Source organism: Streptomyces sp. NPDC097107 (genome assembly GCF_044762405.1).
Taxonomy (GTDB): Bacteria; Actinomycetota; Actinomycetes; order Streptomycetales; family Streptomycetaceae; genus Streptomyces; species Streptomyces thinghirensis.
This window is the reverse complement of record NZ_JBIWEF010000008.1, coordinates 312,421-405,886: the sequence shown is the minus strand read 5'-3', so window position 1 is coordinate 405,886 and position 93,466 is coordinate 312,421. Positions and strand designations below refer to the sequence as shown.

Annotated in this window: 89 protein-coding genes and 6 pseudogenes (1 of these 95 cut by a window edge); 61 read left to right on the top strand and 34 right to left on the bottom strand. The window is 69.8% G+C overall.

The window, feature by feature from the left end; genetic code table 11:
- The coding region (locus tag ACIQ1J_RS21715) for a biotin carboxylase N-terminal domain-containing protein (protein ID WP_308427085.1) at positions 1-92 on the bottom strand (92 nt) is incomplete at its 3' end.
- A 121-nt stretch (positions 93-213) separates the two neighbouring features.
- Positions 214-978, bottom strand: a complete 765-nt coding sequence (locus ACIQ1J_RS21710) for a response regulator transcription factor (RefSeq protein ID WP_403558824.1) — start codon at positions 976-978, stop codon at positions 214-216.
- A gap of 400 nt (positions 979-1,378) precedes the next feature.
- Between ACIQ1J_RS21710 and ACIQ1J_RS21705 the strand changes: the two genes are divergently transcribed.
- From ACIQ1J_RS21705 to ACIQ1J_RS21695, 3 genes are all read left to right on the top strand, one after another.
- Positions 1,379-2,065: a ScbR family autoregulator-binding transcription factor gene (locus ACIQ1J_RS21705; RefSeq protein ID WP_403558822.1), complete on the top strand. Its 687-nt coding sequence runs from the start codon at positions 1,379-1,381 to the stop codon at positions 2,063-2,065.
- Between the two features lie 188 nt (positions 2,066-2,253).
- Positions 2,254-3,492: a sensor histidine kinase gene (locus tag ACIQ1J_RS21700; RefSeq protein WP_403558820.1), complete on the top strand. Its 1,239-nt coding sequence runs from the start codon at positions 2,254-2,256 to the stop codon at positions 3,490-3,492.
- A 31-nt stretch (positions 3,493-3,523) separates the two neighbouring features.
- Complete coding sequence (locus ACIQ1J_RS21695) at positions 3,524-4,756, top strand: cytochrome P450 (protein ID WP_403558818.1); 1,233 nt, start codon at positions 3,524-3,526, stop codon at positions 4,754-4,756.
- Positions 4,757-4,852: 96 nt separating this feature from the next.
- On the opposite strand, the gene ACIQ1J_RS21690 is transcribed toward ACIQ1J_RS21695, so the two are convergent.
- Positions 4,853-5,698, bottom strand: coding sequence for an NAD(P)H-binding protein (locus tag ACIQ1J_RS21690; protein WP_403558816.1), 846 nt, complete (start codon positions 5,696-5,698; stop codon positions 4,853-4,855).
- A 29-nt stretch (positions 5,699-5,727) separates the two neighbouring features.
- A complete protein-coding gene (locus ACIQ1J_RS21685; RefSeq protein WP_403558814.1) occupies positions 5,728-6,741 on the bottom strand; it encodes a ScbA/BarX family gamma-butyrolactone biosynthesis protein in 1,014 nt (337 codons plus the stop codon).
- 157 nt (positions 6,742-6,898) lie between these two features.
- Between ACIQ1J_RS21685 and ACIQ1J_RS21680 the strand changes: the two genes are divergently transcribed.
- Positions 6,899-7,537: a ScbR family autoregulator-binding transcription factor gene (locus ACIQ1J_RS21680; RefSeq protein WP_403558812.1), complete on the top strand. Its 639-nt coding sequence runs from the start codon at positions 6,899-6,901 to the stop codon at positions 7,535-7,537.
- A gap of 234 nt (positions 7,538-7,771) precedes the next feature.
- Here ACIQ1J_RS21680 and ACIQ1J_RS21675 read toward each other — a convergent pair whose 3' ends face one another.
- A complete protein-coding gene (locus tag ACIQ1J_RS21675; protein ID WP_403558810.1) occupies positions 7,772-9,478 on the bottom strand; it encodes a chitinase in 1,707 nt (568 codons plus the stop codon).
- 360 nt (positions 9,479-9,838) lie between these two features.
- Here ACIQ1J_RS21675 and ACIQ1J_RS21670 point away from each other — a divergent pair, with 360 nt between their 5' ends.
- From ACIQ1J_RS21670 to ACIQ1J_RS21610, 13 genes are all read left to right on the top strand, one after another.
- Positions 9,839-10,735 carry a hypothetical protein gene (locus tag ACIQ1J_RS21670; RefSeq protein WP_403558808.1) on the top strand — a complete coding sequence of 299 codons (897 nt, stop codon included), beginning with the start codon at positions 9,839-9,841 and terminating at the stop codon, positions 10,733-10,735.
- Positions 10,736-10,843: 108 nt separating this feature from the next.
- Entirely contained in the window at positions 10,844-11,551 is a 708-nt protein-coding gene (cpaB, locus tag ACIQ1J_RS21665; RefSeq protein ID WP_403558806.1) for a Flp pilus assembly protein CpaB, read from the top strand.
- An 8-nt stretch (positions 11,552-11,559) separates the two neighbouring features.
- Complete coding sequence (locus ACIQ1J_RS21660) at positions 11,560-12,822, top strand: CpaE family protein (protein ID WP_403558804.1); 1,263 nt, start codon at positions 11,560-11,562, stop codon at positions 12,820-12,822.
- Positions 12,823-12,947: 125 nt separating this feature from the next.
- On the top strand, positions 12,948-13,277 hold the full coding sequence (locus ACIQ1J_RS21655) for a pilus assembly protein (protein WP_403558848.1): 330 nt from the start codon (positions 12,948-12,950) through the stop codon (positions 13,275-13,277).
- Positions 13,278-13,392: 115 nt separating this feature from the next.
- A complete protein-coding gene (locus ACIQ1J_RS21650; RefSeq protein WP_307851975.1) occupies positions 13,393-13,770 on the top strand; it encodes a TadE/TadG family type IV pilus assembly protein in 378 nt (125 codons plus the stop codon).
- An 18-nt stretch (positions 13,771-13,788) separates the two neighbouring features.
- Entirely contained in the window at positions 13,789-15,126 is a 1,338-nt protein-coding gene (locus tag ACIQ1J_RS21645; protein WP_403558802.1) for a CpaF family protein, read from the top strand.
- A 216-nt stretch (positions 15,127-15,342) separates the two neighbouring features.
- The gene (locus ACIQ1J_RS21640; RefSeq protein ID WP_403558800.1) at positions 15,343-16,287 is read left to right on the top strand and encodes a type II secretion system F family protein; all 945 of its coding nucleotides are present in this window, start codon (positions 15,343-15,345) and stop codon (positions 16,285-16,287) included.
- A 16-nt stretch (positions 16,288-16,303) separates the two neighbouring features.
- Positions 16,304-17,197 carry a DUF5936 domain-containing protein gene (locus ACIQ1J_RS21635; protein WP_403558798.1) on the top strand — a complete coding sequence of 298 codons (894 nt, stop codon included), beginning with the start codon at positions 16,304-16,306 and terminating at the stop codon, positions 17,195-17,197.
- A gap of 436 nt (positions 17,198-17,633) precedes the next feature.
- Positions 17,634-17,834, top strand: a complete 201-nt coding sequence (locus ACIQ1J_RS21630; RefSeq protein ID WP_403558796.1) for a Flp family type IVb pilin — start codon at positions 17,634-17,636, stop codon at positions 17,832-17,834.
- The gene (locus ACIQ1J_RS21625; RefSeq protein WP_403558846.1) at positions 17,831-18,430 is read left to right on the top strand and encodes a pilus assembly protein TadG-related protein; all 600 of its coding nucleotides are present in this window, start codon (positions 17,831-17,833) and stop codon (positions 18,428-18,430) included. The genes ACIQ1J_RS21630 and ACIQ1J_RS21625 overlap by 4 nt, the downstream gene beginning before the upstream one ends.
- Positions 18,431-18,464: 34 nt before the next feature.
- Positions 18,465-19,043 (top strand): hypothetical protein, encoded by a 579-nt coding sequence (locus tag ACIQ1J_RS21620; RefSeq protein ID WP_403558844.1) that lies wholly within the window; start codon positions 18,465-18,467, stop codon positions 19,041-19,043.
- 7 nt (positions 19,044-19,050) lie between these two features.
- The gene (locus ACIQ1J_RS21615; RefSeq protein WP_403558794.1) at positions 19,051-19,680 is read left to right on the top strand and encodes an OmpA family protein; all 630 of its coding nucleotides are present in this window, start codon (positions 19,051-19,053) and stop codon (positions 19,678-19,680) included.
- 424 nt (positions 19,681-20,104) lie between these two features.
- Positions 20,105-20,464: a hypothetical protein gene (locus ACIQ1J_RS21610; protein ID WP_403558792.1), complete on the top strand. Its 360-nt coding sequence runs from the start codon at positions 20,105-20,107 to the stop codon at positions 20,462-20,464.
- A 38-nt stretch (positions 20,465-20,502) separates the two neighbouring features.
- Here the strand turns inward: ACIQ1J_RS21610 and ACIQ1J_RS21605 are convergent, their stop codons facing one another.
- Positions 20,503-20,874, bottom strand: coding sequence for a DUF192 domain-containing protein (locus tag ACIQ1J_RS21605; protein ID WP_403558790.1), 372 nt, complete (start codon positions 20,872-20,874; stop codon positions 20,503-20,505).
- Between the two features lie 263 nt (positions 20,875-21,137).
- Between ACIQ1J_RS21605 and ACIQ1J_RS21600 the strand changes: the two genes are divergently transcribed.
- The 8 genes and pseudogenes from ACIQ1J_RS21600 (at position 21,138) to ACIQ1J_RS21565 (ending at position 27,033) form a co-directional block, all read left to right on the top strand.
- Positions 21,138-21,800, top strand: a complete 663-nt coding sequence (locus tag ACIQ1J_RS21600; RefSeq protein WP_210957681.1) for a hypothetical protein — start codon at positions 21,138-21,140, stop codon at positions 21,798-21,800.
- Positions 21,788-22,819, top strand: a complete 1,032-nt coding sequence (locus ACIQ1J_RS21595) for a hypothetical protein (protein ID WP_403558788.1) — start codon at positions 21,788-21,790, stop codon at positions 22,817-22,819. The genes ACIQ1J_RS21600 and ACIQ1J_RS21595 overlap by 13 nt, the downstream gene beginning before the upstream one ends.
- Before the next feature lie 127 nt (positions 22,820-22,946).
- Positions 22,947-23,264 (top strand): hypothetical protein, encoded by a 318-nt coding sequence (locus tag ACIQ1J_RS21590; protein ID WP_403558786.1) that lies wholly within the window; start codon positions 22,947-22,949, stop codon positions 23,262-23,264.
- On the top strand, positions 23,261-24,619 hold the full coding sequence (locus ACIQ1J_RS21585; RefSeq protein ID WP_403558784.1) for a putative T7SS-secreted protein: 1,359 nt from the start codon (positions 23,261-23,263) through the stop codon (positions 24,617-24,619). Before ACIQ1J_RS21590 ends, ACIQ1J_RS21585 begins: the two co-directional genes overlap by 4 nt.
- A gap of 93 nt (positions 24,620-24,712) precedes the next feature.
- Complete coding sequence (locus ACIQ1J_RS21580) at positions 24,713-25,306, top strand: hypothetical protein (protein WP_403558782.1); 594 nt, start codon at positions 24,713-24,715, stop codon at positions 25,304-25,306.
- A 20-nt stretch (positions 25,307-25,326) separates the two neighbouring features.
- The gene (locus ACIQ1J_RS21575; RefSeq protein WP_403558780.1) at positions 25,327-26,004 is read left to right on the top strand and encodes a hypothetical protein; all 678 of its coding nucleotides are present in this window, start codon (positions 25,327-25,329) and stop codon (positions 26,002-26,004) included.
- Between the two features lie 41 nt (positions 26,005-26,045).
- Positions 26,046-26,153, top strand: a pseudogene (locus ACIQ1J_RS21570) (LLM class flavin-dependent oxidoreductase); the annotation flags it as partial.
- 88 nt (positions 26,154-26,241) lie between these two features.
- Positions 26,242-27,033, top strand: a complete 792-nt coding sequence (locus ACIQ1J_RS21565; RefSeq protein WP_403558778.1) for a class I SAM-dependent methyltransferase — start codon at positions 26,242-26,244, stop codon at positions 27,031-27,033.
- A gap of 117 nt (positions 27,034-27,150) precedes the next feature.
- Here ACIQ1J_RS21565 and ACIQ1J_RS21560 read toward each other — a convergent pair.
- Positions 27,151-27,820, bottom strand: a pseudogene (locus ACIQ1J_RS21560) (DNA glycosylase AlkZ-like family protein).
- A gap of 1,034 nt (positions 27,821-28,854) precedes the next feature.
- Between ACIQ1J_RS21560 and ACIQ1J_RS21555 the strand changes: the two are divergent.
- From ACIQ1J_RS21555 to ACIQ1J_RS21545, 3 genes are all read left to right on the top strand, one after another.
- Positions 28,855-30,180, top strand: a complete 1,326-nt coding sequence (locus ACIQ1J_RS21555; RefSeq protein ID WP_403558776.1) for a PhoH family protein — start codon at positions 28,855-28,857, stop codon at positions 30,178-30,180.
- Positions 30,181-30,606: 426 nt separating this feature from the next.
- On the top strand, positions 30,607-31,311 hold the full coding sequence (locus ACIQ1J_RS21550) for a transglycosylase SLT domain-containing protein (protein WP_210964235.1): 705 nt from the start codon (positions 30,607-30,609) through the stop codon (positions 31,309-31,311).
- Positions 31,312-31,459: 148 nt separating this feature from the next.
- Positions 31,460-32,875 (top strand): AI-2E family transporter, encoded by a 1,416-nt coding sequence (locus tag ACIQ1J_RS21545; protein WP_403558774.1) that lies wholly within the window; start codon positions 31,460-31,462, stop codon positions 32,873-32,875.
- A 66-nt stretch (positions 32,876-32,941) separates the two neighbouring features.
- On the opposite strand, the gene ACIQ1J_RS21540 is transcribed toward ACIQ1J_RS21545, so the two are convergent.
- Both ACIQ1J_RS21540 and ACIQ1J_RS21535 read right to left on the bottom strand, forming a co-directional pair.
- On the bottom strand, positions 32,942-33,478 hold the full coding sequence (locus tag ACIQ1J_RS21540; protein ID WP_403558772.1) for an alkyl hydroperoxide reductase: 537 nt from the start codon (positions 33,476-33,478) through the stop codon (positions 32,942-32,944).
- Positions 33,479-33,484: 6 nt separating this feature from the next.
- Entirely contained in the window at positions 33,485-34,039 is a 555-nt protein-coding gene (locus ACIQ1J_RS21535) for a peroxiredoxin (RefSeq protein ID WP_121748980.1), read from the bottom strand.
- A 137-nt stretch (positions 34,040-34,176) separates the two neighbouring features.
- Here ACIQ1J_RS21535 and ACIQ1J_RS21530 point away from each other — a divergent pair, with 137 nt between their 5' ends.
- Positions 34,177-35,115, top strand: a complete 939-nt coding sequence (locus ACIQ1J_RS21530) for a LysR substrate-binding domain-containing protein (RefSeq protein WP_403558770.1) — start codon at positions 34,177-34,179, stop codon at positions 35,113-35,115.
- 218 nt (positions 35,116-35,333) lie between these two features.
- Here the strand turns inward: ACIQ1J_RS21530 and ACIQ1J_RS21525 are convergent, their stop codons facing one another.
- The 5 genes from ACIQ1J_RS21525 to ACIQ1J_RS21505 all read right to left on the bottom strand — a co-directional run bounded on the left by ACIQ1J_RS21525 (position 35,334) and on the right by ACIQ1J_RS21505 (position 40,317).
- On the bottom strand, positions 35,334-37,676 hold the full coding sequence (locus ACIQ1J_RS21525) for an ABC transporter permease (RefSeq protein ID WP_403558768.1): 2,343 nt from the start codon (positions 37,674-37,676) through the stop codon (positions 35,334-35,336).
- The gene (locus ACIQ1J_RS21520; protein WP_403558766.1) at positions 37,673-38,362 is read right to left on the bottom strand and encodes an ABC transporter ATP-binding protein; all 690 of its coding nucleotides are present in this window, start codon (positions 38,360-38,362) and stop codon (positions 37,673-37,675) included. The genes ACIQ1J_RS21525 and ACIQ1J_RS21520 overlap by 4 nt, the downstream gene beginning before the upstream one ends.
- Positions 38,359-38,883 carry a PadR family transcriptional regulator gene (locus ACIQ1J_RS21515; protein ID WP_403558764.1) on the bottom strand — a complete coding sequence of 175 codons (525 nt, stop codon included), beginning with the start codon at positions 38,881-38,883 and terminating at the stop codon, positions 38,359-38,361. The genes ACIQ1J_RS21520 and ACIQ1J_RS21515 overlap by 4 nt, the downstream gene beginning before the upstream one ends.
- Before the next feature lie 160 nt (positions 38,884-39,043).
- Positions 39,044-39,373, bottom strand: a complete 330-nt coding sequence (locus ACIQ1J_RS21510; protein ID WP_403558762.1) for a hypothetical protein — start codon at positions 39,371-39,373, stop codon at positions 39,044-39,046.
- Positions 39,370-40,317: an SPFH domain-containing protein gene (locus tag ACIQ1J_RS21505; RefSeq protein WP_403558760.1), complete on the bottom strand. Its 948-nt coding sequence runs from the start codon at positions 40,315-40,317 to the stop codon at positions 39,370-39,372. Before ACIQ1J_RS21505 ends, ACIQ1J_RS21510 begins: the two co-directional genes overlap by 4 nt.
- Before the next feature lie 281 nt (positions 40,318-40,598).
- Here ACIQ1J_RS21505 and ACIQ1J_RS21500 point away from each other — a divergent pair, with 281 nt between their 5' ends.
- Positions 40,599-42,917: a transglycosylase domain-containing protein gene (locus tag ACIQ1J_RS21500; RefSeq protein ID WP_403558758.1), complete on the top strand. Its 2,319-nt coding sequence runs from the start codon at positions 40,599-40,601 to the stop codon at positions 42,915-42,917.
- Between the two features lie 68 nt (positions 42,918-42,985).
- On the opposite strand, the gene ACIQ1J_RS21495 is transcribed toward ACIQ1J_RS21500, so the two are convergent.
- The 4 genes from ACIQ1J_RS21495 to ACIQ1J_RS21480 all read right to left on the bottom strand — a co-directional run bounded on the left by ACIQ1J_RS21495 (position 42,986) and on the right by ACIQ1J_RS21480 (position 49,358).
- A complete protein-coding gene (locus ACIQ1J_RS21495; RefSeq protein ID WP_403558756.1) occupies positions 42,986-45,112 on the bottom strand; it encodes a SpoIIE family protein phosphatase in 2,127 nt (708 codons plus the stop codon).
- A 281-nt stretch (positions 45,113-45,393) separates the two neighbouring features.
- Positions 45,394-46,110: a DUF402 domain-containing protein gene (locus tag ACIQ1J_RS21490; RefSeq protein WP_210964227.1), complete on the bottom strand. Its 717-nt coding sequence runs from the start codon at positions 46,108-46,110 to the stop codon at positions 45,394-45,396.
- A 98-nt stretch (positions 46,111-46,208) separates the two neighbouring features.
- Positions 46,209-47,612 (bottom strand): class II fumarate hydratase, encoded by a 1,404-nt coding sequence (locus tag ACIQ1J_RS21485; RefSeq protein ID WP_403558754.1) that lies wholly within the window; start codon positions 47,610-47,612, stop codon positions 46,209-46,211.
- A 78-nt stretch (positions 47,613-47,690) separates the two neighbouring features.
- Positions 47,691-49,358: a fumarate hydratase gene (locus ACIQ1J_RS21480; protein WP_403558752.1), complete on the bottom strand. Its 1,668-nt coding sequence runs from the start codon at positions 49,356-49,358 to the stop codon at positions 47,691-47,693.
- Between the two features lie 261 nt (positions 49,359-49,619).
- On the opposite strand from ACIQ1J_RS21480, the gene ACIQ1J_RS21475 reads away from it, so the two are divergent.
- Positions 49,620-50,327: a DUF1707 domain-containing protein gene (locus ACIQ1J_RS21475; RefSeq protein WP_403558750.1), complete on the top strand. Its 708-nt coding sequence runs from the start codon at positions 49,620-49,622 to the stop codon at positions 50,325-50,327.
- A 104-nt stretch (positions 50,328-50,431) separates the two neighbouring features.
- A complete protein-coding gene (locus ACIQ1J_RS21470; RefSeq protein WP_210964224.1) occupies positions 50,432-50,812 on the top strand; it encodes a WhiB family transcriptional regulator in 381 nt (126 codons plus the stop codon).
- 244 nt (positions 50,813-51,056) lie between these two features.
- Here the strand turns inward: ACIQ1J_RS21470 and glpX are convergent, their stop codons facing one another.
- Positions 51,057-52,088 carry a class II fructose-bisphosphatase gene (glpX, locus tag ACIQ1J_RS21465; RefSeq protein ID WP_403558748.1) on the bottom strand — a complete coding sequence of 344 codons (1,032 nt, stop codon included), beginning with the start codon at positions 52,086-52,088 and terminating at the stop codon, positions 51,057-51,059.
- 135 nt (positions 52,089-52,223) lie between these two features.
- On the opposite strand from glpX, the gene ACIQ1J_RS21460 reads away from it, so the two are divergent.
- Positions 52,224-52,748, top strand: coding sequence for a DUF4245 domain-containing protein (locus tag ACIQ1J_RS21460; RefSeq protein WP_210964237.1), 525 nt, complete (start codon positions 52,224-52,226; stop codon positions 52,746-52,748).
- Positions 52,749-52,827: 79 nt separating this feature from the next.
- On the opposite strand, the gene ACIQ1J_RS21455 is transcribed toward ACIQ1J_RS21460, so the two are convergent.
- Positions 52,828-53,418, bottom strand: a complete 591-nt coding sequence (locus ACIQ1J_RS21455; protein ID WP_403558746.1) for a malonic semialdehyde reductase — start codon at positions 53,416-53,418, stop codon at positions 52,828-52,830.
- A gap of 435 nt (positions 53,419-53,853) precedes the next feature.
- Here ACIQ1J_RS21455 and ACIQ1J_RS21450 point away from each other — a divergent pair, with 435 nt between their 5' ends.
- Positions 53,854-54,378 (top strand): hypothetical protein, encoded by a 525-nt coding sequence (locus tag ACIQ1J_RS21450; protein ID WP_403558744.1) that lies wholly within the window; start codon positions 53,854-53,856, stop codon positions 54,376-54,378.
- A 109-nt stretch (positions 54,379-54,487) separates the two neighbouring features.
- The gene (locus tag ACIQ1J_RS21445; protein ID WP_403558742.1) at positions 54,488-54,700 is read left to right on the top strand and encodes a DUF4287 domain-containing protein; all 213 of its coding nucleotides are present in this window, start codon (positions 54,488-54,490) and stop codon (positions 54,698-54,700) included.
- A 25-nt stretch (positions 54,701-54,725) separates the two neighbouring features.
- Here the strand turns inward: ACIQ1J_RS21445 and ACIQ1J_RS21440 are convergent, their stop codons facing one another.
- The 3 genes from ACIQ1J_RS21440 to ACIQ1J_RS21430 form a co-directional block, all read right to left on the bottom strand.
- Positions 54,726-54,971, bottom strand: coding sequence for an exodeoxyribonuclease VII small subunit (locus ACIQ1J_RS21440; protein WP_403558740.1), 246 nt, complete (start codon positions 54,969-54,971; stop codon positions 54,726-54,728).
- Positions 54,972-54,980: 9 nt separating this feature from the next.
- A complete protein-coding gene (gene xseA, locus ACIQ1J_RS21435; RefSeq protein ID WP_403558738.1) occupies positions 54,981-56,189 on the bottom strand; it encodes an exodeoxyribonuclease VII large subunit in 1,209 nt (402 codons plus the stop codon).
- A gap of 76 nt (positions 56,190-56,265) precedes the next feature.
- Positions 56,266-57,639: an APC family permease gene (locus tag ACIQ1J_RS21430; RefSeq protein WP_403558736.1), complete on the bottom strand. Its 1,374-nt coding sequence runs from the start codon at positions 57,637-57,639 to the stop codon at positions 56,266-56,268.
- Positions 57,640-57,767: 128 nt separating this feature from the next.
- Between ACIQ1J_RS21430 and ACIQ1J_RS21425 the strand changes: the two genes are divergently transcribed.
- Both ACIQ1J_RS21425 and ppgK read left to right on the top strand, forming a co-directional pair.
- Entirely contained in the window at positions 57,768-58,784 is a 1,017-nt protein-coding gene (locus tag ACIQ1J_RS21425; RefSeq protein ID WP_403558734.1) for a 4-hydroxy-3-methylbut-2-enyl diphosphate reductase, read from the top strand.
- 29 nt (positions 58,785-58,813) lie between these two features.
- Positions 58,814-59,578, top strand: coding sequence for a polyphosphate--glucose phosphotransferase (gene ppgK / locus ACIQ1J_RS21420; protein WP_403558732.1), 765 nt, complete (start codon positions 58,814-58,816; stop codon positions 59,576-59,578).
- A 280-nt stretch (positions 59,579-59,858) separates the two neighbouring features.
- Here the strand turns inward: ppgK and ACIQ1J_RS21415 are convergent, their stop codons facing one another.
- Positions 59,859-60,536, bottom strand: a complete 678-nt coding sequence (locus ACIQ1J_RS21415) for a DUF6542 domain-containing protein (RefSeq protein ID WP_403558730.1) — start codon at positions 60,534-60,536, stop codon at positions 59,859-59,861.
- A 185-nt stretch (positions 60,537-60,721) separates the two neighbouring features.
- On the opposite strand from ACIQ1J_RS21415, the gene ychF reads away from it, so the two are divergent.
- Positions 60,722-61,810, top strand: a complete 1,089-nt coding sequence (gene ychF, locus ACIQ1J_RS21410) for a redox-regulated ATPase YchF (protein ID WP_210964213.1) — start codon at positions 60,722-60,724, stop codon at positions 61,808-61,810.
- A 108-nt stretch (positions 61,811-61,918) separates the two neighbouring features.
- Here the strand turns inward: ychF and ACIQ1J_RS21405 are convergent, their stop codons facing one another.
- On the bottom strand, positions 61,919-62,569 hold the full coding sequence (locus ACIQ1J_RS21405) for a site-specific integrase (protein WP_403558728.1): 651 nt from the start codon (positions 62,567-62,569) through the stop codon (positions 61,919-61,921).
- 110 nt (positions 62,570-62,679) lie between these two features.
- Between ACIQ1J_RS21405 and ACIQ1J_RS21400 the strand changes: the two genes are divergently transcribed.
- Together ACIQ1J_RS21400 and ACIQ1J_RS21395 are read left to right on the top strand one after the other, a co-directional pair.
- The gene (locus ACIQ1J_RS21400) at positions 62,680-64,188 is read left to right on the top strand and encodes an ISL3 family transposase (protein WP_403558842.1); all 1,509 of its coding nucleotides are present in this window, start codon (positions 62,680-62,682) and stop codon (positions 64,186-64,188) included.
- 88 nt (positions 64,189-64,276) lie between these two features.
- The gene (locus ACIQ1J_RS21395) at positions 64,277-64,780 is read left to right on the top strand and encodes a DUF2716 domain-containing protein (protein ID WP_403558726.1); all 504 of its coding nucleotides are present in this window, start codon (positions 64,277-64,279) and stop codon (positions 64,778-64,780) included.
- Between the two features lie 90 nt (positions 64,781-64,870).
- On the opposite strand, the gene ACIQ1J_RS21390 is transcribed toward ACIQ1J_RS21395, so the two are convergent.
- From ACIQ1J_RS21390 to ACIQ1J_RS21375, 4 genes are all read right to left on the bottom strand, one after another.
- Positions 64,871-65,416, bottom strand: a complete 546-nt coding sequence (locus ACIQ1J_RS21390; RefSeq protein ID WP_403558724.1) for an HAD domain-containing protein — start codon at positions 65,414-65,416, stop codon at positions 64,871-64,873.
- A 14-nt stretch (positions 65,417-65,430) separates the two neighbouring features.
- The gene (locus ACIQ1J_RS21385; protein WP_403558722.1) at positions 65,431-66,123 is read right to left on the bottom strand and encodes an SAM-dependent methyltransferase; all 693 of its coding nucleotides are present in this window, start codon (positions 66,121-66,123) and stop codon (positions 65,431-65,433) included.
- Positions 66,124-67,035: an aminoglycoside phosphotransferase family protein gene (locus ACIQ1J_RS21380; protein ID WP_403558720.1), complete on the bottom strand. Its 912-nt coding sequence runs from the start codon at positions 67,033-67,035 to the stop codon at positions 66,124-66,126. It abuts the gene before it with no gap.
- Positions 67,036-67,114: 79 nt separating this feature from the next.
- Positions 67,115-67,864, bottom strand: a complete 750-nt coding sequence (locus ACIQ1J_RS21375; RefSeq protein WP_403558718.1) for a hypothetical protein — start codon at positions 67,862-67,864, stop codon at positions 67,115-67,117.
- A gap of 194 nt (positions 67,865-68,058) precedes the next feature.
- Between ACIQ1J_RS21375 and ACIQ1J_RS21370 the strand changes: the two are divergent.
- A pseudogene (locus tag ACIQ1J_RS21370) lies at positions 68,059-69,413 on the top strand (tetratricopeptide repeat protein).
- Positions 69,414-69,445: 32 nt separating this feature from the next.
- On the top strand, positions 69,446-69,949 hold the full coding sequence (locus tag ACIQ1J_RS21365) for an NUDIX domain-containing protein (RefSeq protein WP_403558716.1): 504 nt from the start codon (positions 69,446-69,448) through the stop codon (positions 69,947-69,949).
- A 638-nt stretch (positions 69,950-70,587) separates the two neighbouring features.
- Here ACIQ1J_RS21365 and ACIQ1J_RS21360 read toward each other — a convergent pair.
- The gene (locus ACIQ1J_RS21360) at positions 70,588-70,902 is read right to left on the bottom strand and encodes a CPCC family cysteine-rich protein (protein WP_403558840.1); all 315 of its coding nucleotides are present in this window, start codon (positions 70,900-70,902) and stop codon (positions 70,588-70,590) included.
- Positions 70,903-71,164: 262 nt separating this feature from the next.
- Between ACIQ1J_RS21360 and ACIQ1J_RS21355 the strand changes: the two genes are divergently transcribed.
- Both ACIQ1J_RS21355 and ACIQ1J_RS21350 read left to right on the top strand, forming a co-directional pair.
- The gene (locus ACIQ1J_RS21355; protein WP_124269873.1) at positions 71,165-71,449 is read left to right on the top strand and encodes a hypothetical protein; all 285 of its coding nucleotides are present in this window, start codon (positions 71,165-71,167) and stop codon (positions 71,447-71,449) included.
- The gene (locus ACIQ1J_RS21350) at positions 71,431-71,844 is read left to right on the top strand and encodes a PIN domain-containing protein (protein WP_403558714.1); all 414 of its coding nucleotides are present in this window, start codon (positions 71,431-71,433) and stop codon (positions 71,842-71,844) included. The genes ACIQ1J_RS21355 and ACIQ1J_RS21350 overlap by 19 nt, the downstream gene beginning before the upstream one ends.
- Positions 71,845-72,004: 160 nt before the next feature.
- Here the strand turns inward: ACIQ1J_RS21350 and ACIQ1J_RS21345 are convergent, their stop codons facing one another.
- Complete coding sequence (locus tag ACIQ1J_RS21345) at positions 72,005-72,541, bottom strand: hypothetical protein (protein ID WP_403558712.1); 537 nt, start codon at positions 72,539-72,541, stop codon at positions 72,005-72,007.
- Positions 72,542-73,720: 1,179 nt separating this feature from the next.
- Here ACIQ1J_RS21345 and ACIQ1J_RS21340 point away from each other — a divergent pair.
- Entirely contained in the window at positions 73,721-74,071 is a 351-nt protein-coding gene (locus ACIQ1J_RS21340; RefSeq protein WP_403558710.1) for an NADH-quinone oxidoreductase subunit A, read from the top strand.
- A gap of 95 nt (positions 74,072-74,166) precedes the next feature.
- On the opposite strand, the gene ACIQ1J_RS21335 is transcribed toward ACIQ1J_RS21340, so the two are convergent.
- Positions 74,167-74,436, bottom strand: a complete 270-nt coding sequence (locus tag ACIQ1J_RS21335; RefSeq protein ID WP_403558708.1) for a hypothetical protein — start codon at positions 74,434-74,436, stop codon at positions 74,167-74,169.
- Positions 74,437-74,553: 117 nt separating this feature from the next.
- Entirely contained in the window at positions 74,554-74,700 is a 147-nt protein-coding gene (locus ACIQ1J_RS21330; protein WP_403558706.1) for a hypothetical protein, read from the bottom strand.
- A 15-nt stretch (positions 74,701-74,715) separates the two neighbouring features.
- On the opposite strand from ACIQ1J_RS21330, the gene ACIQ1J_RS21325 reads away from it, so the two are divergent.
- The 8 genes from ACIQ1J_RS21325 to ACIQ1J_RS21290 all read left to right on the top strand — a co-directional run bounded on the left by ACIQ1J_RS21325 (position 74,716) and on the right by ACIQ1J_RS21290 (position 83,064).
- Positions 74,716-75,516, top strand: coding sequence for a hypothetical protein (locus tag ACIQ1J_RS21325; protein WP_403558704.1), 801 nt, complete (start codon positions 74,716-74,718; stop codon positions 75,514-75,516).
- Positions 75,509-76,438: an NADH-quinone oxidoreductase subunit H gene (locus ACIQ1J_RS21320; RefSeq protein ID WP_403558702.1), complete on the top strand. Its 930-nt coding sequence runs from the start codon at positions 75,509-75,511 to the stop codon at positions 76,436-76,438. The genes ACIQ1J_RS21325 and ACIQ1J_RS21320 overlap by 8 nt, the downstream gene beginning before the upstream one ends.
- Positions 76,439-76,455: 17 nt before the next feature.
- A complete protein-coding gene (locus ACIQ1J_RS21315) occupies positions 76,456-77,025 on the top strand; it encodes an NADH-quinone oxidoreductase subunit J (RefSeq protein WP_403558700.1) in 570 nt (189 codons plus the stop codon).
- Entirely contained in the window at positions 77,022-77,327 is a 306-nt protein-coding gene (locus ACIQ1J_RS21310; RefSeq protein WP_403558698.1) for an NADH-quinone oxidoreductase subunit NuoK, read from the top strand. The genes ACIQ1J_RS21315 and ACIQ1J_RS21310 overlap by 4 nt, the downstream gene beginning before the upstream one ends.
- Entirely contained in the window at positions 77,324-79,276 is a 1,953-nt protein-coding gene (locus ACIQ1J_RS21305) for an NADH-quinone oxidoreductase subunit L (protein ID WP_403558696.1), read from the top strand. The genes ACIQ1J_RS21310 and ACIQ1J_RS21305 overlap by 4 nt, the downstream gene beginning before the upstream one ends.
- Before the next feature lie 6 nt (positions 79,277-79,282).
- Positions 79,283-80,788, top strand: coding sequence for a NuoM family protein (locus ACIQ1J_RS21300; RefSeq protein ID WP_403558694.1), 1,506 nt, complete (start codon positions 79,283-79,285; stop codon positions 80,786-80,788).
- Complete coding sequence (locus tag ACIQ1J_RS21295; protein WP_403558692.1) at positions 80,785-82,206, top strand: NADH-quinone oxidoreductase subunit N; 1,422 nt, start codon at positions 80,785-80,787, stop codon at positions 82,204-82,206. Before ACIQ1J_RS21300 ends, ACIQ1J_RS21295 begins: the two co-directional genes overlap by 4 nt.
- Before the next feature lie 432 nt (positions 82,207-82,638).
- Positions 82,639-83,064, top strand: a complete 426-nt coding sequence (locus ACIQ1J_RS21290; RefSeq protein WP_403558690.1) for a PRC-barrel domain-containing protein — start codon at positions 82,639-82,641, stop codon at positions 83,062-83,064.
- 745 nt (positions 83,065-83,809) lie between these two features.
- On the opposite strand, the gene fxlM is transcribed toward ACIQ1J_RS21290, so the two are convergent.
- Positions 83,810-85,981 carry a methyltransferase, FxLD system gene (gene fxlM, locus ACIQ1J_RS21285; protein ID WP_403558838.1) on the bottom strand — a complete coding sequence of 724 codons (2,172 nt, stop codon included), beginning with the start codon at positions 85,979-85,981 and terminating at the stop codon, positions 83,810-83,812.
- 1,093 nt (positions 85,982-87,074) lie between these two features.
- Here fxlM and ACIQ1J_RS21280 point away from each other — a divergent pair.
- From ACIQ1J_RS21280 to ACIQ1J_RS21245, 8 genes and pseudogenes are all read left to right on the top strand, one after another.
- A pseudogene (locus ACIQ1J_RS21280) lies at positions 87,075-87,371 on the top strand (urease subunit gamma); the annotation flags it as partial.
- Between the two features lie 189 nt (positions 87,372-87,560).
- Positions 87,561-87,896, top strand: coding sequence for an urease subunit beta (locus ACIQ1J_RS21275; protein ID WP_403558836.1), 336 nt, complete (start codon positions 87,561-87,563; stop codon positions 87,894-87,896).
- A pseudogene (locus ACIQ1J_RS21270) lies at positions 87,893-89,248 on the top strand (urease subunit alpha); the annotation flags it as partial. The gene ACIQ1J_RS21275 and the pseudogene ACIQ1J_RS21270, both read left to right, overlap by 4 nt.
- A gap of 240 nt (positions 89,249-89,488) precedes the next feature.
- Positions 89,489-89,725: pseudogene (locus ACIQ1J_RS21265) on the top strand (amidohydrolase family protein); the annotation flags it as partial.
- Positions 89,726-90,301: 576 nt separating this feature from the next.
- Entirely contained in the window at positions 90,302-90,976 is a 675-nt protein-coding gene (locus tag ACIQ1J_RS21260; protein WP_403558688.1) for an urease accessory protein UreF, read from the top strand.
- A gap of 45 nt (positions 90,977-91,021) precedes the next feature.
- Positions 91,022-91,714 (top strand): urease accessory protein UreG, encoded by a 693-nt coding sequence (gene ureG, locus ACIQ1J_RS21255; protein WP_403558686.1) that lies wholly within the window; start codon positions 91,022-91,024, stop codon positions 91,712-91,714.
- Positions 91,711-92,550, top strand: a complete 840-nt coding sequence (locus ACIQ1J_RS21250) for an urease accessory protein UreD (protein ID WP_403558684.1) — start codon at positions 91,711-91,713, stop codon at positions 92,548-92,550. Before ureG ends, ACIQ1J_RS21250 begins: the two co-directional genes overlap by 4 nt.
- Before the next feature lie 102 nt (positions 92,551-92,652).
- A protein-coding gene (locus ACIQ1J_RS21245) for a serine hydrolase domain-containing protein (protein WP_403558682.1) crosses the window boundary here: on the top strand, positions 92,653-93,466 show its 5' portion. Its footprint extends 428 nt past the window's final position; the window shows 814 of its 1,242 coding nt (coding positions 1-814); the start codon lies at positions 92,653-92,655; its stop codon lies off the right edge, out of view.

Here is a 93,466-nt window from a genome sequence, read left to right as displayed (position 1 = left end):
TAGACGGCCACGCTCGCGATCCCGGCGTCCCGGCAGGCCCGGGCCACACGGACAGCGATTTCGCCACGATTGGCGATGAGCACCTTGCGCACGATGGCTCTCTTCTCCTGACTGGTGAGGGGCGTCTGACGGAACAGCGGGCGCGCTGCGCACGGGCAGCCGGGCCGGGCGACCGGGAATCCGTGGTGCGGACGACAGGCACGCGTACGTGTGTCAGGCGTGCCCGAAGCGGAAACCGACGCCGCGGATGGTGATGATCCAGCTGCTCGAACCCAGCTTGCTGCGGAGGCTGCTGACATGGGTGTCGATGGTGCGGCCGGGCCGCGACCAGGAATCGTCCCAGACCTGGGTCATGAGCTGCTTGCGCGAGATGACCGTCTCGGGCTGGGACGCGAGCAGGTACAGCAGGTCGAACTCCTTGCGCGTGACCTCGACGGGCCCGCCGTCGATCCGCACCTGGCGCGTGCGCGCGTCGATGCACAGTGGTCCGCTGGTGATGACGTGCGCGACGGGAGGCCGCGGCCGTACGCGTCGCATGACGGCCTCGATGCGGGCCATCAACTCCCGGAAGCCGTAAGGCTTTACCATGTAGTCGTCGGATCCGGCCTGCAGACCCAGTACCCGGTCCAGCTCGGTGTCGCGGGCGGTGATGGCGATGATCGGGGTGTCCGAGGCGGACCTGATGCCACGGCAGACCTCCAGACCGTCGAGATCGGGCAGGTCGAGGTCGAGGAGCAGCAGATCGGCTTCGGTGTGGGCCCGGAGGGCCTTGGCGCCCGTGTCCACGCTCTCCGCCTGGTATCCGTGCCTGCGCAGGCCCATGACCAGGGACTCGGCGGCACGCGCCTCGTTCTCCACGACCAGGACGCGCAGTGCCGAACGGGTTTCGAGCGTGCGGCCGGGTGGTGAGGAGGCGCGCCGGGCGGACTGCTGGGCCGGTATGCGGCTTTCGAGTAGATGGGCGGTCTGCTGATTCATCTGCTGCTCCTGCACGTTCGTGCGGCACACACGCCGCGAGCCGACCGTTCCTCAAGAGAGTACAAACCGCATCGGCGGTTTGTCAAAGCTCTGCCAAAGGCTCGGTCATGGCATCGTGCGACAGGTCATCGGGCGGTCAACTTCCCTCCATCTTGACGCGATTGGCCGTTTGAGCTGCGAAGATCACTCTTATGGACCGCCACCGCCGAGCTTGTCACCCTGCCGCGAGACGCCGCCGCGATTTCAGGCCAAGCCATGCATCGCCGCTGGAAATCAAACCAAAAAGTTGGTTTCATAGGTGCATGATGCAGCCTCATTCCCGGGTGCTGGAGCCGCCGACTCCCGCCGCTGCCCGTCCGGGCCGTACCGCCTGGCTCGTCGCCGCCGAGAGGGGGCTCCGTTGACCAAGCAGGTACGGGCCGAGCGCACGCGCCACGCGCTGATCCGGTCGGCGGCCGCCGTGTTCGAGCAGTACGGCTATGCCCAGGCCAGACTGACCCTGATCGCGGCAGGTGCCGGAGTGAGCACGGGAGCGCTGCACTTCCACTTCGAGAACAAGGCCGCCGTCGCGGCGGCGGTGGAGGCCGAGGCCTCGCACGCGGTGCGCGCGGCCTCCCGCGGGGTCTACCGCAGGAAGAACACCGCGCTGCAGGCCCTCACGGACACGTCGCACGCCCTGGCCGACCTGTTGCGCCGGGACACCGTCACGCGGGCCGGTTTCCGGCTCAGCGATGACGCGACGCGCAGCGGTGAGGTGGACCTCCGTCGGCAGTGGCAGGACTGCGTCCAGCAGTTGCTGACGGAGGCGGCCGGCGAAGGGAGCCTCGTGCCAGGGGTGCCACGCGCCGACCTGGCCGCCACCATCGTCGCGGCCACCACCGGCTTCGAGGTCCTGGGGAGGCGCAACTCGGAGTGGCTGTCCCGCTATTCGCTGACCGGGTTCTGGCAGCTGCTGCTTCCCCGGCTGGCGACACCGGACGCGCTCACCCGCCTCGACCCCGCGGGCGCCGACTCCCTGGCGGTACCCGCCCGAAGCCTGCCGGACCACGCGCCGCCGCGACTGGCGAACCCTGCCCTCCGGTTCTGAACGAAGGCCCGAAGTGCCGGTACGGGGCGTCATGCGTCCCTCACGCGGTGTGGTTTCGGGGTCCACAACTCCTTGACAAACGGGATATCCGGTTTGTTATCGTCTGGTGACCACATCGGCGCGGCACCTCAGTCGATCCCGCTCCTTGTCCACACGGTTGCCGTGGGCACACTCATTCGAGGAGAACCGTGGACGCCCCACCCCGCCTCACCGGCCAGTCAGGTGCCGGGCTTCTGGAAGCCGTCGTCGGCGAGGGTTTCGCCGTGGCGCTGCAGGACGGCCTGACCCGGTCCGCGGCCGGCTTCTCCGGCAGCCGGGACCGGGCCCGGTCCCGCCGTGTCCCGCCGCGTCCCGGCGTGCTCGCCCGGCCCGCGTCCCGCGGCACCGCGCAGTCCGTGCTGTTGCCGGCCGAATCGGCCGCCGTCCTGCGCCGCTTCGAGGCGGCGCTGCCCGCGTTGCTGCACGACCGCGGCGCCGACGCGGCCACCCCTGTCCCCGTACTGCTCGCGTACGCGCGACGCGTTCTGCGGGAGGCCGCGCGGGCACAGGACCGGCCGGCCGGTGATGCCCCGCCCGGCACACCGGGGCCGGGCGCAGGGGCCCCGTGCCGCCGGACCGGCCCCGCCGCCGGTTCCGACTGCCCCGAGACGGCCGCCGTCTCCTCCCTGCTCATGGAGTGCGCGGTGCTGCACGTCCTGGAGGGCGACGACGGCAGCGGAACCGCACCGGCCCGCGCGGCCGGCCTCACCCGTACGCTCGGCCGCGTGATACGGGCGGACACCGCTTCCGTCCGGTCCGCGGACCGCCACCCCGACCGGCTCTGGCACGAACGGCGCCGGATCGCCCGCGACCTCCACGACGAACTGGGCACCAGTCTGGAACTGGCGTTGCGGCGGCTGGAGTCGCACGCCGCGGGAGCGGCGGACCCGGAGGGGCATCTGGCGGCCGTCGGCGCCTCACTGCGCGAGGCGACCGGCCACACCCGCGGCCTCGTCGAAGGACTGCGGACGCAGACGGCCGTACCACCGCTGGAGCAGGCCGTGCGGCGGTTCTCCACACAGGCCGCGCCGGCCTCCGTCACCGTGTCCGTCGCCACCGGCGGCGACGAGCGACTCGTCCCGGACGCATGGCGGTTCGAGGTCTTCCTCGTCGTACGGGAATGTCTGCGCAACGCCTTCACGCACGCCGGGGCCGACCGGGTGGCGGTCGCCTCGCGCGTCACCCGGCGGTGGATGTACGTCCGGGTCGAGGACGACGGGGCCGGTTTCGACCCCGCGCACCCGCTGCCGTCCGGGCGTCCTGGCCACGGCCTCGGCTCGATGAGCGAGCGGCTCGCGGAGATCGGCGGACGGATCACCGTCCGGGGCACTCCCGGCACCGGCACGCGCGTCGACATCCATGTCCCGCTCCGTCCCCAGTCCGCGTAACACCCTTACCGAGAACTCTTGGAGACAGCCCGTGGAATCCCAGCGCTGCCCCTTCGTCATCGACCCGTCCGGGCAGGACATCCAAGCGGAGATCGCACGGATCCGTGAGCGGGGACCGGCTGTGCCGGTGAGCCTGCCGGGAGGAGTCACGGCCTGGTCCGTCACCAGCGCCGAGCTGGTCAAGCGGCTGATGACCGATCCGAGGGTGTCGAAGGACGCCGAACGGCACTGGCCGGCCTGGATCAACGGGGAAGTCCCCCGGACCTGGCCGCTGGCCATCTGGGTCTCCGTACGCAGCATGATCACGGCCTACGGCGCCGACCACACCCGGCTGCGCAAGCTGGTGTCGAAGGCGTTCACCGCCCACCGCACGGCAGCGCTGCGGCCCCGCGTCGAGGCCATCACCAGCGACCTCCTCGACAGGCTCGCCCGGACCCCTGCCGGCCGACCGGTGAACCTGCGGGCCGCGTTCGCCGAGCCCCTGCCCGTCCAGGTGATCTGCGAACTCTTCGGCATCCCCGACAACTCCCGCGACCGGCTGCGCCGGCTCATCGACAACACGTTCCTCAGCTCCCTGTCCCCGGCGGAGGCGGAGGTGAACGGGCGGGAGCTCTACGCCGCCCTGCACGACCTGATAGAGGTCAAGCGGGCCGCGCCCGGTGACGATCTCACCAGCGGACTCATCGCCGCGCGCGACGACAGGGAAGGGAGCGGGCTCACCCAGCAGGAGCTGGTGGACACCCTCCTCCTCATGATCTCCGCCGGGTACGAGACCACGGTCAACCTCATCGGCAACGGCGTGTACGCCCTGCTCGCCCGCCCGGACCAGCTGGCACTCGTACGCTCCGGGCGTTCCTCCTGGGAGGACGCGGTGGAGGAGACCCTCCGTCACGAGCCGCCGGGCGCCCACATCCCACTGCGCTACGCCGTCGAGGACATCCCCCTCGACGACGTGGTCATCCGGGCGGGCGAGCCCATCCTCGTCTCCCTCGCTGGAGCGGGCCGCGACCCGGACGTCCACGGCCCGGACGCGGACCGGTACGACGTGACCCGGGCGGGCCGCCGCGACCACGTGGCCTTCGGGCACGGGGTGCACCACTGCCTCGGCGCCCCGCTGGCCCGCATGGAGGCCGTCATCGCCCTCTCCCAGCTGTTCGAGCGCTTCCCGGGCCTCGCCCTCGCCGAGCCCGACCACCGGCCGGAACCCCTGACGTCCTTCTTCTCCAACGGGCCTCAGCGGCTGCCCGTACTGCTGCGTCCCTGACGTCCTTGGCGTCCTTGGCGTCCCTGACGTCCCCGCGCCGCTACGGACGAGGGCCTTGCCGGAACGATTCGGCAAGGCCCTCGTCGCGTCGGCGCGTCAGGCCGCGAAGGCCGCCGCGTGGTCACGCGCCCAGGTGCGGTACGACCGCGCGGGGCGGCCCGTGACCTCCAGGACCGTGTTCCCGACGGTCGCCTTGACGCCGGTGAGCTGACGTACGGCGCTGTCCAGCAGGGCGTCCGCCACGGGCTGCGGATAGCGGCGCAGGAGCTGTTCCCGCGCCTGCCGGGGCGACAGCTCCTCGAACCGAAGCGGCCTGCCGAGCACCTCCGAGAGCTCTGCGGTCTGCTGGGCGGCGCTGACCGGCTCCGGACCCGACAGGGCGTACGACCTGCCCTCGTGGCCCGGTTCGGTCAGGGCCCGGACCGCCACTGCGGCGATGTCGCGCGGATCGACCGTGGCGTTGGGCGAGGACCCGTACAATGCGCGGACGACACCCTCGGACCGGATGCTTCCGGCCCACGACAGCGTGTTGGACATGAAGCGACGCGGACGCAGGAAGGTCCAGTCGAGCCCGCTGGCGCGCACGGCCGCCTCGTTGTCGCGCTGACGGCGGGTGACGAAGTCGTCCGCCCCCGGGTCGGCGACCGCGTGTGCGGACAGTTTCACCAGGTGGCGCACACCGGCCGCGCGAGCGGCGGCGGCGAACCGTTCATCGTCCGGCTCCGCCGGGCTGTTGGTCACCAGGAAGGCGGCCCGCACCCCCGTCAGGGCCCGGTCGAGGGACGCGCGGTGCGCGTACTCGCCGGCGACGACCCGGACGCGTTCCCCAGTCATCCGCACCCGCTCCGGCCGCCGCGCCAGGATACGTAACGGGAACCTGCCGGCGAGCAGGCGGGCGACCTCCCGGCCCACCGTCCCGGTCGCTCCGGTCACCAGGATCACGGGACCGGCCCCCCGCTCCCCGGGCCCCCTCACGCCCCGCCGCCCGGCGCGTCCGCGGTGACCGTGGAGCGGAACACGAGGCGGTCGTCCTGATGCCCGGTGACCTGGACCGTCCTCTTTCCCGGCTCCGCCCCCGGCAGCTCGTGCGCCTGGATCCAGCAGGGGCTGCCGAACTCGGCGTACCGGCTGAACGCTATGTCGCCGCTCAACGGCGCGAACGGCTCCGGGGCGACCACAGCACGGGCTGCCTGCCGGGCGGCCTCCAGAAGCAGCATGCCGGGTATGTGGTCGTTGGGACGCTGGAAGAGCGTGCCGTGGTCGGTGTCGACGCGCAGTCGCCACACGTTCTGCTGCGGCGAGGGCGAGAGCAGGACGTCGGCGGTGTCGGTGCGGCCCACCTGGTGCGGCGGCAGCGAAGGAGCGTGCGGCTTGCACGAGCCGGCGCCGGTGCGGCTGCCGCGCAGTCTGCGGTAGACCTGCGGGCTGGTGCAGTTGATCAGCCCCCAGCCGCTGCCGATGACCTGCCCGGCGCGGCGCAGCACGAGGTCGCTGCGCATGCGGGCCACGTGACCGGCGCGGTGGTGGACGTCGGAGCAGGTGACCTCCACGTCGATGTCGATGGGGGCGTCACCCGCGGCCATGTGTTCCGGGTGACCGGTGAACCCCAGGGCGGAGAGCAGGAAGTGGTGTCCGACGGGGACGCCCAGGCCGGCATGGGTGATCAGCATGGTCGTCTGCCGCATGGTCTCCACGATGAGCAGCGGGTCGTGCCGCCGGTCCTGTGCCGGTGCGAAGAACGGGTGGTCGTGGGGCCAGCGGGCGTTGACGAGAAACCGGTTCTCGTCGATGTGCGTCCAGGCGGTCGGGAAGGCGTCGCGCTCGTTGGTGCGGTGGACCAGCTCCATGGTCACCGGGTTGGCCTCCGGGCCGGCGGTCGGTTTGGCGGCCGTTGCGAGGGCCGGAGCTGCGGTGGCGGTCGGTGCGCCGACCGAACCGGCCTCCGACAGGTCTGTACTTATGTCCGAAAAAGCTGCTGTCGTCATGATTCTCCCCCAGAAAAGCATGTCGTTCGACGGCTACGTTCGATCGCAGACGCTGCATAAGATACATACCAAGCGGTTTTGTTTCCATGGTTGAGGGGAACCAAGTAGAAGGGGACATGAGAACGGCATGCCCCGGTAAGCAGGAAGGCTCCAGAACGTGGCAAAGCAGGACAGGGCGATCCGTACGCGCCGTACGATCCTGGAGGCGGCGGCGTCCGTCTTCGAGAAGCAGGGCTACCAGGCCGCGACGATCACCGAGATTCTGAAGACGGCGGGGGTGACCAAGGGCGCCCTCTACTTCCACTTCCAGTCCAAGGAGGACCTGGCGGCGGGTGTGCTCAGTGAGCAGGAGCCCGGACGGGGCGTGCCGCCCCAGCCGACCAAGCTGCAGGAACTGGTCGACGTGGGCATGCTGCTCGCCTACCGGCTCCGTACCGACCCCCTGGTACGGGCGAGCGTGCGCCTCACACTCGACCACCAGGCCCACGGTCTCGACCGGCGCGGCCCGTTCCTGCACTGGAGCGAGGCCAACCAGCGCTTCCTCGACGCCGCGGGGCGGCAGGGGGAGTTGCTGCCGCACGTGAACCCCCGGGCCACGGCCGAGCTCTACGTCGGGGCCTTCGCCGGGCTGCAGATGATGTCGCAGACCCTGAGCGACTACGAGGACCTCGCGGAGCGCCTCTCGGTCCTGCAGCACCACCTCATGCCCAGCATCGCCATGCCGGCCGTGCTGGCGTCGCTCGACCTGGCCCCGGACCGGGCAGATCGGATCTCCGAGACGGCCGCGGCGTCGTAGCGCGCCCCGCCGGAAACCGGACCACCCGGTTTTTTCGCAGGGCTGTCGATCCGATCTGCCCGAGTACGTTGAAGACTCCGGCAGACCTTCAACGTACTCGGGCAGATCGTCCGTCTGCGCCCTCCGAGGCAGCTCGACGCGGCGCGTCGGCCGCGCGGGCCGCCTCCGGCGCGAAGAGAGCCCCGGAGGCCCCGAGGGGCTCCGAGGCTCTCCCGCACCTCCGGGTCGGACCGGTTACGGCAGCGCGTGCACGTGCGCTCCCACCGCGTTCGACCACCCGTTGCCCGCCGTCGCGTCCCAGTTCGTGGACCAGGTCATCGCGCCCCGCAGGCCGGGGTACGTCCTGGACGGCTTGAAGGAGCCGCAGTTGACGGCCTTCGTCAGGCAGTCGAGGGCGTTGTTCACCACCGACGGGGAGACGTAGCCGCCGCCCGCCGCACGCGGGGAGGCCGGCAGGCCGAGGCCGACCTGGGACGGGTCGAGGCCGTTCTCCAGCTGGATGCAGGCCAGGGCGGTGAGGAAGTCGACCGTGCCCTGGGCGTACACCTTGCCGTCGCAGCCCAGCATCGTGCCGCTGTTGTAGTACTGCATGTTGACGACGGTGAGGATGTCCTTCACGTTCAGCGCCGTGCGGAAGTACGAGCCCGACGTCGACTGCATGTCGATCGTCTGCGGTGCCATCGTCAGGATCATGTCCGGGCCCGCCTTCGCCGACAGGGCGCGCAGGGCCTGCGTCATGTAGGTCGGGTTGAGACCGTTCTCCAGGTCGATGTCGACGCCGTCGAAGCCGTACTCCTGCATCACGGACCAGACCGAGTTGGCGAAGTTCGTCGCGGAGGCCGAGTCGTTCACCGAGACGGTGCCCTTCTCGCCGCCCACCGAGATGATGACCTTCTTCCCGGCGGCCTGCTTCGCCCGGACGTCCGCCTTGAACTGGGCGACCGTGTAGCCGTCGAGTCCGGCCGAGTCGAGGTTGAAGGTGACCGCGCCCGGCGTCGCCGTCGCGTCCGCGAAGGAGACCGCGATGATGTCGTACTGGGCGGACACGTCCGAGATCCTCTGTACCGTCGCCCCGTTGTCGAAGTTCTGCCAGTAGCCGGTCACCGCGTGCTTGGGCAGGTCGCCGCCCCCGCCACCGCCCTGCTCCGTCGTCCGGGCCGTCACCGCGGCCGACCTCGCCGACTCACCGGCCGCGTTCGTCGCCGTGACCTGGATGGAGTACGACGTGGAGGCCGCGAGGCCGGTGATCGTCGCCGACGTGCCGGTGACCGCCGTCACCTTCGTACCGTCGCGGTAGATGTGGTAGCCGGTGGCGCCCGGCACCGCGTTCCAGGCGAGCGACGCCGAGGAGGACGTCGTACCGGAGACGCTCAGGCCCGCCGGGGCCGACGGGACCGTGGGCTCCGGCTCACCGTCGCCGCCCCCTCCGTCCGGGCCGAAGACGGACAGGTCGTCGGCGTAGTAGGCCGACTGCCCGTACCAGCCGTGCGTGTACACGGTCACCGAGGTCGTCGAGGAGCCCGTCGTGAACTTCGTCGACAGCTGCTTCCAGGAGGCCGAGTCCGGGGTCCAGGCCGACACGTCCGTCGTACCCGTGCCCGTCGCGCCCAGGTACGCGTACCCGCCCTGGACCCACGCGCTCAGCGTGTACGTCGAGCCGGGCTTCACCTTCACCGTCTGGGAACACCGGGCGTTGTCCTGCCCGCTCGGTGACGCCTTGAGCGCGGCCGAGCCGCCGTGCGCCGGGGAGGAGACGCTCGTACCGCTGTTCGCCGAGCAGGACCAGTTGCTCAGGCCGGCCTCGAAGCCGGCGTTCTTCGCGTTGTTGACGTCCGCGGCGGACGCCTGGCCGACGGCCGCGACCGAGAGGGCGAGCGCGGCGGTGACGGCTCCCGCCCAGAACTTCGTCCGTCTGCCGAACCGTCTGTGCACGGGCTCCATTGAGGCCTCCGGTGGGGGAGTGGGGGCATTGGGGTAAAGGTGGTCCAGACCAATTGGGAGTGTCAAGGGGTAGGTACGGACCAAGTTCGCGACCGCTCGCCGGACCTGGCGCCTTCCGGGACGCACTTCCCGCACGCCCGGTCACCGCCCGGTCACCACCCGGTCGTCCACCCAAAAATGCTTAACCTGCCCCGATTTGCCGCACCTTGTGCAACACAAGTTGTTCCACAGCTACAGAAACGCTGTTCTCCGGCCGCAGACGCGTGGATACAGTGCTCAGGTAGTCACGCAGTGAAGTCATCCGGGTGTGCCGCAGTGACACCGGCAGACCGACGGGCATGGGGAGACGGGGAGCCGCGCGTGCCAACTGCCATTGCCGTGACCAGTGCCGACATGGCACTGCCGCCGCAGGACGAACGGACGCTGCCCGCGGTCGTGCTCCAGGATCTCGACCGGCGTCCGCTGGAGCACGCGCTGGCCGAGCTGCAGTCGCTGGTCGACCAGCACGGGCATGTGATCGTGGTGTGCTCGCCAGCCCTCCCGGAGAGCGTGGAACGACGGCTGCACACCGTCCGAGCCCTCCTGGAGACCGACCGCATCGCGCTGTTCCGGCCGCCCCTGCCGCCACTCGGACTCGCTGTGCTGGCCCGTCAGTTGCGGCAGCTGGCCTCCTGCGACCTCGGCCCCGGCGTCCTCGCCTCGGCCGGCCGCCTCCTCACCCACTACATCCACGCCGGCGCGCTCCTCGGCTCCGTCGCCCGGCTCGACCACGTCCCCGTCGGCCTCAAGTCGCACGCCAGGTCCTGGATGCCGGGCAGCCAGTTCGGCGTCGTGGCGCATCCCGTGCCGCAACTGGTGCGGATCGGCCCCGAGGCGGCCCTCGACGGACCCGAGTTCGGCACCTGGCTGCTGGTCGCCAAGGGGCAGCTGCCGTCCGACTGGGTCGCCGGCACGCTCGCCCCCTCCTGGCGCGTGCAGGGACTGCGCGAGATGCCGCTGCCGGCCGAGTCCCCCGGTTGGTGGGGCACCGCAAAGGTGACCGAGTTCTGCGCCTACCTGCCCGACCTCTCGGTCCTCTACCAGTTGGTCACGTCGGTGCGGCAGAGCACCTGCCACTGGTGCGGCATCGACGTCATCGGCGACCGGTGCGTGTTCTGCTCCGCGACACCACCGGTGTACGACACTGCGCCGGCGTTGCCCGGCGGCCGGGACGCCGCCCTCGGCCACCGCCGGGAGAGACGAGCCCTCACCGGGTAGGCCGCACCGCGCGGCCTCCCCGGTGGCCGCACCGCGCGGCTCCCCTCGCTCAGCCCGCCCGCCATCCGATCCGGTTCGACCGATTCCCCCAATGAGGTTGCACGGCACATGAACTCCCGTCAGCGCCGCGGCATCATCCTGCTGATCCTGTCGGTCCTGAGCGCCCTCGGTGCCTTCGCCGGCGTGCTCTCCGTCGTCAACGACGTGAAGTCCAAGGTCGGGCCCGAGGTCACCGCGTACCGGCTGAAGGACGACGTGCAGCCCTACACGCCCCTCGGCGCGGGGCAGTTCGAGAAGATCGAGATGCCCGAGCGCTGGCTGTCGAAGAACGCCGTCACCGACCTCGGCCAGGTCCGCGGCAAGATCGCCGTGACGACGCTGAAGAAGGGCTCGTTGCTGCAGAACGACATGATCGTCGGCCAGCCCGCCCTGCGGCCGGGGCAGCAGGAGGTCGCCATCATGATCGACGCGGCGACCGGCGTCGCCGGCAAGATCACACCCGGCTCCAGCGTCAACGTGTACGCCACCTTCGAGGGGGAGCGTGAGGGCGACCCCGCGCAATCCAAGATCATCGTCACGAACGCCAGGGTCATCGACGTGGGCGACCTCACCTCGCTGAAGCCCGACGAGAACAGCCCGGACCGGGAGCCCACCGACGCCGTCCCCATCACCTTCGCACTGTCCACCATCGACGCCCAGCGCATCACCTACGCCGAGTCGTTCGCCCAGCGGGTCCGGCTCGCGCTGGTGGCGCCCGGCGGCGACACCACGGTCCCCGACAAGGACCGGACGTACGAACTCGCGAAGGACAAGTGAGAGCCCGTATGCCCACGAGGATCCTCCCGGCAGTCGGCGACCCGGACGCCGTACGGTCCATCACGACCCTGCTCAGCCAGCTCCCGGACGCCGAACCGGTCGCGCCGGTGACCGACTCCACCCAGCTCGTCGACACCCTCGCCCGCCTCGCCGCCGAGTCGGTCGACGAACTGCCCGAGGTCGTGATCGTCCACGAGCGCATCGGTCCGGTACCGGCCCTGGAGCTGATCCGCGAGGTCGCCCTCCGCTTCCCCGCCGTCGGCGTCATCCTCGTCACCTCCGACCCCGGCCCCGGCCTCTTCCAGGCCGCCATGGACTACGGCGCCCGCGGCCTGGTCGCCCTGCCACTCGGCTACGAGGAACTGGCCAGCCGCGTCCAGGCGGTGGCCCAGTGGTCGGTGGGCGTACGCCGGCACCTCGGCAGCGCCGTCGACGTGTTCACCGGGGCCGGCGGCACCGTCGTCACCGTCAGCGGCGCGAAGGGCGGCGTGGGCGCGACCATGACCGCCATCCAACTGGCCCTGGCCGCCCAGGCGTCGGGCCGGCCCACGGCCCTCGTCGACATGGACCTCCAGGCCGGCGACGTCGCCTCCTACCTGGACGTCCAGTTCCGCCGCTCCGTCGTCGACCTCGCCACCATCACGGACCTCTCCCCGCGCGTCCTGGCCGACGCCGTCTTCCGCCACGACACCGGCCTCGCCCTGCTGCTCGCCCCCGGCGAGGGCGAACGCGGCGAGGAGGTCACCGACCGCGCCACCCGCCAGATCGTCAGCGCCCTGCGCGCCCGCTACGAGGTCGTCGTCCTCGACTGCGGCGCCCAGCTCGGCGGGGCCGGCGCCGCGGCCGTGGAGATGGCCGACTCGGCGCTGCTGGTCACCACCCCCGACGTGGTCGCCGTGCGGGGCGCCAAGCGGGCGGTGCGGATGTGGGACCGGCTGCAGATCCGCAAGGCGGAGGAGACCACCGTGGTCGTCAACCGGCACACCCGGGCCACGGAGATCCAGCCCCCGCTGATCCAGAAGATCACCGGCACGGCGGTCGCGGCCACCACGGTCCCCGCCAACTTCAAGGAGCTCCAGGGGGCCGTGGACGCCGGCCGCGTCCACGAACTGGACAGCAGGGGCACGGTGAAGCAGGCCCTGTGGGCCCTCGCGGGCGAACTGGGGCTGGTCAGGGCCGCCGAGGCGGACCACCGCAAGGGCGGCGGCCGGTTCCGCGGCGGCGACCGGGGGTCGGTGGGCTTCCGGCGGCGGAAGGACGGTGCGGGATGAACGCCTTACGGCGCCGGCGCCGGCCCCGGGACGCCCGGCTCGCGGGAGGGGACGGGCGCCGGCCTCGGGACGCCCGGCCGCCCGCGGGAGGGGACGCGGGCCAGGTCACCATCGAGTTCCTCGGCATGACCCCGGTGATCATCGCGACGCTGGTGGTGCTGTGGCAGCTCGTACTCGTGGGATACACGTACACGCTCGCGGGTAATGCTGCGGACGAGGCGGTACGGGCGGCGACGGTGGCGGACCGGGGGGCGCGGCAGGGAGCCTGCCAGGAGGCGGGCCGGGACAAGCTGCCCGGCGCGTGGGAGGGGGGCGCCGAGGTGAGCTGCGGCACCGGGGGCGGCTACGTCACGGCCGACGTGCGCATCGAGGTGCCCATCCTCTTCCCGGGCACGGTCAGCTTCCCGTTCACCGTGCACGGCCACGCGGGGGCCGTCGAGGAGGAGACCGACTGAGATGCCGTACTCCGTGTACTCCTCGTACTCCGCGAGCTCCGCGTACTCGTCGGGCTTCACGAACGATCGCGGGCGGGGCCGTGGTCGGGTGGCCGTCGGGCGGGGCCGTGGTCGGGTGGCCGTCGGGCGGGGCCGTGGTCGGGTCGCCGTCGGGCGGGACCGCGGCCAGGTGGCCATCGAGTACCTGGGGTTCCTCCCCATCCTGATCATCGTCGCCATGGCCGCCGTACAGCTGGGCCTGATCGCGTACACCGCCCAGCAGGCCGGTACGGCGGCCCGAGCCGGCGCCCGCAGCGCCTCGCTCCAGGAGAGCGCGGGGGAGGCGTGCGCGGCGGCGGTCAGCAGCTGGCTCGCGGACGGCACCGACTGCCCTCAACCGTCCTACGGCGGCGACGAGGTGACGGTCACCGCGACCGTCGAGATCCCCTCGATCGTCCCCGGCTGGGACTTCGACCCCGCCACCCGGACGGCCACCATGCCGCTGGACCACTGACCGAGGAGCCGAGGACGCATGAGCCTGCGCGCACGCATCCACTCCCCCGAGGAGCACGGCAGCCGGGGCGAGGACGAACACCTGGTGGCCTCCTACCGGGCCAAGCTCCTGGAGGAGATCGACCTCGCCGAGATGAGCTCGCTGGCGACGGCCGAACGCCGGGCCCGCCTCGAACGGGTCCTCGGACACATCATCAGCCGCGAGGGCCCGGTCCTGTCGACGGTCGAACGCTCCCAGCTGATCCGCCGGGTAGTGGACGAGGCCCTCGGCCTGGGCATCCTGGAACCATTGCTCGAAGACGCGTCCATCACGGAGATCATGGTCAACGGCCCGGACGCCATCTTCGTCGAACGCGGCGGCCGAGTCGAACAACTCCCCCTGCGCTTCGCCTCCAACGACCAGCTGATGCAGACCATCGAGCGCATCGTCTCCACGGTCAACCGCCGCGTCGACGAGTCGAACCCGATGGTCGACGCCCGCCTCCCCTCCGGCGAACGCGTCAACGTCATCATCCCGCCCCTCTCACTGACCGGCGCCACCCTCACCATCCGCCGCTTCCCGCGCTCCTTCACCCTCCACGAGCTGATCGGCCTCGGCTCGCTCGACGAGCACATGCTGTACCTGCTCGCCGGCCTGGTGCAGGCCCGCTTCAACATCATCGTCTCGGGGGCGACCGGCACCGGGAAAACCACCCTCCTCAACGCCCTCTCCGGCCTGATCCCGGAGACCGAACGCATCATCACCATCGAGGACTCGGCGGAACTCCAGCTCCAGCAGGCACACGTCATCCGCCTGGAGTCCCGCCCGCCGAACGTCGAGGGCCAGGGCCGCGTCACCATCCGCGACCTCGTCCGCAACTCCCTCCGCATGCGCCCCGACCGCATCGTCGTCGGCGAGGTCCGCGGCGGCGAGTCCCTGGACATGCTCCAGGCCATGTCGACCGGCCACGACGGCTCCCTCGCCACGGTGCACGCCAACAGCGCGGAGGACGCCCTGATGCGCCTCCAGACCCTGGCCTCCATGTCGGACGTGGAGATCCCGTTCGTCGCCCTGCACGACCAGATCAACAGCTCCGTCGACGTCATCGTCCAGCTCACCCGCTTCGCCGACGGCGCCCGCCGCATCACGGAGATCGCCCTGCTGGCCAGCCACGGCGGCGAACCGTACCGCCTGGCCACGGTCGCCCGCTTCAACGCCCGGCCCATGACCGCGGACGGCCACATCTACGGCGTCTTCGAGTACTACCCCCTCCCACGCCGCACCGCCGAGCGCCTCTACATGGCGAGCCAGCCGGTCCCGCAGGCCTTCGGCGTGGCCCACACCGCGGAACAACTCGCGACCCGGGAGGCCAGATGACCGGGCTGGTGGAAGCCGGCGAGCAGCCGCCCCGGCGAAAGCCATGTAGGCCAAGACAGCAGCCGCCCCGGTGCAGGCGGCCATGTGGGCCGAGACAGCAGCCGCCCCGGTGCAGGCGGCCATGTAGGCCGAGACAGCAGCCGCCCTGGTAGCGGCCATGCAGGCCAGACACCAGCCGCCCGCCGGAAACCATGGAACCCAGGTAGGAACCGCCCGATGGAACTGGAAACGCTCGTCACGCTCACCACCGGCATCACGGTGCTGACCTGCGCCCTGGCGGTCATGGGCCTGCACTCCTACGCCGCCGGCAAGGCACAGCGCGCCGCCCTGGTCGACCGCCTCTCCGCCACCGGCCGGCCCCCTTCCGCCGGACGCCCGCGCCGCTTCCGCACCCTGGACCGCCGCCTGCGCCGCACGAAACTCGGCCGCAAACTCGAACTGCGCCTGGCGGCGACCGGTCTGGACGTCACGCCCGGCGAGTTCTTCGTCTACATGCTCGCCACGGTCGTGGGCCTCTGGCTGATCGGTCAGGCCGCACTGGCCCCCTTCTTCGGCCCCCTCGCCGGCCTGCTGGGCATCGGCGTGGCGATCCAGTTCCTCAACTGGCAACGCCAGAAACGCATCGAGAGGTTCATCAACCAGCTCCCCGAACTCGCCCGCATCCTCGCCAACGCCACCCAGGCGGGCCTCGCCCTGCGCACCGCCATCGGCATGGCGGCGGAGGAACTGGACGCCCCGGCCGGTGAGGAGCTCGGCAAGGTGGCCGACCAACTGGCCGTCGGCGCCTCGATGGACGACGCCCTCGGCGAACTCGCCGACCGCCTCCCCTCCCGCGAACTGGTCGTCCTGGTAACCACCCTGGTCCTCTCCAACCGTGCGGGCGGCCAGGTGGTCAGCGCGCTGCGCAATCTCACGGACACGCTGGAGGAGCGCAAGGAGACCCGACGTGAGGTCCGCACCCAGCTGTCCCAGGTCAGCATGACGTCGTACGCCGTCCCCGTAATGGGCGTCGGCTCGTTGTTCCTGATGAACGGGGTGAAGGACGGCGCCCTGGAGCGCATGACGGGCTCCCCGGCCGGCCAGACCGCGGTGATCATCGCGTTCGCGCTCTACGCGATCGGCTTCGTCCTCATCCGCCGCCTGTCCCGCATCGACGTCTGAGGGGGAGCTGACCGACATGGGACTGGGACTACTCCTCGCCCTGCTCATGGGCCTGAGCGTCTGGGGCGTCTTCGCCGGCATCCGCATGTACCGGGCCGACGCCAAACTGCCCCACGACCTCGCCCTCGCCCTGGAGGTCGGCTCCACCCGCACCGGCGCGGTGGACTCCCTCATCGACCGCATGGGCATGCGCTACGCCCCCGCCGTACTGCGCATGATGGGCCCGACTCTGGTGGCCAAGTACCGCCGCAGGATCGACCTGGCCGGCAACCCCGGCGGCCTGACCATCGACCGCTACGCCGCCCGCCGCGCGGTCTACGGCTTCCTGGGCGCGGTCGGCTTCCTGGTCTTCCTCCTGCGCGGCCAGTTCGTGGTCGCCCTGCTGTTGCTGGCCTTCGGCGCGTTCTGGACGGAGGTCGGCATCTGGTCGGCGATCCGCATCCGCAAGGACGAGATCGAGCGCACGCTCCCCGACTTCCTGGACGTCCTGGCGGTCGTGGTCAGCGCGGGCCTGGGCTTCCGCCAGGCCCTGGACCGGGTGGCGATCCGCTACGAGGGCCCGTGGGCCGACGAACTCCGCATCACCCTGCGCCAGATGGACCTGGGCATGAGCCGCCGCGAGGCCTTCGCGGAGCTGCGCCGGCGCAACGACTCGGAACAGGTGGCGATGTTCGTGACGGCACTCCAGCAGGGTGAGGAACTGGGCGCACCCATCGTCGACACCCTGGTCTCCCTGGCCAAGGACATGCGCCGTACGGACGCCCAGAACGCCCGCCGCAAGGCCGCCCGCGCGGTCCCGAAGGCCACGATGATGATCACCACCTTCATGGTCCCGGCCACGATGATCCTCCTCGGCGCCGGCCTGATCCTCGGGTCGGGCACGGACTTCGGCACGATCACGGGCGAGTAGGGGAGGGAGGAGGACGCCATGCCGATCACGCGGCCACGAAAGGAGGGCGGCGTAAACGGCCAGAGTGCGACTGCACACGACACGACGACATCAACAAGCGTAGATCTACAGCCCAATCGGGCGAGATACGAGCAACGCCTTTCGCACCTGCAATCACCTGTGGGAGAGTCATTCACTGGTACTCCCGACAGGACGAGGCCCCAACTGAGCGCAAAGGAGGTGGAGATCGTGGACGACGCGACATCCGGCACGACCAACCAGAAGACCGCCGCCACCCACCCCCGCCGAGCGGCTGCGCCCAGAGTGACCTCGCTGGACCGACCCACGGCACGTGACGGGGCCCACGACGGACCCCCGGGGACCTCGGACTCGAGGGCCCTCCCGCCGCACGTTCCGCACGACGAACGCGGCATCGTCCACCCTGGAGGGGAACACCATGACCAACTGGCTTCACACCACCACCGCCTACCTGCACTCCCGCGCCACCGCCCGCAACGACAAGGGCCAGACGGCTGTGGAGTACCTGGGAATCATCGCGGTGGTGGTGGCGATCGTGCTGGCGATCACGGGGACGGACATCGGGCAGACGATCTACGACGCCATCGTGGACAAGATCGACGAGGTCACTGGCGGCTGATATGCCGTCTGAGGTGCGACGACACAGGGCAGGCGTTCCCCATCTACATCACGGTGGTGGGGGGCCTGCTCATTCTCGCGTTCGCGTACTTTGCGGTCGGTCAGGCCTCTGCAAATCGGAACGGTGCCCAAACAGCTGCAGACGCGGCCGCCCTCGCAGCGGCCCAGGACGCGCGAGACCAACTCGCTGACATGTGGGTCAACGACGTCGGGGATCCGACCAGGTGGCAGAGCATCTTCGAAGGGGATGCGGCGGGCCTCGGTCCTTCGTGCTGGCGCGGCGAGCAGCTTGCGGCGCAGAACGACGCTCGTGTGTTGAGTTGCAACCCAGAAGGCCTGCTGGGCTTCGCTGTGGAGGTGGAGACGAACAGGCCCGTGGGAGATTCCATCGTGCCGGGCACAGAGGACAAGAGGTCACGAGCTTCCGCGACTGCCGTGATTGAAGCGGAGTGCACGTTTGAGCTGCCCTCGGAAGCTGTAGCGGGTGGTGCATTGCCTCAACTCACCTGCGGAGAGGAGCAATGGGACCTGGATCCAGAGGACCTCGGCGACCTGCCGAAGCCCGAGGAACTGTTCGACGTCCATCTGGCCGACTGACAAGCGAATGACGAGGATGAAGAAAGCAGGGGGTATGAACAATCGGTTCGCTATGGCCCGCAAAGGGGTGATCGCCGTGGCCGTCGGTGCTGGCCTGGCCTTGAGTCTGGCTGGCTGCAGCGGGGGCGGCGACGGCGAGAATGGGAAGCCGAAGACCTCGGCGTCTGCCTCAAAGGATAGTGGCTCTGAACCAAGCGCCCAGGAAGGGTCGGACGAGACTCTGGCTGAGCTCAAGGGGGAGGACGGCCTAATCCTTAAGCTTACTTCGGCTCGAAGAGACGCTGGCGGGTTTGTCACCATCAGTGGTGAATTGAAGAATGACGGCGACGAGCCGGCTCGTCTCTCCGTACGCACCGCAGGCGACGAGACGGAGATCATCAGGCACGGAACGTCGCTGGGTGGAGCGACACTCGTAGATCCCACTGGAAAGAAGCGCTACTACGTGCTTCGTGACACGGATGGGCGTCCCCTCACCACTACGAACATGCCGAGGATCAAGGCAGGCGCTTCTATTCCTGTCTTCATGCAGTTCCCCGCCCCGCCTACGAGCACCACCGAGGTCGCAATCCAACTACCGACCTTCGCCAGCGCGACTATCTCCATCTCCGGGTGAGGCCGCCATGACCCCGACCCCGCGCCTCACCCGTGCTTTGACCACGGCCACCCTCTTGCTCGCCTCGACCCTGTACGGCACGACTACCGCCCACGCCGAAGACGACCCCAACGACCCTCCAGGCAGCGAGCCCAGCGCCTCCGCCCCCGTCGAGGTGGACCCCAACGACCCGGACCTAAAACTCCCGGACGGCGCCACGCTCGCGCAGGCGAAGGTGCTGGACATCAAGTCGGTCGTGGAGGAGCAGAGCGGCGACGAACGCCGCGAGGACACCAACACGAGCGTGACGCTCGCGCTCCAGGCAGAGGTCCTGTTCGGAAAGGACAGCGCGAAACTCGGCGGCGAGGCCAAGTCCCGGATCACGGGCATCGCGGAGGAAATCAAGACCCAGAACGCCACCCGAGTCCGGGTCTTCGGCTTCACCGACAACCTCGGCTCCTCCGCCCACGGCGACGTACTCTCCAAACAGCGCGCCAACGCCGTACACGACGTCCTGTCCCAGACCCTGAACGACCCAGGCATCACATACGAGGTCCGCGGCTACGGCGAGCAGTACCCCATCTCCGACAACTCGACGGAGGCCGGCCGCAAGAAGAACCGCAGAGTCGAGGTCACGTTCCCGCGCACGGAAGGTTGACCACCTCGGAGTGACACTTCGCCCGAGTGGGACGGATGCCCGGCTCCTGCTCAGCGTGAGGCGCTGAACGCCGGCGCTCTCCAGGCTCCGCTCGCGCCGACCGAGCGACGTGACCGAGTCGCGTGGGAAGACCGGTCGGTGAAAGCCGGAGCGAGAGCGGCGGAGAGAGGGGGAGCGCACTATGGCAGCGAAACCGAGGCTCAGGGAGCGATCACCGAGCACGAGGATTCGGGCGGACACGGGTCTCGTACTCGCGGCGGTGCTCGCGCTGATGACGACAACCGGCTGCGACAGCGCTACCGAGCCGGTCGGGACACCCTCAAGCGGTGACCAAGGAGAGAAGCCCAGCGCCCCGCCCCGCCCTTCACCCTCCACCCAACCACCCAATCCCTCCGCCGACCACACCGGCACGCACACCCCCCGGGTGTCGGCGGCGGACGGACGAGACATCGGCGCCTGCGCGGATGGTGATTGCCGGATCCTGGTGTCCGAGCCGGTCACCGTACGTTTCAAAGGCCCGTCCGGCGCGGCGGCGACGCTCAAGGTGACCAAGGTCGGCCCGAACGAGGTCGCCTACACGGTGCACTCGGGCCAGGGCCAGTCCAGGGGCAGCGCCCGTGGCCCGGGACAAGGCTGCATCACGGTTCTCCGCAGCAACGGCGGCGGCAACTCGTGCGGTGGACTGGGCGACGGCGCCAGGCCGAGCGCTCAGCCCGGAGCCGTGGTGACACAGGCAGCGACAGGAGAGTTCGGTACGGCGATCGTCGACATCGTTTCCGACTGACGCTCCAGGAAGCCGAAAGACCACCTGATCGCCTGCCCCTAACCCTCCACGACCGTGACCTGCACTCCTGCCTTCACCCCCCACTCGGCCATCGCCCCGGCCTCAGCCTCCAGCACATGGCGGGAACGCAACCGGGGCAGCCCGATCCTGCCCGCCCGCATGGTGCGCACGGAGACGACGACGAACCGCCGGTCGAGGTAGGCGACATCGATGGGCATCCGCATCCGCAAGGTGTGCACGCTGTTGGCAGGAGACAGGAGAATCGCCCCGTCTACGGAGTCCCGCCCCAAAAGCCCTTTGGTACGAGCACGGTAGGAGCCGGCGATCTCCAGCGGAACACGGACGCTCCCCGCCCCGGCGCCCCCCTCCACGAGTAATGCTCCTCGCCCGTCCTGCCAGCGCCGACCCATGCCGATACCCCTCTCCGCCAGTGCGCACCACTGCAGGCCTCTTTGCTGCTTCCTGTGTGAAACGCACCGAAGCGAGCGGGGCGGCCGCCCCAGGGGCCGATGCTGTCGCGTTATGCAACTGTTGTCACCCAAGAAGCCACACGTACGGCTAATTTGGGCGCACGGGACGCCGCGGGGAGACAGGTCTCACTCTGGTGCCACCCCATCCTGGTGGATAGCGTTGCTTCGCTCAAGAGAAGCCAAGTCCCACCCAGGAGCCGACCGTGAATCGCCGCCGCCCCACCCTGCTCGCAGCGCTCACGCTGACCGCCGCTGCGGCCTTGACGCTGTCCGCGTGCGGCAGCGACGACGACAGCGCCGCAAAAGACAACGACAAGATCGCAGGCGCCGACACAGGCGGTGAGACATCGGCCTCGCCAAGCCCTAGTACATCGGACACCGACGGCCGCCCGAAGATCGAGTTCCCTTCTGACGCCAAGAACGTCTTCGACTACCAGAAGACAGGGGACGCGGCGAAGGACGCGGTCCTCGTGGACAGCACGCTGGGCGTCAACTCTGTCGACGAGGCCATCTTCAAGGGCAGCGCGGACACCAAGGCTCTCGGCTTTTACAACACCGAGTCAGCCCTGAGCGACTCCATCACGTATGTACTCGGGTACATCGACAAGAACAACACGTGGGTCGGTGAGACCCGGTACTTCGACTACAAGGTGAATCTCGTCGAAGACGACCAGGCTTACGTGACCTACTGCTCGGACGAGAGCAAATCCTTCATCAAGGACAAGAAGACGAACAAGGTGAAGAAGACGCCGACGACGGCTGACAGTTACGTCCTCTACAACACGAAGCTGGCGAAGAGTGCCAAGGGCGTCTGGCAGACCACCGACATCGCGTCAAACCGGGGGAGTAAAGCATGTCAGCCGTGAGGCATGGCTTCAGGATTGCGATCCTGGTCGCACTTGCCAGTATTCCAGCGCTCGCGGGGCCCACGGCGTTCGCTGGCGGGCGTGAAGAGGGCGGCACCCGTGGTTCAACGGACCAACGGGCCGAGGTCGACGGTGACGGAACCGTTTCCGTGACGGTGGGCGGTGTCGTCTTCGACCGTTCGAAGAACGGGAGTGGTGGCTCGGCCGGGGCGTTGGCGTCCTCCACATCGTGGAGCCCGCCACCCTGCTGGTATGCGCCCAAATACACGCCCAAGCAATTGCAAGAGCATCTGGAACCGATTTGGGAAGCCGGCTCCACGGGGTACGAGTGGGACGCCGAGCAGCGGGAGAAGTACAACGCCCGTGACGAGGAGAAGAGCTTCAACAAGGACAAGACCGGCAAGGGCTACTGGTGGGCTTCGTACGTCAACAAGAGCTACCCGCCGGGCTGGGACTCCTGTGACGGGGACTATTTCTGGGTGGACGCGAACGATGCTCCGCCGGCCGACGTCGAGAACGCCGTCACCCCTGAGGTCCTCGCAGAGCTCGCCTACGCGGAAATCCGCGTCCCTGGCACCGAGGTGACGTTGGCGCCCGCAGAGGCCACCAAGGTGAACCTCCCGACGTGGGCGTGGCTGGACGGTGCCGAGTTCAAGCCGGTCTCGGTCACCGCGTCCGTGGAGGCGATCGGTATCGAAGCGACGGCCACCGCGGAACCGGTCTCCCTGAAGATCGAGCCGGGCACCGAGGATGCCAAGACACACCCCGCGTCCGGTGTGTGCGAGATCAACAACGGCCGTATCGGCGAGGCCTACGCCAAGGGCAAGGCAGAGGAGACCCCGCCCTGCGGTGTGACTTACCTGCGTTCCTCCGGCGACGGTTCGTATCCGCTCCAGGCCACCGTCACCTGGCAGATCCACTGGACCGGCAGCGGAGGGGCGGGCGGCGACCTCCCCGACGGCACGTTCGGTGCTACTCAGAATGTTGTCGTCCAGGAGATCCAGGCCGTCAACCGCTGACCAGTGACGCCAGCCCTCAGTGCGTAAGTGAGCCCCCGAAGAGGGGCAGCGTCCGCGTGTACGCCACGAAAACCGGATGTCGTCGTTCCTCTCATCGGTGCAGGTGGACCGGAGAGGGGACGGACACATGGCGGAGCGGCTTGCCGTTGACGGCGACGAACTCGGGCGGTTCATGAAGTCGCTGAGGGAGTCGTCGACCTCCCTCAGAGGCGTCCGGAAGGCCCTGTCGGACGCCACGATCACCGGCCTCGGCACGGACGACCTCGACTTGGCGTGCGAGGCCTTCCAGGAGGACTGGAAGTACGGCTCCGAGGAGATCGGCAAGCAGACCGAGGACCTGGCCGACATCATCGGCAAGAGCAGAGACAGCTACCTCGAAGTCGACAAGGCGCTCGAGGAAGCGGTGCGGAAGGCGCGCGAGGACAAGAGCGGCGGCAAGAAGTGACCGTCACCGCCGGAAACGACCAGTACGGTGCCGCGCTCGACCCGCAGTCCCGTGCCGACCTCGGCAAACCGCAGGGGCTCAAGTCCACCCCGCGAATCCCGAACCCCTGTTATCCGCACCTCGGCTTCAACCCCGTACCGGGCGACACGGAGACGGTGCGGGGCCTGCAGAAGAAGCTCAGCGGTTGCGCCAAGGTCCTTCAGGAGACCCACGACCTGGTCACCAAGCTCCTGGACGGCAGCTACTGGAAGGGCGACGCCGCGGTCGCCTTCCGCGAGCAGCTCGACGGCGGTCCGCTGCCGCTGAACCTCAAGAACGCGGCGCACTCCGTCCGCAAGGCGGCCAGGCAACTGGACCGCTGGGAGGGCGAACTCGACGACTTCCAGCGGCGGGCCAAGAAGCTCGAAGAGGACGCGAAGGAAGCCCAGGCCGCGATCGACCGCGCACAGAGCCGCGCGAACAAGGCCGGCGACGATCCCGACCTCAAGAAGGACGGCGCCGATCACGAGGCCGCGCAGAAGGCATTGACACGCGCGAACGCGGATCTGGACGACGCCGAGGCCGAGCTGAAGAAGATCATCGGCAAGGCGAAAAGGCTCGCCGAAGAGCACGAGGAGAAGGCCGGCTACCGGGCGGGCAAGATCCGCGACGCCACGAAGAAGTTGGTGCCGCATGAGCCGGGGTGGTTCGACGAGGTACTGGACTGGCTGGGCGACAACCTGCCGGACATCCTCAGCTTCACGGCGGGGCTCATCGGGGTGGTGGCGCTTCTCCTCGCGGGGCCGCTGGGACTCGGGCTCGCGACGCTGGCAGCGCTGATGCTGACAGCGTCCGGACTGAGCGCGACGGCGCTTGTGCTGCGGCTCTCGGATCCAGAGGTACGAGCGTCCCTGATGGATGGCATCACCAAGGGAGAACTCGACGCCGACTTCTGGAGCAATGCCGTTTCGGTGGGTGCGGATGTCGCAGGTGCGCTGCCGGGGCTGGGAGCTGCGGCCAAGGGGAGTATCGAAGCGACTGACGCTATTCAAACAGGAATCCAAACGCTTGGTTTCTGGCAGAAAGTAGCCGTCTATGGCTCGAAATCAGTAGATGAAGCCGGGCGGATTCTCGGACTGGAGAACCGGTTGGTTGCGCGCGCCGTACGTGGCTTCAGCAATCCGGAAAAGGCGGCGAAAGTCGTAGCTGCGGCATCAGGTCTGACCGGGGTCGCCACTGGTGGTTTCGGCCTGTATAACAAAGCGGTGGATGCTGACGACGGCGGCATCAAAGACGGTACGGTCGCGGGAATCGACGGGTCCCGCCTCATCCTCGACAACGGCGGAATTATTGCTCTCGTCCGTCATGTCTTCTAGCTAGTGCCACACAGGAAGAGGTTGGATGTGAACCCTGTCGCTTGTGCCACGGCTTGGGATCATGGCCCCACGCGCCGGGCATGGATTCTGCACATGGCCATGAATGTCACCGGACTGGTCGGTTGGTCCGGCGGCTGGGTCGTGTTGCTGGGGATCTCTACCTATACGCCCAATTGGGTTGCATGGGTCTTCATGCCGTACTTCATCTACGGGCCTTACCGAGTTCTGACTCAACTGAAGTACTTCCCTGCGGCATTCTTGATGTTGCGGATTCTGCGCGCGTACCCATGGCAGATTATTCGGGGCGCTCCACGAGCGTTGACTAGACGACCCGAAGTGGTGGGTAAACAGTATGGCTGGTTCGAGTTTCCCAACCCGGCCTGTCAGCAGCAGCAACTTCCGCTCGTCTTTCCCCGGCATCTCCGACGGGAGTGGTGGTCCCGGCGTATGGCTCCGCGCGCCAAACCTCGTCTGAAGGCGGACATCGAGACGGTTTGGTTCGCGGGCGACCCGCGCTTCATCGGGCTTGTCGCCGCACCTACCCGCAGAGGCACTGCACCTCGGCGTCTGCATGTCGTCGAGCAGCGGGTCGGTGCGGAGAGTGGCTGGCGCTTCGCCGACTGGGGCGCTACTCCCGAGGACATCGAGCGCGGACGACGTGCAGGTGTCTACCCCGTCCACCCCTGAACCATGGAATGAGGCATGCCGTGGGTTCGGCTGCGATCATCATTCACGAATCCGTCAAGGACCCCCACTCAGAGCTCTGGTTCGCTGAACCCGCAGGGTTCACGGCTCTGCCACTGGACGCTCTACTCGCCAAGCCGGAAACGCCGGACGCCGACAAATTGCGCGTGGCTGCTGCGCCGCTACTCAACTTGGCGCCCAATGGAATGGCTCGGCAGCAGTTCGTCGCGCTTATCGCGTCTGGGCAGCAAATGCTCGCAACCCTCTGCGACTTCGGCACCGTCCACTGCTCGATCGGCCTGCACCGCGATGACGTCGGAGGCCCGGCAAGGGGCGGCGCGCAGCAGCCCCTGCTCTCCCTTTTCACGATCTCCTGGCGTGACACGAACGTCGCCCCACGCGCCGTCACGGCGGCCCGTACGGTCACGGCCGGCGAGGGGCATACGGACATCGCCTTTCAGGAACTCCCTTGTGGGCCGGCGGTTCTCAGTGAGACCACGCATCGACCTGCCGCCGACAGCGGGCTGCCTCAGCAACCCATCCTTCAGATTCACGCCCACCTCCCGCACCCGGACTGCAAGCGCCTGGCCGTTCTCACGTTGAGTACCACGGCCACGGCGCGTGGGGAGGAGTACCGGGCGATCCTGCGGCAGGTCGCCGAGACGGTCAGGTTCGAGGAGCCCCTGGGGGCCGACTCGTAATGTTGTTGTCCGGCTGCCCCGGGCAAAGGCAGGAAGGCCCCATGACTGGACTCGGCGCCGTATTCCGCCCCCAGCCCGCCCCGGAGCGGCTGCGTGCCGTGGCGCGCGTCGCCGATGAGGCCGGGCTCGAGGAGCTGTGGCTGTGGGAGGCCCCTGGTCGCCTAGCCAGGTCCACCGCCGCCCGTTTCGTGGCACGCGCCGCCACGCCAGCCCTACGCTGATCGGAATCCTTTCCTCATGGCTCAGCCCAGCACCCGTACCTTCGACGAGCTCGTGGCCGACGGAGCCTCCGTGCCCACCGAAGGCTGGGACTTCTCCTGGTTCGAGGGGAGGGCCACCGAGGCGCGGCCGTCCTGGGGGTACGCCCGGTCCATGGCGGGCCGGCTGGCCGAGGCCAACGCCGTGCTGGAGGTGCAGACCGGGGGAGGGGAGGTACTGGACCACGCCCTCGAAACCGCTGCCCCGCACCGTCCCCGTCTCGTCGTCGCCACCGAGGGCTGGCCCCCCAACGTCGCCAAGGCCACCGCACTGCTCCGCCCTCGCGGCGTCCCCGTGGTCGCCTCGCCCGACGACGCGCCCCTGCCCTTCGCGGACGGAGCCTTCGACCTGGTCGTGAGCCGGCACCCCGTCGAGCCGCACTGGGGTGAGGTCGCGCGTGTGCTCGCGCCCGGCGGTACGTACTTCGCCCAGCACGTCGGACCCGGCAGCGTCTTCGAGGTCATCGAGTACTTCCTCGGGCCCCAGCCGGAGGAGAGCCGGAACCACCGTCACCCCGAACGAGAGCGTGCCGCCGCCGAGGCCGCCGGTCTGGAGGTCGTCGACCTGCGGGCGGAGCGGCTGCGGATGGAGTTCCACGACATCGGTGCCGTCGTTCACTTCCTGCGCAAGGTGGTGTGGATGGTCCCCGGCTTCACCGTCGAGGGCTACCGGGACCGACTGCGCGACCTGCACGAGCGCATCGAGGCCGACGGCCCCTTCGTCGCCCACAGCACGCGTCACCTCTTCGACGCGCGCAAGCCGCGACCCTAGGTCACGCCCGCGACCCTAGGTCACGCCCGCGATCAGAGACCACGCCCGCGCCCCTGGGCCACGCCGCGCCCCTAAGTCGGTAGCCGCACTCCTCGCACACGGCGCACGCCGAGTCGCTTACGCGTGCGCGCCCACCGTCACCTCGCCCACCACCGACTCGGACTTGGCTTCCAGTACCTCCCCGGCCCGTTCCGCCTGCTCCGTCTGCTCCGCCTGCTCCGCCTGCTCCGTCTGCTCCGCCGGCTCGCGCTGCTGCCGGGACGTCAGGCGGCCCAGCGGTTCGATCGTGACCGTCGTACGACGCCCCCGGCGGCGCTGGTGCCAGACGCCCGCCGCGACGCCGTCCACGAGCAGCACGGGGAAGTTGCCCGCCTGCCCGCCCGCCGGCGCCCGCCGGGACGCGGCCCCGGGGAACAGCAGCTCCCGCGGCTGTGCGGCGATGAGGTACGCGTCGAAGTACGGCAGCAGGCGCGCCCCAGGCAGGAGATCTTCCTGCTCGCAGCAGGTGCACCGTCCCGCGCGGACCGTGCGTCTTCACGAGCGAGGGCGGCGGTGCGGGCGGTGACCCGGTCGGCCACATGGACGTCCGTACGCCCGCCCGGGTGACGCCGTCGGTCCGCAGGCCTACCGACAGTTCGGCCGCGGACAGTACTTGGGCGTGGACGCCCAGCATCGCGCCGGCCACGTCGGCGACCGGCGTGCCCGTTCGGGCGGACATGGCCAGGAACTGCCGGTCCAGCCGCTGTGCGCTCGCCGCGCCCCAAGTGATCCCCGCTGTCTTCGTCATGAGGTGACGTTGGAGAGGAGTAGGTCAGGTCGCGGCCTGGTTGGCGCCCGGAGGGGGAGGAATTCGGGGCGTATGCGGCGTACCTTCGCAAATATCGGCACGCCTGGTGACAGGGCGCGGAATCACCCTCAGATCCTCACAGAGTTCCCACATCGCTATTCATCGTTGTCCGCCTTGCGCCGAATCCGCCGTTCCCGATCACGTAAGTTCGGAGCAGGCAATTCGCGTAAGCAAAGCTGCGCGTGTGGCACCGCGCAGCGGAGGGGGCTGCGCGGTGCCCGGTCAAGCGTGCGTTCGCCGGTGGGTTCACCCGGTGGAGGGAAGCAGGGGTGGGCCGCCCCCTGGTTCGCGGGGGCCATCAGGGCCGCTTCGGATGGCCCAACCGTCCCTTCAGCCCCTTTCGGCTCCTGTTCACCCGTGGATCGGCTGTATTTTGGCCATGATTCAGGGCGGAATGAGTGCTTCCGGGCGCATCCGGGCGTCGCCGGGCAACTTCGGAGAGTAGTTGTGGCACGCCGATGCACGCAGCATCACTTACAAAGGGTTATGGTGGAAACCCCCCCTCGGGCCGGTCCGTCTCCCCCCCACGGACCGGCCCGTTTTTTCTGCCCTCTCGCCGCACGTCTCCTCTCCTCGCCGGCCGGCTTCCCCTCCCCTCCGGGGCCTCGTACCTCGCGCCGCGATCTCCCGGCGTGGCGCCCGTAATGAGGAGTTCACCGGTGCGCCGTCCTGTGTCGTGGCATGGCGGCGCTCGATCGAGGGCATAAGCCAAGCAGGTCGACGCCCGAACCACGGGTGTCGTATCTCAGCGGACGGCACGGAGCCGTCCGCCCGGGAGGCTCTTTGCACCAGCCCCACCGTGCGGTCACGGCACGGAAGACGCGGCGGAGGGCCGGTTCGCGGCCCACGCCGGTGCATGGCGGTCTTACGGACCTGCCTGACAGGCGGGCCCAACCGGTCGGCTCGTTCCCGCCCTCCCGGCCCAGCGTCCACTCCGTCGCTCCCCGACCTCTTCCGAGGGGGTACGTCCTTCCGTGGTGACCAGCACAAAGCGCCACAAGCCTGATCGGCGCACCTACGTTCTCGACACCAGCGTCCTGCTGGCCGACCCGAACGCTCTGAACCGCTTCGACGAGCACGAGGTCGTGCTCCCGATCGTCGTGGTGACGGAGCTGGAGGCCAAGCGGCACCATCCCGAGCTCGGCTACTTCGCCCGGCAGGCCCTGCGCCTGCTCGACGAGTTCCGGGTGCGGCACGGTCGCCTCGACGCCCCCATTCCGATCGGGGATCTCGGCGGCACCGTGCGTGTCGAGCTCAACCACTCGGACCCCAGTGTGCTGCCCAACGGCTATCGCCTGGGGGACAACGACTCCCGCATCCTCGCGGTGGCCCGCAATCTGCAGGCGGAAGGATTCGACGTCACAGTCGTGTCCAAGGACCTCCCGCTGCGGATCAAGGCGTCCTCCGTCGGTCTGCTCGCCGAGGAGTACCGCGCCGAGCTGGCCATCACGGACGCCTCCGGCTGGACCGGCATGTCCGAACTCACCCTGCCGGGTGAGCAGGTGGACGTGCTCTTCGAGGAGGGCCGGGTCTACGTCCCCGAGGCCGCCGAGCTGCCGGTGCACACGGGCCTGACCATCCAGTCGGAGCGCGGCAAGGCCCTCGGCCGGGTCACGCCCGACGGCAACGTCCGCCTGGTCCGCGGCGACCGGGAGGCGTTCGGCATCAAGGGCCGCAGCGCCGAGCAGCGGATCGCGCTCGACCTGCTCCTCGACCCGGACGTCGGCATCGTGTCGATGGGCGGCCGGGCCGGCACCGGCAAGTCGGCGCTGGCTCTGTGCGCGGGCCTGGAGGCCGTGCTGGAGCGCCGGCAGCACCAGAAGGTGATGGTCTTCCGTCCGCTGTACGCGGTGGGCGGGCAGGAGCTCGGCTATCTGCCCGGCTCCGAGGCCGAGAAGATGAGCCCCTGGGCGCAGGCGGTCTTCGACACGCTGTCGGCCGTCACCAGCCGGGAGGTCATCGAGGAGGTGACCGCGCGCGGGATGCTGGAGGTGCTGCCGCTCACCCACATCCGGGGGCGCTCGCTGCACGACGCGTTCGTCATCGTGGACGAGGCGCAGTCCCTGGAGCGGAACGTCCTGCTGACCGTGCTGTCCCGCATCGGCGCCAATTCACGGGTCGTACTGACCCATGACGTGGCGCAGCGGGACAATCTGCGGGTCGGGCGGTACGACGGAGTCGTCGCCGTCGTCGAGAAGCTGAAGGGCCATCCGCTCTTCGCGCACGTCACCCTGACCCGCTCCGAGAGGTCCCAGATCGCGGCACTTGTGACCGAAATGCTGGAGGACGGGCACATCTGACGCTTCCGCGGACTCCGACCCGTGAAGGGCCGGTTACCCGAGAGTCGGCGCCGCTCGGAAAGGCCAAGAGCCTAGCCGGGCGGCGTCTTCGCGGGTGGGGGTTTCCGGGAATCCCCTGGGTCAAACGGGATGTGAGCTTTCACACGCAACACAGAATTGCCTCACCCCGTCGGGTTACGGCAGAGTCTCACTCCTGTCAGGCCCCGCATACGACACACCTGTGCCCCCAGCGGTACGGCACCACAGACGCACCAGTCCAACTCCATAGCAGCGTCGTATGCCGCCCGAGCACCACGTGGCGCTCCCTTCGGGGGAGTTGTCCACCGGGCCCGCGCCTCCCGTGACCCGTAGTTGGGGAGGCCAGCGCCAGGGGCACGATTGCGTCCGCGAGGGTCACCGAAGCGGGCGATGCTGGAAGGAAACCGTGTGAGCCGGATCTCGGTCCGGGGATTCGCAGTGGCCTCGGCCACGGCGGTCACCGCAGTCGGAAGCGTCGTCGGCGTTGCCTCGGGCAGCACCGCGCAGAACAACGACGCGGAGGCGACAGCAGCAGGCACGACGCTGCTCGCGGACATCCCCATGGGCGAGCAGGCGCAGGTGCAGACCGCGTCCCTGACGCAGCAGGCCGACGTACAGGCCATCGCCGCGGACGCGAGCGCCAAGAAGGACGCCGAGGAGGCGGCCCGCAAGGCAGCCGCCGAGACCGCCGTGGCCAAGCAGGAGAAGGCCAAGAAGGAAGCCAAGGCGGCCGAGGAGGCCAAGAAGCGCAAGGCGCAGGAGGAAGCGGCCAGCCGCGACGCCAAGCGCGAGTCCACCAGCTTCGCCGTCCAGAGCTCCTACAGCATCAGCCAGATCCAGGCGATGGCCCGTCAGATGGTGCCCAGCGGCCAGTGGCAGTGCTTCAGCAACATCGTGGACCACGAGTCCAGCTGGAACTACCAGGCGGTCAACCCCTCCTCGGGCGCCTACGGTCTCTTCCAGGCGCTGCCGGCCGGCAAGTACTCCTCCGCGGGCGCCGACTGGCGGACCAACCCGGCCACCCAGATCAAGTGGGGCCTCAACTACATGGACAGCCGCTACGGCAGCCCGTGTGACGCATGGTCCTTCTGGCAGGCCAACCACTGGTACTGAGCCCGCCCGGCGCGGCCGGAACACCGCTCAACCTCGCGCAGCCCCTCACCGTCCTACGGTGAGGGGCTTTCGCGTTCCCGCCATGTACGGTCGGACCGAAACGACTCCGGGGGGAGTGGTGGGGAAAGACGGGGGAAGAGGACGGATCATGTCTCGAGTGCCAGGGTGGCTCGGTCGGCTCGGCGCCGGACTGACCCGGATGAGCAGGCGGTTGGAGCAGCGACGCGAAGCGGCCGAGCGGGCCGACTCCGACGACGACGACGCACCGGCGACCGCCGCCGACCAGGCGGCGCCGCCGTCACCGGAAGACACGCCTGGGGAGTACACCTCCGCCCAACACCCGCTCGTGGTCCAGACCCGCCCCGACCCGGCACAGGCCGTGCCCTGGGGTGTGCGCGTCGCCGCGGAGGCGGGGTGGCGGCTGCTGGTCCTCGCGGGCACCGTATGGGTACTGATGCGGGTCATCAGCGCCGTACAGCTGGTGGTGCTGGCGTTCGTGGCCGCGCTGCTGATCACGGCGCTGCTCCAGCCGACCGTGGCGTGGCTGCGCCGGCACGGGGTGCCGCGGGGGCCGGCCACCGCCCTGACCGCCATCCTCGGGTTCGTGGTGATGGGGCTGATCGGCTGGTTCGTCACCTGGCAGGTCATGGAGAACATCGACAACCTCTCCGACCAGGTCCAGGACGGCATCGACGAGCTGCGCAACTGGCTCCTGAACAGCCCCTTCCACGTCACCGACAAGCAGATCAACGAGATCGCCAAGAACCTGCGCGAGGCGGTCGGCGCCAACACCGACCAGATAACGTCCGCCGGTCTGGAGGGCGTCACGGTCGTCGTCGAGGCGCTCACGGGCATCCTGCTGGCCGCCTTCTCGACGCTCTTCCTGCTCTACGACGGCAAGCGCATCTGGCAGTGGACGCTGAAGCTGGTGCCGGCGGCGGCCCGGCCGGGCGTGGCCGGGGCCGGTCCGCGCGCGTGGCGGACGCTGACGGCGTATGTCCGCGGCACGGTGATCGTGGCGCTGATCGACGCCATCTTCATCGGCCTCGGCATCTACTTCCTGGACGTGCCGATGGCCGTCCCGCTGGCCGTGTTCATCTTCCTGTTCGCCTTCATCCCGCTCGTCGGCGCGGTGGTGTCCGGCGCGCTCGCGGTCGTGGTGGCGCTGGTGACGCAGGGCATGTTCGCGGCGGTCATGACGCTCGTCGTGGTGCTGGTGGTGCAGCAGATCGAGGGTCACATCCTGCAGCCGTTCATCCTGGGCCGCGCGGTGCGGGTCCATCCGCTGGCGGTGGTGCTGGCGGTGGCCACCGGCGGCATGGTGGCCGGCATCGGCGGCGCGGTGGTCGCCGTACCGCTGGTGGCGGTGACGAACACCGTCGTGGGCTATCTGCGGGCGTACTCCCGTGAGGCCACTGCGCGGCAGTCCGCGAAACCGCGCGGCGCGAGGCCGACGGACGTCCCCCCGACGGACGCCTCCGTGGCGGACGCCTCCGCGGTGGCGGGCCCCGCGCCGGAGCCCGCGGCGGCCGAACCGCCGCCGTCGGACACCTCTCCGGCGTAGCGACACGCGGCGGGCCCCGCTCACCGAGTCGGTGAGCGGGGCCCGTTTCGTCTCCGCGGCGCGGGACTACTGGTCGGCGAGAACCGCCTCGGCGTCCAGCGTGACGCCGACGGCCTCGACCACGGCGGCGATCTTGAACGCCTCCTGGATCGTCTCGCGGTCCACGCCGGCCTTGCGGAGCACCTGCTCGTGCGAGTCCAGGCACATGCCGCAGCCGTTGATGGCGGACACCGCGAAGGACCACAGCTCGAAGTCGACCTTGTCGACGCCCGGGTTGCCGATGACGTTCATCCGCAGACCGGCGCGCAGGGTGCCGTACTCGTGGTCCGACAGCAGGTGCCGGGTGCGGTAGAAGACGTTGTTCATCGCCATGACGGCGGCGGCCGACTTGGCGGCCGAGTACGCCTCGGGCGTGAGGTTCGCCTTCGCCTCCGGCTCCAGCTCACGCAGCACTATGGGGGAGCGCGAGGCGATGGCGGTCGCCAGCACGGTGCCCCACAGCTGCTGCGCCGGGAGACCGGAGTTGCCGATGACCGAACCCAGGTTGAGCTTCAGGTCCTTGGCGTAGTCCGGTACGGCGGACTTCAGGGAATCGAGGGACATGTCAGCTCACTCTCCCGACAGCAGCGCGACGGGGTCGAGGGTCTCGTCGCCCTTGCTCCAGTTGCACGGGCAGAGCTCGTCGGTCTGCAGGGCGTCGAGGACCCGCAGGACCTCCTTGGGGTTACGGCCGACCGAGCCGGCGGTCACCATGGTGAACTGGATCTCGTTGTTCTGGTCCACGATGAACACGGCGCGCTTGGCGAAGCCGTCCTCGCCCTCGATGCCGAGGTCGCGCATCAGCTCGTGGCGGGAGTCCGCCATCATCGGGAACGGCAGGTCGGTCAGGTCCGGGTGGTCCTTGCGCCAGGCGTGGTGGACGAACTCGGAGTCGCCGGAGAAGCCGAGGACCTGGGCGTCACGGTCGGCGAACTCGTCGTTCAGCTTGCCGAAGGCGGCGATCTCGGTCGGGCACACGAAGGTGAAGTCCTTGGGCCATGCGAAGACGACCTTCCACTGACCCTCGTAGGTCTTGTGGTTGATCTGCTGGAACTCCTTGCCCTTCTCCAGCGAGACGCAGGCGGTCAGATCGAACTCGGGGAACTTGTCACCGACAGTGAGCACGCGCTCTCCAAAAATGCAGCGAAGAAACACCCGTTTTGCGAGTATTTCCCATGGGTTGGACGTTATTGATGTTGGCACAGGGTGCATTGATTAGTGAAATAGCTACACTCGGTCGAGTTGATCGGAGGTGGCTATTAGTGCCCGGTAAGAAGAGGCAGCCCAGCCTCGCCCAGCTGCGGGCTTTCGAAGCGGTCGCCGAGCATCTGCACTTCCGCGATGCCGCTGCCGCGATCGGCATGAGCCAGCCCGCGCTCTCCGGCGCCGTTTCCGCCCTGGAGGAGGCACTGGGTGTCACCCTCTTGGAGCGTACGACGCGCAAGGTACTGCTCTCGCCCGCCGGGGAACGGCTCGCGGTACGGACGAAGGCGGTACTGGCGGAGGTCGGCGCACTGCTGGAGGAGGCGGAGGCGGTGCGGGCGCCCTTCACCGGGGTGCTGCGGCTCGGGGTCATCCCGACGGTGGCGCCGTATCTGCTGCCGACGGTGCTGCGGCTGGTCCACGACCGCTATCCGGACCTGGACCTCCAGGTCCACGAGGAGCAGACGGCGAGCCTGCTGGACGGTCTCACGTCCGGCCGCCTCGACCTGCTCCTGCTGGCGGTACCGCTCGGCGTCCCCGGGGTGACGGAGCTCCCGCTCTTCGACGAGGACTTCGTGCTCGTCACCCCGCTCGACCACCGGCTCGGCGGCCGGGAGGGCATCGAGCGGGCGGTGCTGCGCGAGCTGAAGCTGCTGCTGCTCGACGAGGGGCACTGCCTGCGCGACCAGGCACTCGACATCTGCCGTGAGGCGGGCCGCGCGGGCGTCCCGGCGACGACGACGGCCGCCGGTCTGTCGACGCTGGTGCAGCTGGTGGCGGGCGGCCTGGGCGTGACGCTGCTGCCGCGTACGGCGGTCCGGGTGGAGACGTCCCGCTCCAGCCAGCTCCTCACCGGCTCCTTCGCCGACCCGGCCCCCACCCGCCGCATCGCCCTCGCCATGCGCACGGGCGCGGCGCGTTCCGCGGAGTACGAGGAGCTGGCGGCGGCCCTTCGGGAGGCGATGGAGGACCTGCCGGTACGGACGGTGCACGGCTGAGGGCACGCCGCACCCGGCGTGCCCTCGGTCCGGCGTGCCTCCGGTCCGGCGTGCCTTCGGCCCGGTGTGCCTTCGGCCCGGTGTGCCTTCGGTCCGGTGTGCCTTCGGTCCGGTGTGCCTTCGGTCCGGCCCTCGGTCCGGCGTGCCTCCGGTCCGGCGTGCCTTCGGCCCGGTGTGGCTTCGGTCCGGAGGCACGCCGGACCGTACGCGCCGGGAACCTACTCCGTGCGCAGTCCCTCCGGCCGCATCAGCCGCAGCAGCGGCGGCAGGCTGAACAGCGTCACCGCCAGGACGACCGCGGCGCCGATGCCGGTCATGGTCAGGACGCCGGCCCAGTCGACGCTGACCGGGGTGTTCGTCATCTTCAGCAGTACCGTGCCCAGGGTCAGGCCCACCACCGTGGCCAGCAGCAGGCCGAGCGCGATGGGAATCGCCGTCTGCCACAGCACCGACAGGCTGAGCGTGCGCCGCCGGGTGCCGAAGGCGACCAGGGCCGACAGCAGCTTCTTCCGCTCGCGCAACTGCTCCAGCTGCGAGACCAGCAGGCTTACCCCGATCAGCGCCAGTACGCACGCCGTCCCGACGAACAGACCGGTGCGGATGGCATCGAACCGGCCGGTCCGCTCCGTTTCCGCCCAGGTCAGGGTGTCCGCCAGCGGATCGATGCCCGCCGCGGCCGTCCGTACCCGGTCGTGCACGTCCGCCACCGACTCGTCCAGCTTGAGGTAGGCGTGGCCGGTCAGGGCCGGCGCGAGCGCGTCCGGCACCGCCTTCGGGGTGAACAGGAAGCCGCCCCGGTCGATCCCGGCCAGCAGCCCCTTGCGCGGCTTCGCCGCCTTCACGCCCTGCGGCACCGTCCAGGGGATCTCCTCGCTCTTCGGGCCGCCCTCGTACGACGGGTCCACGTAAAGCTTCCGGCCCGCCACGGCCAGCTTCGCCATGTCCTCCTCGCCGTCCCACTCGGCACCGTGGACGGCGAACACGTCCCCGTCGGCGCAGGAGTCGATGCGGGCCATCGCCCGCAGCGCCGCGCAGTCGCCCACGGTCACCGTCGAACCGTGCTCCGGGTCCTCGGGGCGGTCGCCGAGGTAGCCCTCGGAGTAGCCGTAGACGGCCTTCACGCCCTCGGTGTCCCGGAGCTCGCCGGCCGCCCGGGCCACCAGCAGCTCACTCGGCAGGGTGACCTCCATCTGTGCCTGCGAGAGGTTTTGCCCGGTGGACCTGGTGTAGTCGTCGTCCACGCCGACGAACAGCATCTGCAGCGCGATCGCCCCCGCGACGGCCACCGCGATGCCGTTGACCATCCGGGCCGCCGTACCGCTGCTCATCTGCAGCCTGCGCACGGCGAGCTGCCAGGCCACGCCGCCCGAGCCGAGCCGGGCGACGACGGTCTCCACGATCCACGGCAGCAGCGCGGTCACGCCCACCAGGAGCAGGACGACGCCCCCGGTCACCAGGTACTGGTTGAAGTCGCCGTTGTCCCGCCCGTCGCCGATCATCGGGTAGAGCATGGCGAGACCGGCCAGCGGGAGCAGCAGCCGCCACCACAGGCGGCGCCGCGCCGGCCGGCCCGCGCGGACCACGCCGAGCGGTTCGATGACCACCCCGCGCAGCGCGAACAGCGTCACCAGCACCGCAGCCGCCGGCACCGCGACGCCGACCAGCAGGGCCAGCAGCGGCGACGGGTTGAGGTAGCTCGGGAACACACTGATGCGGAACACCTCGGCGGTGCCCGCGAGCTGGCGTCCGATCATGAAGAACACGGCGCCGAAGACCAGCCCCAGCACGGCGCCCGCCATCGCCTCGCCCGCGGCGATCCGCCGGGTCATACCACCGTCCGAGCCCACCAGCCGCAGCGCGGCGAGCCGCCGGTCCCGCCGCTCGCCGCCGAACCGCACGGCCGCGGCGATGAAGACCGCGACCGGTGTCAGCAGCACCACGAAGACGACGAGGATCAGCAGGAGCAGTACCGGGTCGGACCGCTCGGACGACGGATCCGGATCCCCGAACCGGTCGATACGGGTGATCGAGCCCCCGTCGATGTGCGACGCGAGGTCGTCGGCGCCCCGGTAGAAGGCGAGTTCTGCCGAGCCGATCAGCCCGCTCTCCCCGATGGTGCCGACGATCCGGTCCGGCAGCCGCTCGCGCAGCAGCGCGCCGGAGCCGGACTCCAGCAGCTTCTTCAGCGCGGGGGAGACCACCATCTCCCCGACCGCGGGGAATTTCTCCACCCCCGGCGGCAGCGGCGCCCGCGGCCCCTCGGGGTCCAGGGCCCGGCCCCGGACACTGTCGTCGCGGAAGTCCGAGCCGACCTCGGCGACCACGAGGGTGTCGTCGGCCTTCGGCAACTGCTCGGAGGAGAAGGTGATGTCGGTACGGGCCGCCTCCCGGTCGTGCCGGACGGCGAGCGCGTTCGGGATCGCCGTCGTCAGCAGGAGCAGCGCCACGCCGAGTCCGACACCGACGGCCGTCAGCACGGCCCGGGTCCAGCCCTCGCGCCCGCCGGTGAAGGCGAAGCGGGCGCCCATGGCCAGGTCCCGGGCCCACTGCCGCACGCTCATACGACCCGCTCCATGTCCCGGGACTTGCCGTCGCGCACGACGATCTCGCGGTCGGAGTAGGCGGCCACCCGGGCCTCGTGGGTGACGAGGACGACGGCGGCGTTGGTGGAGCGGGCGGCGTCCGTGAGGAGTTCCATCACACGCTCGCCGTTGAGGGAGTCCAGCGCGCCGGTCGGCTCGTCGGCGAAGAGCACACGCGGGTTGGTCACCAGCGACCGCGCCACCGCGACCCGCTGGCCCTGGCCGCCGGAGACCTCGCCGGGCCGCTTCTTGCGCAGGTCGTCGACCTCGAGGCGCTCCATCCAGGTCAGCGCGGCCCGCTCGGCCTCCTTGCGGGAGGTGCCGTTCAGCCGCAGCGGAAGGGCGACGTTCTCGACGCAGGTCAGCTCCGGCACGAGCTGCCCGAACTGGAACACGAACCCGAAGTCCGAGCGGCGCAGCGCACTGCGCTGGGCATCGTTCATGGCGGACAGCTCACGCCCGTTGTACGCGATCGTCCCCGAGTCGGGCGGCACGATGCCGGCGAGGCAGTGCAGCAGCGTCGACTTGCCGGACCCGGAGGGGCCCATCACGGCGACGACCTCGCCGGGGTGGATGGAGAACTCCGCGCCGTCGAGGGCGAGGGTCGGGCCGTAGGCCTTGCGCAGCTGCTCGGCCGAGAGCAGCGAACCTGCGGGAGGAGTCATCGGGCCACCGCCTCGCGGAGCTTGTCGAGGCGCGCCGCGGTCAGCTCCAGCCACCGCAGGTCGGCCTCCAGATGGAACAGGGCGTGGTCGCAGATGAGCTGGTCGGCGAGATCGCCCTTGCGCTTGCGGTCGGTGAGGATCCGCATGCCGCGCAGATGCTCCGAGCGCTGCGTGTCGAGGATGTCGGCGGCGTCGCGGTGGGTGAGCAGCGCGAGGACGACCTTGGTGTAGAGCGTCGACTGGAGGTACGGCTCGAGCTTCTCTGGCGTGGCGAGCCACTGCTGTACGTCGGTGATCCCCGCATCGGTGATCGCGTACCGCTTGCGCTCGGGACCGCCGCCCGCCTCGATGCCGTCGACGACGACGAGGCCGTTCTTCAGCAGGCGGGACATCGTCGAGTAGACCTGGCCGTAGTGCAGCGGCCGGTCGTGACCGAACTTCTCGTCGAAGGCGCGCTTCAGGTCGTAACCGTGGCGCGGCCCGGACTCCAGGAGCCCCAGGAGGGTGTGACCGATGGACATGCGGAGCACTCTACACACGGTGTATACGCGTCATGTATACGCCCGGTGCAGAGATCGTGGCGGGGTGTACGGGACCGCAGGTCGGGGGCGATTGTCACGGTTCCGTGACGGCGGAGGCCGCGCCTCCGCGTGACGCGGTGGCGCGGCCTGTCCGGCTTCGTCACGACGGTGGGGTGGGCCCGGGTCCCGCCCCCGGACCCCTGGGCGGGCGCCCTCGGCGTGGCAGCGGTCCGGCGTCCCCGGGCAGCCGGCCCGCCTCCGCCAGTGCCCTGCGGAGCAGGAACTCGATCTGGGCGTTGGCCGAGCGCAGCTCGTCGCCCGCCCAGCGGGCCAGCGCCTCGTACACCTGTGGGTCCAGCCGCAGCAGCACCTGCTTGCGCTGCTGCTGCGGCCGACGCTTCGGGGCCGGGTCCTGGGGCGCGGAGCCCCCGGGCGGGGAGCTCTCGGACCTGGAACCCCGGGACGGGGGGCCCTCGGACGGGGTCGTCACTGGTAGAGCGTCCCCGTGTTCAGGACCGGCTGGGCGGCGCGGTCCCCGCAGAGCACGACCATCAGGTTGGACACCATCGCCGCCTTGCGCTCGTCGTCCATCTCCACGATGCCCTGCTCGCTGATCCGGGCGAGCGCCGCCTCGACCATGCCCACCGCGCCGTCCACGATCTGCCGCCGCGCCGCGACCACCGCGCCGGCCTGCTGCCGCTGGAGCATCGCCGAGGCGATCTCGGGGGCGTACGCGAGGTGCGTGAAGCGGGACTCGATGATCTGCACCCCGGCCGCCTCCACGCGCGCGTGCAGTTCGACGGCGAGCTTCTCGGTGATCTCCTCGGCGTTGCCGCGCAGCGAGAGGCCGTCCTCGTCGTGGGCGTCGTAGGGGTACTCGATGGCGATGTGCCGCACGGCCGCCTCGGTCTGGGTGGAGACGAACTCGATGTAGTCGTCCACCTCGAAGGTGGCCTGCGCGGTGTCCTCCACCCGCCACACCACGACGGCGGCCAGCTCGATGGGGTTGCCGTAGGCGTCGTTCACCTTCAGGACGGCCGTCTCGTGGTTGCGTACCCGCGTCGAGATCTTGGTGCGCGAGGTGAGGGGGTTCACCCAGCGCAGCCCGTCCTGCCGGATCGTGCCCCGGTAGCGCCCGAAGAGCTGGACCACCCGGGCCTCGCCCGGCGCCACCATGTTCAGCCCGCACATCGCGAGGAACGCGGCCAGGGCGACCACGATGCCCGCGACGATCAGGGCGGCCTTCGCTCCGGCCGACGCGGCCGCCGTCGCGGTGGCGATCAGGCCGGCGCCGACGAGCAGCCCGACCAGCCCCAGCAGCAGCGCGAGGCCGCCGCCGATGCTGTGCGCCTGCATCTCGCGCACCCGTGGCGCCGGCATCTCGGGTACGTCGGCGGTGACCTGCGAAGTGTCGTGCGTGTCGTGTGTGGGCATGGGTGGTCCCCCGTTCCGGCCGGGCGTGCTCGCGCTTGCTCGGCATCTATCTTCGATCTAGCTAAGTGATAACACTTTACCCGCGTACGGCAACCTTGCACACCCCTCGTACGTCGGTTCCGTAGGAGCGGGTGCTGATTCTCACGTCCGTAAAAGGCTGGATCGGCAGCCGTATGTCATATCTCCCGGTGTTAGCTTTCTGAGCTGACCTGAGCGACGAACCTGTGTGACTCGTGTGCGAGACGTGGTCACAGATGAACGAAGCGGAGCGGATCGGACCCATGGGACGAGCGGAAGAGAGAAAAGCGCGACAGCGCGGTGGCCGCCGCGCGGCGCCCAAACGCCGCCGTTCCGCGGGGGCGGGCGGGACCGGTAAGAGCGGCATACGCGCGCTGTTCACCTGGAAGAAGATCCTCGGGACCTTCTTCGGCCTCTGCCTGCTCGGCATGGGTGCTTTCATCGTGCTCTACCTGGTGATCGACATCCCCGAGGGGAACCCCGAGGCGGAGCTGCAGAGCAACGTCTACAAGTACAGCGACGGCAGCATCATGGCCCGTGACGGCGAGCGCAACCGCGAGATCGTCGACCTGGCCAAGGTGCCCAAGGAGGTCCAGCGCACCTTCGTCGCCGCGGAGAACAAGACCTTCTACAAGGACGCCGGCGTCGACCTCAAGGGCACCGCGCGCGGTGTGCTCAACACGCTCTCCGGCAAGGGCGCGCAGGGCGGTTCGACGATCACCCAGCAGTACGTCAAGAACTACTACCTGTCCCAGGAACAGACGGTCTCGCGCAAGCTGAAGGAACTGGTCATCTCCCTGAAGCTGGACCGGGAGAAGTCCAAGGACTACATCCTCGCCGGCTACATCAACACCAGCTACTACGGCCGCGGCGCCTACGGCATCCAGGCCGCCGCCCAGGCCTACTACCGCGTCGACGCCGAGGACCTGACGGTCGAGCAGGGCGCGTACCTCGCGGCGCTGCTCCAGGCGCCCAACCAGTACGACTGGGCGATCGCCAGCGACACCGGCAAGAAGCTGGTCCAGGAGCGCTGGAACTACGTGCTGAACAACATGGTCGAGCAGAAGTGGCTGGGCCGAGCCGACCGCCAGAACATGAAGTTCCCGGAGCCCGAGGCGCCCAAGCCGGTGCAGGGGATGGAGGGCCAGACCGGGTACCTGGTGGACGCGGCCGAGTTCACGCTGAAACAGCGGCTCGTCGCCCAGGGCGCCGCCGAGGACATGGAGCAGGCCAAGGCCCTGGTCGACCTCGGCGGCTACACCATCACGCTCAACATCGACGAGAAGAAGCAGGCGGAGCTGGAGAAGGCGGTCAAGGCCAAGCTCACCAGCAAGCTGGACCCCGACAAGCGCGCGGTCGACGCCGACGTCCAGGCCGGCGCCGTCTCCGTCGACCCGAAGACCGGCGCGGTCCTGGCGATGTACGGCGGCGTGGACTACCTGAAGCACTTCACGAACAACGCCACCCGCGACGACTACCAGCCCGCCTCCACCTTCAAGCCGGTGATCCTCGCCGCGGCCGTCGAGCAGGACGCCGAGACGCAGGACGGCGTGCCGATCACGGCCAACACGATCTACGACGGCACGAGTGAGCGCCCCGTGCTGGACGGCGACCGCGAGGTCGGCTTCGCACCCCCCAACGAAGACGACAGGAGCTACGGCGACGTCACCGTCCAGGAGGCGATGAACAAGTCCGTCAACTCCGTCTTCGCGCAGATGGGCATCGACGTCGGCATGTCCGAGGTCATCAAGACCGCGGGCGAACTCGGCATGGACACCGAGGGCGTGGATGCCGTGCCGGCGCAGACCCTGGGCAGTATGGGCGCGAGCCCGCTGGAGATGGCCGGCGTCTACGCCACCCTCGACAACCACGGCAAGAAGGTCACCCCGGCCGTCGTGAAGTCGATCGAGCACAAGGACCGCAGGATCGAGCTCCCCGACCCGATCGGCGAGCAGGTCATCGGCCGCGAGGCCGCCGACACGGTGACCTCCGTACTGACCGGCGTGGTCGACGACGGTACGGCCAGGCGGTCCGTGCGGGAGAACCCCCTGCGCGACGGCCAGCAGGTCGCCGGCAAGACGGGTACGTCCGACAACAACAAGTCGGCGTGGTTCACCGGCTTCACGCCCGGCCTGGTCACCTCGGTCGGCCTGTTCGGCGAGGACGACAAGGCACCGCACCCGCAGGTCCCGATGTACAAGGCGGGCGGAGAGCCCCGCGTCGACGGCGGTGGCTTCCCCGCGGAGATCTGGGCGGCGTACACCTTCGGCGTCATGGGCGAGGTCACCGAGTTCGACCTGGAGACCAAGCAGGGCGCCGCGGTGCAGCCCAGCGAGTCGCCGTCGGCCCCCGAGCCGCCGACGCAGTCGCCGTCCGACGAGCCGACGACCCAGGAGCCGACCACCGACGAGCCGACCACCGACGAGCCGACGACCGACGAGCCGACGACCGACGAGCCGACGACCGAGGAGCCGGCTCAGTCCCCGTCGAACAGTCCGTCGACCGAACCACCGCCGACCGGCGGTGAGCCCACGGAGCCGGAGAACCCGCTCTTCCCGGACGGGGACCGGCAGGAGCGGTGACCGACGACAGGAACGCGCGAAAGGGCGCCCGGTGACCCTCACCGGGCGCCCTTTCGCGGGTACGTGCCTCAGCCCCGGTTCAGCTCGAACCAGACCACCTTCCCGGTGCTCAGCCGCGTCGCCCCCCAGCGCCGGGCCAGCCGGTTCACCAGGTACAGCCCGCGCCCGCCCTCGTCCGTCGCCCGTGCCTGCCGCAGCCGCGGCAGCTGCGGCACGTCGTCGCCGACCTCGCAGCGCAGCACGTCCGTACGCAGCAGCCGCAGCGTGACCGGCTTGGTGGCGTACCGCACGGCGTTGGTCACGACCTCACTGACCAGCAGCTCCACCGAGTCCGTGAGGTCCTCCATGCCCCAGCGGGCGAGGGCGCGCCGGGCCAGGCGCCGGGCCCGGCCGGGGGCGGTGTCATCGGGCTCCAGGAACCAGTACGCCACGTCGCTGGGCGCGATGCCGTCGAAGCGGGCGGCGAGCAGCGCGATGTCGTCGTCCCGGTCGCCCGGACCGAGCATGTCCAGCACCTCGTCGCACAGGGCTTCCAGAGGCGGCGGATGGTCGGGACCGGTGAGCTGCGCGGTCGCCGCGAGGCGCTCCCGCAGCTGCTCTATGCCGGTCCACACGTCGCGCAGCCGGGACTCGACCAGCCCGTCCGTGTAGAGGAGCAGGGTCGCGCCGGCGGGGGCGTCCAGCTCGACGGCCTCGAAGTCCACGCCGCCGACCCCGATGGGGGCGCCCGCGGGCACCCGCAGCACCTCGGCATGGCCGTCCATGTGCAGCAGCACGGGCGGCGGGTGCCCGGCGTTGGCGACGGTGATGCGGTGCGATACCGGGTCGTACACGGCGTACAGGCAGGTCGCCATGCGGTCGGTGCCCAGGCGCTGGGCCTGCTCGTCGAGGTGGTGCAGCACCTCCTGCGGGGGCAGGTCGAGCCCGGCCAGGGTCTGCGCGGTGGTCCGGAGCTGGCCCATGATGGCCGCCGACGTCATGGAGTGGCCCATGACGTCACCGACGACCAGCGCGACCCTGCTGCCGGGCAGCGGGATGGCGTCGTACCAGTCGCCGCCGACCCGTGCCGTCTCGGCCGCCGGGAGGTAGCGGGAGGCCAGCCTGACGCCGGTGCAGCGCGGCAGGTTCTCCGGGAGCATGGTGCGCTGCAACTCGTCGGCGATGTACGCCTCACGCCCGTACAGCACCGCCTTGTCGATGCCGAGGGCGCTGTGCGTGGCGAGCTGGGCGGCGACCAGCAGGTCGTCGGTCTCGAAGGCGACGCGCTCCGGGCCGCGCAGGAACAGGGCGGCCCCGATCACCCGGCGCCGGCCGCGCAGCGGCGCGAGGATCGCCCGCCGGCCGTCGGGTACGGCGAAGTCCCGCTCGTCGCCGAGCAGTTCGGGCAGGGCGGCGCGGGCGGCGGGCGTGTCCGTGAAGACCGGCCGCACACCGCGCAGCACCTCGGCGAGCGCGCTGCCCGGCCGCACCTCGCACAGCTCGGAGCCGACCGTGTCCAGCTCGGAGAGCTCGGGCTGGGCCGCGGGCGTGAAGCCGCTCTCGGTGTCCCGCTCGGCCGGTATCCGGTCGGTGCGGCGCAACCGCAGCACGAGGGGGCCGGTGGGCCGTTCGTCGCCGACCGGCAGCGGCTCGCGCAGGTAGACGAGGATCGCGTCCGCGAACGTCGGCACGGTGGCCCGGCACAGCCCCATCACGATCTCGTCGAGGTCCATGCCCCGGGCGATCCGCCGGGTCGCGGCTCCCACGAACCGCAGCCGGTCACCGTCCCGCCGCATGGGCGTGGGCTGTCCCGGCATGGTGGGCTGCCCGGTACGGCGGTCCGGTTCCAGCGGCGCGCCACGGCGCTCCGCACCCGCCGGTGTCCCGGAACCGGGTACGGCTCCGGGGACGGTCCCCGCTCCGGTCTGCGCACCGCCGGGCTGGGCCGGGACGCTGTCGGACGTGGGCCGCGGGCGGTGCGTGCCGGGCTCGGCGGCCTGCTCGGCGCCGGGCTGGGAGTGCTCGAAGGTGCCGGAGGAGTCCGCACCCGCGGTGGGCGGCGTCTCTCCGGTGCGCCCCTGTGCCGGTAACGCGGCCCCGGGGGCGCGTGGCGGCACGGGGGTACGCAGGAGCGCCCCGCGGGGATCCGCGGGGTCGCCGCCCGTCGGGGGGCGGTCGAAGGAGGTCGGGTGCTCCGTCACGCGTGTCGAATCCATCCGTCCGGGACTGCGCGCGGCGCGTGCAGTTCGTCCCGCAGAAATCCCGATACCCGGACATACGTGGCCCGGGAACGGGATCGCCGCGTGGTCAGAAGCTGTTCCTGTGTCACCGGCGGACCGTCTGCGGCCCGTATCCGTGTCGCCCTCGTACCTCTCGCTCACGTCCTGCCGCCCCTCGGTGACGATCGGTCAAGCACAGCGCACACTTCGCCGGTTGGTGCCGCGCTCCCTTGCGGAGGACGATCCTACGTTTCCTGCCCGGGGGCGTATCAAGGGTCTCATGAGGACACGTGCGCGGGCGTGCGGTCCCAGTCTCCGGGCAGCGACGGTACCGGCCAGGACGGATCCGGGCGCCAGTGTTCCCAGCCGTCCGCGAACGGGGAGCCCCAGGCGCGGATCTCCGCCACCGCGGCACGCCCCGCCTTCCGCACCCGCTCGGCGAGCCGGGCGTCCATCAGCCGGTCCCGCTGGGCCTGGGCGAACTCGTCCTCGTCCCGCCAGTGCCAGGTGCGGTCCGGTTGGACGGAGATGTCCAGGAAGTGGTCCTCGGAGTCCACCCCGCCCTCCCAGCGGGTCAGCGGCTCCTCCAGGTTCACGTACCAGTTCTTGAACCGCCAGCCCGGATCCCAGAACAGCCACACCGACCAGGGCTCGCCGGGCCGGGCCAGCTTCAGCACACCCGTGCCGAACCACCGGTCGCGCTGCACGGTGCGCGGTTTGGTGTAGCGCGTGACCAGCGGTTCCAGGTGCACGGGCGTGCCGTCGGCGAGTACCGGCTTCACACAGTCGGTGCCGGGGGCCAGCCACACGGCGAGCAGGTCGGCGTCGTCCCGTACGACGGTGACGGGGCGCACGATGTGGAGGTGCGGGCCGCCGTTCTCCCGGTACCGCCACAGGATCCGGCTGCCGGGCGCCCAGTACCCCGCCGGGGCCGCCGGACCGCCCCCCTCGGTCCCCGCTTCCGTCGCCGCGCTCACCGCTTCACCGTCTGCCATGGACAGATATTAGGTGCCCTTGCCACCTGGCGCGCCGGTGATCGCGGACGAGCGCCGACGTCCACGAGCGTTCGCGGGCGCTCACGACGGTCGTCCGGTCACGGGCGGGTCATCCGTAGCACGTCCAGCGCCTCGTCCAGCTGCTCGTTCGTGAGGTCGCCGCGCTCGACGTAGCCGCCCTCCAGCACGGCCTGACGGATCGTCTTCCGCTCGGCCAGCGCCTTCTTGGCGACCTTGGCGGCCTCCTCGTACCCGATGTACTTGTTGAGCGGCGTGACGACGGAGGGGGACGACTCGGCGTACTCGCGGGCCCGGTCCCGGTGCGCGACGACGCCGTCGACGGTGCGGTCCGCGAGCAGCCGCGAGACGTTCGCGAGCAGCCGGACCGACTCCAGTACGTTCTTGGCGATGACCGGCAGCATGACGTTCAGCTCGAAGTTGCCGGCCGCTCCCGCCGCGGCGACCGTCGCGTCGTTGCCGGTGACCTGGGCGGCGACCATGAGGACCGCCTCCGGGATCACGGGGTTGACCTTGCCGGGCATGATGGACGACCCGGGTTGGAGGTCGGGCAGTGAGATCTCCGCCAGCCCGGTGCGCGGACCGGACGCCATCCACCGCAGGTCGTTGGCGATCTTCGTCAGGCCGACGGCGATGGTCCGCAGCTGCCCACTCGTCTCGACGATGCCGTCCCGGGCACCCTGCGCCTCGAAGTGGTCGCGCGCCTCGGTCAGCGGCAGCCCCGTCGCGCGGGCCACCTCCTCGATGACGGCGGCGGAGAAGCCGGGCGGGGTGTTGATGCCGGTGCCTACCGCGGTGCCGCCCAGCGGCAGCTCGGCGAGGCGGGGGAGGGACGCCTGAAGCCGCTCGACGCCGTACCGCACCTGGGCGGCGTATCCGCCGAACTCCTGCCCCAGGGTGACCGGCGTGGCGTCCATCAGGTGCGTACGCCCGGACTTCACCACGTCGCCGAACTCCCCGGCCTTGCGCTCCAGGGCGCCGGCGAGGTGGTCGAGGGCCGGGATCAGGTCACGGGTGACGGCGGCGGTGGCGGCGATGTGGATGGAGGACGGGAAGACGTCGTTGGACGACTGGGAGGCGTTGACGTGGTCGTTGGGGTGCACGTCCCGGCCGAGCCGCTCGGTGGCGAGGGTGGCGACGACCTCGTTGGTGTTCATGTTGGACGAGGTCCCCGACCCCGTCTGGAACACGTCCACGGGGAAGTGCTCGTCCCACTTCCCCTCGGCGACCTCCCCGGCCGCCGCCTGGATCGCGCCGGCGACGTCCTCGTCCAGGACGCCCAGCTCGGCGTTGACCTTGGCGGCCGCGCCCTTGATGCGGGCGAGCGCCTCGATGTGGGCGCGTTCGATGCGCTGCCCGGACACCGGGAAGTTCTCCACCGCCCGCTGCGTCTGGGCACGCCACTTGGCGTGGGCGGGAACCCGCACCTCACCCATGGAGTCGTGCTCGGTGCGGTACTCGGTGCTGTCCTGCTCGTCGGCCATCGACGATCACCTCCACGTGTCACAGCGTCCTGGATGCGACCACTGTTCCCCGTGGAGGTGAACCGTCACCGGCCGGGTTCAGGCCGTCCCGGGCCCCCGCACCGGAATGCTCGTGAACGTCGGCGCCGGCGCCGGGTCCTGGAAGAAGTCGTTGCCCTTGTCGTCCACCACGATGAACGCCGGGAAGTCCTCGACCTCGATCTTCCAGACCGCCTCCATGCCGAGCTCCTCGTACTCGACGACCTCGACCTTCCTGATGCAGTCCTGCGCGAGGCGCGCCGCCGGACCGCCGATGGAGCCGAGGTAGAAGCCGCCGTGCGCGTCGCACGCGTCGGTGACCTGCTTGCTCCGGTTGCCCTTGGCCAGCATCACCCTGGAGCCGCCCGCCGCCTGGAACTGCTCGACGTAGGAGTCCATGCGGCCGGCGGTCGTCGGACCGAAGGACCCGGAGGCGTACCCCTCGGGCGTCTTGGCCGGACCCGCGTAGTACACCGGGTGGTCCTTGAGGTACTGCGGCATCTCCTCGCCCGCGTCCAGCCGCTCCTTGATCTTGGCGTGCGCGATGTCGCGGGCCACGACCAGCGGGCCGGTCAGGGAGAGCCGGGTCTTGACCGGGTGCTTGGTCAGCTCGGCGAGGATGTCGTCCATCGGCTGGTTGAGGTCGACCTTCACGACGTCACCGGCCTCGTCCAGGTGCTCGTCCGTCGTCTCCGGCAGGAACCGCGCGGGGTCGGTCTCCAGCTGCTCCAGGAAGACGCCCTCGGCGGTGATCTTCGCGACCGCCTGGCGGTCCGCCGAGCAGGACACGGCGATGGCGACCGGGCAGGACGCCCCGTGCCGGGGCAGGCGCACCACGCGCACGTCGTGGCAGAAGTACTTGCCGCCGAACTGCGCGCCGATGCCGATCCTCTGGGTCAGCTCGAAGACCTTCTCCTCCAGGTCCTGGTCCCGGAAGCCGTGCCCGAGCTCCGAACCCTCGGCGGGGATCTCGTCCAGGTAGTGCGCGGAGGCGTACTTCGCGGTCTTCAGCGCGTACTCCGCCGACGTGCCGCCGACCACGATCGCCAGGTGGTACGGCGGGCAGGCGGCCGTGCCCAGCGAGCGGATCTTCTCCTCCAGGAACTCCATCATGGAGGCCTCGTTCAGGACCGCCTTCGTCTCCTGGTAGAGGAACGACTTGTTGGCGGAGCCGCCCCCCTTCGCCATGAAGAGGAACTTGTAGGCGCCGCCGTCGGTCGCGTACAGCTCGATCTGGGCGGGGAGGTTGGAGCCGGTGTTCTTCTCCTCCCACATGGTGAGCGGAGCCATCTGCGAGTAGCGCAGGTTCAGGTTCTTGTAGGCGTCGTGGATACCCCGGCTCAGGGCCTCCTCGTCGCCGCCCGCCGTCAGCACGTTCTGGCCGCGCTTGCCCATGACGATCGCCGTGCCGGTGTCCTGGCACATGGGCAGCACGCCCGCCGCCGCGATGTTCGCGTTCTTCAGCAGGTCCAGCGCCACGAACTTGTCGTTGCCCGACGCCTCGGGGTCGTCGATGATGCGGCGCAGCTGCGCCAGGTGGGCCGGGCGCAGGTAGTGCTGGATGTCGTGGATGGCCTCCTCGGCCAGCTTGCGCAGCGCCTCGGGCTCCACCTTGAGGAAGGTCCGCCCGTCGGCCTCGAAGGTGGAGACACCCTCGGAGGTCACCAGCCGGTACGGAGTGGTGTCCTCTCCCTGGGGGAGCAGATCGGTGTACGCGAACTCAGGCATCTCGCCCATTCCTCACTCGGCATCACGCGCGGCTGGATTCCTCAGCAACGACGGCTCGCCTCCATCGGCAGCGTCCACCAGCGTAAAACCTGCCGCCGGCGACGAGCTTGTGAGGTAAGGCTCAGTAGGTCGCGCGCGGAGTCGTGCGGAGAATCGCGCACAGCGTCGCGCACAGCGTCGCGCGCAGCGTCGCGCGCAGAGTTCGGACGAGGTCGTCCACAGGGGTAGTCGCGATCTATCGCGTTTCGGTACGCTGCTGCCGTGGACCTTCACAAGCACGCCCAACCGCAGGCCGCGGCACCGCACGGCACCGCAGCGCCCGTCTCCGAGATGCGCGCCTCGGACGCCGACCGTGACCGCGTCACCGACATGCTGCGCGAGGCCCTCGCCGAGGGACGGCTCACCGCCGAGGAGCATGCCGAGCGCGTCGAGGGCGTGCTGGCCGCCAGGACCGTCGGTGAGCTGGACGTCTTCGTGCAGGACCTGCCCGCCGCGCACACGGGGCGGGGCCCGGGCGCCGCTCCGGTCCCCAACCGCCCCACCGCCGGCGCCATCCCGGCCGAAGCCGACGAGAACCTGGTGGCGGTGTTCAGCAGCGCGGTCCGCAAGGGCCGCTGGCGGGCGAGCCGCCGTATCCACGCGTACGCGGTGTTCGGCAGCGTCGAGATAGACCTCAGCGAGGCGGTCTTCGAGCACCAGCAGGTCGTGATCAAGGCGTTCTCGGTCTTCGGCAGCGTCGAGGTGCGCGTCCCGGAGAACGTGTCGCTGCGCGGCGCGGGCGGCGGCGTGCTCGGCAACTTCGAGGTCCACACACTCGACTCGGCCGAGGCCGAGGCCCCCGTCATCTACGTGGACGGCTGGGCGGTGCTGGGCAGCGTCGAGGCGCGTCCCAAGCGCGGCCGGGTCGTCGCGGACATCCTCGACCGGGTGCACCGCAAGGTCGACACGGGTTTGCGCAAGCACTTGTAGCGCGGCGCCGGCGGCGGTTGGGAACCCAGTGCATAGGCGCGCGTACAACGGGTAAGCCTTGACGCATCGTCTCTCGCTCGCGAAGCCGTCGTCAGGAGTAGACCGTGCTGCAACCGCCGCATTCGTCCCTGCAGGTAGCCGCCGTTCCGGCCCAGCGGGTGCCCGTGCGGGACAGGGACCAAGACGCTCCCTGGCACACCGAGGCGGTGTGCCGGCGCGACGAGGCCGGACTGTTCTTCGCACCCTCCAAGGAACCCACCGCCGCCCGCCTCTCCCGCGAGGAGGCGGCCAAGCGCGTCTGCGCGCGCTGTCCGGTCATGGTCGAGTGCCGCGAGCACGCCCTCCTGCAGCCCGAGCCCTACGGCGTCTGGGGCGGCCTCACCGCCGCCGAACGCCGCGTGGTCCTGGCCCGGCGCCGCCGCCGTGACGTGGAGCTGAAGAACGCGTCCCGCACCGCGGCGAGCCGCATAGCCGCGGCAGGCTAGACACCGACGTCGAAAGGGCGCCCCCTCCGCACAGGGGGCGCCCTTTCGACGCCGGTGTGACTCACGCCGGCGGACGGGCCACAGGCCGCACTTTCCGACGCCGCGAGCCGCAGCCGACCAAGGGGCGCGGGGCTGTGTCCGATCTGCGGCTCCGCCGGGTGGGCGCGACAAGCCGCGACGCACCAGCACCCGCCGTAAGCACCCGCACCCCCGCTTCAGAGGGCGCCCCGCGAAACCGGCGGAGTCACTTCGCCCGGTCGAAGTCCACCGCGCTGTACGCCCGCAGCTTGCTCAGCCGGTGCTCGGAGTCGATCCGCCGCACGGTGCCCGACTTGGACCGCATGACGATCGAGTCGGTCGTGGCGGTCTGGGACCGGTACCGCACCCCGCGCAGCAGCTCACCGTCGGTGATGCCGGTCGCGACGAAGAAGACGTTGTCCCCGCAGACCAGGTCGTCGGTGGTCAGCACACGGTCCAGGTCGTGCCCGGCGTCGATCGCGCGCTGCCGCTCCTCGTCGTCCTTGGGCCACAGCTTGCCCTGGATGGTGCCGCCCAGGCACTTCACGGCGCAGGCCGAGATGATGCCCTCCGGCGTGCCGCCGACGCCGAGCAGCAGGTCGATGCCGGTGCCCTCGCGCAGCGCCAGGATCGAGCCCGCCACGTCGCCGTCGGAGATCAGCTTGATGCGGGCGCCGGTGTCCCGGACCTCCTTGATGAGGCCCTGGTGCCGGGGCCGGTCGAGGATGACGACGGTGACGTCCTCGGGGGTGCGCCGCTTGGCCTTGGCGATCCGGCGGATGTTCACGGACACGGGCGCGTTGATGTCGACGAAGTCGGCGGCCTCCGGCCCGGTGACCAGCTTGTCCATGTAGAAGACCGCGGACGGGTCGAACATGGAGCCCCGCTCGGCGGCCGCCAGCACCGCGATGGCGTTGGTCATGCCGTTGGCGGTCAGCGTGGTGCCGTCGATCGGGTCGACGGCGATGTCGACCTCGGCCCCGGTCCCGTCGCCGACCCGCTCCCCGTTGAAGAGCATCGGGGCCTCGTCCTTCTCGCCTTCGCCGATGACGACGACGCCGTTCATCGAGACGGTGTGGACGAGGGTCCGCATGGCGCGCACCGCGGCACCGTCGGCGCCGTTCTTGTCGCCGCGCCCGACCCACCGGCCGGCGGCCATCGCCGCGGCTTCGGTGACCCGCACGAGTTCCATGGCGAGGTTGCGGTCGGGGGCCTCTGAGGGGACGTCCAGTTCGGACGGCAGTTGATGCTCGGTCATCGGAGCGCACCTTTCTGATACGACGACGGCCGGATGAGGGTGTGAGCCGCACTCTATCGTCAGTCCGACAAAATGAGCAGGGGACCCCACGTATGAGCGGCTCACGCACCTGCGACGATAGGGGGCGTGGCAGGTATGCAAGGCAAGCAGAAGTCGGCCCGGGACATGATCCTCTCCCTCGGGCTCATCGTGCTCGCGGCGGGCGTGATCTGGATCTTCATTCCGCACGACGACGGCGAGCCCCCCGTCAAGCGGGTGGACTACCGGGTCGAGCTGCTCACCGCGCAGCGCGCGGCGTCGTATCCGGTGGCAGCGCCGGAGGGCCTCTCCAAGGACTGGAAGCCGACCTCCGTCCGCTTCCGGGGTGACGAGTTCGAGGCCTGGCACCTGGGCTTCCGCGCCCCGGACGGCGAGTACGTGGCGATCGAGCAGTCCACGCAGAAGCCGTCCACGTTCATCGACGACGCCAGCCAGGGAGCACGGGAGACCGAGGCGACTCAGGAGATCGGCGGCCGGACGTGGACCCGGTACGCGGGCGGCCGGTACGACGCTCTGGTGCTGCACGACGCGGACGGGATGAAGGGTGCGACGACGGTTGTGGCGGGCACGGGCTCGTTCGACCAGCTGGGCAGGATGGCGGCGGCGCTGAAGCTGACGTGAGCGTCCGCCGCATGCGGACGACGTGACGAAGCCCCCGGCGAGGTGCCGGGGGCTTCGTCACGTCATGGGGTCGCGCGGCTCAGACCGTGGTGACGACCTGGTCGTACGCCAGGCGCGGGGAGCGCGGGAACCAGGCGTCCGGGCCCGGGCGGCCGATGTTGACGACCATCAGCGGGGTGTGGTCGTCGTCCAGGAACTCCTTGCGGACGCCCTCGAAGTCGAGGCCGGTCATCGGGCCGGCGGCGAGACCCGCGGCGCGGACGCCCACGATGAAGTACGCGGCCTGAAGGGCGGCGTTCACCGTGGCGGCACCCTCGCGCACCGGGCGCTCACTGAAGAAGGAGTCCTTGGCCTGCGGGAAGTGCGGGAAGAGCTCGGGCAGCTCCTCGTGGAACTCGTTGTCCGCCGACAGGATCGCGACCAGCGGGGCGGCGGCCGTCTTGGGCTGGTTGCCCTCGGCCATGTGCCGGACGAGACGCTCGCGGGCCTCGGGGGAGCGGACCAGCGTGATGCGCAGCGGCGACTGGTTGAAGGCGGTCGGGCCGTACTTGACCAGGTCGTAGATCGCCTGCACCTGCTCGTCGGTCACCGGCTCGTCGGTGAAGGTGTTCGCGGTGCGGGCCTCGCGGAACAGCAGGTCCTGGGCGGCGGGGTCAAGAACGAGAGACATACGTGATCTTCCTCGGGGTGTGCGTCGGCGCTCCGCGCGATCGGCGGGGGAGCCGTTGACGCGTACGACGTTACGGCCTAGAAGTTCAACCTTCAACCAAAACGGGAACGCGGTGATCCGCTTCACACGGCAGGGGGAGTGAAGAGGGCCGGGGCGCCGCGGCGCCAGGCGTGTCGGCTGGACGGGGGCAACCTGGGGCCGCGCGGGGCGGCCGCCCTCCGCGGGCTGCTGGCGAACGCTTCACGGCCACGCTCACCAACAGCGCGGACCGGCCGCTCCCGCCGGGCCCGCGGTCCTTCGCGGCCGGAAGGGTCCAGCGTCCGGAGGTGCTGCGGGACACCACCCCGGCGGCACTGCTGCGCGACATCGCCCGCCGGCTCCCCGTGCGGCCCTCGGGAGATCCGGCGCCCGCTGTCCCGGCCCGGGCGCTGGCGCGTGTCGGGTGGGCCCGCGCGGCCCGGGCTCGGCGCGCTGACGGGCACGGACGCGCTCCCGCGGGGCACCCGCCGCGTCCCGGCCGCCCACCGCCCGATCGCCACCGCCGACTGGACCACGTACCGCCTGCACGCCACCGCCGACTGGACCACGTACCGCCTGCACGCCACCACCGGGCAGCTCCAGCAGAGTGCCGGCGTCAGCATCACCGTGCGGACGGGCAGCGAGCACCCCGCGACCCTGTGGATCGGCCGCAACGCGGCCCACCTCACCGAGCGCGGGCCGGGACGCACCCGTACCGGCCCCAGTCGCCGGCTCGAACCCGCGACCACCCACAGCGTGAGTCTCTCCGTGACGCCGGCGGCGGTAAGCGTGGTCGTCGACGGCAGCCGCCGGCTGGCCCTGCGAGCGGACTGGAGGGACCCGGTGGAGGGAGCGGGCGGCTTCGTGTTCGGCACCGGTGCCGAGGACGGCGCCGGACCGGACACGTCGTGGCCCCGCTTCACCGCCCTGAAGGCGCGGTGACGCGGATCACACCGGCTGGGCGATCACTTCTCCCGTTCCGCACGGTCGTACAGGGCAGTGCACGCCACTCGCACCACTCGATCACTCGCACCCAGGGAGCACACCGGACATGACCGCCACCGTGAAGGGCCCCGCCTCCTACTTCCCGTCGATCGAGAAGAAGTACGGCCGCCCGATAGCGGAGTGGAAAGAGCTGATCCGCTCCTCGCCGCTCACCAAGCACATGGAGCTCGTCGCCTGGCTCAAGTCCGAGCACTCACTGGGCCACGGACACGCCAACGCGCTCGTCGCGCACACCCTGGCCGAGGACAGCGGGAAGTAGCCCGCCCGTCCCCGCGCGGGCACCGCTAGCCGTCCCCGTCCTCCGCCCCGGCCTCCTCGGCCAGCGCAGCGTCGAGGCGGGCCCGGGCGCCGTCCAGCCAGCGGCGGCAGACCTTCGCCAGCTCCTCGCCCCGCTCCCACAGGGCGAGGGACTCCTCCAGCGTCGTACCGCCGGCCTCCAGCCGCCGCACGACCTCGATCAGCTCGTCCCTCGCCTGCTCGTACCCGAGCGCCTCGGACACGGCCGCCGGCTGCTCCACCTCGCTGGTCATCCACCCACCCTATGCGTCGACTCGTACGGAGAAATCGCCCTCACAGACGCGTGCGCGCAGCTTCTCGCCCGGCTCCACCTCGCCCGGGTCACGGACGGCGTGGCCGTCGGCCCGCTGCAGCACGGCGTACCCGCGCTTCAGGGTCGCGGCGGGGGAGAGGGCCACCACGCGCGCGTGCGTGTGCGTCAGCTCGGAGTCCGCCCGGTCGAGATGGTGCCGCAGCGTGCGGCGGCCCCTCTCCAGCAGGGCCGTCACCTGCTCGGTCCGCTCGTCGATCATCCGATGCGGATCCTGTATCGACGGCCGGGCCAGCGCGTGGGCCAGCCCCCGCTCCTCGCGGTCGACGTACGCCGCGACGCAGCGGCGCGCGCGGTCCCGGAGCTGGCGCACCCGCTCGTACTCCTCGCCGACGTCCGGTACGACCTTCTTCGCGGCGTCGGTCGGTGTGGAGGCGCGCAGGTCGGCGACATGGTCCAGGAGCGGATTGTCCGGCTCGTGGCCGATCGCCGAGACGACCGGCGTACGGCAGGCGGCGACCGCCCGGACCAGCTGCTCGTCGGAGAACGGCAGCAGATCCTCCACGCTGCCGCCACCCCGCGCGACGACGATCACGTCCACGTCGTCCAGCGCGTCCAGCTCCTTCACCGCCTGTACCACCTGCGGCACGGCGTGCACGCCCTGCACGGGGACGTTGCGCACCTCGAAGCGGACGGCCGGCCAGCGGTGCCGGGCGTTCTCCAGGACGTCCCGCTCGGCCGCCGACGCCCGCCCGCAGACCAGGCCGATCAGCTGCGGCAGGAACGGCAGCGGCTTCTTCCGCTCCGGCGCGAACAGTCCCTCGCGCGCGAGTGCCTTCTTCAGCTGCTCCAGGCGCGCGAGCAGCTCCCCGACGCCCACGGGCTTGATCTCGGCGGCCCGCAGCGACAGCTGGCCGCGCGGCGCGTACCACTCCGGCTTGGCGTGCACGACGACGCGCGCGCCCTCGCCCACCACGTCCGCGACCGCGTCGAACACCTGCCGGTAGCAGGTCACGCTCACGGAGATGTCGTACGACGGGTCGCGCAGCGTCAGGAACACGACACCGGCACCCGGCCGCCGCGACAACTGCGTGATCTGACCCTCGACCCACACCGCGCCGAGCCGGTCGATCCAGCCCCCGATCAGCCGGGACACCTCACCCACGGGCAGCGGGCTTTCGGGAGTCGAGTTAACAGCCATGCGCCCGAGCGTAACGGCCGGGTGTGACAACCCACCCCGCCACGCGGCGCCCTCCGCCGGGCCCGGCCCGCCCGCCTCACGCGCCCACCGAGCGCCTCCGGCGCGCCTGCACCGCCAGTACCACCAACCCCACCACCAGCCAGATCGCCCCGACCACCTGCGCGGTCCTCGACGCCTCCACGATCACCGCGACGGTGATCGCGGCCCCCAGCGCCGGAATCAGCGCGTGGCGCCACCAGCTCACCGTGTCACCGAGGCGCCGGACGACGAACCAGCCCACCACGCTCGCGTGGAGCAGCGTGAACGCGGTCAGCGCGCCGACGTCGACCACCGAGACCAGGTGGTCGAGACCGTCGTCCCGACGCGCCGCCCACACCGCCGCCACCATGGTGATCACGGCGGAGACCAGCAGCGCCACGCGCGGCACTCCGGAGTCCGTCCGCGACAGCACCTTCGGCAGCCGCCGGTCGCGGCCCATCGCGAACAGCAGCCGCCCGGCCGCCGCCTGCCCGGCCAGCGCCGCGAACGCCGCACCGATCGCCTTGCTCACCGCCACCAGGTCGTGCAGCCACGTTCCGACCGACGCGTCCACGGCGTCGTAGAACGCCGAACCCTGCCGTTCCGGCTCCGCCGCGAGCCGGGCGGAGGACACCGGCTCCAGCAGCGCCACCAGATACGTCTGCGCCACGAACAGCACGCCCGCCAGCGCCAGGCAGAACAGCAGCGCACGCGCGACCTTCGCCGAGCCGCCGGTGACCTCCTCCGCGAAGGTCGCGATCGCGTCGAAACCCAGGTACGAGAGCACCGCGACCGACACCGCCCCGACCACCGCCGACAGCGCGAACGCCCCCTGCGTGCCGTCCCCGGACAGCGGCGACAGCCAGCCGCGCTCGGCCCCGTCGCGCGCGAGGACGACGATCGCCGCCACCACGAACACCAGCAGCACCACGATCTCCATGGCGAGCACCAGGAAGCCCACCCGGGCCGCCGCGCGCACCCCCCACAGGTTCAGCAGCGTCGTGACGACCACCGCGATCGCCGTCCACACCCACCGCGACACCTCCGGAACCAGCGCCTCCATCGCGATGCCGGAGAAGAGATACGCCACCGCCGGGATGAGGACGTAGTCCAGCATGGCCATCCAGCCGGCGACGAACCCGGCCCCGTTGCCGAGCCCCGCGCGCGCGTACGCGAAAACCGACCCCGCCTGGGGGACCACCCGCACCATCTGCGCGTAGCTGAACGCGGTGAACGCCATCGCGATCGTGGCGACGACGTACACCAGAGCCACCGCGCCGTGCGATTTGGCGTCCAGCGTGCCGAACACGCCGACCGGCGCCATCGGCGCGATGAACAGGAGCCCGTAGACGACCAGGTCCCTGAAGCTCAGGCTGCGCTTCAGCTGGTGTTCCTCACCGGCCCCCTGGGCCGCCGTACCGGTCTCGGACATCGTGCCTCCGCCAGCGCATCGGACTGTGCCTCGGAACGTTCCCGTCAGCGTCCCCGTCAACGTCCCCGTCAGTCTCCCGGGCGACGTCGTACCCACGCGATCTTTGACCCGCCGAACGCGGCCTTACGATGGGTGCCATGACTGCTTCGCCTGGCCGCCGTGTCCTGCTCGCCGCCCCCCGTGGCTACTGCGCGGGTGTGGACCGCGCCGTGATCGCCGTCGAGAAAGCCCTGGAGCAGTACGGAGCTCCCGTCTACGTCCGGCACGAGATCGTCCACAACAAGTACGTCGTCCAGACCCTGGAGAAGAAGGGCGCCATCTTCGTCGAGCAGACGGAGGAGGTCCCCGAGGGGAACATCGTCATGTTCTCCGCGCACGGCGTGGCCCCCGTCGTCCACGAGGAGGCCGAACGCGGCAAGCTCGCCACCATCGACGCCACCTGCCCGCTCGTCACCAAGGTGCACAAGGAAGCCGTCCGCTTCGCGAGCGACGACTACGACATCCTCCTGATCGGCCACGAGGGCCACGAGGAGGTCATCGGCACCTCCGGCGAGGCCCCCGACCACATCCAGCTCGTCGACGGCCCCGAGGACGTCGCGAAGGTCGAGGTCCGCGACCCGTCCAAGGTCGTCTGGCTCTCCCAGACCACCCTCTCCGTCGACGAGACCATGGAGACCGTCGACGCGCTCAAGGACAAGTTCCCGCAGCTCATCTCCCCGCCGAGCGACGACATCTGCTACGCCACGCAGAACCGCCAGCTCGCCGTGAAGCAGATGGGCGCCGAGGCCGAGCTGGTGATCGTGGTCGGCTCGCGCAACTCCTCCAACTCCAAGCGCCTCGTCGAGGTCGCCAAGCAGGCCGGCTCCCGTGAGGCGTACCTGGTGGACTTCGCCGACGAGATCGACGAGTCCTGGCTGGAGGGGGTCACCACGGTCGGTGTCACCTCCGGCGCCTCCGTCCCGGACGTGCTGGTCGAGCAGGTCCTGGAACGGCTGTCGCAGCGTGGCTTCGAGGACGTGGAGATCGTCAAGGCCGCCGAGGAGTCGATCATCTTCTCGCTGCCCAAGGAACTCCGCCGCGACCTGCGCGAGGAGGCGGCTTCCCTGGTGGCGGAGCGGGGCGGTTCGGGTACGGCCGGGGCGTGACCGTCAGTCGTCCGTCGTAACGTGGTGCCATGCAGATCTTCGGCGTGGACATCGGCGGATCCGGGATCAAGGGCGCCCCTGTGGACCTCGACAGGGGCGACCTGGCCCAGGAGCGCTGCAAGGTACTGACCCCGCACCCGGCGACCCCCGACGGCGTGGCCGACGGGGTGAAGCAGGTCGTCGAGCACTTCGGCTGGAGCGGACCGGTCGGGCTCACCTTCCCCGGCGTGGTCACGGGCGGCGCCATGGTCCGCACCGCGGCCAACGTCGACGGGGGCTGGGTCGACACGGACGCGCGCGCCCTGTTCAGCGAGCGGCTCGGCGGGCTCGACGTGACGGTCGTCAACGACGCGGACGCGGCGGGCGTCGCCGAGATGCACTTCGGCGCCGGCCGCGACCGGAAGGGCACGGTCGTCCTGCTCACCTTCGGCACCGGCATCGGCAGCGCCGTCTTCACCGACGGCGTCCTCGTCCCGAACAGCGAGCTGGGCCACCTGGAGCTGGACGGCCACGACGCGGAGAAGCGCGCCTCCAGCAAGGTGAAGGAGGACCACGACCTGTCCTGGGAGCACTGGGCCCACCGGGTGCAGCGCTACCTCGCCCACGTCGAGATGCTGTTCTCACCCGAGCTGTTCGTCATCGGCGGCGGGGTCAGCCGCAAGGCGCACAAGTTCCTGCACTACATCGAGGGCGTCCAGGCCGAGATCGTCCCCGCGCAGCTCCAGAACAACGCCGGGATCGTGGGGGCGGCGATGCGGGCGGCGGAGGGGGACGGCCGGCCGGTCGTGGGCTGAAGGTTTGGGTCGCGGGCTGGGCCTGTGGGTCGCTGGCCGGGCCTCGGTCGTGGGCTGGAGGTGCCGGTCGTGGCTGGGCCGCCACGGTCGTGGGCTGGAGGTGCCGGTCGTGGCTGGGCCGCCTCGGTCGTGGGCTGGAGGTGCCGGTCGTGGCTGGGCCGCCTCGGTCGTGGGCTGGAGGTGCCGGTCGTGGCTGGGCCGCCACGGTCGTGGGCTGAAGGTGCCGGTCGCTGGCTGGGTCCCGGTCGTGAGCTGAAGGGTGCCGGTCGAGGCTGAGCCGTCACGGTCGCTGGCTGGGCCTGCCGTCACGCGGCCGTACGCTCCCGGACGGCGGCCCGTCGGTGGCCCGTCGGCGGCGCCGCAGCAGCCGGATCCTCCGGACGATCACGGTCGACCCCGCGATCAGCGTCCCCCCGTACAGCCAGCCCGCCTCGGTGGCCAGGGCGGTGACGAGCCCCATCAGCCGCCCTCCCACCCCCTTGCCGCTCTCGGCGACGGTCACCAGGCCCACGGCGAAGGCGATCGGCACGACGACGGGGGCGGTCAGCAGGTCCCCCTTGCGCACCCAGAGCGCGGTGAGCAGGCACACCGGCAGGAACAGCACGCCGTACACCGTCAGGGACGCGCCGAACAGCACCTGGTCGAGGAAGCCGAGTACCAGCATCACCGCCGCGCAGAACAGGCCGCTGCCCAGCCCGGTCAACCGCGGGTTGGGCATCCGGCGCAGGGCACGCAGCGCCCGCGCCACCGGCGGACCGGACCGCGCCACCGGCGCACCCGACCGCGCCGCCGGCCGCCCCGTGGCCGGCCTGCGCATAGCGCCGCCCGCACCCGGGCCGACCGGGCGCGCGACGGCCCGCCCGACCGCGGCGCCGCCCGTTCCCCGCCCCTGCGGGGGCAGCGGCGCCCGGCTCCGTCGCGGTCCGTACTGCGCAGGTCGCGTCCTGTGTTGCTCCACTGGACCAACTTAGGTCGGTTTATGTGCCGAATAGCCCGACAGACACGCCGTCGGTCCGAGCTTGGCCAAGCGTTCGACTCCGCGCGGGTCCGGTACCGGCCACCCCGTAGACTGGTGGATCGGCCCTGCCCGGCCCGCCCCACCCCCTCCACCCCTCCGCACCCTCACGTACGGGAAGTCGCAACGTGTCGCTCACGATCGGAATCGTCGGTCTGCCCAATGTCGGCAAGTCGACCCTGTTCAACGCCCTGACCAAGAACGACGTGCTCGCGGCCAACTACCCGTTCGCCACGATCGAGCCCAACGTCGGCGTCGTGGGCGTCCCCGACCCCCGACTGACGAAGCTGGCCGAGATCTTCTCCTCGGACAAGGTCCTCCCGGCGACGGTCGACTTCGTCGACATCGCGGGCATCGTGCGCGGCGCGAGCGAGGGCGAGGGCCTGGGCAACAAGTTCCTCGCCAACATCCGCGAGTCCGACGCGATCTGCCAGGTCATCCGCGCCTTCAAGGACGAGAACGTCGTCCACGTCGACGGCAAGGTCTCGCCCAAGGACGACATCGAGACGATCAACACCGAGCTGATCCTCGCCGACCTCCAGACCATCGAGAAGGTCCTCCCGCGCCTCCAGAAGGAGTCCCGGATCAAGAAGGATGTGGCGCCCAAGGTCAAGGCGGTCGAGGAGGCCAAGGAGATCCTGGAGAAGGGCGACACGCTCTTCGCGCACGGCATCCTCCAGGGCAGCGAGCGTGCCGAGCTCCTCCACGACCTGCACCTTCTCACCACCAAGCCCTTCCTCTACGTCTTCAACGTCGACGAGGACGAGCTGACCGACGAGGGCTTCAAGGACGAGCAGCGCGCCCTGGTCGCCCCCGCCGAGGCGATCTTCCTCAACGCCAAGCTGGAGGCGGACCTCGCCGAGCTGGACGAGGACGAGGCCCTGGAGCTCCTCCAGTCCGTCGGCCAGGAGGAACCCGGCCTCGCCACCCTCGCCCACGTCGGCTTCCGCACCCTCGGCCTGCAGACCTACCTGACCGCCGGCCCCAAGGAATCCCGCGCCTGGACCATCAACAAGGGCGCCACCGCCCCCGAGGCCGCCGGTGTCATCCACACCGACTTCCAGAAGGGCTTCATCAAGGCCGAGGTGATCTCCTTCGACGACCTGGTGACCACTGGCTCGGTCGCCGAGGCCCGCGCCAAGGGCAAGGCGCGCATGGAGGGCAAGGACTATGTGATGCAGGACGGGGACGTGGTGGAGTTCCGCTTCAACGTCTAATACGTTCGGCGAAAGGCCGTCTGACCTGCGACGGATCGGGTTGGGCGGCCTTTGCTGTCCGCACAAAGTCCGCAGCGCGCTGACTTCGGTCAGCGCGCGGGGTAGCGGCTACGCCGCTTCGTCGACCTGGGGTTGGGCATCGGCGGACTGGTCCGCATACGCCTTGTCGACGGCGGCCCGGGTCCGCTTTTCGGAGTCGGGCCACAGGTGGGTGTAGATGTTCAGCGTCATGGCCGCGTTGGTGTGGCCGAGGCGCTCGGAGACGGTCTTCACCGACTCACCGTGCTTGATCAGCAGGCTGGCGTAGTGATGCCGCAGGGCATGAGGTCCGGTGCCCTTCGCTATGCCGGCCTTCGCGCAGGCGGGCCGCCAGGACCCGTCCATGAAGTGCGTGTAGACCACGGGCCCGCCTTGCGGCGCCGTGAAGATCCAGCTCTCGGGCCCATCGACGGGGAAGTCCCGCAGGTGGGCCTTCATCGCATTCACCGCTATGCGGGGGAGTGGGACCGTGCGGTGTGATCGAGCGGTCTTGGGCGGGCAGACGTACACGCCGTGCTTGGCGGTCTGCTGGATCTGCTGCTCGACCGAGACGGTGGCGTGCAGCAGGTCCACGTGCCGAAGCTGGAGGCCGAAGAGCTCGCCAGGGCGGAGCCCCGTGCAAGCGCCCAGCAGGACCAGGCCCTTGTAGCGGCCGGGTATCTCCTCGGCCAGCGTCCGCACCTGCTCGACCGCGAGCGGCACCACCTTCTTCCGGGGCACTGAGGGCGGGTCTGTCAAACACGAGCGGCTCTGTCCCGTAATCGGTGGTAACGAAGGGTGACGGTTGTCGTTGGCATGGTGTGCGCGATGTCAATGAGCTTGTGGCGGTGGTGTTTTCAGGGTTGTCGGCCCTGATCATCGAGGGGGTGACGGGCGAGGGTGAGGTCATCCGGGTGTCGGCGCGGACCCGGGACGATCCGGTGCCCTGCCCCGCGTGCGGGACGCGAACGGCGCGGGTGCACGGGTTTCATGGGCGGGTGCTCGCAGACTTGCCGGTGGACGGACGGCGGATCGTCGTCTCGATGCGCGTCCGCCGCCTGGTGTGCCTGGTTCTCGACTGCCCGCGGCAGACGTTTCGCGAGCAGGTTCCCGGCGTCGTGGAGCGCTACCAGCGCCGCACCAACCGCCTGACCGACCAACTGAACTCCGTGGTCGCGGAGTTAGCGGGCCGGGCGAGCGCCCGCCTCTGCCGCGTTCTGGCCTGCGCGATCTCCCGCTCGACCGCCCTGCGCATGCTCATGCGCCAGGTGGTGACACCGCTGCGCGTCCCGCGCGTGCTCGGCGTCGACGACTTCGCACTCAAACGCCGGCACCGCTACGCCACCGTGATCATCGACGCCGAGACCGGCGAGCGGATCTGCGTCCTGCCCGACCGCACCGCCCAGACCCTGACCACGTGGCTGCGCGAGCACCCCGGGGCCCAGTACGTCTGCCGCGACGGCTCCGCCACCTACGCCGAAGCGATCCGCCAAGCCCTCCCCGAAGCGGTACAGGTCAGCGACAGGTGGCACCTCTGGTCCAACCTGTGCGGCAAGGTCCTCGCCGAAGTCCGCTCCCACGCCGCCTGCTGGGCCACCGCTGTGAACCCCACCCGACCTGGGGGCGTGCGCGAGCAGACCACCCGCGAGCGCTGGCAGCGGGTCCACCATCTGCTCGACCAGGGCGTCGGCCTCCTCGAATGCGCGCGCCGCCTCGATGTCGCCCTGAACACCGTCAAACGGTACGCCCGCATGAAGGAGCCCACCGGCGACCGCCGCGCACCCCGCTACAAGCCCACACTCGTCGACCCCTACCGCGACCACCTGCGCCGGCGCCGAAGCGAAGACCCCGCCGTGCCCGTCACTCACCTCCTGCACGAGATCAAGGAGCTGGGCTACACCGGCAGCGCCAACCTCCTGGTCCGTTACATCACCCAGGGCCGCGCCGAGGGTGACAAGCCGGTCACCACCTCGCAGCGTTTCGCCCGCCTCCTGCTCACCCGCCCCGAGAACCTGCGCGACAAGGACACCGCACTACTGCGGGAACTCGCCGCAGCCTGCCCCGAGATGACCGAACTCACCCACCTCACCGGTGAGTTCGCTCAGCTACTGACCCCAGCGGAGAGCAACGACGCCAAACTCACCGACTGGATCACCACAGTCCGCGCCGCCGACCTGCCCCACCTGCACTCCTTCGCGAACGGCCTCGAACTCGACCGCGCCGCCGTCGACGCCGGACTCACCCGCCCCTACCACAACGGCCGCACCGAGGGCATCAATACGCGAACCAAGCGGATCATGAGGCAGATGCACGGCCGAGCTGGGTTTCCCCTGCTCCGCCACCGCATCCTCCTCCAATGACCACTACACAGCGCTACCACCGGTTACGGGACAGAGTCGAACGTTTTACAGTCCCACTCGATAGGATCGGGCCATGATGGAGAGTCCCGTGGCCGAGCTGCTTGAGGCCGAGTATCGACGCGTTTGGGACCGGTTCTACGACGAGTTCAAGTTCCAGCCGAGTACGAGTTCTTTCAAGTGGCCAGCCATCAAGGAGCCCGTCGCATCGGTTACCTGGAGCCTTGCCGCGCTTGACGACGATCCTGAGTACGAGCGTTTGGACCGCCTGGTCGAGGTGGTCGAGCGGGGGCTGACTTCCTGCATCGACCCGAGCGGAACGCTGCTCGCGCTCGACTGGCAGCACACGTCGTATCGCTTCGCGCCGCAGGGTGTCGGTGGCCCGGGGCAGCCAGCCTGGCCTTTGAGCCCGTACCCCGATGGGGACTACTACATCTACCTGTCGGAAGACTTCCGTATGGGCAGTTTTGGGCACCCCTGGGAAGAGTCCCTCTGTCTGTTCGGTCAGGCCTTCCTCGACACCGCATCCGCGGAGGTAGAGAAGCTTCTCGGCCAGCCGATCCGTAGGTCCGGCAGGGCAGTCGGCACCACCTGAGGTGGGTCCCGACTCCACAGGCACCAAGGAGTCAGACCCCACAGCGCATCCTGATGCCCTCGCTGCTCGTGGCAGCGAGGGCATCAGCCGTCAGACGGCGCGGGCTGTGGGTAACTGCGTGACCCACTTCGTCACCTCGGTCAGATGCTCGGGCTGCAGCCCGAGATGTGGGTCGGGCTGCACGAGGAGGGTCGGCGCTCCCCCGGCGGTGCGCTCCGCCGCCCAGTTGTGGTCGAGGCTGGTGAAGTCGTCGTCTATCCAGACGGCGGGGGCGTCTGCCAGCCAGACGTCGACGTGGTCGCGTTTCCAGAGGTAGCCGTCGGGGTGGCTGGTGGTGATCTGGGGGCGAGGCAGGTCGAGGTAGGGGAAGCCGGGCAGCCCCAGGAGAGGGCCGATGATCGTGGTGGCGTCCTTGCGCCAGCTCGTGCACCACACGGGGGTGACGAGTCCGCTGGTCATGAGATCGGTGAGAATGCCGCCGTGACTCGGGTCGAGCCAGATGGGCACGGGGTCGTCTGGGTGCCGACCGGTGGGCAGGACGGTGTGGCGGACGTGGGTGGGCGGGGTTCTGCCGTCGGCGGCCGGGAACGGTACGAGGACGCCGTCGATGTCCAGGAGCAGGTAGGGCAGGGTCATCGGTGCCTCCGGCGTCAGCGTTTGCGGGCGGTGATCAGGAGGGTGGTGGGCCACGGGTCGCGGCGCGGGTGCCGCAGCTCCACCGTCGAGGTGACGCGCAGGCCCGCCCGGGAGAGGTGGGCTCCCCAGCGGCGGGCGTCGAACTCCCACCGAGCCAGGGGCAGTCGGGTGCGGTCGGGCATGGTGACGTAGTCATCGCGCGGACGGTCGTCCGTGGATGGATGTCTTCCGGCCCGTGCCGGGTGAGGGACGGAGAAGGCCAGCACACCGCCAGGCTTCAAGCGTCGGGAAACGGCGGTGAGGAGGAGCTCGGGGGCGACGAGGCCGACGGCACCGAAGACGGAGTAGATCGCATCGAAGGTCTGGCCGGTGGCCTGCAAGTGGTGCAGTGCGTGGCCGGCGGCGAACGTGGCGCCGTCGATGTGGCCGTAGTGGGAGCGGGCCCGGCGTACCTGGAGGCCGACCAGGTCCACGCCGGTGACGCGGGCCTGGTGGTGCTTCGCGAGATGGGCCACGTTGTGGCCGGGGCCGCAGCCCAGCTCCAGGACGCGCTTGCCGCAGAGGTCCCGTCCCAGGATCTCGGCGCCGGGACCGATGCCGGCGTGGGTACTCCATTCCATCCGGGCAGGCGCGGTGAGGGCGTGCGCGGGGGCAGCGGCTGTGCGCTGGGCTGCGTGGGCGTACCAGGGGGAGACCTGGGCGAGCACCTAGACCTCCAGGAGTTGGAGCACATCGCCCAGGTGGCGGCGGACAACGGGGATGTACGCGGGGTCCTTGGCCGGATCGTCGATCCAGCGAATGGCCTGCTCCATGAACCACTCCACGGCCCACATGCGGTGCCAGCCCAGGGCCCACGCCTCTGCGGCCAGTCCGCCCCGCGCGGCGAGGGCGTCCTTGTGACCGCCTGCGGCGACGTACTGCTCCAGGAACACCCGCATGCGGAAGAGGCTCGGCACGTCGGTGGTGCCGTGGTACGAGGCGAGGTCGATCAGGCCGGGTCCGGTGAAGGCGCGGGCGAAGTCGAGGAGGTGCCAGCCGTTCTCCCCGATGTGGACGCTCGTGGGGTGGAACTCGGAGTGGACCCAGCCGAACGGGTCGAGCGTCGCACCCTGGACACGGGTTTCGGCTGCGGCCGAGATCTTCCCCAGCGCGGTCTCGATCTCGTCGCAGTCCGTCCATCGGTCGGCTTTCCGTAGCCGCTGGAGGTGATCGAGGGCTCGGCCGGGCAGGGCTGCGAGGCCCGCCCCGTCGAGGAGGGGCAGACCGCCCGCAGGGCGGGCGGCGTGGAGCATGACGGCAGCGGCGACGCCGTCGAGGTCGTCGGCATCCCGTACGGGAGTGCCGAGGTCGTCCATGAGCATGCCGAGCCACTTGTCCTGCATGGCGGTGGCGTGGAGGGCGGGGACCGGGAGCCCGCGCTGGTGGGCCATCCGCAGGGCCTGGGCCTCGCGGTCGAAGGGTTCCTTGGCGTACTTGAAAACGGCCGTGGTGCCGTCGGGGAAGGTGACGCGTTCGACGCCGGACATGCCCCAGAGACGAATCTCGGCACGGTGGGGGAGGGGCTTGCCGACGAGGGTGCACAGGTCGTCCAGCAGGGTGGCGGACACGCTCTGGTCCATGGGGGTCTCCAGGGGGATGGTGGGCTCCGGGGCGGGCGCGCGCGAGCTGGTCCGCCCCGGAGCCGTACTGGGGGCGGGGTTACTCGGCTGCGGTCACACGGTGGGCGTAGACCTGCTCGATCCAGCCCGCCTTGAACTCGGCCAGGTCGCCACGGAAGTTGGCCATCGAGGCACCGTAGGGTGCGACGACGCCGCCGGACTGGTCAGGCACGGACTGGCAGCCGTGCACGAGCCGGCCGCCGAGCGCGGCGTGGGCCTTGATGGACTCGATCCGGCGGTGCTCGTTGAACCAGCCGCCGTGGTAGACCTCGTCGAGCATTCCGCCCGTCGCGTCGTCCAGGTCGAAGACGACGGACGTGGCGGCGGGGAAGAACCAGCACGGGCCGATGTTTGAGATGTGTCCGTCCAGCTCGACCTTGTTGAGCGCCATAAGCGTGGCCGCTTCGCGCAGCATGCGCAGGTGGTCGACGGTGATCTGCGGCAGGCCGAGGCCGGTCAGGTGCTCCTCACGGAAGAGGTACGAGTACACCCCGTACGCCGTTGCCAGGACACGGGCCGCGTCGGAGGTGGACTCGCCGTGGTTCTTGATGAAGTCGAGCGCGAGCTGCTCGACCGCGCTCTCGGTGGTCTCCTCCACGTCGAGGAGCTGCTCCTTCACCAACTCCCAGTCGGAGATGAGCCAGGTGCTGGACTCGAAGCGGAAGAAGTACTCGGCCGGGTCGATGGTGATGCGCCGACCGTCCACCTGGATGCCGGGCAAGCGGTTCCAGCGCGGGTCGAAGGCGTCGGGCAGCTCGACCGTGATGGTCGCGGTGTCGATGGTGGTCACCGTGTCTCCGTCTCTGATCGTCCGGGGTCGGGCATAGGAATGCCCGACCCCGTTGGGGCGTACGGAACTTGGGGGCCGCCCGGCCTGAGGGTGGGGCGGCTGTCGATAAGTGAACCGCCCGCTACACAGAGTGGGTACGGTGTGACCGAGGTCAAGCGGTATACACGGTTTACGGATCCGGAGCGGAGGCGATTGTGCCGGCACCGACCAGCGCCAACTCCCGCCTGCGCGAAACGATCAACGCCGCCGGGTGCACGTACGACGCACTCGCCAAGGACGTACGCCGCATCGCCGCAGAGAACGGCGAACTGCTCCAGACCAACAAGTCGGCCATCTCCCACTGGGTGGGCGGTGCCCGCACGCCGTCCGGCCAGGCAGGCCAGTACCTCGCCGAAGCCCTCTCCCGGCGGCTGGGCCGCGTCGTCACCCGAACCGAGCTCGGCCTCCACTCACCCGACACGGAGTCGCCACCGGACACCGACCCCGTCACCGCGGTCACCGACCTCGGCCGAGCGGACGTCGAACGCCGCCGCTTCCTCGCCATCGCCGCCTTCACCACGGCCGGCGTCGCCATGCCGCTCCTCCACGACCACGAAGCCACCTCCCGGATGCTCCGCGCCCGCACCGCCCGCTCCCTCGTCGGAAGCGACGACATCGACGTCGTACGACAGATCACGGCAGCCTTCAGCGCCGCCGACGAACGGCTCGGCGGCGGGCACGGCCTGACCACAGTCACCGCGTACCTCGCCGACACAGCAGCCCCCATGCTGCGGGGCCGTTTCCCCTCGGAGCCCCTACGCCAGGCCGCCTTCGGCGCCGTCGCCGAACTCGCCTACCTCGCAGGGTGGAAGCACCACGACCTCGGCCACGAAGGCGCCGCCCAGCGCTACTACCAGGTCGGCTACCAACTCGCCTGCGAAGCCGACCCCCACGGCCACGCCGCCTGGATGATGCGCGCCCTCGCCCATCAATCCCTCAGCCTCAAGCAACCCCACCACTGCGTGGACCTCGTCAAAGGAGCCCTCGCCCGCGGCCTCGGCCACGTGGACGGCCAGACGGAAGCGCTCCTCCCATCACGCACGCCCGCGCCTACGCAGCCGTCGGCGAGAACCCATTGGCCGCCCGAGCTCTCCTCGCCGCCGAAGACGCCCTCCTGCGCGAGGACGGGCCCCAGCCCAGCTTCTCCCGCGTCAGCGGCCCCGCCGCCGGCACCGTAGCCAGCCACACCGCCCGCACCTTGACCGACCTCGCCGACCACATCGGTACGGAACAGCAGCACCGCGACGCGCTCACCCGCTGGGACCCGGAGAAATACAAGCGCGTCCACGCCCTCACCCACGCCGACCTCGGCGACAGCCTCGCCGCCCAGGCCCGCGCCGACGAAGCCGTCGCCGCCTGGACCCAGGCGCTGGCCCTGATGGAGGGCATGACCTCCGACCGGACCCGCAAGGCCATCTCGTCGATCCGCTCCACTCTCGCGGTCTACCAACGGCGTCGAGTCCCCGGCGCGGCCGATCTCGCCCGCCGCGCCCGCGAGGCCCTCGCCTAACATGCCCAACACCGCCCGACGAAGGGAACACCGTGCCCCAGCAGACCGACGACCAGACCAAGGCCCTCAAGCCAGCGCTCGAATCGATGACCCTGCTGGTCGCCGCCGTCATCGTCCACGACAAGGCCACCAACCGCGTCGTACTCCTGCAGCGCAGCGAGAACGCGAAGTTCGCCCAAGGGATGTGGGACCTGCCCGTCGGCAAGAGCGAACCGGGCGAGCCCATCACTGAGACGGCAGTCCGCGAGCTCTACGAGGAGACCGGCCTCACGGTGAAGCCCGAGTCCCTCAAGGTCGCGCACATCATTCACGGAGCCTGGGGCGTTGAGTCCCCCAATGGCTTCCTCACGGTCGTCTTCGCCACCCACGAATGGACCGGCGAACCCGAAAACCGCGAACCTCGCAAGCACTCCCGGGTCAGCTGGGTCGACGCCAACGCCATCCCGGAGGGTTTCGTGGACACCACTTCGAGTGCGCTATGTTCCTACCTCGCTCATGGCGCTCAGGTCTCCCTCGACGGCTGGTATTCACACTGATCAGCTCGACTAAAGCGTGGGAGGTCTTGCATATCCCTGAGGTTGATCAAGAGGTGGCAGTAATATTGGTAAGATTGGTGTAGCGGCGAGTGGAGGCGGACGACCATTAAAGAGAACGTGCTGGCAAAGGTCGTCGCTCTGCGGCTGGTGGATGTCGGCTTCTTCGAGAAGCGCGCGTCTCTCGAATTTTGGGTTCCGTTCTTGTATCGTCCGGCATTGCAACTAGTTCAGGGAAGCGCTGAAGGAGTCGCTGCTCCTGAAGGTGAATCAATTGAGGGCGATGACGGGCCAGGGGTTGTGGGTTGATCTGAGCTAATCCGGACTGGCCGCAGTTCTGCTGCGAGTTAAAAAGCGGCATGCTGATAGCACGCACCGGAAGCTCTGCTGCTGGAGGGGGCTACAGGTAAGGCCTCTGAAGACCAAGGCGAGGCTGCCAGCACTCAAGCCCATGGATGGGACCAGCTACTGGCGAAGCCCCAGTGGAGGTCCATCCAGTGGCTCGTCCGCGGTCGGCGGGCGGACGTACCGCCGACCGCGCTCGTCGCAGGCTCCAGTTCTGGTAATTGCGCTGGGCCTCGATCAGGGAGACCTTGTTCGCGTCACCTGCCGTGGTCGCGGAACTGGACTCCGTCGTCCTCCTAGAAGCAGACGGGGCAGATCTCAAAGGAGCCGGGCATGGCGTCGAGCACGCGGTGCCCGCAGCAGGGACAGGGGTAGCGGTCGCTCACCTGCGCAGTCTCGTTGCAGGTCCGGCCGGTGCGCCATGGACTTCTCGGCCTCTGCAGGCCCGGCCAGTCCGCAGCCAGTCCGCAGGACACCCGTAAACGGCCGTCGGTGGCCAACGCGCGCCAACGAGGAAACTCCAGGTCAGAGCCCTGGGGGAGGCTCCGTCGCAGGTCAGGATCAGTCCGCAGACATTCCGCTTCGACGTGTAGCGGTTGACATACCACCATGTCGCTGATCTGGCAAACATGCAGGTCAGAGGGGGTCCGACTCTTCGGGGTCGGGCCCTTGGTTTTTCCCGTGCTGGGATGGTGCCGGGATAGCTGACCCCCCGTCACCTGTCGTCATCCCTGGTCATCCGTACCGTGCTGGGATTGTGCTGGGATGCGATGAGGATGCCCGTGCTGGGATTTGTGCGAACAGGGCGCTGACCGAGCTGTGAAGGTGGTGCGGACGTGGCGTTTTTCCTACTCGTTTGACACAATCGGGGGCATGGCTGAGACGACGTACAGCATCGGGGAAGGCCCGGCGACGCGGGTGAGCCTGTCGCTGCCGGAGGGGACGGCCGAGGCGATCCGGGCGCGGGTGGGGAAGCGGGAGTTCTCCGCGTTCATCGCCGAGGCGGTCGAGCGGGAGCTGCGCGGGCAGGTCCTGGACGAGTACCTGGCGGGCTACGAGAGCCGTAAGGGGCCGGTCTCCGAGCCGGCTCGTCAGCGGGCGCGGCAGGTCTTCGACGAGGTGTTCGCCGAGGAGGCCGAGTGGCCCGCCGCAGGTTGAGTCACGAGGGGACGCTGGTTCTCGACAGCGAGGGACTCTCGAAGCTGCTCGCCGACGACGAGCAGGTGGTGGCTCTGATCGCTGAGGCGCGCTCGCGCGGTATGGACGTCGTGATCAGTGCGCTCACCATCATCGAAGCCGTCCACGCCCGTACGAACAAGCCTCGCTTGAACTGGGTGCTTTCCGGGCTGCGGGTCGTCCCGGTCGGTGACGAGGAGGCGAGGGCTGCCTCGAAGTTGCTGATGAACGCCGGGTTGCACGGACACAGGTACGCGATCGATGCGGCCGTCGCCGAGGCCGCGCTGCGACAGCACCGCCCCGTGGTCATGCTGACCTCCGATACCGACGACATGGCCAAGCTGTGCGGCGAGCGGGTCAGGCCCGTGGCGGTGTGATTTCCTCTGGTCCGGCGTCTGCCTTTCGACGGTTGGTCAGTGAGTGGCGGTGGGGCTACCAGTATTCGGCGGACCACCGGTTTCGGTAACCGGCGATCCGCCGCTATGTTGCCGCTCTTCCGCCTGATGGAATTTTGTAGGTCGCGGCCGGAACCAAGGCTCAGTAGGAGCGGGGCCCGTAGGGGCTCCAGTGGCCGAGGAAGGGCTTGAGGTCCTCGCCGCTGGGCTTCGGCGGCGCGGGCAGTTTCGGCGCTGAAACCGATTCGGTGAGGATGTGGAGGTGCGCGTCCGCGAACGCGAGCCACGCCTCGATCCCGGTCCGCTCCTGCTCGGGCTGAAGTGATGTGGCGTGGTCGCGTACTGCTGCGATGTATTCGGTCAGGCGGCTGGCCTGGTACCAGGTGTCTGTCTGTTCTCCGAGGTGTTTGACGCGGTAGGTGTGAGCGTAGGCGGCGTGGGCTTCCTGCATGGCGGCTTCCCAGCGCTTTTGCTGTACCTCTCTGGCTTTTTGGTCTGCAAGGCGTTTACGCTCCGCGGCTTCGCCACGGAAACCGACCTCCTGCACGATCTCGGCGAGTTTTTCTTCCAGAGGCCGGTCGGGGAGATCCGCCCATTCGCTTGCACGGTGCGGGCTGCCGCCGCGGAGCATGAAACGCAGTCGGCTGGAGGGGGTGTAGTCGAAGCGGGCGATGCGCATCGCCGGATTCGATGGGCTTGATGAGACAGCCGTCGTTCGCAGCGGCCAGTTCTTCAAGTAGCTGGTCCGCGTAGTTCGTAGAGGCCTTCGGCGCGGCTCTGGGGCGCGGCGGTGCCGGTTTTCGAGCGGGCCGTTCCGGCGGTGGGGTGCTCTGCTCCACGGGGCGAATGCCGCGTTCCGTGAGGTGCTGCCGCCCCTTCTCGGTGAGGTGGGCGATCCAATGCCCGCGGCGTTTGGTGACGTTGATGAGCCCCCGGTTTTGCAGGGCCTGTCCGCTGGTCTTGTACGTACTGTCCGGCCAGACTCCGTCGGGGCACCCCTGGCCCACCCAGTCGAGCACGGCCTGCTGCCGCTCATTGAGGGCCTGGTGCATGTGGTCGGCCCCCCTTGCGGTTCCTAGCTGTGCTGCCCCGGAGACAATGCCCGCCGCTCCCGCGGGAATTCCAGACGGCCTGAGAGGACCTTCGATCGGATGAAACGTGGTGCACGGCGCGTTTACAGCGAGAACAGCTCTTCCTGGTAGTTCTCGACGCCGCGCCGCGGATAGAAGAGGCCGAGCAGCATGAACGTCCTGGTCGTTTGCCAGGTTGCCGACGAAGCAGTGGACAACGTGGTCCGGTGCGGGGCAGTCCTTCGGATCTCAGTTCGTGGGTCGACCAGGTTGTGTAGCGTTGGCGGCCCTGAGCCCACTTGTACTTTGCAGCGATTCGCGTGCTGGAATGGCTGACCCCTCGTCACCTTTCCCCATCCTGCTCATCCCTACCGTGCTGGGACCGTGCTGGGATGAGATGGCAAGGCCCGTGCTGCATTTCTGCCGGGCGGGTGAGCAGGGAGAGGCTCTGCCCGCACAGTTGCTTCCTCATTACCAGCATGTCCGGTCGGCCGGACATGCTGTGGGAGAGAAGCGGACTGCAACCGCCCCGGATTGTCCGCGTCGGGCGGGCGCGCCTCAGGCGCTTTCGCGCACCGCAACGGGAATGCTCGGACTCCAGGCCCACAGGATGCGCGCACGGACCGGGATTCGCTATGCCCCGTGGGGGTACGTGACGGACTCGGCGGACGACGGACGGGAGTGGAAATGGGAACGGTGGCGGGCCAATGGGGGCCACGCGTCGGCTTCTGTCCGGTGGTCTCCGGGCGGCCGTACTCCGCCGCTGCCTGGGGGCACGGTGACGGCCGGTGAACGGCTTCACAGCCACACTGTTGCTGCTGGGCGTGGTCGCGCTCGCCGTCGCCGGGGTTTACGGGGCGGGGTGGGCGCTGCGGGTTTCCTCGGAGCCTCTGGCGGTTGCTCCGTTCGGGTCGGGACTGGAGCCGGTTGAGCATGCGGTCAGCCGGTTCCACGTGCGCTGGTACACGGTCACGATGCTCTTCCTTGCCTTCGACATGGAGATGGTCTTCATGTACCCGTGGACGCTGATCATCTCGGCCATGGGGCCCAGCGCGGTGATCGAGATGTTCGTCTTCCTGGCGATCCTGCTCGCCGGAGTCGTTTACGCCTGGCGGGAGGGGGCCCTGCGATGGACCTGACCGGCACGATGCTGCGCGCGGCGGCCGCCCGCCCCCGCGTCCTGGTGGTCTGCACGCCGGGCGGAGCGGCCGTGCGGCTGGCCGCCGAGCGGCACCTACGGCTTCGGGACTGGCCACCGGCCACCTCTCCGGCGCAGGCCGATCTGTTGCTCGTCGCCGGTCCCCTCTGCCCGGACCTGTGTACGGCGCTGGAACGGCTGTGGCAGGACCTGCCCGCCCCACACGCCCGCGCACATGCCCGCACCGCCGATGAAGTACTGGCCGCCCTTGATGGAGCCCGCGGCCGCCTGGCCTCGTCGGCAGCCCAGCGCGAGCAGACACCCCTGTCCGATCGAGGCGGCCGCTCGCCGCACGATCGCCGTCATGTGCAGAGCGCGGAACAAGAGGGAACCGGGGGCCACTCCTCCCGGGAGAGGGCCGCCTGGGACGGCGAGCACGGCGAGGAGTCCGGTCCGGACCGGGTCAACGGCAGGTACAACGGCTCAGGTGACGCTCATTCTTCTCAGGATCAGCACCACGGCAACCACAGCGGAGAAGAGGAGAGAGGTAACGGCGGTGACGCCCACGAAGACCATCAGGATCACGGCGGTCACGGCGGTCACGGCGGTCACGGCGGTCACGGCGGTCACGAGGGGCATGGTGGGATGGAGATGCCGGGCGGCTTGCCGATGGCCGAGCAGGGCGAGGACCGCGACGGTTTGCTGCTCGACCGGCTGCATGTGCCGCTGGGCCCGTTCCTGTCCGACTGGCCCGCCGGGCTGACGCTCCGTCTCGTCCTGCAAGGTGACGTCGTTCAGGCGGCCGACCTCGACGAGGTACCCGTAGTCGACCCGCGTCCTGTCGAGCCGTTCTGGGTGCAGCCCTGGTTGCGGGCAGCGGCCGGTGAAGTGGTGAGTTCCGGGGCGGCGGCGCGACGCCGGGCGGCGGCCCGTCTGGACAGTCTGGGGCGGTTGCTGATGATGGCGGGCTGGCCTGCCGAGGCGATGAAGGCTCGCCGGCTGCGTGATGACCTGCTCCAGGGTGCCCCTGCCGCCGTGCTCGCTTCCCGGCTGGAGCGCCTGGCCCGACGGGTCGGCCGGTCGCGGACCTTGTTCTGGCTGACCCGCGGGATGGGCGTGGTGACCGCGAAGGACGCACAGGCAGCCGGGGTGAGCGGTCCCGCGGCCCGGGCCGATGGGGATGTGGCGGCACGCTACCGGCAGTGGCTGACCGACATCCGCCACGACGTGGCGCGGCTGGACGATCTTTCGCCGCTGGATCCGGCGGAGGAGAGCCCGCGGGGCCGGTGGGACGCGCGGCAGCCGCCGTCGGCTGCTCTGGTCGCGCTGCTTCCCCGGCTGCTGGACGGGGTCGAGTTGGCCGCCGCGCGCCTGATCGTGGCCAGTCTCGATCCGGACCTGGACGAGCTCGCGGCATACTCGCTGGAGGGGTCGGCGCGTGGTTGAGGCAGGGGCGTGGTGGACGCTGCTGGCCGCCCCGGCTCTGCTGCTGGGCTTCGCTGTGCTGGCTGTTGCGGCCGACGCGGCTCTGACGGCACGGGACGCGGGCCGTCCGGTCACCGTGTCCGCCGCGATGCGGCCGCTGCTCGCGGTGCCGCGGGCGCTGGTGGCGCAGCCCCGGCGGATGCCGGCTCCGGACCGGCTGCTGTGGCGGGCCGGTGTGGTGACCGTGCCGGTGTCCGCCGTGCTGTCGACGCTGGTCATCCCGTTCGGGAACGTGGCGGTCGCCGACCTGTCGGTGGGAGTGGTGTGGTTCAACGCCATGGAGGTGCTGACCTGGGCCGGTCTGTGGCTGGCCGGGTGGGGTCCGAACGCGGCGTTCTCCCTGGTCGGCGGCTACCGTTTCCTCGCCCAGGGCCTGGCTTACGAGCTTCCGCTGATGTTCGCGCTGATCTCGGCCGCGACCGGAGCTCAGTCCCTGCGCATCGGCGACATCGCCGCCGCGCAGGACGGCCTGTGGTACGCGGTGTGGATGCCCGTCGCCTTCGTCGTCTACCTGGCAGGCGTTCTCGCGTTCAGCTTCCTGGGACCGTTCGCCTACCCGGCCGGCCGGGACATCGCCGGCGGCGTGCTGAGCGAGATCTCCGGGGTCGACCGGCTGCTGATGCAGGCCGGGCGGTGGATGTGGCTGGCGGCCGGCGCGGCGATGGCGGTGCCGCTGTTTCTGGGCGGGGGTGCGGGGCCGGGCTTGCCCGCCTGGGCGTGGTCGCTGATCAAGACTCTGCTGGTGCTGGCTGTCCTGGTGGTCGCGGCGCGGCGGCTGCCGGTGATCCGAGCCGACCGGTACGTGGAGTTCGCCTGGGTCGTCCTCATCCCGCTGACGATCGTGCAGACCCTCGTTCCGGCTCTGGTCAACCTCAATCGTTAGGAAGGAAGGCCCGCTCGATGGGAACGACGGCCGCGGTACTGCTGTGGACGCTGGGCGTGCTGGCCCTGGTCGGCGGCGTCCTGGTGTTCACAGTGAACTCGATGGCGCGGGTCACGTTCGCGCTGCTGGGTTCCCTGGTGTGCGTCGGCGGCGTGGTGACCGTCCTGGGATTGCCTTACCTCGGGATGGTCATCGTGCTGATGATGGTCATGGAGATGGTCATCATGGCTGTTTTCATGATCGCGTACATGATGAATCCGGCTGGTCTGATGCCGATGTCGATGCTCCACAACAAGCGTGGAGCGCCGGCCATCAGCGGTGTGGTGTTCGCCGCGCTGACCACGGCGGTCTTCGTGGTGCCCTGGCCCGACCGCCCGCGGGTGCGGCCGGCGGAGACCACCGTCCAGGTGGGCATGTCGTTGATGGGTGATCAGATGCTGACGATGGTCACGCTCGGGTTCGTCCTGCTGGCGACGATGGTCGGTGCGACCGTGCTGGCCACCCACCGAGGCCGCTACGACCGGTTCGGCGACGACCTCGACCAGCGGCCCGCCCGCGATCCGGCCGGCGGAGGGGTGGGCAGGTGACCTTCGAACTGCTCCTGGTCCTGGCCGCGGGCCTGTTCTCGATCGGTCTGTTCGGCGCACTGTCCCAGCAGTCCATCGTCATGATCATGATGGGGATCGAGCTGATGATCGGCGGGATCATCGTCGCCGCCGCCGACTTCTGGCACTTCCTGGCCCCCACGGTGGGCAGCGGGCAGGTGGTGATCGTGGCGGCGGTGGTGGCGATGGCGGTGGAGATGGCGATGGGCTTCGCCGTCACCACAGCGATCTACCGGGCCCGGCAGGTCGACATGACCGATATGGCCGGGGACCTGAAGGGATGAGCGCGCTGATCTGGCTGCTGACCGCCCTGCCCCTGGCAGCGGGAGCCGCCCTCGCGGTGACCGGGACACGCCTGAACCGGCAGGCGTCCGCCCTCGGCGTGCTGGTGGCCGTGGTGACGCTGGGCCTGGCTGTCGCTGCCGCGTTGACCCGGCCGTCGTCGAGCGTGCCGCTGTTCGCCGGAATCCGAGCGGGTATGGCGGTGGACGGTCTGTCCGCGGTCATGGTGATCACCGTCGCCGCGGTCACCACCGCCGTTCTGGTCTTCTCCGCCGGGGAGTTCGGTGAGGACGAGAACCGCGGACGGTTCTTCGGCCTGATGCTGCTGTTCGCCGGCTCCATGCTGGTCACCGTCACCGCGACCACACTGCCGCTGCTGCTGATGGCCTGGGAACTGATGGGCGCGACCAGCTGGGCACTGATCGGCTGCTGGTGGCACGACCCGGAACGGGCACGCGCGGCGGACACCGCCTTCCTCACCACCCGCACCGCGGACCTGGGCCTGTACCTGGCGGCCGGTGCGGCCATGGCCGGTGGCGCCGGGACCTTGAGCCTCGATGTCCTTCCGCACACCGCGTCTCCTTGGCTGCACCTGGCCACCGCCGGAATCGTGGCCGCCGCGCTAGGCAAGTCCGCGCAACTGCCCTTCTCCTTCTGGCTGTCACGCGCTATGCAGGGCCCAAGCCCGGTGTCCGCGCTGTTGCACTCGGCGACCATGGTCGCCGCCGGGGCCTACCTGCTGCTGCGCCTGCACCCGCTGTTGGCCGAGACCGACTGGGCGGGGCCAGTGGTCGCCTGGACCGGCGCCGTGACCGCCCTGCTTCTCGGCGTGGTGGCCGTGGCGCAACGCGACCTGAAGCAGCTGCTTGCCGCGTCGACCGCCTCGCAGATCGGCTTCATGGTGCTGGCCGCCGGCAGTGGCGGTGTGGCCGGCGGCACCTTTCAGCTCGTCGCGCACGCCGCCGCCAAGTCCGGTCTGTTCCTCGCCGCCGGGGCTTGGCTGACCGCACTGGGCACCAAGCAGCTTCCTCCCCTGCGCGGGGCCGCGCGCGCCCACCGTCTGGTCGGCGCCTGCTTTACCGTCGGCGCGCTCACGCTGGCCGGGCTGCCCCCGCTGTCACTGTGGTGGGCCAAGGACGACGTCCTCGCCTCCGCCCGCGCCGAGAGCAACGGCCTGTATCTGGTCGGGCTCGCCGCGGCCGCCGTCGCGGCCGTCTACAGCGTCAAGGCCCTGTGGTACGTCACCCGCCCGCTCCCCGAGGACCCGCAGGCCGGGTATGACACCGAGCGGCCCGGCACCCGGCGTGTCCCCGCCGCCTCGGTTGCCCCGCTGCTCGTGCTGGCAGGCGCGGCGGCCGTCCTGGGCGTTCTCGCGCTGCCGGGGCCGGCCGCGTGGCTGCGCGACCTGCTCGGCGTCCCCGGGGAACCCTCACCCAGAGCGTGGGAGCTGGGATTGTCCGCCGCCGTCGCTCTCGCGGCCGCCGGGATGTCCTGGTGGCGCCCCTTCTCCCCGCGCACTCTCGTCCCACCGGCCGTGGTGCGGTGGGCCGGCGGCTGGCTCCACCTGGAACGAGCCGCCCATGCTGTCGTCGTCAGACCGGTTGTGGCCGCAGCCCATGGGCTGGCCGTCTTCGACGACCGGGTCGTGGACGGCGCCGTACGGCAGGTGGCCCGTGGCGGACTCGCCCTCGCCCACCAGGTACGTCGCGTGGACGACTCAGGTATTGACGCCGCCGTCGAAGCTGTCGGCCGTGGTGGCCTGGCCGCGGCTCGGCAGGCCCGCCGTGCGGATGACGGAGGCATCGACGCCGCCGTCAGCGCCGTCGCCTCGGGCGCCCGGAGCCTGGGGCGGTGGGCGCGCCGCCCGCAGACCGGGCTGCTGCACCAGTACTACGCCCAAGCCGCCGTCGGCTTCTGCGTGCTCGTCCTGATCGTGCTGTTGGTGAGGTAATCCCCTGTGCTGAGTGTTGTGACGTTCCTGCCGCTGGTGGTGTGCGTGGCGCTGATGCTGCTGCCCGGCAGATTTCCCGAGCGGGTGTACCTGTGGGTGTGGATCACCACCGCTGCCGTCGACCTCGCTCTGTTCATCGCCCTGTGGGCGGGGTTCGACTCCCAGGGTGGGATGCAGTATGAGCAGCGGGTCCGCTGGATTCCCGGAGCGGGGGTGAGTTATCACGTCGGCGTCGACGGTCTTTCCCTGCCGCTGGTCGCTCTGACCTGCGTACTGTTCCTCGCCGTCGCGGTGTACTCGCTGCGCGAGACGAGCCGCGTTCGCCCGTACGTATGCCTGTTCCTCTTCTTGCAGACGGCGAGTCTCGGACTGTTCGTCGCCCTTGATCTGATCCTGTTCTTCGTCTTCTTCGACCTTTCCATCGTCGGCATGTTCTTCGTCATCGCCGGCTGGGGCCACGGCGAACGCGCACGGGCGGCGGCGCTGAAGTTCTTCCTCTACACCTTCATCGGCTCGCTCGCCCTGCTGCTCGGCTTCATCGGCCTCTACCTGGCCGCCGACCCGCACACCTTCGACATCGTCGACCTCACCCGTACCAACCCGCTCGCCGGCCACGGTGTGTACGCGGGCCTGGTTCTGCTGGCGATCGGCGTGGGGCTGGCCGTCAAGACCCCGACCGTCCCCTTCCACACCTGGCTGCCGCCCGCCCACACCGAAGCCCCCGCCGCCGGATCGGCGATCCTGGCCGCGGTCCTGCTGAAGATGGGCACCTACGGTTTCGTCCGCATCGCGATGCCGCTGCTGCCGGGCAGTTGGCGCCACTACGCCTTGGTCATCGTGATCGTCGGCGTCGTCTCTGTCGTCTACGGAGCCCTGGTCGCGCTCGCGCAGACCGACTTCAAACGCATGATCGCCTATACCTCGGTCAACCACATGGGCTACATCGTCCTGGCCGTCGGCGCCGCCGGGACCCTGGCCGGCACCGACGCCCAGGCCCGTTCCCTGGCCGTCACCGGCGCGGTCACCCAGATGGTCAGCCACGGCCTGATCACCGGCGCCCTGTTCCTGCTCGCCGGCGTCCTGTACGACCGCGGACAGACCTACGAAATCGACGCCTACTCCGGACTGGCCGCCCACGCGCCCCGCTTCGCGGCCGTCACCGGCGTCGCCGCGTTCGCGAGCCTCGGCATCCCGGGCTTCTCCGGGTTCATCGCCGAGTTCCAGATCTTCACCGGCTCCCTCGCCTCCCAGACCGTCGCCACCGCGATCGCCGTGACCGGCATCCTCATCACCGCCGCCCTGTTCCTGCGCGCGCTGCGCAGCATGCTCCTCGGCACCCCGCGCCTGCCCCCATCGGTGCACACCACCGGCTTCGGCGACCTGAAGGCCCGCGAAGCGGTCCCCACCATCAGCCTGCTCGCCCTCGCCCTGGTCATCGGCGTCGCACCGCGCCGGCTGCTGGACGTCATCGAACCCGCCAGCCGCACCGTGACCGATCTGGTGGCCCGGTGAACGAGAACCTCGCCGCCCTCATTCCCGAACTCGCCCTGCTCGGCGCCGCCGTGACCGGCCTGTTGACAGGTTCCTGGCTGCCGCGCCGCCGCCAGTGGATCGTCGCCGTCCTCGCCGCCGCGGCCTGCACCGCCGGCCTGGCCGCCACGAGCATCACCATGGCCACCGGCCGCGAACAGACCGTCTTCTCGCACACCTTCGCCGTCGACACCGCCACCAACGCCGGCCGACTCACCGTCCTGGGAGCCCTGCTGCTGGTCATCACCATGTCGGTGGAGACCGTACGAGGCCGCAAACGCGAAACCGAGTACTGGGTCCTGCTCCTGCTGACCGGCGCGGGCACCCTCGCCCTCCTCGGAGCGAACGACCTGCTGATGCTGTTCGCCGCCTACCTCCTCGCCAGCATCCCCGCCTACGCCCTGACCGCCTTCGCCAAAGACAACTCCGGTACCGAAGCAGCCCTGAAGTACTACCTCATGGGCGCCCTCCTCGGCACCACCATGCTCGCCGGGACCGCCCTGCTCTACGGCGCCGGGCACGCCACCCTCTACCGCGAACTGCGCACCACCCTGCCCGAGGCTCCCTACGGCCTTGTCGCCGTAGCCCTGGTCGCCGTTCTGGCCGGGCTCCTGTTCAAGGCCGGTGCCGTACCCGCCCACTTCTGGGTCCCCGACGTCACCGACGGCGCACCCGCCCCGATCGCCGCCTACGTCACCACGCTGCCCAAGATCGGCGCACTGATCGCCGGCTACCGCCTGCTCCACCAGGCCCTGCCCCACAGCGACGTCAACTGGCCGCTGCTCCTGGCGGTCCTGGCCGCCGTCACCATGACCCTGGGCAATCTGGCGGCGTTCTTCCAGACGTCCGTCAAACGCCTGCTCGCCTACTCCACCATCAGCCAAGTGGGCTACCTCCTCATCGCCCTCGCCGTGGCCACCCGCACCGACCTCGCCCAACAGAGCCTGCTGTTCTACCTGGCCGCCTACGCCGCCACCAACCTCGGCGCCTTCGCCGTCGTCACCGCGCTCCCCAGCGCCCGCACCCTGGAGGACTACCGCGGCCTCGCCCGCCGCCGCCCCGGCCTCGCAGCCGTCCTCGTCATCTGCCTCCTCGGCCTGGTCGGCACCCCACCCACCGGTATCTTCCTCGGCAAACTGGAGATCTTCAGCGCCGCCATCGACGGCGGCTACACCTGGCTCGCCGTTCTTGCCGTCGCTAACACCGTCGCCTCCCTCTTCTACTACCTTCGCTGGCTCGCCCCTCTCTTCACCTCCACCGGATCTGCACCGCTTGCCACGCAAGCAGTGCATGGCCGCTGGACTGCCGCCACCGCCTACACCGCAGGGACCCTCGCCCTCGGACTCGGAATCGCCGGTGGGGCCATCCTCCCCTTCGGTGCGGGAGACCTGTTGCCCTGACGGGTCATGACCTGTGACCTGTCCGGCGGGGTACGGAGGCCGGGACGTACCGTTTTACGGCCCTGCCGCTGCCAAGTACGGACAGCACGGGCAGAGCCGACCAAGACCGCCCCCATGGTCGCCCCAGGGGCAGCGCGCCTGCTGCTGGGCAGCCTGAGGATAGACGCTCAGGTGAGGCCGCAGTGTCGTGGCGACGGTTGGGCGTGGGTCAGCTCGCTGCACCGTCGCAGTCTGGCGACGTTGCTGCTGCGGACACCGCGAGGATTTCCGGTGCCGACCGCGCGGTCATCCGGCGGACTCGAGTGGTCCGAATGCTCCGCAGCGTGTCGGGTAGGCGGTAGCCGTCGACACGGATCACGTGACCTCTGTGTGGCCGATACGAAGTGTCAATTGCCTGTACAGGGAGTTGGCCGACGATAGGAGGAACCTTTCATGTCGGATGGCAGCGCACCTGTTCTCAGTAAGCTCAGTGAATCCGGGCAGACCGTGGAGGTCCCTGACGAGGACGTTCGCGGCCGTAAGGTCACCGACACGGGCGGAGACGATGTCGGAAAGATTGAAGACCTCCTGATCGACGAGTCGGAACGCAAAGTCCGCTTCCTCCTCGTAGCGCATGGCGGATTCCTTGGATTCGGCGAGACGAAATCATTCATTCCCGTGGACGCCGTCTCGAGGGTCACAGATGACCAGGTCTTCATCGACCAATCACGGGAACGCATCGCTGGCGCCCCCGTCTATAACCCGGAGCTCGCCGATAAGGCGGACTACTATTCCAGCGTCTATGGGTACTACGGTTACGCGCCGTTCTGGGGACCGGGATACATTTACCCGGGCTTCCCTTCCCGCGGGCACATGTAACAGGTCGCAAGCCGTGGTGGTTTCGCCGCCCGGCACGTGGGGCACCGTGAAAGGGTTTGTGACACGTTCCGCCCAACCACTTGCACCCTGCGGCATCTCTCCTTTGAGTTCCGGGAGTGCGTCGGGCCTGATGTTCAGGGCGCTGAGGTCGAGTAGGAAACTGTGCTGGCTGGTGATCTGGCGGCGCCGTACGCGTGCGTCACCGCGGACGATGAGGCGGTGGTTGCTGCGCGGTTGATGGCCGAGCATCGCCTTCCGGCGCTGCTCATCCTGGACAGCGCCGGGTGGCCCTGCGCGGTCGTTCCTGCAACGCTCATGTTCAGCACTTTCCGGCCGGCCGCAGGTCGTGTTCTTCACGCCGCCGTCGAGCACGGCGAAGACGGGCCGGGGGCAGCGGTGCGTCCTGGCTGCCCAAGGGGACCCTGCCTGCTCTTGTGGTGGTACCTCACTGCACGGCGTACCAGGTCGGAGAAGCCATGACCAGGTCAGGCAGCCCGCTGGCCGTGGTAGCCGGCACGGGGGATGGCGTGGGACGGCGTGTCTTCGGCGTGATCACAGCTGACCGGCTCCATGCTGCTTTGACCGCGGAGCCGGGTCGTCAGCCTCAATGAATCTCCGGCGGGGGCGGAGGCCGCAAGAGGTACGCGAGAGGTGAACTACGGAGGTTGCGGGTGGAGGGGGTCGAGTCGTCGGGCTGGTGGATCCTGGCCGTAGCGGTGGCCGGCATCGCCGCAGTGCTTTCTAGCTAGTGAACGGCCAGAAGGTGCCAGGTCGAGGGGGCGAAGACACTGTCCGGGTGGCGCTGCCCCAGGAGGACGGCCCCGTCACGGATGAGGACGAGGTGGGCGCCGATGATGCTGCGGCTGCGGTGGTCGCGCGGCTCGCGGACCTCCACCACGGGAAGCGCCGCGCCCTGGCGCGCACCGGGCTGGTCCATGTTGTGGTGGGCGTGCAGCACCGCGGCGGTGCCGGGGTCCATGGTCATCTCGTCGATTTCTTCGATGCGGGTCCAGCGCAGCTGGATACCTTCGTTGAGTTCGATCTCGTGCGCGGGGGTGTTGAGCGTGCCGTGGTAGACGCGTACGCGGTCCTTGAAGCCTCCGCTCGCGTCCAGGGTGTCCAGCGTGACGAAGCCGGTCAGGTCGGGGATGGCGAGTCCGATCTCCTCGTCGAGTTCCCTGGCGATGGCTTCGTCGCAGCTCTCGCCCCTTTCGGTGTTGCCGCCGAGCAGGGCCCAGTGCCCGGGGCGCCAGATCGATTTGTTCGCCGAGCGAAGGTGGAGCAGGTAGCGGCCCTCGGCATCGGTGAGCAGGGCCGCGGTACCGGGAATCGTCGGCCAGTCGATCGTGACGCGCGTGTGTTTCTTGACGAACACGTGCGCGGCATCGGGCGCGTGCGCGGGCGTGTTGGTGTCCAGAGGGTGGATGGTGATGCCCGGGCAGAGCGCGGCGCGGTGGTTGCGCTGCCAGCGCTGGACCTGCTCGACCATCTCCTTGGCGGCCAGGTGGCCGTGGGGACCGTAGCCGTGGACGACGAACTCGTACAAGCCGTTGCCGTCGTCTCCGTCGGAGATGCGCTCGGTGGTCAGGCGCGCGAGGGAGGCTCCGCGTACGATCGCGGCGCCGGGCCAGTGCGGGGGCGGGGGGTTCAGGATCCCGTTGTCGCCGTCGGGGTCGACCGACAGGCGGCAGAAGCCGGGCAGGACGCCGGCCGGATAGAGGGTGAGGGCGTCGAAGGGTTCCTGGCCTCGGACGGTGACGTGGCTGTGCGTCACGGTCGGCGCGCGGGTGAAGGCGGGGGCGAGCTGGTCGACGGGCAGCGGGGTGCCGTCGTCCCAGGACAGGTGGACGCCGGTGCCGGGGACGGTGCGCCGGTTCGGGTCCCAGGCGCCGTCGCCCTGCATGGCGACGAAGCCGCAGACGATGAGCGGCCCGTCGCTGTGCAGGGCCCCGTCGCGCTTGGTGAAGCCGATGGCCCAGTGGTAGCCGTGCAGACGCAGCGGCGCGACGAGACGTCCGCCCTCGGCGAGAGCGTCGATCCAGGGCAGGTCCCAGGTGTCGACGGTGACCAGGATGGCGTCGAAGCCGCCGTCGGGCACGATGTCGGCGGGCAGGTGCTCGGCGTCCGCCGTGACCACCTGGACGCGGTCATATCCGGTCTGGGCGAGGAAGCGGGCGGCGCGGTCGGTGACGACCGGGTCGGTGTCCAGGGTGGTCACGCTGCCGGTGGGGCCGACGAGTTCCGCCATGAGGGCGGCGTTGCAGCCGCCGGAGCCGATCTCCAGGACATGGTGGCCGGGCCGGATGCGGGCTGCTTCGAGCATGTCGGCCTGCAGCCAGGGCGCAGAGACGGAGCTGATGATGCTGCCGTCGTCGCTGTGGCGGGTGGCGACGATGTCGTTGGCGTACGCGGCGTCGAGCGTTACTTCGGGGGCGGAGGCGTGCCGGGGCACGGTGTGCAGGGCGTGGTCGACCGCGGGGGTGCGGATGTGCCCTTTGGTGGCGAGGTGGTCGGCCAGCTTGTGGCGCAGGGCGGTCGCTTCGCCGGTGGCCGCGGTGGGGGGTGTAGTCGCGACGGGCGGGAGTTTGAGTAGCTTCTCGCGCAGGGAGGGGGAGGCTGCCCTGTCCATGGAGCGCCATTCAATGCCGCCGACCTCCTCCGCCTGCAGCACTACCGGCACATCTGTCGCCGCGCGCAGGCGAAAGAGGAAGCGGAGATCGAAGTGCTGGTGGCTCGGTTCGACTTTGCCCGGATGGGCGTCGATGTCGTGGATATCGATGTCGAACGGCACGGTCTCGTAGCCGGGCCACGAGTCCACAGCTTGGGGCGGGATCCCGGTCTCCTCGTGCAGCTCCCGGATGGCCGCCTTCGCCAGGGATTCGTCTTCGGGCTCGGTATGTCCACCGTTTAGGAACAGTTCGCATGTCTCAGGCAGCCTGCTGTCTCACTGTCACTCTGAGGGAAGCGCCTGAACGTCCTACTGCGAACCACGCGGCAACTGTCTCAGAAAGAGGCGGGAAGCGATGCCCGTTTGTGACCTTCGAGGTCGGGCCGCTCGGTTAGGGGCGCCCGCTGCGGTTGAAGTCCCCCTCCATGAACGTGATCCTCGAGCGCGAGAGTGGCGGTGATCGGGTTGGCGTACGCGCGTGCGCCGGAGCGGATGCCATCCAGTTCTGGTCGGCGTTGCGGGCCTGGGCCCACGCACTGCTGCCACCGCACTTGGATATATAGGTAGCTGTGACCTGGGGTGTTTACGAGAAGCGCCCACATGGACACGCACGATGAAGAACGGGGCCACAAGAGAGACACCTGGGTCCAAGATCAACTGAAGGTATCTCCCGAGTGGACCCTGCGACGCTACGCCAGCGTCCGTCAGCACCACCTGGACGGCGGTTCACCCGCTGCGCAATCCGACCCGCAACGACGCCCCGACCTCCTGGCTTTCATACGGGGGAGGTGCCCGGTGAGGATCGAGAAGCCCGCTCCCGGCGCATCGGGCACAGGCGCCGTCCGCGCAGACCGGCCACCAGGCCCGAGGGGCGCGACACTGACGTCGCGGCGGCTGATGACGCGATGACCACTGGGTGCCGCAGCCGCTGCGGAAGAGCGGCAGGAAGCCAGGGCGGGCGCCGAAGGCTCCGTGGGGGCGGGCCTTTATCAGCTGTGTTTGGGCACGGGCGCGGCAGATAGGGGTGTTCGCGCCGCTGTTCGGCTCGACGATGTGTTCGGTACCGGGGCGACGAGGGCGCGCCCTCGACGGCGAGGGAGCGGGCTGCCGCGAGCCCACTGCATTCGTTCACGCTTGCGGGGTAGGCCCTCGATCTCGCGTGGCCTGTGGGTGCCGCATGTCCCGATTGTTCATCAGATGGTGTGGCACATCCACGGCACGAACGTTTCGCCTCTTCCTGTGCGCTGAGGATCGAGGGGCGTCCGCCGCCGTCCGGCAGCGTCGTCTGTCGCCTTGATGTGTTCGGCCGCGTGCATCATCCGCACAACAGGAATGACTCATCGTGCATCTGACTCCGCATGAGCAGGAGCGTTTGCTGGTCCACGTCGCGGCTGACGTGGCAGAGAAGCGCCGGGCTCGGGGACTGCTCCTCAACTATCCGGAAACGATCGCTCTGTTGACCGCTCACGTCTTCGAGGCGGCGCGTGACGGGAAGACCGTCACCGACGTCATGGATTCGGGCCGGCAGTTGCTCACCCGGGAAGAGGTGATGACCGGCGTCCCGGAAATGATCGACCGCGTCCAGGTGGAGGCCACCTTCCCGGACGGCACCAAACTGGTCACCATCCATGATCCAATCCCGGACGCGGCGGACGAGCCTGTGGTCCACCCAGGCAAGATCGAGCACCCCCAGCCGCGGCGCAAGGGGAACTGTCCCGTCGACTGCGAGAAGGCCGACGCCCCGTCCTCCTGCTGCGACGAGTGCGACGACAGTGCGGAATGGCACGCGTCGATCCACTTCAATGTGGGCCTGCAGGGCGGCCAGTCGATGCCGGGGAGCGAGCGGCAGCCGGAAAAGAAGACGATCAAGGTCAAGAACACGGCAGACCGTTCCATCCAGGTCGGCTCTCACTACCACTTCGCCGAGGTCAACCCGGGCCTCACAGTGATCGCGAAGCTCAACGGCACCACGGTGACTCCGGTGGAGGAGAAGCCCGTGGAATGCGCTGAGGCGAAGGGGCGACGGCTCAACATCGCCGCGGGCACGTCGGTGCGGTTCGAACCGAATGACGAGTGCTGGGTCGAGCTCGTCGAGTTCAGGGGCACGGCCAAGGACTGCAACTTCTCTGCGATCAGGGGACTGCGTCGGGAGGAAGTCAAGTGAGCCGTTACGAGAACGACAGCAACGAGCTGACGCGGGCCAAGTACACCAGCCTGTACGGGCCCACCGCGCAGGACCGTGTCCGCCTGGCCGACACCGATCTGACCGTGGAGATCGAAGCCGACTGGTCCGGCGGGCCGGAGCACAGCGGCAACGAAATGCTCTTCGGCGGCGGGAAGGTGATCCGGGAGTCGATGGGCATGGCCCACGCCGAGAGGGGCAGCGGGCCTTACGACAGGCCCGACGAAGAGCCCTGCCCGCCTGTGGACACGGTCATCACGGGCGCGCTGATCCTCGACTGGTGGGGTGTGGTCAAGGCCGACGTCGGCATCTTCGACGGCAACATCGTTTCCATCGGTAAGGCGTACAACCCCGAGACGATGGACGAGATCACTGACTTCACCCTGCCCAAGCGCACGGGGGTGAAAGACCTGACAGGCGAGGCCACGGCGCCGTGGGATCAGTCCGGCAGCCCCCGGCGGCCGTGGAGGCCCGGCAATTTCGTGGTCGGCCCGAACACCGAGGTCATCTCCGGCAACGGCCGGATCCTCACCGCGGGCGGTATCGACACCCACGTGCACTTCATCTGCCCGGAAGAGGTCAACGAGGCGCTGGCCTCCGGTGTGACCACCCTCATCGGTGGCGGCACCGGCCCGGCCGAGGGCAGCACCGCCACCACCGTGAACCCGGGCTCCTGGCACATCACCCGGCTCTTCGAGTCCCTGGACGAGTTCCCGGTCAACGTCGGTCTGCTCGGCAAGGGCAACTCGATGGAGAAGAAGGCGCTGGAGGAGCAGGTGGAGGCGGGCGTCATCGGTCTCAAGCTGCACGAGGACTGGGGCGCCACCCCCGCGGTGATCGACATGGCGCTGACGGTCTGCGAGGAAAGGGACATTCAGCTCGCCCTGCACGCCGACTCGTGCAACGAGTCCGGATTCCTGGAGGACACCAAGGCCGCCTTCACGGCCGAGGGCGGCCAGCCCCGTTCCCTCCACATCTACCACATCGAGGGCGCCGGAGGCGGGCACGCACCGGACATGATCGAGCTGGTGAAGGAGCCAAACGTCCTGCCGGCCTCGACCAACCCCACCCGCCCTTTGACGGTCAACACCGTCAAGGAGCACATCGACATGCTGATGGTGGCCCATCACCTCAACTCGGATATTCCGGAAGACCGTGCCTACGCGGACTCACGCATCCGGCCGTCGACCATGGCAGCGGAGGACATCCTCCACGACATGGGCGCCATCTCGATCATGTCCTCGGATGCGCAGGCGATGGGGCGCATCGGCGAGATGGTCATGCGTACCTGGCAGACCGCACACGTCATGAAGGTCCGCTACGGCGCACTGGACCAGGACCTCAAGTACGCAAAGGATCGGATCGATGCGGCGAAGACCGCCGCTCAGGCCCAGGCCCCGGGCTCGGAGACCGTAGGGGAGGCGGGTCAGGAGACGGCAGCGGAGGCGGAACAGGAGACAGAGGCGGTAGCGGAGACGGGGTCGGCAAAGGGCGAGGAACTGGGCGGGGGCGAGGCCCAGATCCAGGCGAAGAGCGGCCAGGCCGTCCTTCAGTCGCCGGCTGATGCCTCGGGCGGGGCGGGCCGTGTTCGCGAGGTGAGCGCGGTGCAGGTGAACGACAACTTCCGCGCGCGGCGGTACGTCGCCAAGTACACGATCAATCCGGCGCTGACGCACGGCATCGACGGAACGGTGGGTTCGGTCGAGCCGGGGAAGTTGGCTGACGTGGTGCTGTGGGAGCCGAAGTTCTTCGGCGTGAAGCCGCACCGGGTCATCAAGGGCGGTCAGATCGCCTGGGCGCAGACCGGCGATGCCAATGCCTCGATCACGACGCCGCAGCCCTACCTGCCGCGGCCCGTCTGGGGCGCCACCGGCCATGCCCCCAGGAGCAATTCGGTGAACTTCACGGCCCCGAATGTGGCCGCGAAGCTGAACCTTCTCCACGTCACCACCGTCAAGGTCGACGGCACACCGGATGCGACGAAGAAGGTGAAGTCCGAAGGGCTCGGGCTCCGGAAGAAGTTCGTCGACATCAGCGACGGAATCCGGGGCATCAAGAAGGAGCACATGGTGCTGAACGACTGGGTTCCCGGGGACCCCAAGGAGCTCAAGGTCGACCACGACACCTTCGAGGTCAGCATCGGCGGTGCGACAACGGGTGACGCCCGTACGTCGATCAACGGGGAGACGGTGCCGCGCTCCTTCGTCAACGAAGTACCCATGGCCCAGCGGTACTTCCTCTTCTGAGTCCGCCAGCACGGATGCGTTTCCCGGCGCGGGCGCCGACGCCGCGGCCGGGACCCGGGACGGGTGCGCGCGACGCGCGCCCGCCCCGGGGCACCGCCCTCTTCTCTTCTCTTCGATCCTGTGAAAGGCAGCCGCTCGCCCATGAGCCGTGCAGCCCTGCTCCTGTTGGCCGACGGCCGTTTCCCCGCCGGTGGGCACGCCCACTCCGGCGGCATCGAGGCCGCCGTCGCCCACAAAGCCGTACACGACACCGACAGCCTGGAGGCGTTCTGCCGCGGGCGCCTGCACACCGCCGGTCTCACCGCGGCCGGACTGGCCGCCGCGGCCACCGCCGGCTGCGACCCGCTGCTCCTCGACACCGCCGCGGACGCGCGCACACCCGCGCCCGCTCTGCGTGCCGTCGCCCGCAGACTCGGCCGGCAGATGATGCGAGCGGCCCGCGCCACCTTCCCCTCGGCCGAACTCGACCAGCTCGCCGCCGCACGGCCGCAGGGCGCGCACCAGCCCATCGTCCTTGGCCTTGCCGCGCGTGCCGCCGGGCTCGCCCCGGTCGACGCCGCGCATGCCGCCGCGTACGAGAACATCGGCGGTCCGGCCACCGCGGCGGTGCGACTGCTGAGCCTCGACCCGCTCGACGCCTCAGGGCTCCTGGCACGCCTCGGTCGCCAGACCGACGACGTCGCACAAACGGCGGCCGACGCCGCGATCCGCGCCGTGACGGAGGGCCTCGACGCCCTGCCGTCGGCCTCCTCGCCACTCCTGGACATCACCGCCCAGCAGCACGCCGCCTGGACGGTACGGCTCTTCGCCTCCTGACCCGACTCCCGGCCGAACACCCCCCCTTACTGCAACGGAGTTACCGTGCACCTCGATCACGATCTGCCTCACCAGCACCTTCCCAGCGCCTCGGCGACCCGGCCCGACGGCAGCCGCCGCGCCCTGCGTGTCGGCCTGGGCGGCCCCGTCGGCTCCGGCAAGACCGCGACCGTCGCCGCGCTCTGCCGCACGCTGCGCGACCGCTGGTGCATCGCCGCGGTCACCAACGACATCTACACCCGAGAGGACGCCGAGTACCTGCGGCGCGAAGCGGTCCTGCCGCCCGAGCGCATCACCGCCGTCGAAACCGGCGCCTGCCCGCACACCGCCATCCGCGACGACATCTCCGCCAACCTCGAAGCCATCGAGCACCTCGAAGAGAGCCTCCACCCCCTCGACCTCGTACTCGTCGAGTCCGGTGGCGACAACCTGACCGCCACCTTCTCCAAGGGCCTCGTCGACGTGCAGATCTTCGTCATCGACGTCGCCAGCGGCGACGACATCCCCCGCAAGGGCGGCCCCGGCATCACGACCGCCGACCTGCTCATCGTCAACAAGACCGACCTCGCCCCCTACGTCGGCGCCGACCTGGAGACCATGGCCGCCGACGCGAAGCGGCAGCGAGGCGACCTGCCCGTCCTGTTCACCGACCTCACCTCGGACGACGGCGTGAGCGAGGTCGCCGACTGGGTCACCGGCCACCTCGCACAGTGGCGCGCCCAGGCAGCCACCGTATGAGCCCCGCCACCCCGCCCGTCGCCGCCCGCCGCCCCGCGGCCAGCGACGGCACCGAGCCCGCAGGGCATCCGCACGGCGTACGGGCCACGGCCAGGATCCGCGCCGCGCACAACGGCCGCGTCACCACCTTTCCGCAGCTGCGCAGCGACGGACCCTTCCACCTGCGGCGCGTCCAGTCCGACAGCCGCGCCGCCAAGGTGGCGATCATCGGCGCGATGAGCGGCCCGCTCGGCGGCGACCGGCTCACCCTCGACGTCACCGCCGAGGACCGGGCCGAACTGGACGTCGTTACCGCGGCCGCCACCCTCGCCCTGAGTGGCCCCACCACCGACCCCGCCACCTACGACGTGCGCCTCACCGCAGGCGAACACGCCCGCCTACGCTGGCTGCCCCACCCACTGATCAGCGCCGCAGGAAGCAACCTGCGCCAGACCTACACCGTCCACCTCGCCGCCACCGCACGGCTGCTGCTGCGGGAAGAGCAGCTTCTGGGGCGGGCCAACGAAGAACCCGGCCACCTCGTCAGCCGGATCGTGGTCCACCGCGCCGGCCACCCACTGCTCGACCAGACCACTGCCTACGGCGCCCCCGAACCCGGCTGGGACGGCCCGGCCGTCCTTGCCGGACACCGCGCCATCGGCCAACTCCTCATCGTCGACCCGCACCTGAACATCTCACGAGACCCCGTACTCCTCGGCGAGGACATCAAGGACGGATGCGCGGTCCTGGCACCGCTGGCCGGTGGCCCGGCACTGCTTGCCACGGCCGCAGCACCCACGAGCTCGGTACTGCGGGACCTGCTCGACGAGGCTCAGGAGCGCGCCCTCACCCGCTGAACGATGCCACCACCGATCAGAAGCCGACACGGCCCGCCGGGCTTGCGCAAGATTCGTTGCCGTGAGGCCGGTCGAGAGTCATCGCAATCGAAGGGAAGATCAATGCCCAGTCAGGTATCCCCGTCCATCCTGGTGAACAAGGTGAACTGGCAGAAGCTGGGAGCCTATTCGTTCCGGCGCGTGGACCAAATCCTCGACAGGGTCGCGAACATCCCGAATCGCGGCACAACGGCCACTCTGGCCCAGGCAAAGGTCCCTGGCCTTGACCAGCTCGCGGTGACGCTGCCCGACAACTCGACTCCCACGGTGCGGCACATCATCGACGGGACGGATACCGACGGCTGGATGGTGCTGCACCACGACAAGGTGGTCATCGAAGAGTACCCCGGCAAGAACCCGTACCCCGACGAATACCCCGGTCAGATGCCGGACGGTACGCGACACCTGCTGATGTCGGTGACCAAGTCTCTGACCGCGACTGTCGCCGGAATCCTGGAAGACCAAGGGGTGATCGACACCACTCGTCCGGTCACCGGGTACTCGACGTGGCTGCAGGGTTCCGGCTATGACGGCGCCACCGTGCGGCAGGTCCTCGACATGCGGAGCGCCATCAAGTTTTCCGAGGAGTACCTGGATCCCAAGTCCGAGGTGGCACAGATGGAGGCCGCGGCCGGATGGGCGCCACCCCTGACCTGGTCTGGCGCACCGGACAACACCAGGGACTTTCTCAGCGGACTGCAGAAGGATCCGAACCGGAACCACGGTGGGCCGTTCGAATACCGCAGCTGCGAAAGCGCCGTGATCGGCTGTGTCTGCGAGGACGCAACCGGCAAGCGCTTCGAGGAACTGGCATCGGATCTGCTCTGGTCGAAGCTCGGGGTCGAGTCCGATGCCTACATCACCGTCGACAAGAACG

Coding starts and splice junctions, on each gene's coding strand:
- ACIQ1J_RS21710 (WP_403558824.1), bottom strand. CDS start 978: ATGAATCAGCAGACCGCCCATCTACTCGAAAGCCGCATACCGGCCCAG.
- ACIQ1J_RS21685 (WP_403558814.1), bottom strand. CDS start 6,741: ATGACGACAGCAGCTTTTTCGGACATAAGTACAGACCTGTCGGAGGCC.
- ACIQ1J_RS21675 (WP_403558810.1), bottom strand. CDS start 9,478: ATGGAGCCCGTGCACAGACGGTTCGGCAGACGGACGAAGTTCTGGGCG.
- cpaB (WP_403558806.1), top strand. CDS start 10,844: ATGAACTCCCGTCAGCGCCGCGGCATCATCCTGCTGATCCTGTCGGTC.
- ACIQ1J_RS21660 (WP_403558804.1), top strand. CDS start 11,560: ATGCCCACGAGGATCCTCCCGGCAGTCGGCGACCCGGACGCCGTACGG.
- ACIQ1J_RS21655 (WP_403558848.1), top strand. CDS start 12,948: ATGACCCCGGTGATCATCGCGACGCTGGTGGTGCTGTGGCAGCTCGTA.
- ACIQ1J_RS21645 (WP_403558802.1), top strand. CDS start 13,789: ATGAGCCTGCGCGCACGCATCCACTCCCCCGAGGAGCACGGCAGCCGG.
- ACIQ1J_RS21640 (WP_403558800.1), top strand. CDS start 15,343: ATGGAACTGGAAACGCTCGTCACGCTCACCACCGGCATCACGGTGCTG.
- ACIQ1J_RS21635 (WP_403558798.1), top strand. CDS start 16,304: ATGGGACTGGGACTACTCCTCGCCCTGCTCATGGGCCTGAGCGTCTGG.
- ACIQ1J_RS21630 (WP_403558796.1), top strand. CDS start 17,634: ATGACCAACTGGCTTCACACCACCACCGCCTACCTGCACTCCCGCGCC.
- ACIQ1J_RS21620 (WP_403558844.1), top strand. CDS start 18,465: ATGAACAATCGGTTCGCTATGGCCCGCAAAGGGGTGATCGCCGTGGCC.
- ACIQ1J_RS21615 (WP_403558794.1), top strand. CDS start 19,051: ATGACCCCGACCCCGCGCCTCACCCGTGCTTTGACCACGGCCACCCTC.
- ACIQ1J_RS21605 (WP_403558790.1), bottom strand. CDS start 20,874: ATGGGTCGGCGCTGGCAGGACGGGCGAGGAGCATTACTCGTGGAGGGG.
- ACIQ1J_RS21595 (WP_403558788.1), top strand. CDS start 21,788: ATGTCAGCCGTGAGGCATGGCTTCAGGATTGCGATCCTGGTCGCACTT.
- ACIQ1J_RS21590 (WP_403558786.1), top strand. CDS start 22,947: ATGGCGGAGCGGCTTGCCGTTGACGGCGACGAACTCGGGCGGTTCATG.
- ACIQ1J_RS21580 (WP_403558782.1), top strand. CDS start 24,713: ATGGCCATGAATGTCACCGGACTGGTCGGTTGGTCCGGCGGCTGGGTC.
- ACIQ1J_RS21565 (WP_403558778.1), top strand. CDS start 26,242: ATGGCTCAGCCCAGCACCCGTACCTTCGACGAGCTCGTGGCCGACGGA.
- ACIQ1J_RS21545 (WP_403558774.1), top strand. CDS start 31,460: ATGTCTCGAGTGCCAGGGTGGCTCGGTCGGCTCGGCGCCGGACTGACC.
- ACIQ1J_RS21540 (WP_403558772.1), bottom strand. CDS start 33,478: ATGTCCCTCGATTCCCTGAAGTCCGCCGTACCGGACTACGCCAAGGAC.
- ACIQ1J_RS21525 (WP_403558768.1), bottom strand. CDS start 37,676: ATGAGCGTGCGGCAGTGGGCCCGGGACCTGGCCATGGGCGCCCGCTTC.
- ACIQ1J_RS21520 (WP_403558766.1), bottom strand. CDS start 38,362: ATGACTCCTCCCGCAGGTTCGCTGCTCTCGGCCGAGCAGCTGCGCAAG.
- ACIQ1J_RS21515 (WP_403558764.1), bottom strand. CDS start 38,883: ATGTCCATCGGTCACACCCTCCTGGGGCTCCTGGAGTCCGGGCCGCGC.
- ACIQ1J_RS21505 (WP_403558760.1), bottom strand. CDS start 40,317: ATGCCCACACACGACACGCACGACACTTCGCAGGTCACCGCCGACGTA.
- ACIQ1J_RS21500 (WP_403558758.1), top strand. CDS start 40,599: ATGGGACGAGCGGAAGAGAGAAAAGCGCGACAGCGCGGTGGCCGCCGC.
- ACIQ1J_RS21495 (WP_403558756.1), bottom strand. CDS start 45,112: ATGGATTCGACACGCGTGACGGAGCACCCGACCTCCTTCGACCGCCCC.
- ACIQ1J_RS21490 (WP_210964227.1), bottom strand. CDS start 46,110: ATGGCAGACGGTGAAGCGGTGAGCGCGGCGACGGAAGCGGGGACCGAG.
- ACIQ1J_RS21485 (WP_403558754.1), bottom strand. CDS start 47,612: ATGGCCGACGAGCAGGACAGCACCGAGTACCGCACCGAGCACGACTCC.
- ACIQ1J_RS21480 (WP_403558752.1), bottom strand. CDS start 49,358: ATGCCTGAGTTCGCGTACACCGATCTGCTCCCCCAGGGAGAGGACACC.
- glpX (WP_403558748.1), bottom strand. CDS start 52,088: ATGACCGAGCATCAACTGCCGTCCGAACTGGACGTCCCCTCAGAGGCC.
- ACIQ1J_RS21460 (WP_210964237.1), top strand. CDS start 52,224: ATGCAAGGCAAGCAGAAGTCGGCCCGGGACATGATCCTCTCCCTCGGG.
- ACIQ1J_RS21455 (WP_403558746.1), bottom strand. CDS start 53,418: ATGTCTCTCGTTCTTGACCCCGCCGCCCAGGACCTGCTGTTCCGCGAG.
- ACIQ1J_RS21445 (WP_403558742.1), top strand. CDS start 54,488: ATGACCGCCACCGTGAAGGGCCCCGCCTCCTACTTCCCGTCGATCGAG.
- ACIQ1J_RS21440 (WP_403558740.1), bottom strand. CDS start 54,971: ATGACCAGCGAGGTGGAGCAGCCGGCGGCCGTGTCCGAGGCGCTCGGG.
- xseA (WP_403558738.1), bottom strand. CDS start 56,189: ATGGCTGTTAACTCGACTCCCGAAAGCCCGCTGCCCGTGGGTGAGGTG.
- ACIQ1J_RS21430 (WP_403558736.1), bottom strand. CDS start 57,639: ATGTCCGAGACCGGTACGGCGGCCCAGGGGGCCGGTGAGGAACACCAG.
- ACIQ1J_RS21425 (WP_403558734.1), top strand. CDS start 57,768: ATGGGTGCCATGACTGCTTCGCCTGGCCGCCGTGTCCTGCTCGCCGCC.
- ppgK (WP_403558732.1), top strand. CDS start 58,814: ATGCAGATCTTCGGCGTGGACATCGGCGGATCCGGGATCAAGGGCGCC.
- ACIQ1J_RS21390 (WP_403558724.1), bottom strand. CDS start 65,416: ATGACCCTGCCCTACCTGCTCCTGGACATCGACGGCGTCCTCGTACCG.
- ACIQ1J_RS21380 (WP_403558720.1), bottom strand. CDS start 67,035: ATGGACCAGAGCGTGTCCGCCACCCTGCTGGACGACCTGTGCACCCTC.
- ACIQ1J_RS21360 (WP_403558840.1), bottom strand. CDS start 70,902: ATGGTGGTATGTCAACCGCTACACGTCGAAGCGGAATGTCTGCGGACT.
- ACIQ1J_RS21355 (WP_124269873.1), top strand. CDS start 71,165: ATGGCTGAGACGACGTACAGCATCGGGGAAGGCCCGGCGACGCGGGTG.
- ACIQ1J_RS21345 (WP_403558712.1), bottom strand. CDS start 72,541: ATGCGCATCGCCCGCTTCGACTACACCCCCTCCAGCCGACTGCGTTTC.
- ACIQ1J_RS21335 (WP_403558708.1), bottom strand. CDS start 74,436: ATGACGGCGATCGTGCGGCGAGCGGCCGCCTCGATCGGACAGGGGTGT.
- ACIQ1J_RS21325 (WP_403558704.1), top strand. CDS start 74,716: ATGGAGATGCCGGGCGGCTTGCCGATGGCCGAGCAGGGCGAGGACCGC.
- ACIQ1J_RS21315 (WP_403558700.1), top strand. CDS start 76,456: ATGGGAACGACGGCCGCGGTACTGCTGTGGACGCTGGGCGTGCTGGCC.
- ACIQ1J_RS21305 (WP_403558696.1), top strand. CDS start 77,324: ATGAGCGCGCTGATCTGGCTGCTGACCGCCCTGCCCCTGGCAGCGGGA.
- ACIQ1J_RS21290 (WP_403558690.1), top strand. CDS start 82,639: ATGTCGGATGGCAGCGCACCTGTTCTCAGTAAGCTCAGTGAATCCGGG.
- ACIQ1J_RS21275 (WP_403558836.1), top strand. CDS start 87,561: ATGCCGGGGAGCGAGCGGCAGCCGGAAAAGAAGACGATCAAGGTCAAG.
- ACIQ1J_RS21260 (WP_403558688.1), top strand. CDS start 90,302: ATGAGCCGTGCAGCCCTGCTCCTGTTGGCCGACGGCCGTTTCCCCGCC.
- ACIQ1J_RS21250 (WP_403558684.1), top strand. CDS start 91,711: ATGAGCCCCGCCACCCCGCCCGTCGCCGCCCGCCGCCCCGCGGCCAGC.